Genomic DNA, 111537 nt, shown 5'->3' with positions numbered 1-111537 from the left:
TCGAAATGCAGGTAGGGCGCGTCGCTGCTGCGCACGTTGGCGATCGACTCGCCGCGCTGCACGCTCTGACCCTTCTTGACCTTGAGGTTGTCGACATTGGCATAGACCGTCAGAAGCCCGTCGGCATGGCGCAGCACCAGGATCGGCACCTGGTCGGTGTCCTCGGTGATCGCGGCCACCGTGCCCGAGGCCGCGGCCTTCACTGGCGCGCCGGCACTTGCGGAAATGTCGATGCCGTCATTCTTGCCCTTCTGGAAGTCGCGGACCACGGAGCCGCTGACCGGATAGGACATGCGGGCGTTGCTGGCCGAGGCCGCGGTCGCCTGTTGGCCCAGATCGGGCGATTCCGGCCGGCCGGGCGCGTCGTCCGCGCTGGCTGTCGCGACTGGGACGGTCTCCTCGTCGGGCAGCGGCGTCACCGAGCTCGGCGGCAGCGGCGTCGGGCTGCCCGCGCCGGGCTCGGTCGTGCTGGTTGCGCTCTCCTGCGTCGGCGCGGGTTGGAGCACAACCGGGATCAGCAGATATTGCCCCGTCCGCACGGTCAGATCCGGGCCGAGCCCGTTCCACTCGCCGATCGACTTCGCCGACACGCCATAGAGCCGAGCGATGGAATAGGCGGTCTCGCCGGCCTCGACCTTGTGGCGCACGGGCTCCTCGCCGGTCTGGACGCCAGCCGCGGTCACCGTCGCGCCGCCCGGCGCGGCGCGGTTGATCGCATTGCCGGCGAGCGTCTGGATGTCGACGCCGCCCGCAGACTGGAACCCGCCGGGCCCAGTCATCGCGACACGCCCCGGCAGCGCCAGGATCTCGCCGGCGTTGAGCTGGGCGTCGACCGGCACGCCGTTGTAGCGGGCAAGCTGGGTGGCATCGAGGCCGAGCCGCGCGGCAATGCTCGCCGGCGTTTCGCCGCGGCCCGCCACGACGACCTGGTAGTTCGGGTAGGAGATCACGCCGCGACCGTCCGGCTGCGGCCGCGGCGCCACCGTCGCCTGCACCGCCGCCGATGTGTCGAAGCCGCGGCCGAGGTCTCGCATGTCAATGTCCATGCCGGCGGTGTTGCACCCGACCAGAAGGGACAGCGCGGCGCATGTGGTCAGGATGGGACGCATCTGCTCTTGCTCCTCGTAACGCGGCCCTCTTCGCGGGGCCCCCCGGAAAATACCACGGGTGGCGCGACTGGCCACCCGCCCTTGATCACTCGCGCCCGAGACCTTCGAGAAGCGGCACGAAACGAACCTTCAGAAGTTCGTCATAGTCGTACCCCGTCTCGGTGCGCCTGACCTTGATCAGGCTCTGCACGGCGTCGGACTGGCCCACGGGCAATACCATGATACCGCCGATCCGCAACTGTTCCAAGAGCGGGCGCGGCGGGTCCTCGCCGGCGGCGGTGACGATGATGCGGTCGAAGGGGGCCTGCTCGGGCAAGCCGTGGCTGCCATCGGCGCAGAAGGTGATGATATTTGTCAGCCCCAGCTCGTCGAACAGCGCCTGCGCCTGGGAGACGAGCCGCTTGAACCGGTCGACCGTGTAGACCCGGCGGGCGAGGTGGGCGAGGATCGCCGCCTGGTACCCCGAGCCGGTACCGAGTTCGAGCACCTTGTCCCGCGGTCCCACCTCGAGCGCCTGGGTCATGATGCCGACCACGGAGGGTTGCGAGATGGTCTGGCCGCAGATGATCGGAAGTGGCGTGTCGTCATAGGCGCGGTCGGCAAAGAGCCCCTGGACGAAGCGGCCACGGTCAACGCTTTCCATCGCCGTCAGCACAGCCTTGTCCGTCACCCCCTTGGAGCGGAGCGCGAAGAGAAGCCGCATCTTCTGCTCGGCGTCCCAGCTCATGCGAGCGCGGCCCGAAGCGCCTCCAGGCGGTCATGTGCGGTGAGATCGGCGCGCATCGGCGTGATCGAGATGTACCCGTCGATATTGGCCTGGACGTCGGTGCCGGGGCCGGTCGCGACGTCCTGTGCGCCACCCTGAACCCAGAGGAAGCGCCGGCCGTTGGGCGCCCGCGTTGGCAGGACGGAGAAGCGGGTGCCGTCCCGGAAGCCCTGCGGGCAGATCGCGCGGCCCCGGACATCTGCCGCCGGCAGCGGCGGGAAGTTGACCGAGTAGAAAATCCGGTAGCCGCCATTCGCGGACCAGTCGCCCTTGTCGAGAAGGTCGCGCACCACGCCGGCGCCGTGGACGGTCGCGGCCTCGTATTCGTCCTCGCGCCCGGCATTGCCGGGGCCGTAGAACTGGGAGAGCGCGATCGCGCGGATACCCTGAAGCGCTGCCTCCATCGCGCCGCCGATCGTGCCGGAATAGAGCGCGTTTTCGCCGGAATTGTTGCCGCGGTTGACGCCCGAGAGAATGAGGTCGGGCGGATTGTCCTTCAGAACGTCATGGATTCCGGCGAGGACGCAGTCGGCCGGGCTGCCCTCGGCGGCAAAGCGGCGCTCGCCCATCTTCGCGATCATCGTCGGGTGGGTGTAACTGATGCAATGTCCGACGCCGGATTGCTCGAAGGCCGGTGCCACGGTCCACACCTCGCCATCGGGGCCGGCGACCTCGCGGGCTATGCCGTACAGTACCTCGAGCCCCGCGGCATTGATGCCGTCGTCATTGGTGAGGAGAATTCGCATGCGGGCCCCTTTCGTTCTGACCCTGCTTTAGAGCGGGGGCGGCGGAGGAGCAAGCGGCGGGCGGCGTGAATCGCACCTGCCGGGTCGGGCGATGCCGGGCGGGCAGGGATCGCCCCGGCGAGTCCCTGCAACGTCCGGCCCGGGGCAGGACTGTCCGTTGTGCCCTAGCCGTCGCGGCCGCGCTTTTCGAATCGTGGCAGCATGGCGGAAAAATCCATGCCGCTGCCATCCTCCTCCTCGACGAAACGCGCGTAGAGTTCCGTTGCCGCGTGTCCCAGCGGGGTGTCGGCGTCGACCGCCTCGGCCGCCTGCTGGCTCAGCCTCAGGTCCTTCAGCATGAGATCGGCGGCAAAGCCCGGCCGGTAACCGGAATCGGCCGGCGAGGTCGGGCCGACGCCCGGTGCGGGGCAATAGGCGTTGACGCTCCAGGAGGAGCCCGAGGAGGTCGAGACCACGTCGAAGAGGCTCTGGCGGTCGAGCCCGAGCTTGTCGGCCAGCGCGAACGCCTCGCAGGTGCCGATCATGGTGATGCCGAGGATCATGTTGTTGCAGATCTTGGCGGCCTGTCCGTCACCGGAGGCGCCGCAATGGACCGCCTTCTGACCCATCACCTCGAAGAGCGGCGCCACGCGGGCGAAACCTGCCTCGCTGCCGCCAGCCATGAAGGTGAGCGTGCCGGCCGTCGCGCCGCCCACGCCGCCGGAGACCGGCGCGTCCACCGCGTCGAGCCCGGCGGCGCGGGCCGCCTCCGCCACGTCTCGGGCGCTCTCCACGTCGACGGTCGAGCAGTCGAGATGCACCGCCCCCGGGACCATCGCCGGGTGGATCTCCGCGGCCACCGCCCGCAGGATCGCGCCGTTGGGCAGCATGGTGATGACCACCTCCGCGCCGCGGGCCGCTTCCGCCGCGCTCTCCGCCGCCGCGACACCCGCGGGGCAGGGAGCGGCGAGGTCGAACCCCGCCACCTCGTGCCCCGCCGCAGCGAGATTGACGGCCATCGGCCCGCCCATGTTTCCAAGCCCGATGAATCCGATCTTCATGCCGTGTCCTCCCGGTCGAATGTCAGCGCGTCCTTGCCCAGCGGTCGCAGCATGGCGTCGACCATCGCGGGCGTGACCTCCGCAAGCCCATGTCGCCAGCGCGGGGCGCGGTCCTTGTCGATGATGGCGGCGCGGATGCCTTCGAGGAAGTCCCCGTGCTCCATCGCCCGCCAGGTGAATCGGTATTCGAGGTCGAGCGCTGCGCGGATACCGTCGGTCTTGCCCATCCGCCGCGCGATCTCCAGCGTGCAGGCCATGGCGAGAGGGGCGTTTCGCAAGAGCGCGGCCAGCGTCGTGGCGCTGAACGCAGTGTCCTCCGCGCGCAGCGCATTCAGGATGTCACTCAGCGTCTCGCCGGCGAACAGCCGATCGATCTCGGGCTGCAGCGCGGCCATGCCGCCGGCGGGCGGCGTGGTCGCGGCGGCGCCGATGCGGGTGGCCTCACCGGTCCGTTCCAGGTCCGCGATCAGATCCGGCCAGGCCTCGGCCGGGACGAAATGATCCGCGAACCCGGCATGGAGCGCGTCGGCCGGCCCCATGCGGGTGCCGGTGGTGCCGAGATAGGCGCCGAGCCGCCCGGGCGCGCGCGCGAGCAGCAGCGAGCCGCCGACATCGGGGATGAGGCCGATGCCGCATTCCGGCATGGCGATGCGGCTCGACTCGCAGACCACGCGATGCGAGCCATGGCAGCCGATGCCGACGCCGCCGCCCATGGTAAAGCCCTGGAGAAAGCTCGCCACCGGCTTGGGGAACTCGAAGAGCCGCGCGTTCATCCGGTATTCGTCGCGCCAGAAACGCCGGCCATAGGCGAAATCGCCGGACGTCCCGGTGGCATACATCTCGGCAATGTCGCCGCCGGCGCAGAAGGCTTTCTCGCCCTCGGCGTCGATCACCAGCATGGCAACCGTATCGTCGGCCGCCCATTCCGCGAGCGCCGCGTCGATCGCCAGGCACATCTCGTAGGTCAGCGCGTTGAGCGCCTTGGGCCGGGTCAGCGTGATCCGCCCGGTCCGCCCGGCCTTGCGGATGGAGATGTCGCTCATCGGGTGCCTACCAGACGGCGTGCCACGATCAGGCGCATGATCTCGTTGGTTCCCTCGAGGATCTGGTGCACGCGCAGGTCGCGCACGATCTTCTCGATGCCGTAATCCGCGAGATAGCCGTATCCGCCATGAAGTTGCAGGCATTGATCGGCCACCCGGCTGCCCGCCTCGGTGACGAATTTCTTTGCCATCGCGCAGGCTTGTGTCGTATCGGGCGCGCCCTGGTCGAGCTTCCAGGCAGCCTGGCGCAGGAAGACCCGGGCGGCCTGAAGCTCAATCTCCATGTCTGCGAGGCGGAACTGCAGGGCCTGGAACTGGTCGATGCTGCGGCCAAAGGCGCGGCGCTCGGACATGTATCCCAGCGTCGCGTCGAGCGCCGCCTGCGCCGCGCCGAGGGAACAGGCGGAGATGTTGAGCCGGCCGCCGTCGAGCCCGGCCATCGCATAGCTGAAGCCGCTTTCCTCCTCGCCGAGAAGGTTCTCGCGGGGCACCTGCGCGTCGTCGAGTTGCACCGCGCGGGTGGGCTGGCTTTTCCAGCCCATCTTGCGCTCCAGCCCACCGAAGGAGAGACCCGGCGTCCCGGCCTCGACCACCAGCGCCGAGATGCCCTTCGGGCCGTCCCCGCCAGTCCGCGCCATGACGATATAGGCATCCGAGTAGCCGCCCCCTGAGATGAAGGCCTTGGTGCCGTTCAGCGTGTAGCCGTCTTCGATGCGGTCCGCGCGGGTGCTAAGCGCGGCGGCGTCGGAGCCCGCGCCCGGTTCGGTCAGGCAATAGGAGAAGACCGTTTCCATCGAGATCGCGGCGGGAAGGAATCGGGCCTTGAGCGCCTCGGAGCCATAGGCGTCGATCATTCTTGCGCACATGTTGTGGATCGAGAGAAACGCGGCGACCGAGGCGCAGGAGCGGCTCAGCGCCTCGAAAACAAGCGTTGCCTCCAGCCGGCTCAGTCCGGCGCCGCCGGACGCCTCCGAGACATAGAGCCCCCCGAAGCCCAGCTCGGCGAGTTTCGACCAGAGATCGCGCGGGATCGTGCCCGCCTCCTCCCATGCCGCGGCATGGGGCGCGATATGCTCCTGTCCGAAGGCGCGCGCCATGTCGAAAATCGCCTGCTGCTCCTCGCTGAGCGCGAAATCCATGAGCCTCCTCCCAAAAGCCGCCGGAAATTGATAGTGCGTTCAATTTCCACGGGAGCAGGGGCGGAGGCAAGAGAATTTCCTGCCGGCGCGTCGGTCAGGACTTCCGGAAGGATCAGAGGGTGCCGGTCTCGACGATCCTGAGCAGCGCGCCGAGCACCGCGTTGGCCGCGACCGAGGCGAGGATCATCCCCATGACGCGGCTGACGATGGCCGCGCCGGACGTGCCGATCAGGCGGATCAGCGGGTCTGCGAGACGCATGCAGAGCCAGGCCACGGCGAGCACCGAGAGCATGATGGCGGCGGTCACGGCCTGGCTCGGGATGGAGAAGCGGGTGTTGTCGGTCAGAAGGACGATGGCCAGCATCGCCCCGGGCGAGGCGAGTGACGGCACGGCGAGCGGGAAGACACCGACCGACGCACTTCCGGGCGCCCCGCCGCCGTCGGATTCGGCGAAATGGATGTCCGCCTCGGATTTCGGTTCGCCGAAGATCATCGTCAACGCAAAGAGGAACAGGACGATTCCGCCGGCAACCTGGAAGGAATTGAGGCCGATGCCGAGCGCGTTGATCAGGATCTGGCCGAAGACAAGGAAGAACAACAGCACCCCGGCAGAGACCAGCGTGGCCTGGAGTGCGGTGCGCCGGCGCGCCTGCGCCGACATCGTGGCGGTGACGGCGACGAAGACCGGGATCGTCCCGATCGGGTCGATCACCACCCAGAGGGTCACGAATTGTTCGATAATGTGCTGCATATCGCGCCTGTTCCCTCTGCGGTGGTCGCAGAGGCAAGGCCGTAATCGCAATATGCGGCACGGAAAGTGGTTATTGCCGCGCCGCCCGGCGCAGCGCCTCCGGCGTCGTGCCGGTCCAGTCGTGGAAGGCGCGGATGAAGGAGTTCGGGTCCGAATAGCCGAGGAGATAGGAGATCTCGGCGCTCGAATGGGCGGTGTTGCGCAGATAGTCGGCAGCGAGCCGGCTGCGAAGGTCGGCAAGCTCGGCGGCGAAGCTGGTGCCGGTTTGCCCGAGCTTGCGTTGCAGGCTGCGGGGGCTGAGCCCGAGCCGCGGCGCGACATCGGCGATCCGCGTGCGCCCTGAGGGCAGCGCTTCCATCAGCGCTGCGTGTAGCCGGTCGGTCAGGGACCTTGCGGCACCCGCTTCTTCGAGCCGGAGCCGCAACTCGGGCTCGAAGACCGCGTAGAGCGCGGCATTCACGCTGAGGAACGGGCGCCTAGCGTCACTCTGCGAGAAGCGGAGCCGGTTCGCCGGCCCATGGCGCGGAGCCGTTCCGAAGAAGTCGCGATAGCCCGGCGTGGCGGGCGGGGCGATCATCTCGACCTGGAGCGGGCGGATCTCTGACCGCGTCGCCATCCGGGCCAGCGACACGAGAAAGACAAGCTCGCTGGCGAGGAACTCTGCCGGAAGGGGAAGCGCTCCCTCGGGAGAATAGGTCACGTCGAGCCCGGCCGGACCTTCCGCCACCTCGAGCCGCAACGGGCCGAGAAGCGGCTTGAAGAGCGCCAGCCGCTCCAGCGCCACGATAAGGTTCGGGCTCGAGAAGGCGGCGAAGAGCGGCGGGCTGAACGCGTCGGTCTCGATCGCGCGGCCGACTGCGAGGCCGGGCGCCGGGTCATCGAGAAGACGTTCAAGCGCGTGCCAGAGGCGGAGGAAGGCCGGCGCCTCGAGCCGCGGGCGTTCGCGGGTGAAGAGGTCGGCAGGAAGCTCGGCGGCGCGCAGCAGATCCGCCGCCGTAAGGTCGAGCCGGTCGAGAACCGCCGCCCAGCCGAGGTCGACCGCGAAGGGCCGGGTCACGTGAAGCGGCTCATGATCATGCGATCGAACATCCGGTCACTGATCAGCCAGCGCAGGAAGAGCACCGGGCGCGCCATCTTTCCGCCGGCATAGCGGGTGCGCGGGCGGTCGGCGCGGATCGCGCGGATCACGAGGTCAGAGATGACGCTCGGCGGCGAGCTGGCCCCATCGGAGTCGACCGCCTCGACCAGTTTCCCGATCAGCCCGGCATAGGCGCTTTCCGCGCTGGCGGCGAAATGCGTTTGCACCCCGGCGGTGAATCCGGTGTTGATCAGCCCCGGCTCTGCGATGACGACGTCGATGCCGAACTCGGCGAGTTCGAGGCGCAGGCAGTCCGACCAGCCTTCCAGCGCATGCTTGGTCACATGATACCAGGCGCCGAGCGGCGTGTAGATCTTGCCGCCCATCGAACTGATGTTGATGACGAGCCCCTTCCGGTTCTGCCGCATCGGCGGCAGGAGCAACTGGGTCAGCCGGGCGAGGCCGAAAAGGTTCACCTCGAACTGGTAGCGGGCGCTGTCGATCGGCGTCTCCTCGACCGGGCCATACTGGCCGAAGCCGGCATTGTTCACGAGGATGTCGACTCCGCCATGCCCGGCGTGGATTTGCTCGGCCGCGGCGGTGATCTCGGCGTCCTTGGTGATGTCCATCGCGATCGGGATCGCCCCGGCCTCGGCGAGGTCTGCCATCCGGTCGACGCTGCGCGCGGCGACGTAGACGGTGAGTCCTTCCTTCAGGAGCCTGAGCGCGATGTCCTTCCCCATGCCGGAGGAGGCGCCGGTGACCAGGGCGGTGGAGTATCTGCGGGCCATGTGCGGTGTCTCCAGTGGATTTCCTTCAGGGCCGACATAGCCTGCCAGCCCTGCCATGACACTCGCAGAACGCGCCAGTCTGCTCGCAGAAGCCGCCAGCGCCGCCGGATCAGAGCACCCGCACCTGTGTGCCGATCTCCACCATCGGGTACAGCTCGGCGACCTGCTCGTTGTAGAGCCCGAAACAGCCCGAGGACGAGGGCCGGCCGATCTTGCGCGTGTCATGGGTGCCGTGGATCAGATAGGCCGGCCAGCCGAGATACATCGCATGGGTGCCGAGCGGATTGTCCGGGCCGGGCGGCACCGATTGCGGCAGGCTCGGATCGATCTCGCGCATCGACGCGGTCGGCGTCCAGGTCGGCCCGACCTTCTTGCGCACGACTTCCGTATAGCCCCGCCGCGTCAGCTCCTCGGAGAGCGGTACCGAGGTCGGGTAGACGCGGAAGGTCCCGTCGGGCTTCCAGAAGCTGAGCGCGCGGCTCGAGACGTCGCAGACGATGGCGCCGACTCCAAGCGCGTCGAAATGATCGCGCCAGTCGCGTGTGGTGAAGCTGGAAATGTTGCGCTGCGCACCGGTGTCGGGCCGGTTCAGGGCGCCGAGCCCCTGGGCACGGATCAGTCCCGGTGCGGCCAGAAAGGGAAGGGATGCAAGGCCGGCAAGAGCCCGCCGGCGGGTGGTGGTCGTGGTCATGAAATCTGCTCGTCGTTTTTTGCCTGTCCCCGATTTGCCAGAGCCGGCCCCCTCCGTCCAGCCCGCAGCCGCGACCGCACGCGGATGTGAGGCGCCCGGGCTCTATTCGGGTGGCGCCGCCAGCACCGCCGCACCCTTCGGCGTCAGCGCGTAAACCCCGCGTTCGACCCGCTCGAACCAGCCGTAGTGGTCATCCGCCATCATCCGCGTCGCCTGCGTCACGCCGGTCGCCCGCGCGACGTCCGCGCCGCGCGACGGCCCCTCCGCAGCCAGATGCGCCGCGATCCGCAACGCGTCCTGCCGATACGCGGTGACCAGCCCGCGCCGCGTCGATCCGCCGATGTTCGGATCGCCCTCGCGGCGGGCGAACTCGCGCAGGAGCCGCCCCTTGCGCGGCGCCGATTGCCGCGGGCGGTAGGGGGCCGGGTCGAGATGCACCTCGACATGCCCGTCCGCGAGCCGCACCGTGATCAGGCCGAGCCCGAGCCGCCGGCAGAGCGCGCGGTTGTCCTTGAGCGATCTGAGGAACCGCCGCCCGTTGCCGCGCGGCACGGCGAGATAGACCGCGTCGCTCAGCGCCTGCCGCGCCACGCCCTGGTGAAACAAGGTCAGCGAAAACCTGGTCTTGAGCTCGACGATGACCGGATCGTCCTCTTTGTCCCGGCAGGCCACGACATCGGCTGCACCGACCTCGGCCTTCACCTCGTAGCCCTGGTCCTCGAGAAACCCTTTCACCGGGCCGTAGAGCTCGCTCTCCCGCATTGCGCCCGCCTCGTCTTCTTTTGCTCTCACATATCCCCGCCGGAGGAACGGTCCGCCGCGGTGGATCGTCCCGGCTCAGAGCCCGTCGTGAAACGCCTCGATTAGGTGGCGCACCACCGCCCGCGTCGCCTCCGCCTCGGAGTCCCCGTCCGCACGCGCCGCCGCGTGAACCGCGCGCTGTCGATCCGCCGAATTCCCCTCGGCGACCAGGTCCGTCACCGCCTCGATCTCGGACCGGCAGCCGAGCGCGTCACCATCCTCGCCGAGAATGTCCACCATCTCCTCGGCGAGTACGGAGAAGTCGACAATCTCGCGCTGGCCGAAATCGATCATCCCCTCGCTCATGCCATAGCGCTGTGCCCGCCAGCGGTTCTCGCCGATCAGCACGTTGGAATAAAACCGCCAGCGCTGGTTCCGTGCCGCCAGCCGCCAGAGCATCCGCGCGAAGCATTGCGTCAGCGCCGCGATGGTCAGCGTGTGCTCGATCTTCGTCGGCACGTCGCAGATCCTCGTCTCGATCGTCGGAAACCGCGAGGAGGGCCGCAGGTCCCACCAGATCTTCGAGGCGTCCTCGATGATGCCGAGATCCACCAGCACGCCGGTCGTGCGCTCGAATTCGGCCCAGGAATTGAGCTGCGGCGGCAGGCCGGTGCGCGGCAAGTTGTCGAAGACGGTGAGCCGGTAGCTCGCGAGCCCGGTATCCTGGCCCATCCAGAAGGGCGAGGAGGCCGACATCGCCAGCAGATGCGGCAGGAAATAGCTGAGCTGGTTCATCAGGTCGATGCGCTGCGCCGGGCTCTCGATGCCGACATGGACGTGCATGCCGCAGATCAGCAGCCGTCGCGCCACGCCCGCCAGTGCTTGTTCGAGCTCGTTGTAGCGGCTCTTGTCGGTATGGATCTGCCGTTTCCAGTCGGCAAACGGGTGGCAGGAGGCGGCGATCGGTGCAAGCCCGTGGCGCTTGGCGCAGCGCGCCACGGTCGAGCGCAGCCGCTTGAGATCCGCGCGCGCCGTCCCGATGTCGGCGCAGACCTTGGTGCCGACCTCGATCTGGCATTGCAGGAATTCCGGGCTGACCTGGCCCTGCATCGCTCCGGCGCATTCCTCGATCAGCGCCTCGGGCGCATTCGCGAGCTCGAGCGTCTCGGCATCGACCAGGAGGTACTCCTCCTCGATCCCGAGCGTGAAAGCGGGGTCAATGCGCGCCATCCGTCCCTCCCTCTGTCGGCGCAGCGTGGCAGAGCCCCGGGGCGGGCGCAAGCTGCTGCTGGCTTGGAAAGCGCCGTCGAACGGGCTATTGCGGGCGCGGAAACCGCAGGCGGGAGAGTGGCATGCGCATTGCCGTGGGGGCGATCACCCGGCGCCGGCCGAAGATGTTCGCCGCGCTTCTGGAGAGCTTCGCCGCGATGGCGCGGCCGGAGGAGGCGGAGATCGTCTTCCTTTTCGCCGAGAATGACGAGGCGGACGGGGCTGCGGCGGTGGTCGATGCCTTCCGGGCGCGGGTGCCCGAGGCGGTGCGGCTCGAGGCGGAGCCGCGGCAGGGCATCCCGATGGCGCGCAACAAGGTGCTCGACATGGCGCTTGCCGAAGGTGTCGACTTCCTCACCTTCGTCGACGATGACGAGGTGGTGGACCGCGACTGGCTGGTGACGCTGATCACGGGCGTGCGGGCGCGGGGTCTGGAACTCGCCGGCGGGCCGGTGCGGCTCGTTGCACCCGCGGGGGAGCTGACCCCGTGGAACCAAGCGGTGCTGAAGCATTTGCAGAAGCGCGCCGACGGGCGCATCCGCTCGAAAACCCGCCTCGCGGAGGCCGGACAGGATGCGGAGATCGACGTCTATACCAACAACTGGTGCCTGTCGCTCGAAGCGCAGCGCCGGACGGAAGTGCGCTTCGACGAAACGCTGCGCTTCACCGGCGGCTCCGACACACGGTTCAGCCGCGATTTCCGCGCCGCGGGCGGGCGCGTGGGCTTCGTGCCCGCGGCCTTCGTCGACGATCCGATGCCGCAGGCGCGCCTGACGCTTGGCTATCACTTCGCCCGGGCGCGCGACCAGTCGAACAACGCGGTGGTGCTCGGACAGAAGCGCGCCGCCCAATGTTTCGGTCAGGCCGCGCTGCGCCTGCTCGACGCGGCGATGAACCTCCTGACCGTCCCGATCACCGGCCGCTACGGCGTGGTCAAGGCGACCCACAAGCTCGGCATCGCCGCCGGACGCCTCAAGGGTGCCTTTGGCGCCCGGTCGCGCCATTACGGTGCTGGCTCGGAGAAGGTCCACACCGAACGCAGCGCGGACGACTGACAGCGCGTCGGATCAACTGGTCGGGGCCGGCCCCCAGACCGTCACCTTGTCGTTGGCCTGGATCTGCTCCGCATACGGATTGTTCAGCTTTTCCTGGTTGTTGCCCGAAACGGCGACGCTCTTGCCGTTGACGATAACGGTGAAGGCGTGGCCGTCGCCCTTCTTGCCGTAGCCGGCACGGTTGATGCAGAAGTACCGACCGGCCTTGTGGCCCTTCATGCCGATCTTCACGGTTCCCCAGTCGGTGTGGTCGAACACCTTGCGGAGGCCGAGCTTGTCGAGCACCCGCTCGATCGTCTCGTCATTCTCCAGGTCCTTGCCCTTGGAGATCCACTTCTTTTCGACGAAGTAGTTGATCATCGTGTAGGCGTTCTTCTTGAAACATTTCGAGAAAGTCAGGGCCACGCAGTTCTTCTTCGATTCCAGGACCGCCCCGACCGGTTTCTGGTTGGCATCGTTCTTGGCGGCAAATTTGTTGAGATCCGAGACGGCGAAATCAGACATCCTGCGTCCTTTCCTGAAATCGGGAGCCGGCCAAAATGGGCCTGATGCCACTCTAGGGAGAGGCTAACCTTACGACAACGCTCTCAAGAAGGAGTATGCAAGCGGCCGGCCGGAAGCGAGGCTGCGCCGTCGTCGGGCCGCGGCGCGGCGTTCCGCCGGTGGGTCGGGGCAGGTAATGGTGAGGAATCCGAAAAAAGATCGAAGCGATGCGGTGACATTTCAGTATCGCCGGGCCGTGGGTACGGCGCGGCGACGGCGCGGCGGCCTATCGGCCTTGTTCCGCGCCATGGTTCAACGTTCGAACGCCCTGTCCGGACCGATCGACCGAACTGTCTCAGTCCATCGCCTTGAAGCTAAACTCGCCGCCTTCCTTGATGCCGGAGAACCAGCGGGCGGTGACCGTCTTGGTCCGCGTGTAGAAGCGGAAGGCGTCGGGGCCATACTGGTTCAGGTCGCCGAAGGCCGATTTCTTCCAGCCGCCGAAGGTGTGGTAGGAGAGCGGCACCGGGATCGGGAAGTTGATCCCGACCATGCCGACGTTCACCCGGTGGGCGAAATCGCGCGCGGTGTCGCCATCGGCGGTGAAGATCGCCGTGCCGTTGCCATAGGGGTTGTCCATGGTAAGCTTCAGCGCTTCTTCGTAGCTGTCGGTGCGCACCTGGCTCAGCACCGGGCCGAAGATCTCCTCCTTGTAGATGTCCATCTCCGGCGTGACCTTGTCGAAGAAGGACGGGCCGACGAAGAAGCCGTCCTCGTAGCCCTGGAGCGAGAAGCCGCGACCGTCGACCACAAGATCGGCACCCTGGGCAACGCCGGAATCGATCAGCCCCTCGATCCGCTGCTTGGCGGCGGCGGTGATGACCGGCCCGTAGTCCACGTCATCGCCGGCGGTGTAGGGGCCGACTTTCAGCTTCTCGATCCGCGGGACCAGCCGCTCGACCAGCGCATCGGCGGTTTCCGCGCCCACCGGGACGGCGACCGAGATCGCCATGCAGCGCTCGCCCGCCGCGCCGAAGCCCGCGCCCACAAGCGCGTCGGCGGCCTTGTCCATGTCGGCGTCGGGCATGATGATCATGTGGTTCTTGGCGCCGCCGAAGCACTGGGCGCGCTTGCCGTTCGAAGCGGCGCGGCCATAGATGTACTGCGCGATCGGCGTGGAGCCGACGAAGCCGACGCCCTGGATCACCTCGTTGTCGAGGATCGCGTCCACCGTCTCCTTGTCGCCGTTCACAACCTGCAGGACGCCCTCCGGGAGCCCGGCCTCGGTGATCAGTTCGGCAAGGCGCAGGGAGGTCGACGGGCAGCGTTCCGAGGGCTTCAGGATCATCGCGTTGCCGCAGGAGAGCGCCGGCGCCATCTTCCACAGCGGGATCATCGCCGGGAAGTTGAAGGGCGTGATGCCCGCGACCACGCCGAGCGGCTGGCGCATCGAGTAGAGGTCGATACCGGGGCCGCCATCGTCGGTGAACTCGCCCTTCAGGAGCGCCGGCGCGCCCATGCAGACCTCGACCACCTCGAGCCCGCGCTGCACGTCGCCGCGCCCGTCGGGCAGCGTCTTGCCATGCTCGCGGCTGACCAGCTCGGCGAGTTCGTCCATGTGCTCGTTGATCAGAGCGCCGAATTTCATCATCACCCGCGCGCGGCGCTGCGGGTTGGTTGCGGCCCAGCCGCGCTGTGCCTCCGCGGCCTTGGCGACCGCGTCGTTCAGTTCCTCGACAGTGGCCAGCGCGACCCGCGCCTGGATCTCGCCCGTGGCGGGGTTGAAGACATCCGTGAAGCGGCCCGATTTGCCCGCGACCCGCTTGCCGTTGATGAAATGACCGATCTCTTCCATGGAGTCCTCCCTGATGTGACGTTGCGGAGGAGATTAGCCTTGCGGGAATGCCCTGAGAAGCGGCAGGTTCCCAAAAGGGTTTTGCGATTTTGCAGGGGTAGGCGGCGATGGCTGGGGGATGGGACGACCTGAGAGTGTTTCTCGCCGTGGCGCGGCAGGGCAGCCTGTCGGGCGCCGGGCAGGCGCTGGCGCTGGATCCGGCGACGGTCGGACGGCGGGTGGCGCGGCTCGAGGCGGCGCTCGGTGCACCGCTCTTCCGCAAGTCCTCGGGCGGTTACGCCCTGACGGCAGCCGGCGAGCGGCTCACACCCCATGCCGAGGCGGTCGAGCAGGCCTGTGCCCGCGGCGAGGACGCGGTGCGCGGGCAGGGGGACCGGCTTTCCGGCGTCGTGCGTGTCGGCGCGCCCGATGGCTGCGCGAATTTCCTTCTTCCGCAGGTGGTTTCCGGGATCGTCGCGGCGCATCCCGGGCTCGAGGTGCAGATCGTGGCGCTGCCGCGGGTCTTCAACCTCAACCGGCGCGAGGCCGACATGGCCGTTGCCGTCTCCGCGCCCGAGGCAGGGCGGCTGACAGCACAGAAGATCGCCGAGTATCAGCTCGTGCTGGCCGCCTCCCGCGCCTATCTCGCCGGCGCGCCACCGATCCGCACCCTTGCGGATCTCGGTGCCCACCGGATGATCGGCTATATCCCGGAGATGATCTTCGACAAGGAACTCGACTACCTGCGCGATCTCGGGATGGACCGTCCCGGCCTCGCGAGCAACTCCGTCGCGGTCCAGCACCAGATGGCGCGGGCCGGCGCCGGGCTGGTGGTCACGCATGATTTCGCGCTGGCAGGCGACGACCTGCTCTCGCGCGTGCTGGCCGAGGAGTTCGCCCTGACGAGGCGCTTCTACCTCATCCGCCATGCCGACGACGCGCGGGTGCCGCGGATGGCGGGTTTCGCCGAGCTGCTGGTCTCGGGAATGCGGCGGCAGATGGCGCGTACGCGCGGGGCATTGACAGAAGGGCCGGGCTCGGAGGACGCTATGTCGCAGCAGAGTGACTGATCATCAGGAAAGGACAGGCGCGCATGATCGTTCGGGAGATACTCAAGAGCAAGGAGGCCGAGGGCGTCTTTACGGTGGCGCCGGGCACGCGTGTCGAGACGGCCGCGGCGCTCCTGTCGGAGAAGCGGATCGGCTCGGTTGTCATTTCGGCCGACGGAAAGAGCTTCGCGGGCATTATCTCGGAGCGTGACATCGTGCGCGAACTGGGAAAGCGGGGGCCGTCCTGCCTTGCCGAGACGGTGGACGAGATGATGACGAAGGAACTCGAGACCTGCGAGCTCTCCGACACCGCGGAATCCGTGCTCGAGCGGATGACGCTGGGCCGGTTCCGGCACATGCCCGTGGTCGAGGCGGGCGCGATGATCGGAATCATCACCATCGGTGACGTGGTCAAGGCCCGGCTCACCGAGCTTTCGATGGAAAAGGATGCGCTCGAAGGCATGATCATGGGCTTCTGACGCCCACCCATGCGCGATTCGAGGTGATTTCCCCAAGAATGGTGGAGCGCTGCGTTGCGGCATGCTAGGCAGCGCCAAAGAATCGCGTGCATGCCGGAGTTTGGCCAGGGAGGCGGCCGTCGGCGGGCGGAAACCAGGGAGCACATGCCATGCGCATCGGCCTTTACCCGGGAACCTTCGATCCGGTCACCCTCGGACATCTCGACATCATCCATCGCGCGACGGTGCTCGTCGACCGGCTGGTGATTGGCGTGGCGATCAACCGCGACAAGGGGCCGCTCTTCAGCCTCGAGGAACGCGTGACGATGATCGAGACGGAATGCGCTCGTATCTCGGAGGAGACCGCCTGCGAGATCGTGGTCCATCCCTTCGAGAACCTGCTGATCGACTGCGCGCGCGACGTCGGCGCGGGTATGATCATCCGCGGTCTGCGGGCGGTGGCGGATTTCGAATACGAGTTCCAGATGGTCGGCATGAACCGCCGCCTCGACGCGTCCATCGAGACGGTCTTCCTGATGGCCGAGGCGCAGCATCAGGCGATCGCCTCGAAGCTGGTGAAGGAAATCGCGCGGCTGGGCGGTAACGTGGCCAAGTTCGTCACGCCGGAAGTGCGCAAGGCGCTTCAGGCGCGATTCGGCGCCGACTGCTGAGCCGGGCCCGGCGCCAGAACGCCATCCACACGATCATCACCGCGGGCAGTCAGCCGAAGAACTGCCGGTCCAGCAGGAAATCTGCCGCCATTGCGACGGTCAGGACGCGTGCGTAAGGAAACCACCCGCCATTGCTCATGGGGTGCGGGACAGTGGGTTTCCGGCCTGCCATGGCGGCGCGCTCCGGAGGATGCAATCGAGCGACAGGCGGTTCTTCCTGCGGGCGTTTCCGGCTAGTCTTCCCATGAGGCCGGATTTCGGGAAGGAAATGAGATGAGCGGATTGCTGGCGCTGCTGGACGATGTGGCGGCCCTTGCCAAGGTGGCGGCGGCCTCGGTGGACGACGTGGCGGGGCAGGCGGCCAAGACCACGGCCAAGGTGGCCGGCGGTGTGATCGACGATGCGGTGAAGGCCGGGACTAAGGCCGCGGGCGCGGTGATCGACGATGCCGCGGTGACGCCGAAATACACGATGGGCTTCTCGGCCGAGCGCGAGCTGCCGATCGTCGGGCGCATCGCCTGGGGCTCGATCCGCAACAAGCTCCTGGTCCTGCTGCCGGCGGCGCTGCTGCTGAGCGTCTTTGCCGAATGGGCTATCGCACCGCTGCTGATGCTGGGTGGCGGCTATCTCTGTTACGAAGGGGCGGAGAAGATCCTGCACTGGCTCCTGCCGCACAGCGGCAATCACGGGCATGTCGTGGTGACCGAAGACGCTTTCGGGCTCGAGGAGCGCCGCGTGGCCGGCGCCATCAAGACAGATTTCATCCTCTCGGCCGAGATCATGACCATCGCGCTCTCGGCGATCCCCGATTCCGGGATCGTGACCGAAGCGCTCACGCTCGCGCTGGTGGCGGTGGGGATCACCGCGCTGGTCTATGGTTCGGTGGCGCTGATCGTGAAGGCCGACGATATCGGCCTCGCCATGGCCGAGCGCGGCCGCCTTGCACCGACTCGCGCTCTGGGCCGCGCCATCGTCCGCGGCATGCCGGGCTTCATGAAGCTCCTGACCATTGTCGGCACGGCCGCGATGCTCTGGGTTGGCGGCTCGATCATCGTGCACGGGCTGGAGGTCACCGGCTTCCCTGCGCTCGGGCATGCAATCCACGACATCGCCGATGCGGCCGCCCACGCGCTGCCGGAAGGCTGGTCCGGCTTCGTCGCCTGGTGCGTGACCGCTCTGCTCGACGGCATCCTCGGCGTGGTGCTCGGGATCGTGCTGGTGCCACTCGCGAGCCGAGTGATCGCGCCGATCTTCGGGCTCTTCTCGCGAAAGCGCGTGCAGGAATAACCCCAGTGGCTCAGCCGCCCTGCCGCGCGGCGAGCGCCCGCGCGAGCGCCGCGAAGCCCTCGATGGACACCCGCTCCGCGCGCTCTGTCGGCGCGATGCCGGCCGCCGCGAGCAACCCCTCGACATCGCCACCGAGCCCCTTCAGCGCCGCCCGCAGCATCTTGCGCCGCTGGTTGAAAGCCATGGCCACCACTTTCGAGAGCATTTCCGGATCGGCGGGATAGCGCGGCGCGGGCAGCGGCCGCAGGTGGACCACCGCCGAATGCACCTTCGGCGGCGGGGTGAAGGCGTCCGGCGGCAGGCGCAGCGCGATCCGCGCCTCCGCGCGCCACTGCGCCAGCACCGCCAGCCGGCCATAGGCCTTCGAGCCCGGTTCCGCGACGATCCGCTCCGCGACTTCCTGCTGGAACATCAGCGTCAGCGACGACCAGTAGGGCGGCCAGACCTCCGGCGTCAGCCAGCGCACCAGCAGCTCTGTGCCGACATTGTAGGGCAGGTTGGCCACGACATGGATCGGCGGCGAGAGATGCGCGAGCGGGTCGACATCCAGCGCATCGCCGCCGATCACCTCGAGCCGCCCGGGATAGGCCGCGGCGACCTCCGCCAGCGCCGGCAGGCAGCGCGCGTCCTTCTCGATTGCCAGCACCCGGCCCGCGCCTTCGGCCAGCAACCCGCGGGTCAGCCCGCCCGGCCCGGGGCCGATCTCCAGCACCGAGGCGCCGGTGAGATCCCCCGGCACTCGGGCGATCCGGGCTGTCAGGTTGAGGTCGAGCAGGAAGTTCTGGCCAAGCGATTTCTTCGCCGCCAGCCCGTGCGTCGCGATCACCTCCCGGAGCGGCGGCAGATTGTCGATGGTGCCCATCGGCATCCTTCTTCTGTTCCAAAATGTCCTCGGCGGCAGCGCTCCCTCACGAGGGCGCTTGGGGTGCGGAGGGCCCCCCGGACACCCTCCGAACTTGTCACGCCGCCGCCCGCCGCGCCGCCATCCGTTCCGCCATCCGCAGCGCCTCCACTGTCGAGCGGATGTCGGCCACGCCCCGGCCCGCGATGTCGAAGGCGGTGCCGTGGTCGGGCGAGGTGCGGATGAAGGGCAGGCCGAGCGTCACGTTCACGCCGCGGGCGAAATCCAGCGTCTTGATCGGGATCAGCGCCTGGTCGTGATAGGCGCAGATCGCCGCGTCATAGCGCGCCCGCGCCTCGGCGTGAAACATCGTGTCGGCGGGCAGGGGGCCGGCGAGCGCGATCCCCTCGGCGCGCAGTTCTTCCAGCAGCGGCGCGATCCAGTCGAGTTCCTCGCGCCCCATCGCGCCACCCTCGCCGGCATGCGGGTTGAGCCCGGCCACCGCCAGCCGCGGCGCGGCCACGCCGAAGTCACGGACAAGCGACGCCGCGGTGATCCGGATGCTGTCTCGTAGCAACTCCGGCGTGAGCGCCGCCGGCACCTCTGAGAGCGCGATATGGATCGTCGCCGGCACCACCTTGAGCGCCTCGCAGGCCAGCATCATGACGACACGGTCGACGCCGCCAAGCGCGGCGAGATACTCGGTATGGCCGGGATAGGCAAAGCCCGCGCCGTCCTGCAGGACCTTCTTGTTGATCGGCGCCGTCACCACCGCGGACGCTTGCCCCGCCTGCACCAGCCCGACCGCCCGCGCGATCACCTCGACGACCCCGGCGGCATTGGCGAGGTCGGGCTGTCCGGGAACGGCCGGCGCGGCAAAGGGATGAGCGAGCACCGGCAGCGCCGTCGCGGCGACCGTCGCAGCGTCGGCCGGGGAGTCGACGAGTTCCAGCGGCGTTCCCTGAGGCAGGTGGGCCGGATCGCCGATCCAGGCGAAGGGCAGGCTGTCACGCAACCTGTCCCAGGCGCGCGCGGCGATTTCCGGACCGACGCCGGCCGGCTCGCCGCAGCTCATCACCGGGGGCAGGGCGGCGGCGCCGGTGGCGGCGGACATCACGGATACCGGATGATGGCGTCGGCCTTGAGCTCGGCGAGATAGGCGTCGCCATAGGCGGCGAGCCGCTGCGCAAAGAGCCGCCGGCGGATCGCCTCGCGGCTCGGCACATCCGCCGGGTCGAGCGTCGCCACCCGCTCGCAGACCATCAGCAGGACGAGATTGCTGCCGCGGGTCAGCGCAGTCGAGACTTCGCCGGCGTCGAGCGCCGCGAGTTCGCGCGCCACATCGGCGGGAACCTCGTTGAGCGGTCGGGTGTAGCGGACCAGCCTCTCGGGCGGCTGTCCGAGATTGATCCCGTAGAGATCGTCGCAGCTGTCGACCCGGCCGGCCACCTTCGCGGCCTCGTTCAGCGCCGCCTCGCTGCGCCCGCCCGGGATCAGGTATTCGGCGTACTCGATGGCCACCGGCTCGGCCTCTGTCAGCGCTGTCTCGCGCAGCGCGAGGAGTTGGAAGATCGACAGCGTATTGCCGATCTGCACCGGTTCGGTGATCTGGCCGGGCGAGAGCGTGATGACCTGGGTCCTTACCGCCTCGGGCAGGGACCCGAGCGGTTTCGCTGCCTCGTCGCGGCCGCCGTTCTCTGCGTTCGGTGCGATCGAGTAGCGCCGCGCCGCCTTGGCGAAGCCCGCAGGCGTCTGGATCGTCTGCTGCAATTCGTTGGCAAGCACTTCGGACTTCGCCAGATCGGCCTGGTTGCCCGCCGGCAGCCGGATCTCGGCCAGCTCGACCTCGGCGTCGGACTGCCGCACGGTCACGGCAACGACCCGGTCGACTTCGGCCTCGCTCACCTGTGCGCGCGCGCCATAGAGACCCTGCACGACCTCGCGCCAAGCCAGACCGGCCCGAACGAAATCACGCATCGTCTCTTCGGAAACGCCCCGTTCAGCGAGCGCGCCGAGGAAAGTCTCGACATCGAGGTTGGCGCGGCCGGCGAACTCCTCCAGGCCCGCAGCGACCTGCTCCTGTGTGGGCACGACCTCGAACTGCGCCGCCACGGCGAGCCGCAGCCGGTCATCGATCAACTGCTCCAGCGCCAGCTCGCGGAGATCGCCCGGCGTGCCGAAGAGCTGCAGGACGGTCATGCGCTGTTGCAACTCGTAATTCGTGATGGCCCTGTCGTTGACATAGGCGACCGGCGAGAAGGTTCTGCCCGATTGCGCTGCGGCCGCGCCGGCCGTGAGCGCGAGGCACAGCGCCAGCATCGCCGCCAACGCTCCGGCCACCGGCCGCGCCATGAACGCCACAATTCCCCGGATCATTGCCCCATGCCCTCGCTCCTGCCTGCCGCGGCCTCCGCCCCGGTCTTTCGCGTTCTATGCCAGCCCGCCCGGCCGGGCAAGACTGGCGCGGCCGAGCCGGTCGTGCGGGTCTAACCCCGGCATCCGAGCCGCCGCGGCCGGCTTCGGCCGGTGCCGGCGCCGGAGACCCCCGCGAGATCGATCTGGAAGGTGATATCCGTCGACGGATCCTGCTGATCGATCTCGGTGTAGCGGCGCAGGATTCCCAGACCGTAATCCACACATTCGGTACGGTATTCCAGACCGAGCCGGGTCCGCGCCGCGCGCTGGAATTCAAGGTCATAGCGCAGGTCGATCGAGGTCTGGATGCGCTCGCTCACATCCCAGTCGGCCGCGATGTTCCATTCGCGGATCTTGTAACCGCGATTCTCGATGCTGCTCGGCTCCAGCCAGATGAAGCTGGAGGCGATTTCATATGTGTCCTGCTCGAGCCCGAAACGGATCTCGGCGCGGTCGAGGCCGAGATCTCCGTCGAAGGTCGCGCGATTGTTGAAGCTGAACACGTCCAGGAATTCGAAGCGCAGTTCGGCAAGCCAATCCGAGGTCTGTCCCTCGAAGACCCTGAAACCGTCAAACTGGCCCAGGTCTTCGGCACGCAGGATACGCCCGGCCGTCGCCGTCATGGTCCAGCCGGACATGTCCTGTAACGAGTAGCTCAGCCCGAGATTGGCCCGAAGCCCGCTCTCGAACTCGTCATAGGCCGGGAAGCGGGACAGCGAAAAGAGATTCCCACCGTCGAACTCGAGCTGCGTGCTCTCGTCATTCGGGGTCAGGTTCTCGATCTCGGGGCTCCAGACGATCTGCGCCACCGGCTCGATGACATGGCTTGCCCGCGCACCCTGCCGGATCCAGGGCCACCTGAGATCGATCACGCCATAGGGCTGGACCTGGGTGACGGGCGACTCGAAATTGCTGTCGTCTAGGATCACCGTGTGATCGAGGAACGCTGCGGTCTGCACCCCGAGCTTCAGGCCCCAGGGTCCGATCCAGTCGCGCCACCAGTCCACTTCGGCCGTCAGCCGCCCGACGTCGCGGCCGATCACGTTCTCCGCGGACCGGCGCTGGTGGCCATGCAGGTCCATTCCGAAGGTGAGCACGCCGCCGACAACCGGAGCATCCATCCGCCGGCGCCAGGTCACGTCGGTAACGCGATAGGGCTGGGTCAGATTGCTCTCGTTGGAGCGCAGCGATTCGTAGCGGATCACTTCGGCCCAGAACATCTTGTCGCGGCGGACCCGTGTGAGGCTTATCGCGCTCTCGAGCCGGTCCTTGTTGAGATAGTCATAGACGTCGAGATAATCGGCGTCGCTCGCCGCCTCGATGTCGAAAGCAAGGCGGAAGCCGCGCGGCAGGCTGAACCAGCCATACCCGAAGACATAGCCGCGCGGGTTCTCGTCGGTGAGGTTGTCGTAGCTGATCGCGCCGTTGAACTCGGTATAGCCGCGGCGGAAGGCCTGCCGGTAACGCAGCTCGAGCGTCGCGGTGTAGTCGACCGCGAGATAAGGCGTGAGGGTGAGGTCCCGGTGGTCGTCGATGGCCCAGAACCAGGGTGTCTTGATACCGAAGCCGAGCTCAGAACTGTTCCGGATATAGGGCGTGAGAAATCCCGTGGCGCGCTCGAGCGTCGGGTCCGGCAGGCGAAGCTGCGGCAGGTAGATGATCGGGATGCCCATCACCTCGAAGAAGGCGTGGTCGAAATAGATCTGCTTCTCGAGCTCGTCATGCACCACCCGCCGCGCACGGATCTGCCAGATCGGGATTGGCCTTGCAGCGCAGACCGAGCAGGACGAGGCGACGGTGTTGTAGAGCTGGGTATAACGCCCGCCGACGCGATTGGCCTCGACCGCCGTGATCTGCAACTGCTGGTCGAGCACGATGCGCGCCGAATCCAGCAAGCCTTCCTTCAGATCCGTCGAAAGCTGCCCGCTGTCGGCCAGCATCACCGAGTTTTCACCCTGTTGCAGGATAATCGGTCCGACGATGTCGATCGTCTCGGTCTCGGGATCGTAGGTGATCTTCGAAGCCTTGAGCCGATAGTCGCCCTGCATCGCCTCGACCGCGCCCGAGGCAACCAGCTTGCCGTCGCCGAGGATCTCGACCCGGTCGGCAATCAGCATGGCGGGAACCGCATCCTCGCCCGTCTCCTGCGCCGAGACGGTGGTTGCGAGTCCGACGAGGGCCAGCGCGGCGACGAAACGGAGGAACCGGCGGACCATCAGCCGTCCTCCGTGTGCAAGAGCAGCCCCAGCGACATCATCGCCGCGATCGCCGGCGGCGCCCAGGCCGCGAGCATCACCGGGATATCGCCGTTTTGGCCGAGGATCTGCGCGAAATTTCGGATGAAGAAGGCGGAAAACCCCATCAGCAAGGCCAGCAGCACCATCAGCCCGGTGCGGGCGAAGCGGGTGTGTCGCATCGTGAAACCGGCGCCGATCATCACCATCGAGGCGATGAAGAAGGGCAGGGCGAGCTCCATCTGGAACCAGACGCGATGGCTGCGGGCCGAGAAGCCGGCATTGTCGAGATTGGCGATATAGGCCGGCAGTTCCCAGATCGGCACAGCGGAAGGCGTACCGAAACTGTCGCGGATCTGCTCGCGGGTCAGCGGCGACGGGATCTGGAACGTCGCATGTATCTCGGCCTCGGCCTCGGGGTTCGGTACGTCGAGCGGCCAGACCTTCACATCCTCGAGATCCCAGGCGCCCTGGCCGAGCCGAGCGACCTTGGCCTCGGCGCGGCGTCTCGGGCCGCCATCGGTGTCGAAGGTGAGGAAGGTCACGTCATAGAGCTCGGTGCCGTCGAGATTGGCGCGTTCGGCGCGGATCACGCTCTGGCTCTGCGGCCTTCCCTGCCGGAGCCAGAGCCCGTCGCGGCTGACCGAGAGCGTCGATCCGCCATTGCCGGAATATTCCGCCGCGAGGCTCTCGTAGGCGTGTTTGGTGGCGGCGACAAAGGGGTTGATTACCGCCACGCCCAGCACGCCGACGAAAAAGGCTGCGAGCGCCGGGGCGATCATCGCCCGGATCGCCGAGCGCCCGGCGGCCCGGGTAACGACGAGTTCGGAGGTGCGCGCGAGCGACAGGAACAGCGCCAGCGTCGCGAGCATCACGATCAGCGGCAGGATGAGGTAAAGGGTCTCGGGAACCGACAGCGCCGAGAGATGCAGCGCGGCGGTGAAGGTTAGGCCGATATCGTCGAAGCGCCGCATCTGCTCGACCATGTCGAGCAGGATCATGAAGATGGCGAAAGTCACGAAGAGGCCGGCGGTGAACCAGAGGAACTTTCGCGCAAAGTAGAATTGCAGCTTCATGGCGCCGCCTCCGCCCGCCGGATACGGCGGAACGCGGCCGGCCGGCCAGCGATCCAGAGCATGGCCGTCGTCGTCAGCAGGCCGAGCACGCTCGGCAGGTAGACCAGCGGCCAGAGCGCGGTGTCGCGCCGGGCCATCTCGGCGGCGCCGTTCTCGATCGCCTGAAGCAGGATGATAAGCACGACGGCAAGCGCAATCTGCGGCCAGATTCCGAACCGGGAGAACCCACCGAGCATCAGAGCGGCGAATCCCATCAGCGAAACGATGAGCGGGTTGAAGGGCTGGGCGATGCGCAGATGGCCCTCGTAGAGGAAGCGGGCACGGTCGCTGCGGGTTTCGGCGAGCGCCGATTCGTCGGGGTTGAAGAGCGTGGCGGTGTCGTATTCCCGCACGTCGCGCCGGCCGCGGCCGGCGGCCTCCATCAGCGCGCCGACATCATAGGTCAGGCTTCCGAAGGACGTGATGGCGAGCCGGCCGTCCTCTCGCCCGTAGGTCTGGGCCGTGCCGTCGACCATGACCAGCTTGGGTCCGGTCGCCTCCTGGACGAGATAGGCGCGCGCGGCGAGATAGTCGGTGCGCGAGCGCTCCGAACGGGCATCCGAGAGGTAGACATCCCGCAACTCGCCATCCCGGTCGATCGACCGGATATAGAAGGTGATGCCGGTAACCGGGTGGAGGAATCGGCCTTCGGTGAGCAAGCGCGCGGCGATATCGGCCTCGATCTCGGCGGTGCGATCGGCGAGTTCGGTGCGCGAGACCGGCACGAGGACATGCACCAGCAGCGCCATGAGCAGCGAGGCGATGAGGCCGAAAGCCACGACAGGCCGGGCGAGGCGCCAGAAGGAGATGCCGACTGCCTGTGCAATGACAAGCTCGCTCTCGGTCGTGATCCGGTTGGTCACATAGACCGTCGCGGCGAAGGCCGAGATCGGCAGCACCATGCGCACGACATTGGGAAGGGTGAAGAGGGTGAGGGTGAAGAAGGCGCCAGCGGACTGGCCGTCCGAGAGGATCTCGTCGAAGAGAATCACCGCGCGGTTCACCCAGTAGACCGAAACCAGGACCAGCGAGAAGAATCCGAAAAGGACGATCAGCTGGTAGAGGTAATATCGGTCGAATCTCGTCACGTGCGGGACTCCGGGGGAAAGCTTTGCACCGGAGTAGCGAATTGCGGCAGAGCAAACAATGCCGCCATTCCGCGCTCCCTTTGTATCGCGCCACGGTCGCAGGCAGATTTCCGCCCGGCCGCGCGGTTGACCGGCCGCCGCGTTACCCGAGCGACCGTCCGCGATCGCGCAGCGCCGAGCGGGCCGCGTCCCTCCGGCTCGTCACCTGCGCGATCACCAGAAAGGCCGTGAGATATGTGACGCCGAAACCGATCACCAGCTCGCCCGGCAGCGGGCCGATATCGGCGCGTCGGATTACCTGCTCGAGCGAGGTCGCCGAGACCGGGTGGATCACCAGCTTGCCGACATAGGCCGCCATCTGCACGCTCAGGATCCAGAGATAGTTGCGCCGGATCCGTCGCCCCATCGCCGTCAGCAGGGAGACGTGGTAGTTCGGCCGCCAGTAGTCCTCCGCCAGTACCTTCTGCCAGTTCTTCTCCGTCATGAGGTCGCCATCATCCAACATCGGCGCATAGAAATGGACCTCGAGATACCGCGCTCGCGCCCGCCAGACGTTGAAATAGCGATAGCGCCGCGCTTCCAGCAGCATCAGCGTCATGATCAGCAACCCGACCAGCAGCAAGGGAAGCGCCGAGGCCTCCGGACTGGAGAAGGTGAGCGAGAAGGCCGCGCCAAGCGAGACTACCGACCAGTTTGTGGTCGTGTCGAGCCGCGTGCGCCAGATCGTCGAGCGGTAGACCTCGCCACGATAAAGATGCGACAGCGCTCCGATTTCGGCGGGGGTGAATTCCCGGCGGTCCTGGCGGTCGTCCTGGGTCTCTCCGTCCACAGCCCCTCCCCAAAGCCTGTCCCGTGTTCCGAGCCTAGCGCGGCGCGCGGCGCGACGGAACCGGCAGAATGGCGAAATAGCCCGTGCCGGTGCTGGCGCCGGGCGCCGCAGCGGCCTAGGTAGGGGAAAAGCAATCTCCGGAGTACCGCCATGACCCAATTGCCCGCCCTCGCCATCGACGCCCTCGCCATCGACGCCATTGCCGGGTTCGACGGGAGCATTGCCGTCTTCCTTCCCGCAGACGGCAAGCTCGATCAGGGGGCGCGGCGGGTGAACCGGCTGACCCGGGGCGCGCTGGCCCGCTTCGCCGAGAGCGATGCCTTCGGCAAGCTGAAGCCGGGCGAGTCGACCGAGCTCGCCTGGCCGGCGGGGCTTGTGGCGTCCTCGATCCTGGTGGTCCGGCTTGAGGCGAAGCCCGACACCGAGGCGCTGCGCAAGGCCGGTGCCGCGCTAGGCAAGGCGCGCGGCAAGAAGGACGTGCTCGCGCTCGCCGGGGCGCGCAAGGGGCTAGGCGACCTCCTCCTCGGTGCGCTGCTGCGCAGCTACGCCTTCAAGGAATGCCGCAGCGGCGAGGCGGCGGAGCCGGAGGCAGGCGCGATCCGCGTGATGGTCACCAACCCGGAGGCGCTCGAGGCGCAGATGAATGCGGTCCGGGCGGTGGCCGAGGGGGTCTATTTCACCCGCGACCTCGTCAACCTGCCGGCCAACCGACTGACCACCGAGGATTTCGCGAACCGGCTGGCGGCGCTCGGCGATCTCGGGCTCGAGGTCGAGGTGCTGGAGGAGGATCGTCTGGCCGAGCTCGGAATGGGGATGCTGCTCGGCGTCGGACATGGCTCCGAGAGCCCTTCGAAGGTCGTCGTCATGCGCTGGAACGGTGGCGGCAAGGAGGCGCCGCTGGCACTGGTCGGCAAGGGGGTGGTCTTCGACACCGGCGGCATTTCGATCAAGCCCGCCGCCGGCATGGAAGACATGACAATGGACATGGGCGGCGCAGGTGTGGTCGCGGGCGTGATGAAGACGCTGGCGCTCAGGAAGGCCGCGGCCAATGTCGTCGGCCTCGTCGGGCTGGTGGAGAACATGCCGGACGGGCGGGCGCAGCGTCCTGGCGACATCGTGACCTCGATGAAGGGCGACACGGTGGAGGTGATCAACACCGACGCCGAGGGCCGGCTCGTTCTGGGCGACGTGATGTGGTACGCGCAGGAGCGGTTCAAGCCTTCCGGCATGGTCGACCTCGCGACGCTCACCGGCGCGATCATCGTCGCGCTCGGGCATGACAATGCCGGCGTCTTCTCAAATGACGATGCCTTTGCGAACGGCTTCCTCGCGGCGGCGAAGGCCGAGGGCGAGGGCGCCTGGCGGATGCCGATCGGGCCGAATTACGCCGAGCTGCTGAAATCCGAAAAAGCGGACGTGAAGAATGTCGGCACCCGCTGGGGTGGAGCGGTGACGGCGGCGGAGTTCCTGCACCGCTTCGTCAAGGACGACACGCCCTGGATCCATCTCGACATCGCCGGTGTCGCACAGCCCGCCAAGCCGCCGGCATGGGCGCCCAAGGGCGCTTCGGGCTGGGGCGTGATGGCGCTCGACCGGATGATCCGGGACCGGTTCGAGGGCTGATGCCTTGGGCCAGGCGCTGTTCTACCACCTCACGCGTGCGCCGCTCGAAGTCACGCTGGCGATGCTCTTGGAGAAATCGCTGCAGCGCGGCTGGCGGGTGGCGGTGCGGGGGCGGGAGGCGGCGCGGCTCGACTGGCTCGACCAGAAGCTCTGGCTCGGGCCGGAGGAGGCGTTCCTGCCGCATGGCCTTGCCGGCAGCGAGAATGATGCCGACCAGCCGGTCCTGCTGACCAGCAGCGCGGAGTTGCCCAACGGAGCCGCCTGCCTGATCTCGGTCGACGGGGCGGAGGTAACAGCCGCGGAGGTCGCGGCGCTCGAGCGGGTCTGCATCCTCTTCGACGGTCGCGACGGCGACGCGGTGCAAACCGCACGGGTCCAGTGGAAGGCGCTGACCGGCGCGGGAGCGGCGGCGCAATACTGGTCGGAGGAATCCGGGCGGTGGGAGATGAAGGCGGAGAGCTGAGGCGGGACCACCCGCCGACCAGCCGCTCCGGAACTTCCGTGGACGAGAGTCTCTTCGCCGGGAGCTCTTGTGAATTTCGGGAAATCGCGGCTCAGGAGTATGCGCCCGCCTGCGCGGGATCGGCTGCAATGCGAAACCGACGGACCTGCTGACCGCCATCCAATCTGCGTTAACAAATTAAGTGACGTATGGTAAACTTTCGGAGAGGGTGTGGGAATTCCATAGAAAATTCAGGGAGAGATCCATGAAGACCATTCTCACGTCCGCGGTCCTGACCGCTTTTCTCTGTGCTCCGGCGATGGCTCAAGAGGCGCCGGAAATGTACAAGGAAACCTATCCCGATTACGCTCTCGGGGCCGCAATGGGCCTTCTTGGCGCTCTCGAAGGCGACCAGGCTGCCATCGACATGAAAACCATGCAGCTCATCCAGCTTGGCGTCGCGGCACAGATCCCCTGCACGTACTGCATCTATTTCCACACCCGCGCGGCCAAGGCCGCAGGCGCGAGCGATCTGGAGATCAAGGCCGCTGTTGCCGCCGCTGCCGACACGCGGATGTGGAGCACCGTTCTGAACGGCAACGCCTACGACATGGAAGCCTTCAAGGCCGAAGTCGACACTCTGGTTCCGCTCAACTGAACCAGACCCCGCGCGCTCCGGGGGACCCGGGGCGGCGGGGCGCTGAATGGATCAGCCGACGATCATCTGCTTCAGCTTCAGCGACTCGTATTCCAGTTCCCGCAGGCGGAACTTCACCACGTCACCGATCGAGATCAGGCCGACGATATGGTCGCCGTCAAGCACCGGCATGTGCCGGAAGCGGTGATCCGACATCTGCTTGAGCATGTCGAGGATGCGCGTCTGCGGCGTCGCGGTGACGACGTCCTTGGTCATCAGGTCCGAGGCAGGGGTGTTGTCCGGCGTGTCCTCCTGGTGGACGGCGAAGCCGTTGACGAGGTCTCGCTCGGTCAGGATACCGACGAGGTGCCCGTTCTGGTCCTTGACCACCACCGAGCCGATGCCGTGCTGGTTCATGACCTCGACCACATGCCGGATCGAATCGGCCGGGCGGACCGAGACGACCTCATGCCCCTTCTCGGCCAGCAGGGTCTCCGCGGTCGCCTCCGACATGTGCCCGACATTCGATTCGATCGATTGGCTGTGCGTGTTCGGGCTTTCATGCCCGAAATGGGATCTGGTCTTCATCGATACCTTCCGTCTCTTCCGTTCCCGTCCGGTCGCCCGGTGATCTGTCGCCGTTCAAGTTCGGATTCAGTCTAGCCCGGCTTCCCGGTGTTGCCAGAACGATTTTTCGGCATTGCGGAGATGCGTCTGAGGGAAGGGAAAACGAACCGGCCGGCCGCAATCCATGCGGCCGGCCTGCAGGGCGTGTCGTCAGACGTTTGGCGTCAGAGCAGCGCCTTCGCCTTTTCCACCGTTGCGGCGGCGGTGATGCCGAAATGCTCGTAGAGCACCTCCGCCGGGGCCGAGGCGCCGAAGCTCGACATTCCGACGAAATCCGCTTTCGCCGCATCGCCGCCTTCGCCGAGGAGCCAGCGATCCCAGCCCATGCGCACGCCGGCCTCGATGGCGACGCGGACCGGACCGGCGGGGAGCACCTTGGCGCGATACTCCGGGTCGGCGGCCTCGAAGAGCTCCATGCAGGGCATCGAGACGACGCGGGTGCCGATGCCCTCGGCCTGCAGCGCCTCGCGGGCCTCCATCGCCAGCGTGATTTCCGAACCGGTGGCCATCAGGATCACCTGGCACTTGCCCTCGGCTTCGGCCAGTACATAGGCACCCTTGGCGGAGAGGTTCTCGATCTTGTGCTTGGTGCGCACCGCCGGCAGGTTCTGCCGCGAAAGCGCCAGCACCGAGGGTGTCGTCTTCTGCGCCAGCGCCAGTTCCCAGGCTTCGGCAGTTTCCACCGCGTCGGCAGGCCGGAAGACCAGCGTGTTCGGCGTGGCGCGCGAGATCGCCAGATGTTCCACCGGCTGGTGGGTCGGGCCGTCCTCGCCGAGGCCGATGGAATCATGCGTCATCACATAGACCACCGGCACGCCCATCAGCGCCGAGAGCCGCATCGAGGGCCTTGCGTAATCGGTGAAGCACATGAAGGTGCCGCCATAGGGCCGCAGGCCGCCATGCAGCGCCATGCCGTTCATGGCCGCCGCCATGCCATGCTCGCGCACGCCGAAATGGACATAACGGCCGCGGCGGTTGGAGGCGTCGAACACCGTCATTTCCGAGGATTTGGTGTTGTTCGAGCCGGTGAGGTCGGCGGAGCCGCCGATGGTCTCGGGCAACACCTTGTTGATGACGTTCAACGCCATCTCGGAGGCTTTCCGGGAGGCGACGTTGGGTTTGTCCTCGCAGAGCTGCTTGCGGTAGGACTTCAGCGCGCGGCCGAGCTTGTCGGGCATGTCGCCGGCGATGGCGCGTTCGAAGCGTGCGCGGCGGGCGTCCGAGAGTCCGGCCAGCCGGCCTTCCCAGGCTTCGCGTTCGGGCTTGCCGCGGGCGCCGATGGCCTCCCAGGCCGATTTCACGTCCGCAGGCACTTCGAACGGCCCGGAGGTCCAGCCATAGACGGCCTTGGCGTCCTCGATCAGCTTCGCGTCGGTCAGCGCGCCGTGGCCCTTGGAGGTGTCCTGAGCCGAGGAGCCGAGCGCGATATGCGTCTTGCAGGCGATCATCGAGGGCTTGCGCGAGGCCTTGGCCTTGACGATGGCGGCGTCGATCGCCTCCGGGTCATGCCCGTCGCATTCCAGGACCTGCCAGCCGGCGGCCATGAAGCGCTTCTTCTGATCGGTCACGTCGGCGATCTCGACCTTGCCGTCGATGGTAATGCCGTTGTTGTCCCAGAAGACGATCAGCCGGCCGAGCCGCTGCTTGCCGGCAAGCGTGATCGCTTCCTGGCTCACGCCTTCCATCAGGCAGCCGTCACCGGCGATGACATAGGTGTAGTGGTCGTAGATCGCCTTGCCCCAGACAGCGCGCAGGTGCTCCTCGGCCATGGCGAAGCCGACCGAGTTGGAGATGCCCTGGCCGAGCGGGCCGGTGGTGGTCTCGATGCCCTTGGCGTGGCCGTATTCGGGGTGGCCGGCGGTGATCGAGTCGAGCTGGCGGAAGTTCTTCACCTGCTCGAGCGTCATGTCGGGCGAGCCGGTGAGGTAGAGCAGCGAGTAGAGCAGCATCGAGCCGTGGCCGGCCGACAGGATGAAGCGGTCGCGGTTTGGCCAGTCGGGATTGGCGGCGTCGAACTTGAGGTGCTTCTCGAAGAGCACGGTGGCGACGTCGGCCATGCCCATCGGCATGCCGGAATGGCCGGAATTGGCGGCGGCCACCGCGTCGAGCGTCAGCGCGCGGATCGCGCAGGCTTTCTGCCAATGCTCGGGATGGGCGTCTCTGAGGGCTGCAATGTCCAAGGCTTTGTCCTTTCGATGGTGCGGCGTCTCGATGGTGCGGCGTCTGACGACCGGCCGGAACCGGACGGTCCGCGGTCGCCATTCCATGACAATCTGGCGGTGTAACGACCCAATCGCGCGGGTCAAGCGCAGCAAGGTCACAGGGGCGGCGCGATGCGCACTCCGGTGCGGTTGCTGCCAAGCCATTCCACCCACATGAAGAAAGCCCTGTAAGTGCCTGAGCGTTATAGGGGGCGCATTTTGGAGAACTCTTGCGTAAACTCGCGCTCAACTGCCGGAACGGGCGATTCGCGCGCCCGGGCGGTCGGGACAGACCGTGCGGCAGCAACGAGGTGAGCAGACCAGGAGGGCAGGATGAGCGAGATTTCCGAGCTTGAGGGCCGGATCGCCGCCGCCATGGATCGGATCGGTCGGGCGGTCGAGGCGATGACGCCCGGGGAGGGCGTTTCGCCCGAGGACCTGAACCGGGCGCGGGCAAAGGCGGAGGCAGCCGAGGCAGCGGCGCGAGAGGCGACGGAGCGGGCCGAGACCGTGGCCGCCGAGGCGGCGCGGCTCACCGAGGCTCTGGAGGCCGAGACCACCGCCAGCGGGCAGTTGCGCGAGCGGATCCAGTCCCTGAAATCAATGAAGGAGCGCCAGCAGGAGCGGATTGCCCAGCTCGAGGCCGAGCTCGAGGCCCTGAGCGAGCAGCGGGGCGCCGACCGCGCCGAGCTCGACGGGCTGATCGCAGCGCTCGAGCCGCTGGTGCAGGAGCAGACCAATGCCTGAAGTGACGATCGAGATCGGCGGCAAGGAGTTCAGGGTCGCCTGCCAGGAGGGCGAGGAGCAGTATCTGCGCGACGCGGCGGCGATGCTGGACCGCGAGGCGCGCGGCCTGGTCAGCCAGATCGGGCGCATGCCGGAGGCGCGGATGCTGCTGATGGCGGGGCTGATGCTGGCCGACCGGACCGCGGCCTACGAGCAGAAGGCGGCGGCTGCGGAGGAGAAGCTGGCGCGGCGGGAGCGGCTCATCGAAGAGATGCAGGCGATGCCGGCGCCGGAGCCGGAGCGAGTCGAGGTCGCGGTGATTCCGACCCAGGTGAAGGAATCGCTGGCAGAACTCGCGGCCCAGGCCGAGGCGCTCGCGGCGCAGATCGAGGAAAAGGCCGCGGGCTGAGCCGAGGCACCGGTCCTTCGGACCTTGCGTCAGGCGGCAATAATTCCAAGCAGAAGACGCCGGCGCCCGCCTGCGGACATGTCCGCCGCGATGCGATCCGTGGCGCCGGGGGCGGGTGGCCGCGCTCTTGCGGCCTATCCCGCGTTCGCGACGGTTCAGCCGTTGGCTTCGCGGATCTTGTCGGCGGCGGCCTTGTCGAAGCTCACGCCCTTCTCCGCGAAGAGCTGGTCGAGTTCGCCCGAAAGCGTCATCTCGGTGACGATATCGCAGCCGCCGACGAATTCGCCCTTCACGTAGAGCTGCGGGATCGTCGGCCAGTCGGAATAGTCCTTGATGCCCTGGCGGATCTCGTCGTCCTCGAGCACGTCGACATCCGCGAAATCGACCTGCATGTAGTTGAGCACGCCGGCCACACGCTGCGAGAAGCCGCAGCGCGGCGCCATTTTGGTGCCCTTCATGAAGAGAACGACGTCGTTCTCGGTGACGGTCTGTGTGATGGTGTCCTTGGCCGACATGGCGTTTCCTTTGTCTTTGTCTGGGGGCGGGGCCATTGCCGGCCCCGGGCGCTTGGGCCGATCCCGGCACGCAGCGGTGCCGGGGTCAACCGCCGGATCGCGCCGACCGGCTTAGCCCGGCGCCTTGGTGGTCAGCGCCAGCGCGTGCAGATCGGCGTCCTTGCCGTCCATCTTTCCCTTCAGCGCGGCATAAACGAGGCGCTGTTGCTCGACGCGGTTCTTGCCGCGGAAGCTCTCGTCGATCACTTCGGCGGCGAAATGCGCGCCGTCGCCAGCGAGGTCGTTGACCACGATCGTGGCATTCGGGAAGGACTGGCGGAGAAGGGTCTCGATTTCATGGGCCTCGATGGCCATGGGCAGGTTCCTGTTGTTCGGGTCTCGTGGAGAAATTAGGGGCAGCGAGGCGGGGCTGCAAGGCGCGAATGCCCGGCGGGCCGTGGGGGCTCACCGGGACGAGGTCGTCATTTCTTGGGAGGGGTGCAGCGGGGCGCGGCACGGACAGGAGCCAACTGCATGGTTCCGCACCCGCTGCAGGACGATCCTGACACAAGAGGACGCGGTGTTGCGCCTTCCGCCCTGGCAGCGTGCGCTGCGTTGCGCTTGCGGGCGCGTGCCGCCTCTGCAAGGTTCGGCACATGACCGATGACGAAATCCGCCAGCGCCTGAACGCCGCTCTTTCTTCGCTCGCGGAGGAGGAGGCGGCCAGCGCCGACGCGCGCGCCACGGTGGCGCTCGACCAGAGCGCGACCGGGCGGCTGTCGCGCATGGATGCCTTGCAGCACCAGGCGATGGCGCAGGCGCAGAGCCGCCGCCGGGCCGGCGAGCGCCGCCGCCTGGAGGCAGCGCTGGCGCGGCTCGAGGCGGGCGAATATGGCTATTGCACGGATTGCGGCGAGGAGATCGGCGCGGACCGGCTTGCCGCCGACGCCGCGCTCGCCCGCTGCGCGGACTGCACGCGGGGCGCCTGACGACGCCGACGAATCTGCGACCGACCCCTTGCCAGCGCCATCTGGGCCGCTAGCTCTCCGGCCATTGGAGGTGCCGATGACGTTTCTGGTCCTGTTCCTGGCCACTGGCCTGATCTTTCTCGCGCTCGACGCGGTGATGCTGAGTTTCGTGCTGCGCCCGCTCTTCGAGAGCCAGCTCGGCGACCGCCTTCTGGAGGAGCCGCGGCTGCTGCCGGCGGCGCTGTTCTACTTTCTCTACATGCTGGGCGTGATGCATTTCGTCTCGCTGCCCGCCTTGCGGGCGGGCACGCCGATGACCGCGCTGACCCAAGGCGCGCTGCTTGGCCTTGTTGCCTATGGCACGTTCGAGCTTACCAGCCACGCGGTGATGCGCGACTGGAGCGCTGCGATGGTCGCCACCGACATGACCTGGGGCGCCGTCGTTACCGGGATCTCGGCCTGGGGCGGGGTGACGATCGCGCGGGCGCTGACCTGAGCTTGCGCGCCGCGGCGCCCTATGCCATGGCTTGGGCCCGCGAGACATGACGGAGCCGCCCCCATGATCCTCTACGGTCTTTCCAGTTGTGACACTTGCCGGAAGGCGCGCAAGGCGCTCGAGGCCGCAGGCCGGGACGTCACCTTTCGCGATGTGCGCGAGTCGCCGCTGAGCCCGGAAGAACGCGTCGACCTGCTTGCCGAATTCGGCGAGGCGCTCATCAACCGCCGGTCCACAACCTGGCGGCAGTTGCCGGAGGACGCGCGCAACGCTTCGCCCGACGATCTTCTGGCCGCGCATCCGACGCTCATGAAACGTCCGGTGCTCGTGGAAGGATTGCGGCGCACGCTCGGCTGGGACGCGGCGGTGCAGGGCGAGTGGATCGGGTAAGGGCGCGGGCAGTCGCAGCCGCCGGAACACCACCCCGGCACCGGCAGGATCGCCCCTTTGGCTTGGGGCAGCAGGTCGGTCTCTTTGGTGCGGCGCCGGAAATCTGGGCGGGCTATCGCGCAAATGCCCGGGATCCATGCGTCGTGGAAACGTCCGCTCGACCGTAGAAATCCAGCCGCCTGGGGGCAGGCGGCTGGTTCGATGCGTGGGATTCGGTCGTTAGATGGCCTTGAGATCGATGGCCGAGCTTCGTCCGTCGCGGCCTTCGCGCAGCTCGTATTCGATCTTCATGTTGTCGGCCAGGCCAGTCATTCCGGCGCGCTCGACGGCGGATATATGGACGAAAACGTCCTTTCCGCCTTCATCGGGCGCAATGAACCCGAAACCCTTGGTGGTATTGAACCATTTCACGGTGCCGGTCGGCATTTCCCGCGTCTCCTTCGTCTGGTCATTCTCCGCCCACAGAATTGCGGCGGTGTGGTCACGCCGCCGGACTTTCTTTTGAAGGCTGGGCCAGTGAGTCGTGGGTGGCATCGTCACAGAGGCAATGGTGACGGAGTTTTGTAACAAAACAACCCCCGAGAATGGGCCCTATCCCGGGACCGGCCGGTCTATGCCAAGCAGCCTGTCGAGCGAGAGCGGGCCCGCACCGCGCAGCACCAGGGTGATGAGAAGGAACATCCAGAGCGCGCGCTGGTCCAGGATCAGGCTGTCGGAGGCGCGGTCGAACCAGGCGCCGATGGTGGCGGCGTCGGCGTTGTGGCCGTGGATGTCGGTGAGCGACTGCACGGTGACGAAGCCGATCATGCCGAGCGCGGCGAGGCGGGTGAAGAGTCCGAGGACGATGAGCGCGGGCAGCAGGAATTCCGCCCAGGTGCCGGCAAGGATCACCAGCTTCTCAAAGAGCGAGAACTGCGATGTGTCGTAGAGCACCGCCTCGGCCTTCTGCGGGAAGATCTGCGCGTAGGCGCCGACTGAAGGCGACAGGATACCGAAGATGCCGTCGCCGACCTTGGTCGCGGCCGAGGCCCAGAAGTAGAAGAGCAGCACGGCGGCGAAAGTGAAGCGGGCCAGCGTGGGAATGGCCCAGGCGGAGAGCGCACGGTCGATTTGGGAAAAGACCGCGTTGTGGAGCGAGATGGCGCCGGCGAAGAGGCGGCGGGCTGTGGTCGGGTGATCCGGGGCGTGGGTCATGTCGGTCATGGGGTCAGTCCTCCTCGATGGCGGTGATCGCGCCGCCGGAGACGAGGGCGGCAAGGGTTGCGGCGAGGTCGAAATCGGCAGCGCGGGCGGTGGCGGCGTCGATCGCCGCGCCGATCCTCTCTCCGGCCGCGAGATTTGACACGAACGCGCCGCCGGCGGGCGAGAGTGCGGTCACGACAGGGTCGAAATCGGGCCGCGTGACGAGCGCGGTTTCAGCCTGCATCGCCGGTTTAGGTCCGCCTGTGGCGTTGAAATGCCAGATCGCTGCGATCGGCCAGTCCGACGCGACCCATCGCAGCGTCGGGGCGAGGGTGAGGCGGGCGACCAGCAGACGGTCGGGCGGCAGGGCCGCAAGCGCGGCAGGATCGACCGCCGGGACGTCGGCGGCGTGGTAGCTTTCCCTGAGCGCGTGTTCGAGCCGCGCCACATCGGGCAGGTAGCCGAGATGGCGGACCGGTTCGAAGCCCTCGAGAAAGGCAGGCAGCGCCCCGCCATAGAGCGCGATCCGCGGCGAGTCCGGTGGATGCGCGCGGACGAACTGGTGCGCGAGAATGGAGAAATTGTTTTCGCCCAGGAGCTTGCGGATGACCGGGAAGGCCTCGGCCAGCGCGTTCGTGAGGCTCACCACGACATTGTTGCGGTAGACGTCGAAGCGCTTGCCGGCCGGACGCCCCTCCGGGTCGACGAGGCCCGCGGGCGCGGGGCGCGCGGGATCGAGAATCGCCGCGCGAAAGTCTGTCTGGACGACGCTCATTGCGACACAGGCGCAAGGATGCGGTCGGCGCGCGCCGCCTCGGCGGCCAGCACCGGCCAGTCCGGAACATCGTTGTCCCACTCGATCAGCGAGGGCCGCGGGCCCATCCGGGCGATGGTCTCGGCGTATAGGGTCCAGACCGGGTCAACGACCTCCGTTCCGTGGCTGTCGATCAGCAGCGGCGCCCCATGCTCGTCCATCTGTTCGTCATGGCCGCCGAGATGCATCTCACCCACCAGATCGAGCGGGAAGTCGGCAATATAGGCGCGCGGATCGGTCTGCTGGTTGGTGGCCGAGACGAAGACATTGTTGATGTCGAGCAACAGCCCGCAGCCGGTGCGCCGCGCGATCTCGCGCAGGAAATCGGTCTCGCTCATCTCACTCTCGGCGAAGGCGAGATAGGTCGAGGGGTTCTCGAGCAGCATCCGGCGGCCGAGCGCCTCCTGAACCTGGTCGATATGCGCGGCGACACGGTCTAGGGTCGCCGCGGTATAGGGCAAGGGGAGTAGGTCATTGAGGAAGGCCGTGTCATGGGTCGACCAGGCCAGGTGCTCGGAAAAGCTTGCGGGGTTCAGCCAATCCACCAGATGACGCAGGCGCGAAAGGTGCTCGGTGTCCAGCGGCGCTTCGCCGCCGATGGAGAGGCCGACGCCATGGACCGAGATCGGGAAGCGCTCGGCGAGATGGCGGAGCTGCGCAATCGGGCGGCCGCCGTCGCCCATGTAGTTCTCGGCATGGATCTCAAGCCAGCGAACCGGGCCGGGATCTTCCATGATGGCCGCGAAATGCTGCGGCTTGTAGCCGACGCCGGCGGCGTTCGGCAGGCTCCCGGACCTGGTTGCATCGAGCATCGTGTTCTCCTGTGGGAAGGCACGCCCGGCGGTCCTCTCGCCGGGCGCGGGGATGGGGATCAGCCGGCGGGCAGGTCGCGGTCGAGCGGCTCGAGCGAGCCCATGCGGCCGTCCGGCAGTTCCATGCTCTCGCAGGTGCCGGCGTCGACCAGTTCCCAGGCATTGCCCTGGTAGTCGACCTTGGCGGTTCCGGCGCAGGTGGTGCCGGGTCCGGCGGCGCAGTCGTTCTGCCCGGCCAACGCGACGCCGTAGCACTTTTCCTTGCCCATCATCTGCTCCGACGTGACTTGGGTCTGAGCCGAGGCCGACATTGCAAAGGCCGAAAAGGCAGCGGCCGCGGCGCTGACGAGAATGGTTGTGTTGGTTGCTTTCATGAATACTCTCCGAATGATCGGCGCCATCATGGCGTCCGTGCCAATCTGTTCGTTGCCCGGGCAGAGAATGTTACGCGCCTCACGAACAGGTGACCAAAATGGCCAATTTTGGCATCAGACTGTAACGTTTCGTCGTCTCGCGCGAATGGAGGAACAATGACGGATCGCAACGACCGATGGGGGGATCTCCTGCGGAGGGCGAACCGTGGTGAGGCGAGTGCCTATGCGCAGTTCCTGACCGAAGCGGCGCCGGTGATCCGGACGGTTGTCAGGGGCCGCTCCGGGAGAGAGGAAGGGACCGAGGACGTCGTTCAGGAGGTTCTGCTGGCGATCCACGCTAAGCGCCACACCTGGCGCGATACCGATCCGGTGACGCCCTGGGTCTACGCGATCGCGCGGTACAAGACGGCCGATGCGTTTCGCCGAGACAGGCGCAGCGCGCAGCAGGTGCCGATCGAGGATCTGGCGGAGCGCCTGCCGGACGAGGGGCAGGTTGATCCGACGGTGGCGCGCGATCTGGCCCGCCTGCTCGGACAGATCGACGAGCGCTCCGCGCGGATTGTGCGGGCGGTGGCGCTGGACGGAGAGAGCGCCGGCGATGTCGGCGGGCGCCTCGGAATGAGCGAAGGGGCGGTGCGCGTCGCTTATCACCGCGCGCTGACCCGGCTGCGCCAGCTGGCAGCGGCGGACCAAGAGAAGGAACACGTGACGAAATGAAGACCGAAGACCTGATCACCAGCCTTGCCGCGGATGCCGCGCCGGTCTCCGGCACGTCCCTCGAGCGGCATGCCGCCCTAGCCGTGGCGGCCGGTTTCGCGGTGACTCTGGCGCTTTTCGCCGCGTTCTACGGTCCGCGGCCGGAACTATCCGCCGCTATGTCGAAGCCGGTTACGCTGGCGAAGACGCTGCTGCCGCTTCTTCTCGGCGGTCTCGCCTGGAGCATCGTCCTGCGCACCGCACGGCCGGCTGCGCCCGTCGGCGCCGCCGCCCGCCTGGTCTGGATCGTTCCGGCGGCGATGGCGGGGCTGCTCCTCTGGGCGCTTCTCACGACCGCGGCAGGGCAGCGCCTGCAGCTCTTCATCGGCCATTCGATTAACGTCTGCCTGCCCTCGATCATGTTGCTGTCGCTACCGATTCTCGGCGGGCTGCTGGCCGTTCTGCGGCAAGGCGCGCCCGTCCATCCCGCGCGCTGCGGTGCCCTGGCCGGGCTGGCGTCCGCTGGGCTGGCGACGGCGGTCTATTCGTTGTTCTGCACCGAGGATTCGCCTCTCTTCTACGGAGTCTGGTACAATCTCGGTATCTTGCTGGTCGCGGGGCTCGGCGCGCTCTTGGGGCGGCGTTTTCTGCGCTGGTGAAGTCCCGCCGAAATGATCGCCGCTAAGGATAACGGGCGCCTTCGGGCGCCCGTTATCATTCTCCCGGAGATGGTCCGGTCTATCGCAGATCCGGCGGCAGCGCCTCCTCGGCCAGCTGCGCGACGATCTCTTCCAGCGGCACGGTCACGGTCTGCTTTTCGCCGAGCCGGCGGACGGTGACGGTCCTGTTTTCTACCTCGCGCTGCCCGATGGCGAGGATCACCGGAACCTTGCCGACCGAATGCTCACGGACCTTGTAGTTGATCTTCTCGTTGCGGATGTCGGCCTCGGCGCGGAGCCCGGCATCCTTCAGGGTCTTCACCGCCTCGAGGACGAATTCATCCGCGTCCGAGACGATCGAGGCGACGACCACCTGCCGCGGGGCGAGCCACATCGGCATGCGCCCGGCATAGTTCTCGATCAGGATCCCGATGAACCGCTCGAAGCTCCCGAGCACCGCGCGGTGCAGCATGACCGGGCGGTGTTTCTCACCATCCGCGCCTATATAGGTCGCGTCAAGACGCTCGGGCAGGTTGAAATCGGCCTGGAAGGTGCCGCATTGCCATTCCCGTCCGATCGCGTCGGTGAGCTTGAAGTCGAGCTTCGGCCCGTAGAAGGCGCCTTCGCCGGGGTCAAGCTCGAAATCGTTGCGGATGCTGAGGATCGCCTTTTCGAGCGCCGCCTCGGCCCTGTCCCAGACCTCGTCGGAGCCGACACGCACTTCCGGGCGGGTCGAGAGCTTGATGTCGAACCTGGAAAAGCCGCTGTCGCGGTAGATGTCGCTCAGAAGGTCGATGAAGCTCGCGCATTCCTGCTCGATCTGGTCCTCGGTGCAGAAGATGTGCGCGTCGTCCTGCGTGAAGCCGCGCACGCGCATGAGGCCGTGCAGCGCGCCATGCGCCTCGTAGCGGTGGCAGGAACCGAACTCGGCAAGCCTGAGCGGCAGATCGCGATAGCTCTTGATGCCCTGGTTGAACACCTGCACGTGGCAGGGGCAGTTCATCGGCTTGAGCGCGTTCATCCGCTTCTCGTTGGCATGTTCCTCGTCGATCTCGGTGATGAACATGTTCTCGCGATACTTGTCCCAGTGGCCCGAGGCCTCCCAGAGCTTGCGGTCGACAACCTGCGGCGTCTTGATCTCCTTGTAGCCCGCTTTCGAGAGCTTGCGGCGCATGTAGTCTTCCATCTCGCGATAGATGGTCCAGCCATTTGGGTGCCAGAAGACCATGCCCGGCGCTTCCTCCTGGAAGTGGAAGAGCTCCATCTCCTTGCCGAGACGGCGGTGGTCCCGCTTCTCGGCCTCCTCGAGGAAGGTCAGGTAGTCCTTGAGCTGCTGCCGGTTCAGGAAGGCGGCGCCATAGATGCGCTGGAGCTGCGGGCGGTTCGAATCGCCGCGCCAATAGGCGCCGGCCACCTTCATCAGCTTGAAGGCGTCGGCCGGGACCTGTCCGGTGTGCTGGAAATGCGGGCCGCGGCAGAGATCCTGCCAGTGGCCGTGCCAATACATCCGGATCGGCTCGTTTCCGGGGATGCTCTCGATCAGCTCGACCTTGTAGGGCTCGTTGTTGGCTGCGTAATACTTGATCGCCCTGTCGCGCTCCCAGACCTCGGTGGTCACCGGATCGCGGCGGTTGATGATCTCCTTCATCCGCGCCTCGATCTGGCCGAGATCCTCGGGCGTGAAGGGCTCTTCGCGGTCGAAATCGTAATACCAGCCATCCTTGATGACCGGGCCGATGGTGACTTTCACGTCCGGCCAGATCTCCTGAACCGCCCGCGCCATGATATGCGCAAGGTCGTGCCGGATGAGCTCCAGCGAGGGATCCAGATCCTTCATGGTGTTGATGGCGATGGCGGCGTCGGATTCGATCGGCCACTGGAGGTCCCAGTGTTGGCCGTCGACCATGGCCGAGATGGCCTTCTTGCCGAGAGAGGTGGAGATCGCGGCGGCAACCTCGGCGGGCGTTGTGCCTTTCGGGAAGCTGCGACTCGCGCCATCGGGGAATGTGAGGGAAATATCGGCCATATCGGCTCTCCTCGTCGGTTTGGCGCCCACGGAACGCCCGGTTGCAGGATTTTTGTGCAGGGGGGGAATGCGCCCTGGGGCTGGCGGTGTCAAGCGCGGTCCCGCCGGCGGACGCGACGTCGCCCTCGACCGTTGACCTTTTGCCGCCTCTGGGGCAGAGGCGGGCCATGCTCAGGCTCACGGACATCTCCTATTCGGTCGAAGGCCGGCCGCTTATCGAACATGCTTCGGCGGTGATCCCCACCGGCCACAAGGTCGGGCTCGTGGGACGCAACGGAACCGGCAAGACGACGCTATTCCGGCTGATCCGCGGCGAGCTGACGCTGGAGACCGGGTCCATCGAGTTGCCACGGGGCGCGCGGATCGGCGGGGTCGCTCAGGAGGCGCCGGGGACGGAGGAGTCGCTCCTCGACACGGTTCTGGCCGCCGATACCGAACGCGCGGCGCTGCTGGCAGAGGCGGAGACCGCCACCGACCCGGCGCGCATCGCCGAGGTGCAGACGCGGCTTGCCGATATCGACGCATGGTCCGCGGAGGCTCGGGCGAGCGCAATCCTGCGTGGCCTCGGCTTCGAGACCGAGGAGCAGGCGATGCCCTGTTCGGCCTTCTCGGGTGGCTGGCGGATGCGGGTGGCGCTGGCCGGCGTGCTCTTCGCCCGGCCGGACCTGTTGCTGCTCGACGAGCCGACGAACTATCTCGACCTCGAAGGCGCTCTCTGGCTCGAGACCTATCTCGCGCGTTATCCGCACACGGTGGTGATCGTCAGCCATGACCGGGCGCTGCTCAACCGCTCGGTGCAGGCGATCCTGCACCTGGAGGATCGCAAGCTCACGCTCTACCAGGGCCCGTACGATACCTTTGCCGAGACCCGCGCCGCGAGGATCGCGGCGGCCGAGAGCGAGCGCAAGCGGCAGGAGGCGCGGCGGGCGCATCTGCAATCCTATGTCGACCGGTTCCGCTACAAGGCGGACAAGGCGCGGCAGGCGCAGTCGCGCCTAAAGGCCATCGCCCGGATGAAGCCGATCTCGACGCCGCAGGAGGCTGCCCTGCGCCGCTTCACCTTCCCGGAGCCGGAGGAACTCAGCCCGCCGATCATCGCCACCGAGGGCGCGGCAATCGGCTATGGCGAGACCACCGTGCTGTCTCGCCTCGGCCTCCGGATCGATCAGGACGACCGGATCGCCCTTCTCGGCAGGAACGGGGAGGGCAAGTCGACGCTGTCGAAATTCCTCGCCGGCAAGCTCGAGGCCCAGAAAGGACGGATTACCCGGTCGGGCAAGCTGCGCGTGGGCTATTTCGCACAGCACCAGGTCGACGAGCTCTATGTCGACGAGACGCCGCTCGAGCATTTGCGCCGGCTCAGGCCGGACGAGACGCCGGCGAAGCTCCGGGCGCGCCTTGGCGGCTTCGGTATCGGCGTGGAGCAGGCGGATACGGTTGTCGAGAAGCTCTCTGGCGGGCAGAAGGCGCGCCTCTCGCTGATGCTGGCGACGCTCGATGCGCCGCATCTTCTGATCCTTGACGAGCCGACGAACCATCTCGACATCGAGAGCCGCGAGGCGCTGGTCGAGGCGCTGACGGAGTATACCGGCGCGGTGATCCTGGTGAGCCACGACCTGCATTTGCTGACCCATGTTGCCGACCGGCTCTGGCTGGTCTCCGGCGGCCGGGTGACGCCCTACGACGACGATCTCGAGGCCTATCGGCGGATGCTTCTGGAACGGGAGAAGCCGGAGAAACCGAAGGACGTAGCGCCGAAGCGAGTGAGCCAGGCGGTGGTTCTGGACTTAAGGTCGGATGTAAGGAAATGCGAGCAACGCATGGAAAAGCTGGAGGAAATGCGCTCCACGCTGTCCGAGCGCCTGGCCGATCCCGCGATCTACGAGGAGTCCAATCGCGACAAGCTCGACCTCTGGCAGGCGAAATACGCCGAAGTCGAAGAGGCGCTGGAGCGCGCCGAGGCTTTGTGGTTGGAGGCCGTGGAGCGGCTGGAGGCGGCGGAATGACGGTGGGGACCGGCGCCAGTTTTGCACGGACAGTGCCCCCGCTGTGCGTCATAGGGCGATCATGGATCTGACGTTCTACATCTCCGCCTTCGTGGCGCTCTTCGTCATCATCGACCCGATCGGGTTGACCCCGGTCTTCCTGGCGTTGACCCAGGGCTGCGACACCGCGCAGCGGCGGGCCATCGGCCGGCGGGCGCTCATGCTTGCCTTCGGGTTGCTGTTGCTCTTCGGGCTGCTCGGCGAGGCGGTGCTCGGCTTTGTCGGCATTTCGATGCCGGCCTTCCGAATTGCCGGGGGCGTCCTGCTCTTCCTGACGGCGCTCGACATGCTCTTCGAACGCCGCACCCAGAGGCGCGACCACACCGCCGAGGAGGTAGAGCGCCCGGACCCGTCGGTCTTTCCGCTGGCGATCCCGCTCCTGGCGGGGCCGGGGGCGATCACCACGATGATCCTGCTGGTCGGGGAGGCCGAGACATCGCTGCAAGTGACCGGGGTCTTCGGGGCGATGGCGCTGGTGCTCGCGGTGATGGGGGCGCTGTTCCGCGCCGCGGGGCTGCTGGAGCGGGTGCTCGGGCGGACCGGGACGGTGGTTGCAACGAGGCTTCTGGGCATGTTGCTGGCCGCGCTCTCGGTGCAGTTCGTTCTCGATGGGTTGCGCGGCGCGGGGATGCTGGCGGCCTAGGCCAGGATCTTGGCGTCGTCTGTACGGCGACTGGCACAACCGGCCCCGGCTTCCTAGATTACCCTTGCTGGGCGGGCATGGGGCCCGCGCGAAAGGAGAGCGCATGTCGGGAGACCAGACCGCCTCGTTTATCTATCTCGTTCTGCTGGGAACGGTGATCGGAAGCTACGTCCTCGTGGCGAACCGGAACAATATCGGCCGCAGCCTGCGGCACGGGATGCTCTGGGTTCTGATTTTTTTCGGCGTGGTGGTCGCCTATGGCCTGTGGGACGACATTCGCGGAACGGTAATCCCGCGCCAGTCGGTCTTCGAGGAGGGCGCGCGGATCGAGGTTCCGCTCGGCCGCGACGGTCATTACCACATGGTCCTGCGGGTCAATGACGTGCCGATCGAGTTTGTCGTCGATACCGGAGCGACGGAGATCGCTCTCACGCAGCAGGACGCGGCACGGGCGGGAATCGATCCGGGTGAACTCGCATTTGTCGGCTCGGCGAGCACGGCGAACGGCACGGTCTCGACGGCGCGGGTGCGGCTGGACACGCTCGAACTGGGCGGCGTGGTCGAGCGCAATGTGCCGGCGGTGGTCTCGGGAGGCGAGATGGACGGCTCGCTGCTCGGCATGTCCTACCTGAACCGCTTCGCCGAGGTGTCCTTCGGCGGCGGGCGGATGATACTGACGCGCTGAACGACGCGCCGGGATCCGCCGGTCCGCGGCCGCGCGTTGTTGCGCGCGCCTGTGCGCGCGTGTATCAGGCCACAACGGAAAATACGGGACCGAGGTGAAGAAAATGCGTCGAGTGGTAGTCACCGGTTTGGGAATGGTCACGCCGCTGGCATGCGGGGTCGAGGAATCGTGGTCGCGGCTGCTGGACGGGAAATCGGGCGCGGGCGAGATCACCCGGTTCGACAACTCGCGCGTGACCACAAAATACGCCTGCGAGATCCCGTTTGGCGACGGTACGGACGGGACTTTCAACCCCGATGACTGGATGGAGCCGAAGGAGCGCCGCAAGGTCGACGATTTCATCCTCTACGGGATGGCCGCGGCCGAGATGGCGGTGAAGGATGCCGGCTGGACGCCTGAGAGCGAGGAGGACCGGCTGCGCACGGGCGTGATGATCGGCTCCGGCATCGGCGGGCTTTCGGCGATAGCCGACACAGCGGTGATGATGGCGGAACGCGGGCCGCGGCGGGTCTCGCCCTTCTTCATTCCATCTGCGCTCATCAACCTCGTCTCCGGACAGGTATCGATCCGCTTCGGTTTCAAGGGGCCGAACCATGCGGTGGTGACCGCCTGTTCGACCGGCGCGCATGCGATCGGCGATGCGGCGCGGCTCATCCAGTGGGACGACGCGGACGTGATGGTTGCCGGCGGTGCGGAAAACCCGATCAGCGAGATCGGCATTGCCGGGTTCAACGCCTGCAAGGCGCTTTCGACCAAGCGGGCCGACGACCCGACCGCGGCGAGCCGGCCCTGGGACGCGGATCGCGACGGATTCGTGATGGGCGAGGGCGCGGGCGTCGTCGTGCTCGAGGAATACGAGCACGCGAAGGCACGCGGCGCGAAGATCTATGCCGAGGTGCTGGGCTACGGGCTCTCGGGGGATGCCTATCACATCACGGCGCCGTCGGAGGATGGCGACGGCGGGTTCCGCTCGATGAGCGCGGCGCTCAAGCGGGCAGGCATCGAAGCGTCGGATATCGATTACATCAACGCGCACGGCACCTCGACCATGGCCGACACGATCGAGCTCGGCGCAGTGGAGCGGTTGCTCGGCAACGCAGCGGGCAAGGCGACGATGTCTTCGACCAAGTCGTCGATCGGCCACCTGCTGGGAGCGGCCGGCGCGGTCGAGGCGATCTTCAGCATCCTGGCGATGCGCGACCAGGTGGCGCCGCCGACGCTCAATCTCGAGACGCCGCCCGAGGGCGCGGTGCTCGACCTCGCGCCGAAGGTAAAGCGGGAGCGTGAGATCAACATCGTACTCTCCAACTCGTTCGGCTTCGGCGGCACCAATGCGAGCCTGATCATGGGCAAGGTCGACGCCTGATGGCGCGGGCCATTGCCTCCAACGCGCTGACCGTCGGGATCCTGGTGCTGCTGGCGCTGGCCAGTGCGCTGGTCTGGGGGCGGAGGGAATATGCCGGTGTCGGGCCGCTGACGGAACCGATCTGCTTTCTCGTCCCGTCGGGAGCGTCGATGAACTCGGTCTCGCGCAGGCTCGACGAACAGGGGGCGATTTCCAACCCGTCGGTCTTTCGCATGGGGGCCGAGTATTCCGAGCGCGCCGACAAGTTGAAGGCCGGCAGTTACCTGATCCCCGAAGGCGCGTCGATGGATTCGATCCTCGGCGTTCTGACGACGAGCGGGCGGTCGACCTGCGGCACCGAGATCAACTACCGGATCGGCGTGGCCGAAGCGGACATGATCGTGCGGGAGCTGGACCCGGCGACGGAAAACTACGTCGAGCTGGCGAATTTCGTGCCGGGCGTCGATCCCGAACCCGAGGGGCTGGAGGCGCAACTTTCCGCGCCGTCGACCCGGTTCCGGGTGACGCTCGCGGAAGGCGTGACGAGCTGGCAGGTGGTCGAATCGCTAAAGGCGGCGCCTTTCCTGGCGGGCGAGATCGCCGCGGTTCCGCCCGAAGGGCATCTCGCACCGGACAGCTACGAGACGCGCCGCGGCGGTGACAGGGCGGCGATTCTGGAGCAGATGCAGCAGAGGCAGGAGGCGATTCTCGCCGAGCTCTGGGCAGCACGGCAGCCGGACCTGCCGCTCGAGACACCGGAGGAGGCGCTGACACTGGCCTCGATCGTGGAGAAGGAGACGGGCGTCGCCGAGGAGCGGGACCTGGTGGCCAGCGTCTTCGTCAACCGCCTGAATCAGGGCATGCGCCTGCAGACCGACCCCACGGTCATCTACGGCGTCACCGAAGGGCGCAGCGTCCTCGGACGGGGTCTTCGGCAGAGCGAGCTGAGACAGGCGACGCCCTACAATACCTATGTCATTCAGGGGCTTCCGCCGGGGCCCATCGCCAATCCGGGGCGCAACGCGATCTTCGCGGCGCTGAACCCCGCGACGACGGACTATCTCTTCTTCGTCGCCGACGGTACGGGTGGACACGCCTTCGCCTCCACCCTCGGCGAGCACAACATCAACGTCGCGAAGTGGCGCGAGATCGAGGCGCAGCGCGCCAACCAGTGAGAAATGGTTAACAAACAGTAACTTGGCGTGCGCTGCTCATTTCAGAGGGGGCACGCCGAGCTTGACTCTGCGAACGGTCCAAAGTAGAAACAAGCCACGCTGGAAGAAGTGGGCAAGCACCGGAGCCGAAAGGCTCTCGGTGCTTTTTCATTTCGCTCGTTCGGAGGGAATGAGCATGAGCAGGTTATCACAATGGATAAAAACACGACGCCCGAAACCTCGGGCGACACCGTCGGTCAGTATTTTGATCAGGCCGCGGAAATCTATCGCAGTTCGAGCCGCGAACTGACGCAGATCGTTCGGGAGATCGGCATCGGCAAGACCGATCGGGCGAAGAAGCTGAGTCCGGTTCTCACCGAGATCCGCAAGGCTTCCATGGCCATGATGGAGGAAGCGAGACATGTCGAGGACCTTCGCCGAAAGCTCGTCGGGGATGTTCGTGAGCAGGGCTTCGACCTTGCCGGTGCCCGCGATGAGATCGGGCGCCGAATGGCTCGCATCCGCGCCGCAAGAGGAGCAGGAAGCGTTTCTTGAGGGGCTGACCGAGCACGCGCTGTGTGCGCTTCCGTGGCTCTTCGAGTTCTGGGCGCTGCCGCATCAGCTTCCCCCGGTCGGGGACTGGAAGACCTGGGTGATCCTGGGCGGCAGGGGCGCGGGCAAGACCCGCGCCGGCTCGGAATGGGTCCGGGCGCAAGTGGAAGGGGGGCGGCCGGGGGAACCCGGCCGGTCCCGCCGCGTGGCGCTGGTCGGTGAGACCTTCGACCAGGTTCGCGACGTGATGGTGTTCGGGGACAGCGGCATCGTCGCCTGTTCTCCGCCGGACAGGGTGCCCGAGTGGCATGCCGGCAAGCGGCAGCTGGAATGGCCGAACGGAGCCATCGCGCAGGCCTTTTCGGCACATGAGCCGGAGGCGCTTCGGGGGCCGCAATTCGACGCGGCCTGGGTGGACGAACTGGCAAAGTGGAAGAAAGCCGAGGAGACCTGGTCGATGCTGCAATTCGGTCTGCGGCTCGGCGAGAACCCGCGGCAATGCGTGACCACGACGCCTCGCGACGTGCCGATCCTGAAGGCGCTCCTGAAGCGCGACTCGACCGTGGTGACACAGGCGCCGACCGAGGCCAACCGGGCGAACCTCGCCGAGAGCTTTCTCGAGGAGGTCCGGGCGCGCTATGACGGCACGCGGCTTGGTCGGCAGGAACTCGACGGCGTGCTGGTCGAGGACACCGAAGGGGCTCTCTGGACCTCGGCGAGGATCGAGGCGGCACGGGTGGACGCGACGCCGGATTTCGACCGGGTGGTCGTGGCGATCGACCCGCCGGTAACCGGCAACGCCGGCTCGGACGACTGTGGGATCGTGGTGGTGGGAGCCGTGACCCGCGGCGATCCGAAGGATTGGGAAGCCTGGGTGTTGGAGGACGCGTCGGTTTCGGCGGCCTCGCCGCTGCAATAGGCGCATGCCGCAGTCGCGGCGATGGACCGGCATGGTGCGGACCGACTGGTGGCGGAGGTCAACCAGGGCGGCGACCTCGTAAAGACGGTGCTGAACCAGATCGATCCGATGCTGCCCTACAAGGCGGTTCGGGCGCGGCATGGCAAGTCAGCGCGGGCGGAGCCTGTGGCGGCGCTCTACGAACAGGGACGGGTGCATCACGTCCGGGGCCTAAGTGACCTTGAGGACCAGATGTGCCGGATGACGACACGCGGCTATGGCGGCAAGGGCTCGCCGGACCGGGTGGATGCGCTGGTCTGGGCGATGACCGAGCTGCTGCTCGATCCGGCGGCGCAGTTCCGGCGTCCGGCGATCCGGACGCTCTGAATTCAACGACAGGACGGGAGAGATGTGCGGCGGGCCGGGGAAGGCGCGCCCCTCTCTCCGGTTGCCCGCCCCCCCGGCAGAGTGGCCGGGGGGGCGGGCCAGTGACGCCGGGGCGGCGGCCCCCTCGAAAGAGAAGGAGCAAGAGCGCATGGTATTGGATTTCCTGCGACGGTCCGGCCAGGAGGCCGGGCTGAGCGTCCCCCCCGAGCAGAAGGCTTCGGCGACTGGGCCGGTGATCGCCTGGCAGGGCGGTGGGCGCGTCGTCTGGTCGCCGCGGGACACCGCCACGCTCACCAAGGTGGGGTTTGTGAACAACCCGGTCGGCTATCGCTGCGTGAAGCTGATCGCGGAAGCGGCGGCGGCCATCCCGCTCACCTGCCAAGACGCCGAGCGGCGTTACGAACTGCATCCGGTGCTTGACCTGGTGAACCGGCCGAACCCGGCGCAGGGGCGGGCGGATTTCCTTGAGGCGCTGATCGGACATCTGCTGCTCTCGGGCAATGGCTATGTCGAGGCGGTGGGCGATGGCGGCCTGCCGTTCGAGCTGCATGTGCTCAGGTCCGACCGGATGAACATCGTTCCGGGGCCGGATGGCTGGCCCGTGGCCTATGAATACGCCGTCGGTGGCAAGAAGGTGCGGTTCGACATGGCCGCCGAGGTGCCGCCGATCTGCCATGTCAGGAGTTTCCACCCGACGGATGACCATTACGGGCTGTCTCCGATGCAGGCGGCGGCGGCGGCGGTGGACGTGCACAACAGCGCTTCGGGTTGGTCGAAGGGCCTGCTCGACAACGCAGCGCGGCCCTCGGGAGCGATCGTCTACAAGAGCGCGGACGGGGGGCCCGGAACGCTGTCGGCGGACCAGTATGACCGGCTTCTGTCGGAAATGGAGATGCACCACATGGGCGCGCGCAATGCCGGGCGGCCGATGTTGCTCGAGGGCGGGCTCGACTGGAAACAGATGGGCTTTTCGCCGTCCGACATGGAGTTCCAGCAGACAAAGCAGGACGCGGCGCGCGAGATCGCGACCGCCTTTGGCGTGCCTCCGATGATGCTGGGAATCCCGGGAGACGCGACCTATGCCAATTACCAAGAAGCCAATCGGGCGTTCCACCGGCTGACGGTGCTGCCGATGATCACGCGGGTGACGGCAACGATCTCGGACTGGCTGTCGCGTTTCGCGGGGCAGGTGGTGATGCTGGCGCCGGATCTCGACCGCGTCCCGGCGCTGTCGGTCGAGCGGGAGGCGCAATGGACACGGATCGGCGCGGCGAGCTTCCTGACGGATGCGGAAAAACGGACGCTGCTCGGGCTGCCGCCCAAGCCGGACGAGAGCTGAGGTCGAAGGAAGGACATCACGGGATGACGGACATATACGGCACAGGGCTGGAGCGGAAATTCTGCCAGCTGGAGGCCAATCTGACGGTTCGGGACGGCTCGGTGATCGAGGGATACGCGTCGCTGTTCGGTCTCAAGGACCAAGGCAATGACATCGTGCAGCCGGGCGCCTACCGTGCCTCGCTTCAGGCACTCCAGGACAGCGACCGGCGGGTGAAGATGCTCTGGCAGCACGATCCCGCGCAGCCGATCGGCGTTTGGGACGAGGTCCGCGAGGATGAGCGCGGACTCCGGGTCAAGGGGCGGATCCTGACCGATGTGGCGAAGGGCCGCGAGGCCGCGGCGTTGATCGAGGCCGGCGCCATTGATGGTCTTTCGATCGGATACCGGACGAAACGGGCCGAGAAGGACGCGGCCGGCCGCCGGCTGCTGCACGACCTGGAGCTCTGGGAAGTGTCGCTGGTGACCTTCCCGATGCTCGCCGAGGCGCGGGTGGGCGCGAAGGGGGATGTGCCTGAGCCGGACCCGATGCGTGAGCTGGCGGAGGCGCTGGAGGCGGCCCGCCGCGAAATGGCGGAGCGCTGAGCCGCCGAGCCCAGATCAGGAAGGACAAGCTGATGAGCACAACCGAGGCAAAGGCTCGGGACGGGCAAGCTGTGCCCGACGTCAAGACGGCCATGTTGGGGTTCCTTGGGGAATTCAGGGAGTTCCAGGCCGACATCAAATCAAAGCTTCACAATCAGGAAGAGCGACTGACCATGCTGGATCGGAAGACCATGTTTGCCGGGCGTCCCGCCCTCTCCACCGCCGCCGCCGACGAGGCCGGTGCGCCGCACCAGAAGGCCTTCGAGTCCTATCTGCGGTCGGGCGACGACGATCTCCTGCGCGGGTTGGAGCTGGAGGGCAAGGCGCTCTCGACCGCCGTCGCCGCTGATGGCGGGTATCTGGTGGACCCGGAGACCTCTGCGGCGGTCGCCACGGTGCTTTCGTCCGCAGCCTCGATCCGGTCGATCGCCAATGTGGTGCATGTCGAGTCGACCTCGTTTGACGTGCTCATCGATCAGGGCGAGCTCGGGTCGGGTTGGGCCACCGAGTCGGACCCAACCATCGAGACCGATACGCCGCAGATCGAACGCATCTCGATCCCTCTGCACGAGCTGTCGGCGATGCCGAAGGCCAGCCAGCGGCTGCTTGACGACAGCGCCTTCGACATCGACGGCTGGCTGGCCGACCGCATCGCGAAGAAGTTCGCCCGTGCCGAAGCCGCCGCCTTCATCAACGGCAACGGCATGGACAAGCCGACGGGCTTCCTGTCGCACACGGTTGCCGACAATGAAATCTGGACCTGGGGCGAGATCGGCTACATCGCGACTGGAGTCGACGGTGCGTTCGGTTCGGCCGACGCGCTCATCGACCTGGTCTACGCGCTTGGTGCCGAATACCGTGCCAACGGCACCTTCGTGATGAATTCGAAGACTGCCGGAACCGTGCGCAAGCTCAAGGATGCCGATGGCCGCTTCCTCTGGTCGGATGGCCTGGCTGCCGGCGAACCGGCCCGCCTGCTCGGCTACCCGGTGTTGATTGCCGAGGACATGCCCGACATCGCGTCCGGCGCGAACGCCATTGCCTTCGGCGATTTTTCGGCCGGCTACACGATTGCCGAGCGTCCGGACCTGCGTGTCCTGCGCGACCCGTTCTCGGCCAAGCCGCATGTCCTGTTCTACGCAACCAAGCGGGTCGGTGGCGATGTCAGCGACTTCGCCGCGATCAAGGTCCTGAAATTCTCGGCTAGCTGACCCTGACCGGAATGGCCGCCCCGGCACCCACACCCGGGGCGGTCGGCAGGCGTGCGTCGAGAGGTTCTCGGCCCGCGTTGTCCAGTTGCTCCCCCTCCGTCGAGCAATGCGGGGCGCGCACGTCTGTCAAAGACCGATGAGGGGCAGAACAATTCGGAGAGCTGGATGATGTTAGTCGAGCAGACCACAACGCCTGCCGCTTCACTGCCGGTTGCGGGATTTCGGGATCACTTGCGTCTGGGCACAGGGTTTGCCGACGAGGGAGCCGAGGACAGCCTTCTGGAGACCTTCCTGCGCGCGGCAATCGCGGCGGTGGAGGCCTGGACAGGCAAGGTGCTCCTGGAGCGTGACTTCAGCTGGAGCCTGATGGCCTGGCGGGACGGGCGGGCGCAGACCCTGCCGGTGGCGCCGGTGAGCGCGATCCGCGAGGTGCGGATCGTTGATTGCCTCGATTGGGAGGTGATCGTAGATCCGTCGAAATACAAGCTTCAGCAGGACATGCACCGGCCGGTGCTGATGGCGCGAGGGGCGCGGCTGCCGACCATCCCGTCGCAGGGCTCGGCGCGGGTCGAATTCACCGCCGGCTTCGGCGAGAGCTGGACCGACATTCCGGCGGACCTCGCGCAGGCAGTCATGCTCCTGGCGGCCTATTACTATGAATACCGCCACGAAATGCGCGTCGGCGGTGCCGTGATGCCCTATGGCGTTTCCTCGCTTGTCGACCGCTGGCGCAACGTCCGGCTCGTGGGCGGAGGGGTGCGATGAGCATGCAAGAACCCGAACTGCGGCGGCGGTTGGTGCTCGAGACGTTGGAAAGAACGTCCGACGGGTCGGGTGGCTACGTGGAGACCTGGGTCCCGCTCGGAACGCTCTGGGCCGAGGTAAAGGCGGGGACGGGGCGCGAAACGGAATCCGATTTCGTGACGCTTTCCTATGTGCCCTACCGGATTACCGTGCGCGCGGCGCCGCCGGACGACACGCGGCGGCCACGGGCCGACCAGCGGTTCCGGGAAGGTCCGCGCGTGTTCCGGATCCTTGCCGTGGCGGATTCAGGCACGCGGGGACGATATCTGACCTGCTACGCGCGTGAAGAGGAGGCGTCGGCATGAGCTACGGCGCATCGGCGGCGCTTCAAACCGCGGTCTACCAGCATCTTCTGGCAGATCCGTCGGTATCCGCGCTGGTCGGCACGAACATTTTTGATGCGGCGCCGTCCGGAACGGTGCCGCCGGTTTACATCAGCCTCGGACCCGAAGACGCAGTCGCACGAAACGACAAGACGGGGCGCGGCGCGGTGCACCGCTTCACGGTCAGCATCGTCAACGATGGCGCGGGCTTCCAGGCAGCCAAGAGCCTCGCCGGTGCCGTTTCGGACAGTCTTCAGGACGCCCTTCCGGCGTCGGGCCCGGGACGCCTTGTGCGGATGCAATTTGTCCGGGCCAGTGCCCGGCGGGTGGGCGACGCAACACGTCGACGGGTCGATCTGCTCTTCGAGGCGCAAATCGACGACGTGTGATCGAACAACAATTCAACTGGACGGAGAACGGCCATGGGCGCTCAAGCCGGCAAGGATCTTCTGATCAAACTCGACATGGATGGAGGCGGCAGCTTCTCGACGATCGCGGGACTGCGTGCCACGCGAGTGACCTTCAACGCGGAGACGGTCGACGTGACCACGCTCGAGAGCACGGGCGGCTGGCGGGAGCTGCTTGGTGGCGCGGGTGTTCGCAGTGCCTCGCTCAGCGGGTCGGGGATCTTCAAGGACGCGACCACCGACGAGCGTGCGCGGCAGGTCTTCTTCGACGGGTTGACCCCCGGTTTTCAAGTCATCGTGCCGGATTTCGGAACGATTGAAGGGCCGTTCCAGATCACGTCTCTGGAATACTCCGGAAGTCACGATGGCGAGGCGAATTTCGAGATTTCGCTGGCCTCGGCCGGCGCAATCACCTTCACGGCGGCCTGATCCATGGCGAACCCGTGGACGGGCGAAGTGCAGGTCGTGCTCGATGGCGCGCCGCATGTCTGCAAGTTGACGCTCGGGGCGCTCGCGGAACTGGAGGAGTGCCTCGAGGAGGTTTCGTTGGTCGATCTCGTCGAGCGGTTCGAATCCGGGCGGTTCCGGGCACGCGACGTGCTGGCGTTGCTCGTTGCCGGGCTTCGCGGCGGCGGCTGGCGGGGAACGGCCGAGGATCTCCGCTGCGTGGAAATCGGTGGCGGACCGGCCGAGGCGGCGCGGGCGGCGGCTCAGATGCTCGCGCGTGCCTTCGCGCTACCTGAGAAGGGAGCGTGATGCATGGACTGGGCCGGGCTCATGCGGTTGGGGCTCCGGGACCTCGGGTTGGCGCCCGAAGTGTTCTGGAGGCTCTCGCCGATCGAATTGCTCGTCATGTTGGGCGCTGAGGCCGGGCGACCCGCGTTCACGCGTGCGCGCCTTGACGAACTCGCGCGCGCCTATCCCGACACAGGTGAGGAAAGCAGCAATGGCCTTTGAATTCGACGGCGATCAGGGCTTCTCGGGGCAGGTAGACGCCCTTCAGCGAAGCTTGGCGGACGCGGGCAACGTTATGGCGGCTTTCGACGGCGAACTGCGGCGGATGCGGACGGATCTCTCGCAGACCAGTTCCAGCGCCGGAAAGCTTTCCACGAGCATCGGCGGCGGTCTGAGGCGCGCGTTCGAGGGGCTCGTGTTCGACGGGATGAATGCCTCGGACGCAATGAAGATGGTCGCGCAATCGATTGTCGACGCGACCTATTCCGCGGCGATCCAGCCTGTCATCAAGCAGATCGGCGGGTCCATTGCGAGTGGTTTCGCCGGGATCGGGGCTGCGGCCTTCGCGGGAGGCGGAAGCTTCGCACAGGGGCGTGTGATGCCCTTCGCGCGTGGTGGTGTCGTTACGGCGCAGACCGTTTTTCCGATGCGTGGCAGGGTCGGTCTGATGGGCGAGGCCGGGCCTGAGGCGATCATGCCGCTCTCCCGCGGCGCAGATGGTCGACTTGGCGTTCGTGCGGAGGCGGGCGGGCAGAACGCGGCGCCGAGTGTCGTCGTGAATATCTCGACGCCCGATATCGAAGGGTTCCGGCGCAGCCAGAGCCAGGTCGCCGCGCAGCTCGGCCGTGCGCTCGGGCGTGGTCAGCGGAACCGGTAGACGCAAGGAGGGGCTGACATGGGATTTCACGAATTCCGTTTCCCGACGGCGGTGAGCTTCGGATCGCTGGGCGGTCCGGAGCGGCGAACCGAGATCATTTCGCTGGCAAATGGATATGAGGAGCGCAACACGCCCTGGGCGCATTCGCGGCGCCGCTACGACGCGGGGTTGGGCGTTCGGACGCTGGACGAGTTGGAAGAGCTTCTCGCTTTCTTCGAGGCGCGGAGGGGGCAGCTCTACGCGTTTCGCTGGAAGGACTGGACGGACTACAAGTCGTCTCTGCCTTCGGCGGCGATCGATTGCAGGGACCAGTCGCTCGGATTCGGAGACGGTGCGACTGCGGGCTTTCAGCTTGTGAAAGTCTACACATCTGGCGGCGAGAGCTATGTCCGGCCGATCCGGAAGCCCGTGGCCGGGAGTGTCCGGGTGGCGTTGGACGGTGTCGAACGTACCGAGGGAACAGACTGGACAGTGGACGAGAGCACCGGGATCGTCACCTGTTCAACGGCGCCCCAGAGTGGCGCGATCGTGACAGCCGGGTTCGAGTTCGACGTGCCAGTTCGCTTCGACACTGACGGCATCCGCGTTTCTGCGGTGGGGTTCGAAGCCGGCGAGGTGCCGGATGTTCCCGTGGTGGAGGTACGGATGTGATGGCCGGATCGACACCGAACGCACAGGCGCTTTACGCGCATCTCGCCACCAAATGCACGACCACCTGTCGCTGCTGGCTTTTGCAGCGCAAGGATGGCTGGACCCGCGGCTTCACCGATCACGATGCTGACATCAGCTTTGATGGCATGGTCTTCGGCGCAAGCAGTGGAGTTACTGCCAGCGCGCTCGAGACGACGACGGGGCTCGCGGTGAACAACAGCGAAACTGTCGGCGCGCTGAGCGATGCCGGGATCTCGGAGGCCGATATCGAGGCGGGACGTTTCGATGAGGCGCAGGTGACCTGTTGGCTGGTCAACTGGGTTGACCCGAACGAGCGGGTGGTGCGGTTCACGGGAACGCTGGGCGAGGTCACCCGGAACGACGGTGCGTTTGGTGCCGAGTTGCGCGGGCTGACCGACGCACTCAACCGGCCGCGCGGGCGGCTGTTTCAGCGTAGCTGTTCGGCTGTTCTCGGGGATAGCAAATGCCGGTTCAATCTGAATTCTGCGGGGTATTTCGCCGAGTTCGATGTGGCCGATGTGGAAGACGCTCGGGTTATCCGCTTTTCTGACCACGGCGGATTTTCGGCTGGATGGTTCGAACGGGGCCGCCTGCGGATCCTTGATGGCGCGGGATCCGGGCTTATCGGCTGGATCAAGAACGATCTGTCGAGCGGCGGGATGCGCGAAGTGACGCTCTGGCAGGGGCTTCGGGCGGATGTCCGGGCAGGTGATCGGATCCGGCTGGAAGCAGGATGCAACAAGACGGCCTCCCAATGTGCGATGAAATTCAACAATTTCATGAACTTTCGTGGCTGTCCTCACATCCCGGGTGAGGATTGGCTCACCTCCTATCCACGCAGTGGAGAGGAATATGACGGGGGCAGCATGAACGCGCCCATTGTGTCGTGAAGGACTGAAAGGTGGAGCGCATGCGAGAACGCGTGATGGAGATCGCACGGGATTGGATCGGGACGCCCTACTGTCATCAGGCATCGGTCAAGGGGGTGGGAACGGACTGCCTCGGGTTGGTTCGCGGTGTCTGGCGGGAGCTGTTCGGCGCGGAGCCGGAGACGGTGCCGGGGTACTCGGCGGATTGGTCCGAAGCGTCGGGCGAAGAGCGTCTTTGGCAGGCGGCAATGCGGCATCTGCTTCAACGAGACCCGAGTGAATCGCCTGAGCCGGGTGACGTCCTGCTGTTTCGGATGCGGCAGGGCAGCGTCGCGAAGCACCTGGGGATTTTCTCGGTTCGGGAGCTGCTGCCCAGCGTGATCCATGCCTACCAGGGGCACGCCGTGATCGAGAGCCCGCTTTCCCAACCGCTGCGGCAGCGGATCGTTGCCCGGTTCGAGTTTCCAGAAGGATATGACTGATGGCAACCATCCTGTTCTCCGCCGCGGGGGCTGCGCTCGGCAGTTCTTTCGGGGGCACGTTCTTGGGGCTTTCGACGGCGGTTGTCGGGCGGGCGATCGGGGCGACGCTGGGGCGTGTGATCGACCAGCGTCTGCTGGGAAGCGGCAGCGAGGTGATCGAGACCGGGAAGATCGAGCGCTTCCGTCTCACCGGGGCCAGCGAGGGGACGGCGATTGGGACCCACTACGGACGTGTGCGTTCGGGCGGACAGGTGATCTGGTCGAGCCGGTTCCGCGAACGGGTCAAGAAGGAGGAGGTCGGAGGAAAGGGCGGCGGTGGTGGCGGCACCACGACGAAGAAATACAGCTATTCGATCAGTCTCGCCGTCGCGCTCTGCGAAGGCCAGATCCTTGGAGTTGGCCGGATCTGGGCCGACGGAATGGAGGTCTCCCGCGAAGACCTGAACATGCGCGTCTACAGTGGCTCCGAAGACCAGGTTCCTGACCCAAAGATCTCGGCCGTCGAGGGGGCGGAAAATGCACCGGCATACCGAGGGTTGGCCTATGTCGTCTTCGAGGACCTGCAGCTCTCGCAATTCGGCAATCGTGTGCCGCAATTCTCTTTCGAAATCCTGCGCGCGACGGATCCGGCACTTGTTCCCGACGACGAGGAAAGCCTGTCTCGGACCATTCGTGCCGTTGCTCTGATTCCCGGGACCGGTGAGTATTCGCTCGCCACGACGCGAGTGAACTACACGAACATCTTCGGTTGGGCGCAGACGAGCAATGTGAACTCCAACAGTGGTCTCACCGATTTCCAGACGTCGTTGCAGCAGATGCAGACCGAATTGCCGGCCTGCAAATCGGTTTCGCTTGTTGTCTCGTGGTTTGGCAATGATTTGCGCTGCGGGTACTGCGAAATCAGGCCGAAGGTCGAGCAGACGCAGCACGAGGGCGACAGGATCGCGTGGTCGGTCAGCGGGCTGGAACGTGCGGATGCACAGGAGGTGCCGCGGATCGACGGGCGGCCGGTCTACGGAGGCACACCGACAGACCGGTCCGTGGTTGAAGCAATCCAGGCCCTGAAGGCGGGTGGCAAATCGGTCGTCTTCTACCCGTTCATTCTGATGGAGCAACTCGCCGGAAACGGGCTTCCGGACCCGTGGTCTGACGCCGTGGAGCAGCCCAAGCTTCCATGGAGGGGAAGGATCACGACTGAAGTCGCACCGGGTCGCCCGGGATCCTCGGATGAAACTGCAGCAGCGGAGAACGAAGTTGCGGATTTCTTCGGCGCGGCTGGGCCGGAGGATTTCGTCGGTGGTGGCGGAACTGTTTCCTACTCTGGGTCACAGGAATGGTCGTTCCGGCGCTTTATTCTGCACTACGCGCATCTTTGTGCCGAGGCAGGTGGTGTTGACGCCTTCTGCATTGGCAGCGAGATGCGGGGCCTCACGCAGATCCGGGGCGCCGGGAACCGCTTTCCTGCTGTTCAAGAACTCGTGGCCCTGGCAAGCGATGTGCGCTCCATTCTCGGATCGCAAACGAAGATCGGCTATGCGGCCGACTGGAGCGAATATTTCGGCTACCACCCGCAGGACGGTTCGGGAGACGTCCTCTTCCATCTCGATCCGCTCTGGGGCAGCGACGATATCGATTTCGTCGGTATCGACAATTACATGCCGATTTCGGATTGGCGCGACAGCCACGATCATGCCGATGCCGGATGGAAGTCGATCTACAACCTCGACTATCTGAAAGCGAATATCTCGGGCGGAGAGGGCTTTGACTGGTATTATTCCGATGAGGCCGGACGGGATGCGCAGGCGCGACTTGCCATAACCGACGGCGCTTACGGCGAACCCTGGATCTTCCGTTACAAGGATATCTGGAACTGGTGGAGCAAGCCGCACCACGAGCGGATCGGCGGTCAGAGGCAAAGCAACGCGACGGCGTGGCAGCCGCAGAGCAAGCCAATCTGGTTCACGGAGATTGGGTGTGCTGCGGTCGACAAGGGTACGAACCAGCCCAACAAGTTCGTGGATCCGAAATCGTCGGAATCGCGTTTGCCCTGGTTTTCGAACGGGTTGCGGGACGATTTTGTGCAGATGCAATATCTGCGCGCGACCTATCAGTTCTGGAATGATCCAGCCAACAATCCGGTTTCGGCTGTCTATGGGGCGCCAATGGTTGACCTGGTGCATGCCCATGTCTGGGCATGGGACGCGCGGCCCTATCCGGATTTCCCGGCCCGTTCTGACATCTGGAGCGATGGCGAGAACTACACACTCGGGCACTGGCTGAACGGACGGGCGACGTCGCAGTCCCTCGCGGCCGTCGTGGCGGATATCTGTGGACAGGCCGGCGTGCAGGCGCTCGACGTCAGCGAACTCTACGGCCTTGTTCGCGGGTATAGTATCGACGAGACGGCGGGGGCGCGGACATCCCTGCAGCCGCTGGAGCTTGCTTACGGGTTCGATGCGGCGGAGCGGGAAGGCAAGCTCTGGTTTCGGACGCGCACCGGTCAGTCCGATGTCGATATCGATGAGGGGACCCTCGTCGAACACAAGGAAGGAACGCTGAGCCTTCTGCGGGCATCTTCGAGCGAGTCCCCGGGCAAAGTGCGCTTGAACTATGTTCAGGCGGATGCGGCTTTCGAGACCCGGACCTCCGAGGCGGGGCTTCCCGATGAGGAGGAACAGACGGTATCTGCCACGGATCTTCCGCTGTGCCTCACCAATAGCGAGGGGCGACGTATCGTCGAAAGTTGGCTGAGCGAGTCACGTATCGCACGCGATACGGCAAGTTTCATCCTGCCGCCTTCGGCCGCGCATGTGCAGGCCGGCGACGTGATCGCACTCGAATACGGCGACTGCCGGGCGAATTACAGGGTCGATCGCGCGGAGTTCGGCGAGGCGCAAAAGATCGAGGCGGTGCGCGTTGAGCCGGATCTGTTCCGACCCTCTGCGGATGTACTGGAACCGGTTGCGCTGCCGGCACCCAAGTTTGCCGCGCCCGTCGCCGCCAGACTGCTCGATCTGCCACTCTTGACGGGCAACGAAAATCCTACAGCGCCTTATCTTGCATCCGCGGCGGACCCCTGGCCGGGATCGGTGGCTCTTTATTCCTCATCGGAGGATGACGGCTACAGGCTAAATATCGTGGTCGATGAACCGTCGATCATCGGCCTGACAGAGACGCCCCTGGCGGCGGCCACGCCGGGCCTGCCCGACCTCGGAGCGGCGCTCCGGATCCGGGTCAGCGGTGGGACACTGTCTTCGGCGTCGTGCACAGCGCTTCTGAATGGCGCGAACGCCATGGCGATCGGCAATGGAGCAGGCGACGACTGGGAAATGCTGCAATTCGCTGAAGCCGAACTGGTTGCCGAGAACACCTACGTTTTGCGCAAGCTTCTGCGTGGGCAACTTGGCACCGACGCCACCATGCCCGACGTGTGGCCGGCGTCCAGCAAGGTGGTGGTGCTCGATGGCGGTCCGCTCCAGATCGATCTTCCGAGTTCCGCGCGCGGACTGGAACGCCACTATCGCGTCGGCCCGTCGGATCGCGGCTACGGCGACAGTTCGTTTGTCCATCTGGTCCACACGGCGACGAGCGTCGGGCTGAGACCCTACAGTCCCGCCCACCTGAAAGCCCTGCCGGAAACCGATGGAGGACTCCGGGCGAGCTGGATCCGCCGAAGCCGGATCGATGGCGACAGTTGGGAGGGGCTGGATATTCCGCTCGGAGAGGAGAGCGAGCAATACCTCGTCCAGGTGTTGCAGTCCGAGGCGATTGTTCGAGAAGCGACGGTGGTCAAGCCGACATGGCTCTACACGGCAGCGATGCGCGCAGAAGATGCATTAGTTGGCTCTTTTGCGTTGCGGGTTGCCCAATTGTCCGAGCGCTACGGTGCCGGCCCATTCCAGAGGATTGAGATCGATGAGTGAAACCAAGGCCCTCGGACTTCCGCTGCTTCAGCCGAGCCAGGCGCAGAAGCATGTGACCGTGAATGAAGCGCTGGTACGGCTCGACGGGTTGGCGCAGATCTCGCTGCAATCCCGGTCCATCGCCAATCCTCCGGTGAGCTTCGTGGATGGTGATTGCTTTGGTGTTCCGGCCGGCGCGACCGGCGGCTGGGCCGGGCAGGACGGAAAGCTTGCCATCGCCAGCAATGGCGGTTGGGTCTTCGCCACGCCTCAGGCCGGGTGGTCCGCATGGATCACGGACGAGCATGTTCGCGCGACCTACGTTCAGGGCGATTGGCGGTCCGGAATGATTGCCGGCGCACCGAGTGGGGCGGCGTCACTTTTCGAAACCATCGAGGCGGATCACAGTCTGACAGAAGGTGGCAGCCAGCTTGTCGGACTGGACATCCCGGCGACGTCAATGATCTTCGCCTGTTCGGCGCGTGTGGTCGAGGAGATCACCGGAACCGCGACCAGCTGGACGCTCGATCTCGATGATGGCACGGTCACATTCGGCACCGGGATGGGGCTGGCGGCGGGGTCCTATTGCACGGGGCTTCTGTCGCAGCCAACGGCGATCTATGCGGGAAAGTCCGTTCGGATTTCACCCGATGGCGGTGAATTTTCCGGGGGACGGTTGCGGTTGGCGGCGCATGTTTATCGTATTGACCTTCCCGTCTGAGGGGCACGCTGAGGTAGCATACGCGTGATTTCCGGTTTTCGTCTTTCAGATTGGAGAGGCTGCGCCTAGATTGGAAGCAGCCTTTGCGAACAGGAGGGCATGCGATGCTTGAGCCACGCGACAAATTACAGACCGTAGACCCGGTCTGGAGCCGCATTCGGGATGAAGGCAACAAGGCCGTTCGGGACGAGCCGCTTCTTGGCGGACTCATTCACTCCAGCCTGTTGCATCATCCCTCCCTAGAACGCGCGCTTTCATACCGGATGGCCTTGAAGCTGGCCTCGGGTGAGATGTCGGAGCAGATCCTGCGGGAGATTGGCGACGAGGCCTACTCAACGGAACCGGAGCTTGGCGCGGCGGCACGGGCGGACCTCGTGGCGACGCTCGAGCGCGACCCGGCATGCCATCGATTGCTGCAGCCGATCCTCTTCTTCAAAGGGTTTCAGGCCATGCAGGCCTATCGGGTCGGTCACTGGCTCTGGGAGAACGGCCGGCGCGACATGGCGTATTTCCTGCAGATGCGGACATCCGAGGTCTTCGGCGTCGACATCCATCCGGCTGCGCGCATCGGGCGTGGGATCATGATCGATCACGCTCATTCCATTGTCATCGGCGAGACGGCCGTGGTGGGCGACAATGTTTCCATGCTGCACGCGGTGACGCTTGGCGGGACCGGAAAGGAAGATGGCGACCGGCATCCGAAGGTCGGCGATTGCGTGTTGATCGGGGCAGGGGCGAAGATTCTCGGCAACATCGCGATCGGCGAATGCAGTCGGATTGCCGCGGGTTCCGTGGTGCTGGAGAGCATACCGGCCCATGTCACGGTGGCCGGCGTCCCGGCGAAGATCGTCGGTGAGGCGGGATGCTCTCAGCCTTCTGTCTCGATGGATCAAATGCTGTGCGACTGCGGCTTGAAGGAATAGCGCACGAATAAGCAGGATTCAGAGAGCGGCTTTTCCAGAAGGATTGCCCGAAGTTGATTGCCGAGTGATCCAGTCGGGGCGTTGCGGATGTCATCCTTCTCAGGCGCCTTGGCGCTGCTCGCTACGGGCGACCAGTGAAGATCAGCCGATTGCATGTTATGGGTAATTCCACTGCCGTTCCTTGACCGTCCAGTGGGACGTCGTCACGCCTTCAGCCAGGATGCAAGCTTCGCGACGTCTGGAAGGCCACCGGCGTGAACAAGCTTGCCGTCGATCGTAATGCCGGGCGTCGACATGACTCCGGCAAGGGCGATGGCGTGGGGATCCGTCACTTTTTCAACATCGACTTCGATAGCGAGCGATTGCGCCGTTTCTCGGACCAGTTCGGCAGTGGCTTCACAGCGTTTGCAGCCGGGGCCGTACACTTTGATGGTTTTCATTCTTCCTCTCTCAGAACAGCAGGTTGAACAGGTATCCGACCATCAGGATGCCGCAGCCGACGACGCCGATGAAAACAGCGATCAGGCGGAGCGTGAGAACCTGGCGAAGGATGATCATCTCGGGCAGAGACAGCGCAATCACGCTCATCATGAAGGCGAGCACGGTCCCGAGAGCGGCCCCCTTGCCGATCAAGGCCTCGACGATCGGTATCACGCCCGCGGCGTTGGTGTACATCGGGATCCCGATCACGACAGCCGCCGGCACCGACCACCAGGCATCCGCGCCCGTGATCCGGACCATGAGCTCTTCCGGCACGAAACCGTGGATCAGCGCGCCCATTGCGATGCCGAGGATGATCCAGATCCAGACCTTGGCGAAGATTTCCCGGACCGCCTCGATCCCCATCCTATATCGGTCGGCCAGTCCGAGCGCTTCCTCGTCGGGTCCAGGCGGAATAGCGCTGCCGACATGTATGTTCCGCACCCATTCTTGTAACCAGCCTTCGAGGCGCAACCTGCTGATCACATATCCGGCGGCCATGGCGATCCCGAGTCCGAAGACAAGGTAAGTCACGGCAACCTGCCAGCCGACCAGGCCGACCAGGAGAACCAACGCCACTTCATTGACCATGGGGGCGGCGATGAGGAAGGAGAAGGTCACGCCGAGTGGGACGCCCGCCGAGACGAAACCGATGAAGAGCGGCACCGCAGAGCAGGAACAGAACGGTGTCAGCACGCCGAGGCCCGCTGCCATGGCGTTGCCAATACCCTCTCGTCTGCCGGACAGAACGGCTCGGGTCTTCTCCGCGCTGAAATAGCTGCGAAGAACGCCCATCGCGAAGACAATGAGCGTGAGCAGAAGCAGAACCTTGGGAACGTCGTAGAAGAAAAATGCCAGCGCCTCACCGGCGTGACTTTGCCGGTTCACGGGCAGCAAGGACACGATCCATTCCGAGACTGAGGGAAGCTGCGAATAGACAGCGTACCAAACGAAGATGGATGCCACGACGGCCCCATGCCGAGCGCGCGGCGACCATTGCGGGGAGATCGGAGCCGCGTGTGTCTCGGCCATCAGGCGATCTCCCGGTCGGATGCCCGCTCGGCGTCAAGCACGGCATCGACGATAGCGATGCGTTCGGGCGGCAGATTCGGGTTGCGTCGGTAGCGCACCCATTGCGCGTCGCGTCGGTCGACGACAATGCCTGCAAGCTTTAGCGTTTTCATATGGCGCGACATCCGGCTCTGTGTCGCGTCGAGCTTGGCCATGAGTTCGCAGACGCAATGCTCGCTGCCGTCCCAGACAATCGCCAACGCAGCGCGTCTTACGGGATCCGCAAGTGCCGTCAGAAAATCCTGCATCGAACAGCCTCGTTCGCAAATGCGTCCTGCCGCATATGCGTTCTAACGCATGTTCCTTCAAGCTCCATGATGTCGCAACGAGCGAAACCCCGCGAGGTGGATGACCGTCGCGGGGTTCGATGTCGTCTGTCGGGAAGCAAGGGCGGGCCGCGATCCTGATCGCGGCCCGCGAGATCAGGCGAGCATGCCGATCGGGTTTTCGAGATTGCCGATGATGGCCTGCAGCAGTTCCGCGCCGAGCGCACCGTCGATGACCCGATGATCAACCGAGAGCGTGACCGACATCACCGTGGCGACCGTAAGCTCGCCGTCCTCACCCACGACCGGTTTCTTGGATCCGGCTCCGACGGCCAGGATGGCGCCGTGCGGCGGGTTGATGACGGCATCGAAATTGTCGATGCCAAACATGCCGAGGTTGGAGATCGCGAAGGTCCCGCCGACATATTCATGCGGCGCAAGCTTGCGGTCTCGGGCGCGGGAGGCGAGGTCTTTCATCTCTGCCGACAGCGCCGAGATGCTCTTCATCTCGGCGTCCTTCAGCACAGGCGTGAACAGGCCGCCATCCACAGCGACGGCAACGGCGACATCGGACGGCTTGAGCTGCAACATCCGGTCGCCGGCCCAGACCCGGTTGGCCGCCGGAACCTGCTGGAGCGCGAGCGCGCAGGCCTTGATGATGAAGTCGTTCACCGAGAGCTTCACACCGCGTGTTTCCAGCTGCTTGTTCAGCGTCGAGCGGAACTTCAGCAATGCGTCGAGCCGGACGTCGCGGCGCAGGTAGAAATGCGGGATCGTCTGCTTGGCCTCGGTGAGGCGTGCCGCGACGGTCTTGCGCATTCCGTCGAGTTTGACCTCCTCGTGGGGACGATCGGCATACATCTTCGCGACGGCATCGGCGGACGCACCGGCGGGCGCGGCGGCAACCGGGGCGGCTGCTTTCTCCGCTGGTTTGTCGGCCTTTGGCGCCGGCGCAGCTTCGGCGGCCTCGACATCGGCCTTCACGATCCGTCCGCCGGGGCCGGACCCCTTGACCTGCGCCAGATCGAGCCCCTTCTGGGCGGCGATACGGCGGGCGAGGGGGCTCGCGAAGATGCGAGTGCCGTCGGAGCCTGTGGGGGCGGCTGGCGCCGGTGTTGCTGGCGCTTCCGAGCCATTGGCCGGGGCCGTGTCTGCGTCCGCATCCTCATCCGAAGCCGCCTTGGGGGCGGGCGCCTCTGACATCGTCTCGATATCGTCGGTGCTCTCGCCTTCCTCCAGCAGCACGGCAATGGGCGTGTTGACCTTCACCCCCTCCGAGCCCGCTTCGACGAGGATCTTGCCGATCACGCCTTCGTCGACGGCCTCGAACTCCATCGTTGCCTTGTCGGTCTCGATCTCGGCCAGGAGGTCGCCGGAGGAGACGGTGTCGCCTTCCTTCACCAGCCATTTCGCCAGCGTGCCTTCCTCCATGGTCGGAGACAGGGCCGGCATCAGAACTTCCGTGGGCATGTCAGGCTCCTCAGCGGTAGGTCACGGCCTTGACGGCGGCGATCACCTCGTCCGTCGTCACCAGCGCGAGCTTTTCGAGATTGGCGGCATAGGGCATGGGAACGTCCTTTCCGGTGCAGTTGATCACCGGCGCATCGAGATAATCGAAGGCGTTCTCCATGATGTAGGCCGAGAGGTGGTTGCCGATCGAGGCCACCGGGAAACCCTCCTCGACAGTCACGCAGCGGTTGGTCTTTTTGACCGATGCAATCAGCGTGTCGTAGTCGAGCGGGCGCAGTGTGCGCAGGTCAATCACCTCTGCCGAGATGCCGTCCTCGGCCAGCTTTTCGGCCGCCTCCAGAGCATATTGCATGCCGATGCCGAAGCTTACGATCGTCACGTCCTCGCCTTCGCGCCAGATCCGGGCCTTGCCGAAGGGAACGGTGTAGTCGTCGAGCGCGGGAACCTCGAAGCTGCGGCCATAGAGGATCTCGTTCTCAAGGAAGATCACCGGGTTGGGGTCGCGGATAGCCGATTTCAGCAGACCCTTGGCGTCGGAGGCACTGTAGGGCTGGACGACCTTCAGGCCCGGGATCTGGGCGTACCAGGCGGCGTAGTCCTGGCTGTGCTGGGCGGCGACCCGGGCGGCGGCGCCGTTCGGTCCGCGGAAGACGATCGGGCAGCCCATCTGTCCGCCGGACATGTAGAGCGTCTTGGCCGCGGAGTTGATGATCTGGTCGATGGCCTGCATCGCGAAGTTGAAGGTCATGAACTCGACGATCGGCCGGAGGCCGCCAAAGGCGGCGCCAACAGCGATACCGGCGAAGCCGTGCTCGGTGATCGGCGTGTCGATCACCCGCTTGGCGCCGAACTTGTCGAGAAGGCCTTGGCTGATCTTGTAGGCACCCTGGTACTCGGCGACTTCCTCGCCCATCAGGAAGACGCTTCCGTCGCGCTCCATCTCTTCGGCCATCGCGTCGCGCAGTGCTTCGCGGACCGTCTGGCTCTTCATCTCGGTGCCTTCCGGGTAATCCGGCTCGAGCGTGTGGCTCTCGACCGGGGCCTTGGGCGCGGCGGGAGCGCTTGGCGCCGCCTCGGCCTCGGCCGGGGCAGGGGGCTCGCTGCTCTCCGATGCCGCGCTGACGGCGGCGTCAACATCCTCTCCTTCTTCGACCATGATCGCGATCGGCGTGTTCACGGCCACGCCCTCGCTGCCGGCCGCGACGAGGATCTTGCCGACGATCCCCTCGTCGACTGCTTCGAATTCCATCGTCGCCTTGTCCGTCTCGATCTCGGCCAGAATGTCGCCGGAGGCGACCGTGTCGCCCTCCTTCACGAGCCATTTCGCCAGCGTGCCTTCCTCCATGGTCGGCGACAGGGCGGGCATCAATACTTCGGTTGCCATCTCTCTCGTCTCCCCTCAGGCGTTCTGCGGCGCCACGTCGGCGTAAATGTCGGTCCAGAGCTCGTCAACACCGGGCTCGGGGCTCTCCTTGGAGAATTCGGCGGCGGCGTTGACCACGTCCTTGGTCTCCTTGTCGACCGCCTTGAGTTCGTCCTCGGTGGCATGTTCGCCGGTCAGCAGCAACTGCCGGATCGCCTCGATCGGATCACGCTCTTCGCGCATCTTCTGCACTTCCTCGCGGGTGCGATACTTGGCCGGGTCCGACATCGAGTGGCCGCGGTAGCGGTAGGTTTTGACCTCGAGGATGTAGGGACCCTTGCCGCCCCGGCAATGCGCAACCGCCTTCTCGCCGGCCTCCTTGACCTTGAGAACGTCCATCCCATCGACCTCCTCGCCCGGAATGCCGAAGGCGGCACCGCGCTTGTAGATCTCCTGCGACGAGGTCGAACGCTGCTGCGCCGTTCCCATCGCATACTGGTTGTTCTCGATCACGAAGACCACCGGAAGCTGCCAGAGCGCCGCCATGTTGAAGGTTTCGTAGACTTGGCCCTGGTTGGCCGCGCCGTCGCCGAAATAGGTGAAGGTCACGCGGCCGTTCTCGTTATACCTGTCGGCGAAGGCGAGGCCGGCGCCGATCGGCACCTGCGCGCCAACAATGCCGTGGCCGCCGTAGAAATGCTTCTCCTTGGAGAACATGTGCATCGAGCCGCCCTTGCCCTTGGAGTAGCCGCCCTCGCGGCCGGTGAGCTCGGCCATGACGCCCTTGGGGTCCATGCCGCAGGCGAGCATGTGCCCATGGTCCCGATAGGAGGTCACGCGCTTGTCGCCTTCCTCGGCCGCCGCCTCAAGCCCGACCACCACGGCCTCCTGGCCGATATAGAGGTGGCAGAAGCCTCCGATCAGCCCCATGCCATAGAGCTGGCCGGCCTTCTCCTCGAATCGCCGGATCATCAGCATGTCCCGGTAATAGCCGAGCATCTCCTCCTTCGAGACATTCGGTTTCTTGGTGGTCCGTCGCGCTGCCATTCGCAGGGCCTCCCCTCGCCAGAGAATAGTTTAATGTTGAATTATCTTTATCAGAGCCCGCGCGGGGCTGCACGGAAAAACTCCGTGAGGGTTGGCAATTCAGCCATGCCGGCGCGAAAGGCCGCTATGCATGCCGCGGGATGCTGAGCCGCAAGGGGTGGTCTCGCCGGAGCTGGGGTCACTCCCCCTGGCCGCGGTCATCGCGCCGAAGTCATCGGATGACAATCTCGTCGACCCGGATCAGCCCGAGCACCGTGCGCGCCTGTTCGTCGAGCAGATCGAGGTCGAGATAATCCTCGGAGAGGCGGCGCGTCTTGTTGGAGAGCCTTGCCACCTCGGCCTCGAGCTTCGCCTTTTCTGCCTCGAGCGCGCGCGTCTCGGCCTCGATCTCGATGCGGCGGAACAACCCGAAATCCCCCTGCATCGCGGCGAAGGTGAAATACATCGCCAGCAACAGGAAGATTGTCACGAAAGCTGCGGTCTTGACCGCCGGGCGCGATGCGGAACTGCTCATATGCCTGCCTCAGCGCCGCCTCTTGTCGGGCGACATCGGCGCGATCCTGTCACAGACGCGAGGCTTTGTGAATCCTCCAAATGGATAGGTTCAGTCGTTGCGGCGCTCGGGTGAGTCGTCGCGGCAACACCGGCCTCAGCGCACCGCCGAGATCACCGCTTCCATGACCTCGGCCGAGGGCATCGGCGCGACAAATGTGATGGTTTCGGGCAGCGCCGCCACGCCAATATCGGCCGGATCGTTCTCCACCCCGATCAGTCCGGTGCGGAACCCGTGCTCGGCCGAGGCGATCCGCTGCAACGCGGGATCGACCAGCGCCTCGGCCAGCCGCTTGCAGTGGTCGGTGAGCGAGATCAGCGGATGCGAGGCGAAGATCGTCGGCTCGGGATAGATCACACGGATCTTGGTTTTGATCAGTTCTTCATAGTCCGCATTCGCTGTGAGGAACTCGACCAGCTGGTTCTCGTAGCCGACGATGATCGGCCGTGCCCCGAGCCCCTGTTTGAGGAAGTTCTCGAAGATGTCGCCCGAGCTGGCCTCCATATGGCCCATCTGCGCGAAATAGTCGGTGATCTTCGGCAGCAGACCCGGCAGGTCCCCCGGCACCGGCGTCTCGCCGCCGTTCAGCGTCGTCGCCAGTAAGGCGGACCAGATATTGCCCGAGTTGGATTTCGCCGGATGGGTCGAGGAGATCTTGAAACGGCCATAGACATTGACGCCGAGGTCCTCCTTCCATCTCGCGCCGCTTTCGATCAGCGCGCCGATCCGGGCGACATCGGCAACGAGAAAGCCGTCCTTCTCGGACACGACACCTTTCGCGGCGAGCGCATCGGCCACCTCGGACCAGGCGTAGAACACCACCGGAGAGTTGAAGATCGTCTCTTCGCCAAGCACGGTCTTGCCGCTACGCTTCGCCAGCTCCACCGCGACGGCGTTCGAGGGCCAGATGCAATCCTTGCCCGTGACCGGCAGCGTCGTTGCCATCTCCACCGACCCGGCTTTCTGCGCGTCCAGCGTGATCCGGTAGTCGTGCTCGAGGATCCGGCGCACCGCCTCGTTGCCCAGAAGCGCCGATTTCTCACCGCCGTAGTAGATCGAGACATCCACCGGTTCCCGCCGTTCGCGCTGGCGCGTCACCCCGCCCATGTCGAGCGTGTTCACCGCCACGGCGATGGCCGCCACGATTCCGAGGATCACCAGCCCGATCAGCGTCTTCTGCATCTCATTTCCCTTGCCTCAACTGCCGCGCATCCGCACCCGGTCGAGCTGGCCCGAGAGCACATCCACCTCGACCTCCAGCGCCCGCAGGTCGTTCTCGATACAGGCCGCGTCGATCCGCTCGACAACTTCGCCGAAGCGCCGGATCTGGCCGGAGAGGTCGTGCAGCCGCGCCGCCTTCTCGCCCCGCGCCTGGCCTGCGAGCTTGACGTAGCTCTCCACCGTCTTGACGATGTTCGGAAGATAGAAGGTGATGAACCGCCGCGCGGGCCGGTAGTCCTCCGGGTCCTCCAGCACCGAGCGGCGGATCGAGCCGACATGGCTTGCCATGTCGAGGATCGCCGGCGTATCCGCTTCCGGCGCCTTGCCCGCGGCGCGTTCGAGCCGCTGCTGTGCGTCCTGGAGCGTCGCCGCTGCGCTCTGGATGTCCGCCGCAGAGACGGATGTGCCGAGGTTGATCTCCTCAAGCGTCCGTCTTCGCCCGATCAGCAGGAGCGCCGCCGCGTAGACCGCCACTGCCAGCACCAGCGCCAGCCAGACAACGAGGCTCAGGCCGAAATAGAGGCCGAGAAAGGCCGCCGCCGCGAGGAGGCCGGCCACCACCTGGCGCGGTCCGTCCGGCAGGCGCATCAGTTGTAACCCTTGGCGCTGCGCAGCGCCTTCGCGAGGTCCGATCCGGCGTTGAACAGCCGTCCGACCGTCTCCTGGTTCAGCTCCTTGAGCTGCGCCTCGTCGGCCGCACCGAAAGAAATGGCGTGGATCGGCACGTCGCGACCGAAGCCGAGATCGTTCATGTAGGAGAGGAGCGGTTCGCGGTTGATCACGTCCGAGGCGCCGTCGGTCATCGCCACGATCGCCGGAAGGTAGTCGAAGAGCGTCCCTGCCTCGTTATAGGGCTTCAGCGTTTCGAAGGCTTGGAAGATCGCGTAGTAGAGATCGGTGCCGCCACCGGCTTCCAGCGTGTTGACTCTCTGCAGCGCCGCCGCGAGATCCGTGCTCTCGCCTCCCTCGACCACGGTCGGCTTCTGTGTCTCGTGGTTGAAGGGAATGATGATGGTGACGTCCCGCGAGGAGGGTTGCAGCAGGTTCACCGCCGCCGCCGCCGGGTCGAGCAGGAGGCCCATCGCCTGCTTGAGCTGGGCGAGCGGTTCACCCTCCATCGAGCCCGAGACGTCGAGCACCCAGACCGTCAGGGAAGGCTTGCGAAGCTCGGTCTGGTAGAGCCGCAGCGCCTCGGCGATGACCTCGGTCGAGGGCGTCGGAACCGGCGCGATGGCGCGGTCGGGATCGGCACCCCAGGCCGGGTTCCAGATCTCGTCATTGGCGCTTGCCGAGAGCCCGATCAATCCCGCCCGCCGACCCGCTGCGACCAGCGACTCCTGTGTCTCGGGCGAGAGAAGGTGCTTCTGCAACGCCAGGAAGGCCTCCTCCTTGTCCGGGTCGCCCTTGTCGATCATCCCCAGCGGGCTGTCGGCAACCGACAGCCCGTTGGCCGGGTAGACGATGTAGAGGGGCTCCTGGCCAGCCGTCTCCAGCGCCAGGTTGGCCTCCAGAACCATCGCCTCGTAATTGATCATCGCGTCATAGGCCGCCGGATTTTCGACGAGCGACTCCTTGAGCCAGCCCGAGGAGCCCGAAGACCGGTCCACCTGCGCCAGCAGGGACTTCACGCCCGCCTGCACCTCCGGGTCTTCCAGATCCTCCATTGTCAGAAGGTCGGGATCGCCGGACAGCGCGTAGAGGAAGCCGTTATAGGCCGACGCGCCCGAGTTGGACTGCGTCGCGGAGGTCATGGCGAGGCGGAACGCGCCCGCCGTCGCCGCCTCCTGGATCATCTGGATGGTGATGTCGTCGCGCCCGACCCAGCCGAGCTTTTCCGCGATAGGCCGTTTCAGCCCAAGGACCACCGGCGAGCGCAGGATCGACTCGCGATGCTTGACCACCTTCTGCGTGTCCCCGAGCTCGATCCAGAGCGAGTTCGCCGGCCAGACGGCGTCGAAGTCAGTCTCCGCTCCCTTGGAGATCTCCCGGCTGATATCGACCGAGCCGAGATAGGTGACCGTCGCGTCGACCCGGTTCTTCTCCGCCCATTCGGCAATGATCGGCTCCAGCCCCTCGTTCTCCGACCCGGAGACGATAGAGAGCTGTGTCCTCGGTCCGCCGGGGATCTGGCCAAGTATGACGAAAGCGACCAGCGCGACGATGGCGATGAGAAGTGCCGCTTTCTTCCTGGCCGTTGCCTTTCCGCTCAATGCCTGGATCGGGCGAGAGGGTCGGCTTGGGCCGCCTCCTCCAATGGAGGTACGGTCTCAATGTAACGGATTTATGACATCGCTCAGATCACGTACGCACATCCGGTCCGGACCGGCCGGTGCGCTCGTGAATACCGGCGATGGCATCGGCAGCGGCGATGATGTCGGCCAGCGCGTCCTGAGCGTCCCGGTGCATGGCCGCCGGATCCTCGCAGATATCCTCGAGATAGACCCGAAGCGTCGCTCCGACGGTGCCGGTGCCCGAGAGCCGGAAGACCGCACGCCCGCCGCCTTCGAACCCGATGCGAATGCCCTGTCCGGCGGAATGCGAGCCGTCGACCGGATCGTCATAGGCGAACTCGTCCGCGCTCGAGACCCGCTTGCCGTGGAACTCCTGGCCGGGCAGATCGCCGAACCGGTCGCGCAGGGCCTGCATGAGCCCCTCGGCGGCCTCGAGATCGACGCCCTCGTAATCGTGCCGCGAATAGTAGTTGCGCCCGAACTCCGCCCAGTGGTCGTCAAGCATCTGGCTCACCGATTTCCCGTTGGCCGCGAGGATGTTGAGCCAGAGCAGCACCGCCCAGAGCCCGTCCTTCTCGCGCACATGGTCGGAGCCGGTGCCGAAGCTCTCCTCGCCGCAGAGCGTGGCGCGGCCGGCATCGAGCAGGTTGCCGAAGAACTTCCAGCCCGTGGGCGTCTCGTAGCAGTCGAGCCCGCGCTTCGCGGCGACCCGGTCGACGGCGCCGGAGGTCGGCATCGAGCGCGCCACGCCCTTGAGCCCCGCGGCATAGCCTGGCGCGAGATGGGCGTTGGCGGCGAGAACGGCGAGCGAATCCGACGGCGAGACATAGGTGTTGCGGCCGACGATCATGTTGCGGTCGCCGTCGCCGTCCGAGGCGGCGCCGAATTCGGGGCCGTCCTCGGAGAACATCTCGTCCATCAGGTCCTTCGCCCATGTCGGGTTCGGGTCGGGGTGGCCACCGCCGAAATCGGGCAGCGGCACGGCGTTGATCACGGTGCCCGCCGGCGCGCCCAGCCGGTCCTCGAGGATCGCCCTGGCATAGGGGCCGGTGATCGCGTGCATCGCGTCGAAACGGATAGTGAAGCCGCCGGCGATGAGCTTCGCGATGGCGTCGAAGTCGAAGAGGCTCTCCATCAGCTCGGTGTAATCCGCCACCGGGTCCACCACTTCGACCACCATCTCGCCGAGCTGGCTCTCACCGATTTGCGAGAGGTCCACATCTTCGCCAACGAGGATGTCGTAGGACGTGACCTTCTTCGTCGCCGCGAAGATCCGGTTCGTGACCTCCTCGGGTGCCGGCCCGCCATTGGGTGTGTTGAACTTGACGCCGAAATCCTCCTTCGGCCCGCCCGGGTTGTGGGAGGCCGACATGATGATGCCGCCATCGGTCTTCCGCTTGCGGATCATGTTGGAGGCCGCGGGCGTCGACATCAGCGCGTTCTGCCCGACAATCACCTTCGCGCAGCCCTGTGCGGCTGCCATGCGCAGGATCACCTGCGCGGCGCGGTCGTTGAAATAGCGCCCGTCGCCACCGAGCACCAGAACCTTGCCGGCGACGCCGCCGATGCCGGTAAAGATCGACTGGACGAAATTTTCGAGGAAACGTGGCTCCATGAAAACGTTGGTCTTCTTTCGCAATCCGGAGGTACCGGGCTTCTGTCCCTCGATCGGCTGCGTCTGAACGGTGATGCGTTCCATAGCTCACTCCTGTCGGCCGGTGTCCTTCATGATGTCTGCCGCGCGCGCCACAGCCGGGTGGCCCGCGAGCCCGGCGGCGCCGACGGGCAGGCGTCGACGCCAGTTGGGGTAGCTGTCGACGGTGCCGGGCAGGTTCGCCTGTTCTTCCACGCCCAGAATATCCTCGATCTGCAATGCAACAAGCCGGCTTGCGACTCGGCCCAGGAAGCGGTGCATCCCGTCCGGGTCGGGCCCGTCGGTGCCTGCCAGCGCGTCGAACGCCGCGACTTCGTCCGCGCGCCACGACATCGCGTCGGCATAGGCGGGGGCGTCCAGTTCTCCCAGTTCATGGCGCAGCGTGACGTCCGAGCCTGCGCGCCAGCCGGCCCAGGTCGGCACGTCATGGGAGCCGAAGGAGGCCAGCGCCGTCTCGCTGTAGTCTTCGGGCTGCCGGAACTCGGCATGATGCGGTTGTTCGAACATCACCAGCCGGCAGCCGAGCAGGCCGGAACGCGCCATCGCTTCCTGAAGGCCATCCGGGACGTTGCCCAGATCCTCTCCGATCACCGTCGCCCCCGCCCGTGCCGCCTCGATCCGGACCACGGCGAGCATCGCCTCGCGTGGCATGACGACATAGGTCCCGGGCGCGTCGCTGTCGGTTGGCACCCAGAAGGCGCGTTCGAAACCGAGGACATGGTCGATCCGGAGCAGCTTGGCGAACCGCATCTGCCGGCGCAGTGTCTCCGCCAGCGGGCGGAAATGCATCGCCGCGAGCGCATACGGGTTGAACGGCGCCAGCGCCCAGCACTGCCCCTCGGCGGAGAACGCATCGGGCGGCGCGCCGAGCGAGACACCCTTGGCAAAGACCGACCCGTCCGACCATGTTTCCGCGCCATGCGGATGGGTGCCCACGGCCAAGTCGAGATAGAGGCCAAATCGCATTCCGGCCTCATTGGCCGCTTCGGAGACCTCCGCAAGCTGCTGCTCCGCGGTCCATTGCAGCCAGCAATGGAACCGGATTGCGGCTGGATTCGCCTCGCGGAAGGCGATCGCGTCGGCCTTGTGGGCGTTCTGGAGGCCCGTCTCCCAGGTCAACCAGTAGGGGCCGTGAAGGTCCGCCAGCGCCTGGTGCGTGGCGAAACGTTCCAGCGAGCCGCCCTCGGTGGCCACCCAGGCATCGAACGCGGCGCCGCCGCCGGCAGCTTCGAACGCTTCGAAGGCGCGCTCGAGCGCGGCGCGGTGGGCCGGAAGGATCCCGGCATAATCGATCAACCTCCCGCGATTCACCGGCCGGTCGGGGCCGACGGCGATATGCATCGTCGAGAGGCGCCGCCGGTGCGAGGGCGAATAAGGGCTGAAGGCCGCGCTGTCGGTCGGGAAGCCGGCATGGACCGGGTTCATCCCGACGAAGCTCGCGCCAGCGCCGCCGAGCGCGGTGACGGCAAGCTTCAGATCGGCATAGTCGCCGAGCCCGCCTTCGGCCTCCGTCCGAAGCCCGTAGAGCGGCAGCGTCACGCCCCAGCCGGGGTCGGGCAGCGGCAGGCGTGCGGGGGCAACAAGAAGGGTGGTCTCGACGCCGTCTACCGACAGCACGTGAATGCCAACGGGCAGTGGCGGGATCTCGATCGTGGAACCGGGCGGGAGTGCCGGGTCCGGTCCGGTCGGAAGGCGGATGCTGCTTCCGTCCTCCCGGTCGAGCCGGATCATCTCGGCGTCCGCGGCAAGCTCCGCGCGGGCCGTCTCGTCGGGTTCGAGGATCAGCCAGCGGGGCAGGGCGCGCGATTCCCGCTCCGCCTTGAAGCGGGCCAGGGACGCCTCTGTCTGGGCGTCATCGTCAACCGCGAAGCCCATCGCGCGCAGCAGCGCCCGGTCGGTTTCCGCCCCGGTGGCCCGGCGCGTCCCCTTCTGGTCCCAGTAATCGTCGAATATGCCGGCCAGATGCGCCAGTTCCCGAAGCGCCCCGGTCATGCGGAATGCTCCAGCACGAAGACCGCAACCGATTGCGATTCCACTGTCACCTCGGGCTTGCGCACGCCGGTCTCGGCGCGACCCGGCTCGGCGCTGTCGATCGCCCAGAGCCAGCGCGCCCGCTTGGGCGGCGTCGGCAGGCGGACCTTTGCGTCCTCGCCGGCGTTGAAGACGGCAAAGATGGCGTTCTCGGTGGCGGCATAGATCGGCGTGTTCGACGCGGTGCGCATCTCGACACAGACCAGCTTCAGGCCCGGATCGACCCAGTCCGGCGTGGACATCGGCTTGCCGTCCGCACGCCACCAGAACAGATCCTCGCGCCCGTCGATCCTGCGCTCCCTCGAATGCAGGAAGACCTTCTGGCGCAGGATCGGGTGTTCGCGGCGGAACTTGATCAGATCGGCAGTGAAATCGGTCAGCGCCTCGTCGACATTGTCCCAGTCGATCCAGGAAATCTCGTTGTCCTGGCAATAGGCGTTGTTGTTGCCCTTCTGCGAATGTCCCATCTCGTCGCCGGCAAGCAGCATCGGGGTGCCCTGACTCAGCATCAGCGTCGCCAGCATCGCCCGCTTTCGGCGGTCGCGCGCGGCCTTGATCTTGGCATCGTCGGTCGGGCCTTCCCAGCCGAAATTGTCTGAGTAGTTCTCCGAATGGCCGTCGCGGTTGTCCTCGCCATTCGCGAGGTTGTGCTTGCCGTTGTAGCTGACGACATCCTCGAGCGTGAAGCCGTCATGGGCGGTGATGAGGTTCACGCTGGCGGTGGCCGGCCGGCCGGAGTGGTCGAATTCGGCGGCCGAGCCGGTCAGCCGGCCGGCGAGATCGGGCGCGCGGCCCGGATCGCCGCGCCAGAAGCGGCGCACGCCGTCGCGGAAGCGGTCGTTCCACTCGTGGAAGGGCGGCGGGAAGCCACCGAGCCGGTAGCCGCCGGGGCCGATATCCCAGGGCTCGGCGATAAGCTTGACGTGGGTCAGCACCGGGTCCTGGCGGATCGCATCGAAGAAGCTCGCGCCGGGATCGAACCCGAAATCGGTTCGGCCGAGCGTCGAGCAGAGGTCGAAACGGAAGCCGTCGACATGCATCACCTGCACCCAGTAGCGCAGGCTGTCCATCACCATCCGGAGCACCATCGGGTGGTCGAGGTTGAGCGTGTTGCCGGTGCCGGTGTCGTTGATGTAGTAGCGCTTGTCCTGGATCAGACGGTAGTAGGAACGGTTGTCGAGGCCACGGAAGCTCAGCGTCGGCCCGAGTTCGCTGCCCTCACAGGTGTGGTTGTAGACCACGTCGAGAATGATCTCGATGCCGGCATGGTGGAGCCGGGCCACCATCTGCTGGAACTCGCTGATCTTGGCTTCGGAGAGGTAGCGCGGGTCGGGGGCGAAGAAGCCGAGCGTCTGGTAGCCCCAGTAGTTCGAGAGACCCTTGTCCTCGAGAAACCGGTCGGTGAGGAAGGACTGCACCGGCAGCAACTCGATCGCGGTGATGCCGAGGCGGCTGAAATATTCCAGCATCGGGTCGGTGGAGAGCCCGAGGAAGGTGCCTTCCGGCGCGACCTTCGGGTGCAGCTGGGTGAACCCCTTCACATGGGTCTCGTAGATTATCGTGTCTTCGATCGGCGTGCGCGGATGGTGGTCGTAGCCCCAGGAAAAGGCCGTGTCCTCGACCACGCAGCGCGGCATGTAGGGTGCGCTGTCGCGGGTGTCGAAGCTCAAGTCCCGCGCGTTCGAGCCGACCCGGTAGCCCATCAGCGCGTCGTGCCAGACCGGCTTGCCGGTGAGCCGCTTGGCATAGGGGTCCAGCAGCAGCTTGTTGGGGTTGAACCGGTGTCCCTCGTCTGGGCGGTACGGGCCATGTGCGCGCAGGCCGTAATACTGCCCCGGCCGGAGGCCCGAGACATAGCCATACCAGACATCGCCCTCGCGCTCCGCCAGCCGCAGCCGCTGTGTCTCCTTGCGTCCGTCCTCGGAGAACAGGCACACCTCCATCGCCGTCGCATGTTGCGAGAAGACGGCGAAATTCACGCCATCGCCATCGAACGTCGCGCCGAGCGGGGCCGGGCGGCCGGCAGATAGGACGAATTCGGGATGCCTCACGGGGTTTTCGCGGCCTCTTTGAAGAGCGCGGCATATTCCGCGGCGGAGACATCCCAGCCGACCGGGTGCTTCATCGCGTTGCGCTGCATCTGCTGGTAGAGCCCGGGATTGGCCCAGACGTCGCAAAGCGTGCCGAGTGCCTCGCTGAGTGCGGCGGCGTTGCCCGGTGCGTGCAGGAGCCCGGTCGCGACCCCGGCGATGCGGGTGGCGACCGTCAGAGGGATCACCGTGTCGGCGAGCCCGCCGGTCATGGCGACAACCGGCACCGTGCCGTAGCGCAGTCCGTAGAGCTGGGTGAGCCCGCAGGGCTCGAAGCGCGACGGCACGAGGATCGCGTCGCCGCCGGCAATGAGCCGGTGGGAAAGCGCTTCGTCATAGCCGATGCGCACCGCGACATGCCCGGGATGCCGCGCTGCCGCCTCGCGGAACTGCCCCTCGAGCCAGGGATCTCCCGAGCCGAGCAGCGCGAGCTGCCCGCCGCGCGCCAGCAGCCCGGGCAGGGCGGCGAGCAGCAGGTCGAGCCCCTTCTGTTCGGTCAGCCGCGAGACCACGACGCAGAGCGGGCCGGACGCCTCCGCGAGCCCCATCTCGGCAACCAGCGCGGCCCGCGCCTTCAGCTTGCCGCGCAGCACCTTGTAGGTCTCGATATGGGGATCGGTCGCCGGGTTCCAGACGTCGACGTCGATACCGTTGAGGATGCCGGAAAAATCACCGCCCTTGTGCGCGAGCGTGCCGTCGAAGCCCATGCCGAATTCCGGCGTGGTGAGCTCCCTGGCATAGGTCGGCGAGACTGTGTTGACCTTGTCGGCATAGGCGATCCCGGCCTTCAGGGCTGAGATCCGGCCGTAGAATTCGAAGCCGCCGGCGTTGTAGCCCTCCCAGGGCAGGCGCAGGTCACGCATCGCGTCGGCGCCGACCGAGCCGGTATAGGCGATGTTGTGGATCGTCATCACCGAGCCGGTGTCATGCGACGCGCCAAGCCGCTGCATGTAGACCGGCGCGAAGCCGCCCTGCCAGTCATGCGCCTGCACCACATCGGGCTTCCAGCCCTTTTGGTCGCTCTCATGGGCCAGTCGCGCCGCGATCCAGGAAAGCGCTGCGAAGCGCTCGGCATTGTCCCACCACTCGTATCCGTCGGGCGCCGCGTAGGGCCCACCGTCACGCCAGAAGAGATGCGAGGCGTCGAGCACATAGAGCTTGTGGCCCACGGCCTCGCCCAGGAGCACCTGCACCGGCCCGCCGAAGAGGTTGCCCTCGGTCATCACCTGAACGCCGCCCTTGAGCGCCTTGAGGATGACCGGATAGCCCGGCACGAGGGTCCGCATGTCGACCCCCTGGGCCCGGATCGCGGCGGGCAGGGCGCCCACCACGTCGGCGAGCCCTCCCGTCTTCACCAGCGGGGCAATCTCGGACGCAACGGAGAGGACCTTCATGACAGCGCGGCATCCCTTCTGTCGAGCATGTCCTGGGTGATCAGCGTGATACCGTTCTCGGAGACCCGGAACCACTTGGCGTCCTCTTCCGGATCCTCGCCGACGACCAGCCCCTCGGGGATCGTCACGCCGCGGTCGATGACCACGTTGGAGAGCCGGGCGTGCCGGCTCACCGTCACGTAGGGCATGATCACCGCATGGTCGAGCACCGCAAAGGAGTTGGTCTTTACCATGGTGAACATCAGCGAGTTGCGCACCTCGGTCCCCGAGATGATGCAGCCGCCCGAAATCATCGAGGAGACCGCCGAGCCGCGCCGGCCCTTCTCGTCATGGATGAACTTCGCTGGCGGCACTGCTTCGGAATAGGTCCAGATCGGCCAGTTGGTGTCCCAGAGGTCGAGCTCGGGCGTGAAGTCCGTCAGGTCGATATTGGCCTTCCAGAAGGCGTCGATAGTGCCGACATCGCGCCAGTATGCGGGCGCGGCGGGGTCCGACTTCACGCAGGAATCCGAGAAGCGATGCGCCACGGCCTTGCCGTTCTTGACGATGGCCGGGATCAGGTCATGGCCGAAATCATGGCTGGAATTGGTGTCGCGGGCGTCTTCCAGCAGGATCTCGCGCAGGAATTTCCAGTTGAAGACATAGATCCCCATCGAGGCCAGCGCCTTCGTCGGATCGTCCGGCGTCGCCGGCGGGTCGGCGGGCTTCTCCACGAAATCGATGATCCGACCGGTCGCGTCGACCGCCATGACGCCGAAGGCCGTGGCATCCTCGCGATCCACCGTCAGGCAGCCGATGGTTACGTCCGCGCCGGCATCGACATGCTGCTGCAGCATCATCTCGTAATCCATCTTGTAGATGTGATCGCCGGCGAGCACGACGATGTAATCCACGTGATAGCTGTCGATGATGTCGATGTTCTGATGCACCGCGTCGGCGGTGCCCATATACCAGTTCTCGCCGCCCATCCGCTGCGAGGCGGGCAGGATGTCGAGATATTCGTTGCGCTCTGCGCGGAAGAAGTTCCAGCCGCGCTGGCAGTGGCGGATGAGCGAATGCGCCTTGTATTGCGTGGCGATCGCCATCTTGCGGATGCCGGAATTGAGCGCGTTGGACAGCGCGAAATCGACGATCCGCACCTTGCCGCCGAAATAGACCGCGGGTTTCGCCCGTGTGTCGGTAAGTTCCTTGAGGCGGCTGCCACGGCCACCGGCAAGTACGAAGGCCATCGCCCTCGAAGATAGTCTCGTATGAGAGTTCGGCATCGGGATTCTCCTCCTGCTGTCTTCTGGGGCTGATGTCAGTTCGTGTCTCGCACCAGTATAACGGTCGTGAGCGGCGGCAATGTTACTGGCGCGGAATGATCCTGGCCATGCCAGGGCGTTGGCTCGGCGGTGACGCCGTTCATGTCACCGCGTCCGCCGCCGCCATATTCCTTCGCATCCGTGTTGAGCGCCATCCTCCACTTGCCCGCGGCCGGCAGGCCGATCCGGTAGCCCATCCGCTCGATCGGCGTGAAGTTGCACGCCACGACAACCTCGGGATCCTTCGGCCCGCCGCGGCGGATCCAGGCAAAGATCGAGTTGTCCATGTCGTTGGCCTCGAGCCATTCGAACCCGCCCGGCTCGCAATCCTTGACATAGAGAGACGGCGTCTCGCGGTAGAGGAAGTTCAGGTCGCGCACCAGTGTCTGCACGCCGGCATGCGTGTGGTATTCGGCGGCGTTCCAGTCGATCTGGTCCTTGTAGTTCCACTCAGCCCACTGGGCGATCTCGCAGCCCATGAACAGGAGCTTCTTGCCGGGATGGCCCCACATGAAGCCGTAATAGGCGCGGAGGTTGGCGAAGCGTTCGCCCTCGAGCCCCGGCATCTTGGTCAGCATCGACCCCTTGCCGTGCACCACCTCGTCATGGCTGATCGGCAGGATGAAGTTCTCGCTGAAAGCGTAGTGGATGCCGAAGGTCATCTGGTGGTGATGGTGCCGGCGGTGGATCGGGTCGCGGCTGACATAGTCGAGCGTGTCGTTCATCCAGCCCATGTTCCACTTGAAGCCGAAGCCCAGCCCGCCGGTGTCCACCGGCTTGGAGACGCCGGGGAAGGAGGTGCTCTCCTCGGCCGCTGTCATGATGCCCGGAACCTCGCCGTAGCAAATCGTGTTGGTCCGTTGGAGCAGGCTGATCGCCTCGAGATTCTCCCGCCCGCCATGGATGTTGGGAATCCACTCGCCTTCCTTGCGCGAATAGTCCCGGTAGAGCATCGAGGCCACGGCGTCCACGCGGAGCCCGTCGACGTGATACTCCTCGAGCCAGTAGAGCGCGTTCGAAATCAGGAAGTTGGCGACCTCCGCGCGGCCGAAATTGTAGATCATGGTGTTCCAGTCGTGGTGGAACCCCTCCCGCGGATCGGCATGCTCGTAGAGCGCCGTTCCGTCGAACTGCGTCAGCCCGTGCACGTCGGACGGGAAGTGGCCCGGCACCCAGTCGAGGATCACGCCAAGCCCCGCGAGGTGGGCGGCCTCGACAAGGTCGCGGAACTCGTGCGGCGGTCCGTGGCGGATCGTCGGCGCGAAGAGGCCGATCGGCTGGTAGCCCCAGGAGCCGTCGAAGGGGAATTCGCTGATCGGCAGGAATTCCAGATGGGTGAAGCCCATCTCCTTGGCGTAATCGACGAGTTCCACCGCTGCCTCGCGGTAGGAGAGCGGGCGGTTGCCCTCGTCCCGCTTGCGCTTCCAGGAGCCGAGATGGACCTCGTAGATCGAGATCGGCTTGTCATGCGCGTTGTGCTCGGAGCGGTGGCGCATCCAGCCGTCGTCGTCCCAGCCATAGCCCCTGATGTCGCGCACCATGCTCGCCGTCGCCGGCGGGTGTTCGGCGCCGAAGCCCACAGGGTCGGCCTTGGCGGCCATCAGTTGGCCCTGGGCGCCGATGATCTCGTATTTGTACGGCGTGCCCTCGCCGATGCCGGGCAGAAAGATCTCCCAGACCCCGGTCGCCCCGCGCAGCCGCATCGGGTTGCGCCGGCCGTCCCAGGCGTTGAAATCGCAGATCACCGAAACCCGCTTCGCATTGGGCGCCCAGACCGCGAAATGGGTTCCCGGAACGCCCTCGTGCTCCATCACATGCGCACCCAGCACCTGCCAGATGCGCTGATGCGTGCCCTCGCCGAGCAGGTATTCGTCCATCTCGCCGATCACCGGGCCGAAGCGATAGGGATCCTCGTTTTCCCATGTCTCGCCGGCATCGTTGGTGCCGCGGACCCGGTAGGGCACGCGGCTCGAAATCTTGCCGCAGAAGACGCCCGGTACGCCGTCGACACGTGCGAGCGGAAATTCCTTCCGTTCCGTGATTACCGACATCTGCGAGGCGCCGGGGTCGAAGACGGTCACCCAGACGTTGCCGTCAGCGGCCTCGTGCGGGCCGAGAATGGCGAAGGGATCCCGCAGCGCACCGGCTGCGATCTGCTGGGCCGTTTCCGGCGACAGCGGCATTTGCGGGTATTTGGCGGGCGCATCGGTCATGCACCCACGCTACTCGGTTTCGGCTTGTCCGCAAGCCAAGACCTCATTCTGCGGCGACATCGACCAAGGATGCCGCCTCGGTATCCCAGACGTCCTTCATGTAGCCGCGGATGGTGCGATCGGAGCTGAACCAGCCTGTGCGCGCGGTGTTGAGCGCGGCCATGCGCCACCAGCTCGCCGGCTGGACATAGGCCGCGTCCACTTCCCGCTGCGCCCGCCAGTAGTCGGAGAAATCCGAGCAGACCATGAAGTAGTCGTCATGCGCGAGATTCTCGGTAATCATGTGGTAGCGGCCGGGTTCGTCGGGGCTGAAGCGGCCCTGGCGGATCGTGTCGATGGCACGCGCGAGGCGCGGGTCCTCTGCGATGGCGCGGGCCGAATGGCCCGGCTCGTGGCGGCGTTCCATCACCTCCGGCGCAGTCATGCCGAAGAGGAAGAAGTTCTCCGCCCCCACGAGGTCGCGAATCTCCACATTGGCGCCGTCGAGCGTGCCGATGGTCAGCGCGCCGTTGAGCGAGAACTTCATGTTGCCAGTGCCGGAGGCTTCCTTGCCGGCGGTCGAGATCTGTTCGGAGAGATCGGCCGCCGGGATCAGGCGCTCGGCGAGGCTGACATTGTAGTTCTCCGGGAACACGACCTTTAGATAGCGCGAGGTCAGCGGGTCCGAGTTCAGGACATGCGCGATGTCATTGCAGAGCCGCACCATCTCCTTGGCATAGGTATAGTTCGGGAATGCCTTGCCGCCGAAGATCTTCACCCGTGGCAGCCAGTCGGCATTCGGGTTGTCACGGATCTCCAGCCAGTGGGCGATCGTCTCCAGCATGTTGAGGTGCTGGCGCTTGTATTCGTGGATCCGCTTGACCTGGATATCGAAGACCGAGTCCGGATCGACGCTGATCTCCATGTTCTCCGCGATCCAGCGGGTCAGGTCGACCTTGTTGGCGCGCTTCGCGGCGGCGAACTTCTCCAGCCAGCCGGCATCCTCCACGAAAGGTTCGAGAGATTTCAGCTGCTCGGCGTGATCGACCCATTCCTCGCCGATGGACTCGGTGATGAGCCCTGCCAGACGCGGATTGCAGGACAGCAGCCAGCGCCGCGGCGTTACCCCGTTGGTCTCGTTGACGATGCGGTCGGGATGCGCCTCGTGCAGGTCCTTGAAGACAGTGGATTTCATCAGCTCGGTATGGAGCGCGGCCACGCCGTTAACCTTGTGGGCCATGATGAAGCCGAGCGTGCCCATGTGGACGCGGCCGTCCTGGTGGGCGTTGAGATGGCCGGTGCCGGTCTCGCGCCGGTGCAGATCGTCGATCCGGTCGATGAGCTGCATGTGGCGCGGCAGCAGCCGGCCCATCCGCGCCTCGCTCCAGGTCTCGAGCGCCTCGGGCAGGAGTGTGTGGTTGGTGTAGGAGATCGTCGCTCGGGCGATGCCGACCGCCTCCTCGAAATCCATCCCACGCTCGTCGTGCAGCAGGCGGACGAGTTCAGGCCCGGCGATCGCCGGGTGCGTGTCGTTGATCTGGATCGCGGCCTTCTTCGGCAACAGCTTCAGATCGTCATACTCGCTCTCGAAGCGGCGCAGGATGTCACGCAGGCTCGCCGCGGTGTGGAAGAACTCCTGCTTCAGGCGCAGTTCCTTGCCCTGCTCGGTGTGATCGTCCGGATAGAGCACCCGCGAGAGGGTGCGCGCCTGCGCTTCGGGCTCGGCGGCGGCGACGTAGTCGCCACGGTTGAACCGGGCGAGGTCGAAGCCGTGCATCGGTCGGGCCTCCCAGAGGCGCAGCGTGTTGCCCCAGCGGCCCTTCCAGCCGATCACAGGCGTGTCATGCGCCATCGCGATCAGCATGTCGGAGGGGTGCCAGTGGGCGCGGCCGCCGATCTCCTGCACATGGCCGCCGAAGCCGATATCGATCGAGACTTCCGGACGGACGAATTCCCAGGCGTGTTTCTGGCCGAGCCAGTCCTCCGGTTCCTCGACCTGGCGGCCATGCTCGAATCGCTGGCGGAACAGCCCGTTCTCGTAGCGGATGCCGTATCCCATGGCCGGGAGCCCGAGCGTCGCCTGGCTTTCCATGAAACAGGCGGCGAGCCGGCCGAGACCGCCATTGCCGAGCGCCGCGTCGGGTTCGTCTTCGATGATCTCGAGCCAGTCGAGCCCGAGACGCTGCAACGCGCCCTCGACGTCCTCTTCCAGCCGCATGTTGACCACCGCGTCCTTCAGCAGCCGGCCGATGAGAAATTCGAGCGACAGGTAATAGACCCGCTTGCGCTTCTCGGCATAGGTGCGGCGGGTGGCCTCGAACCAGCGGTCGACGATCCGGTCGCGCACCGCGTAGGAGACGGCCATGCGCCAGTCATAGATATGCGCCGTCGTCACGTCCTTGCCCTGGGTATAGACCAGATGATGCAGGATCGAATCCTTCATGTCGGCGTGATGGAGGCCGGCGGATGCTCGCGGGGAGGTCATGATGTTTTCCTCGTCTCGTGGCCGCATGGGGGAGGGGGCGCGGCGCGGAAGTCTTCCCGGCGGTTATTGACGAGGAGGTGGATCGGCGCAAGCCCCGAGTCCGAGAGCGCCATGTCCGGAAAGGCAAGGATACTCCGGGCGAAGACGCTGACAGGACAAGGCGTTAGGTGGGCTGGTCGGGTTGCCCAAGGGTGCCCGCGCGACTGTGCTGGTGACACGAACAACCGCGATGGAAGGGAAGATCCGGCCTGTCTGCCGGAAATTTGGGCTTTCGGCGAGGATCATCGCGTCGCGACGCCGCCGGTGCCGCCGGTCAGAGCGTTCCGCCGAGCCGGCCGTAGGCGCCGAGCGCGAAGAGAAGCGGCGTGCCGGGACGGTGCGTGACCCGCTCGATCTGGCCGATCACGATCGTATGGTCGCCCGCGCCATGGGAAGCGAAATGGCGGCAGTCGAGCCGCGTCAGGCAACCCGAAAGATGCGGCACGCCCTCGGCGCTCTCCTCCCAGTCGATCCCTGTGAAATCTTCCGCCCGCTCGGCGAAACGCTGCGACAGGGCGAGCTGGTGCTCGCTCAGGACATGGATCGCGAAATGCGACGCGGCGACGAACGCATCGTGGCGTTCGGAGCGGATCGAGGGGCACCAGAGCACCAACGCCGGGTCGAGCGAAACGGAGGTGAAGCTGTTGGCGGTGAACCCGAGCGGGCCGTCGGAACTCCCGCACGTCACCACCGTCACGCCGGTGGCGAAGGCGCCGAGCGCCGTCCGGAGCGCCCGCTCGCGGCTGGGGCCGGGGGTGAAGCTCGCGGCGGTCGGGAGCGCGTGATCGCTTGGGACAGTCATCAGGGCACCTCGTGGCCAAGCGCGGCGGTGTAGAGCCTGTACCAGGTCTCGCGGTCCATGCCGAAGTCGAGCGCGGTGGGAATCTGCCGGATGCGCTCGATCTTGCCGGTGCCGACGACCGGAAGGATCGTCGCCGGGTGGGCGAGCAACCACGCGAGCGCCACCTGCATCGGTTCGACACCTTCCCGCACGGCGATTTCCCTTAGCGTAGCGTTGAGCTGGCTGTGGCCGGAGGAGAGCAGAGCACCGCCACCAAGGGGCGACCAGGCCATTGGCACGACGCCCCGGCATTGCAGAAAGGCCAGTGCGCCGTCGGTCAGAGGCGCGTGGGTCAGCAGCGAGATCTCGATCTGGTTGGTCGCGAGCCGTGTCTCCATCGCTGCCTGCAACAGTTCGAAATCATGCGGCATGAAGTTCGACACACCCACCGCCCGCACCTTGCCGGATGCCACCGCCTCGTCGAGCGCGCGGCCGGTCTCCACCGGGTCCATCAGCGGGTCGGGCCGGTGCAGCAGGAGGAGGTCAATCCGTTCGACGTGAAGATTCTGCAGCGAGCGGTCGATCGAGGTGGCGATATGGGCCGGCGAGCTGTCGTAGTATTTCACCGGCCGGTCTGCATATCTACCGACCGGCGCGATGATGTTGCATTTGGTGACGATCTCCATCCCGGCGCGCAGATGCGGCGCAGCCTTGAGCGCCGTGCCAAAAAGTGCCTCGGTGGTGTAGCCGCCATAGATATCGGCAAGGTCGAAACTGGTGATACCCTGTTCGAGGCAGGCCTCGAGCCTGGCCTGGACGCCGGCGGGCGTGCTCGTGTCGCCGCCACCGAGCCGCCACGTGCCATAGACGACGCGGCTGAGCTCCAGCCCGACATTGAGTTCGACGCGTTCCATTGGCTGCCCCTCTTTCCGGCCCATCTGCCGGATATAGGGCGCGGCGGCGCACGACAACCGGGAAGGCGGACAAGGCGACGATCCGGCTCCCTCCAAAGAGGCCGCACCGGATCCCGGGCCCCTGCAATTTATCGCAGTGCACCTCGCCGCGCGCTATGCTTGATTGCGCGCGGAAACGGCGGTCGGCTGCGGAGGCGAGCGATGAACGGCGCGGAAACCCTTGTGAAAACCTTCCTGGCGGGAGGGGTGGATGTCTGTTTCGCCAATCCCGGAACCTCGGAGATGCATTTCGTCGCCGCGCTCGACAGGCACCCCGACATGCGCTGCGTCCTCTGCCTCTTCGAAGGCGGCGCGACCGGCGCGGCGGATGGGTATTATCGCATGACCGGCCGGCCGGCGGCGACGCTCCTGCATCTCGCGCCTGGCTTCGGCAACGGCTATGCCAATGTCCACAACGCTCGCAAGGGCCACTCGGCGATGATTAACGTGGTCGGCGAACATGCCGACTACCACCTGCGCTACGATGCTCCGCTCAAGGGTGACATCAAGGGCGTCACCGGCCCGGTTTCCGATTGGGTCATGGCGACGATGGACTCGCTGGAAGTTGCACAGGACGGCGCCGAGGCGATACGCGCCGCGACCGCCCGAAACGGCCAGATCGCCACGCTCATCTTGCCGGCCAATACAGCCTGGGAAGAAGCGGAAGGGCCCGCGGACCCGCTGCCGCCGGTGAAGCTCCATCGTCCCCGCCCCGACCAGATTGCTGCCGCGGCGCAGGCGTTGCGCGAAGAAGGGGCGGCGCTCATGTTGGGCGGGCGCGCACTCTATGGCGAGCTTGCGCGACTGGCCGGGCGTATCGCTGCGGCCACTGGCTGCCGGCTCATGGCCGATCTTTTCGTGCCCCGGATCGAGCGCGGGGCAGGCGCTGTCGCCATCGACTGCCTCGTCTATCCGGTGCTGGAGAATGTCGAGATTCTGAAGGACATTCGCCACATGGTGCTTCTTGGTCATGGACAGCCGACCTCATTCTTCGCCTATCCCGATAGGCCCTCGACGCCCGAACGCGCAGATTGCAGAATCCTGAATCTTTGTACTCCACAGATGGATTTGGCATTCACGCTCCAGGAACTGGCCGAAGCTACGGGCGCGGCGGACGTGGAGCCTGCGCTGCTGCCACTCGCGCTGCCCGACCTGCCGGCGGACCCGGAGGCCGCAATCACCGCCGAGGATGTGGGCCGGGTGGTGGCGCATCACATCCCCGAGGGTGCGATCATCGCCAACGAGGGCGTCACCTCCGGCCCGCCGATGCTGGCTCAGATGCGCCAGGGGCCGCGGCATGACCTGCTCTACAATCCCGGCGGCGCGATCGGTGCGGCGCTGCCGCTGTCCGTCGGTGCCGCGATCGCCTGTCCCGGGCGCAAGGTCATCGCTCCCACCGGCGACGGCTCGGCGATGTACACGGTGCAATCACTCTGGACCATGGCGCGCGAGAATCTCGACGTGACGGTGCTGATCTTCGCCAATCGCGGCTACCAGATCCTGCGCGGCGAACTGGCCAATGTCGGCGTGACCGAGATCGGCCGGAACGCCGAGCGCATGTTCAACGTCGAGTCGCCAGAGCTCGATTGGGTGGCGCTGGCGCAGGGCCATGGCGTGGACGGTGTCCGCGTCGAGACCGTCGGCGCCTTCACCGAGGCCTTTTCGGACGCCATGAACCGCCGCGGCCCATGCCTCATCGAGATCGCCTGCTGACAGGCACGCGGCGACCCGGACCGCGTCCGGGGCCGAGTGCCCGCGTGTGGCCCGGGATCTCAGCCCGTCAGGCTTCGGCGGGCATCTCGAAGGGGGGCAGGTCGCCGAACGCCTTGCGCAGGGCCACGCCCCAGCCGGTCGATATCGTCTCGAGATAGGGATCGTCCTGTTTCAGGCGAAAGGTCGGGCCAGGCCGGAGGCTGCCGGCGCGGTAGACATGGACGTCGAGCGGCGGGCTGACGGAGAGATTGGCCTTGATCGTGGAATCGAAAGAGACGACGAGGAGCTTGATCGCCTCCTCGAAGCTCATCGCCGGATCGAAGGCGCGCAACAGGATCGGCCGGCCGTATTTCACCTCTCCGATCTGGAAGAACGGCGTGTCGCAGCTGGCCTCGATGAAATTGCCCTCCGGGTAGATCAGGAACAGCCGCGGCGCGCCAGCCCCGATCTGGCCGCCGAGGATCATCGTCGCCTGGAAGGTCGAATCGGCGCCCTGTCCGTTGTCGGAATGGGTGGCGATCACCTCCTTGAGCGTCGCGCCGATCATCGTCGCCGCCTCGAACATGGTCTTGACTTCGAGGATGTTGGGCTGCCGCGCGCCCGGCTCCTTCTCGCGCTCGTCCAGCAGGCTCACCACCGCCTGGGTGGTCGCCAGGTTGCCGGCCGTCATCAGCGTAAGACACAGCTCGCCGGGCCGGGACCACGTGAACATCTTCTTGTAGCTCGAGATATTGTCGACGCTGGCATTGGTCCGCGTGTCCGACATGAACACGAGACCCCGCTCAAGCAGCAATCCGACGCAATAGGTCATTCGCCTGGTCCTTTCCCAGCCTGCGTCTGCCTATTGCTGTATTTGCACCTGCACGTCGAGAGATTCGGTGCCTTCGCCCTGGCGAAGGCCGGTGATCGGTGCCGCCTCGCGATAATCGCGCCCCGTGGCGACGCGGACATAGCGCTCGTCGGGGCAGATCTCGTTCGAGATGTCGAAGCCGACCCAGCCGAGCCCTTCGGTCCAGACCTCGCACCAGGCATGCGTCGCTTCCTGGTGGAAGACGTCGTCCATCAGAAGGTAGCCGCTGACGTAGCGCGCCGGCTGGCCGAGGAGCCGCACCGCGGCGATCATGATATGCGCGTGGTCCTGGCAAACGCCATGGCCGGCGGCAAGAGCGGTCTCTGCCGGAGTGGCGCTGTCGGTGCGGCCCTTCTCGTAGGCGACACGCGCGCCGATCATCTGGGTGAGCAGGTGCAGGTGGTCTAGCCCGTCCGGCGTCACGTCGCACTCGGCACGCAGGTCGCGGACCAGTTCGCGCAGCGACGGACCCGGGGCGGTGAGCGGCGTCGCCCGCTCGAAGAGCCAGAGCGGGGCATAGCCGCGATCCGGTCCGGCGACTCCGGCACGGTCCTCGACCTCGACGTTGCCCTCGCTGACGATCACGATCTCGGTTGCTCCTTCATCGGCCTTCACCAACTCGGTGCGGTTGAGGTAGGCGTCGTCATAGACCACCTGCCGCGTCGCGCCCTCCAGCCGCACGGACCAGTCGAGCACGGTCTGGCCCTGGAAGTCGCGCGGCTCCAGCCGCAGGCGCTGCAGCGCGTATTTCGCTGCCGTGTCATAGCGGTAGGTGCTGCGGTGGCTGATTGAGAGGCGCTTGGTCTCAGGCATGGAAGCGGTAGTCCGTCTGGATCTGGTTGGCCAGCGCCTGGAGGCCGCCGAGATAGGCGCCGAGGAATTCGTGCAGCCCCTCCTCGAAGATCGAGACGACGCTGCTGGTCCCGATCTTTTCGCCGAGCTCGCGCGAGAGGTCGTGGCAGGGCCGGCGTTCCCCGTATTCGCTGGCGAGCTCTCCCAGATTGCGGTCCATCTGACTCTGGCAGAAGGCAAGCGAGCGCGGCATCCGCGCATCGAGGATCAGGAACTCGGCGATCGCCTGCGGCGTGGGATCGCCCTCGTTCAGCCAGCGGAAGGCCCGGGCGGCGGACACCGCGCGCAGGATCACCTCCCATTGCACATTGTCGATCGAGGAGCCGACGAAGGTCGCCGACGGCAACAGGACGTAATATTTGACGTCGAGGATGCGCGCGGTGTTGTCGGCCCGCTCGAGGAAGGTGCCGAGCCGAGCGAAGGAGAAGATGTCGTTGCGAAGCATCGTGCCGTGCAGCATGCCGCGCACCACCGCGGTGCGGTTGCGGATCAGCGCCAGCGTGTCATGCAGGTTGCGCTCGCTCACCGGTCGGGCGAGGGCGGATTTGAGCGCGATATAGGCCTCGTTCGTCGCCTCCCAGACCTCGCGGGAAAGCGCCGTACGCACCAGCCTCGCATTCTGCCGGGCCAGGCCAACCGAGACCAGTACGGAGGAGGGGTTGTCCTGCGCGCGCAGCATGAAGTTGATCACCGCTGCGGCGTCGTAGCTGTCATGCCGTTCGCGATACGCGGAATCGGCGCCGGCGGTGATCAGGATCGACTGCCATTCGTTCGAGCCCTCGCCGGAGCGGGTGAGCGCAATTCGCCAGCCGGCCTCCAGCAACCGCGCAACATTCTCCGCCCGTTCGAGGTAGCGGAACATCCAGAACAGGCCGCCGGCCGTCTTGCCCAGCATCAGTTCTCGTCCCCCAGCACCCAGGTATCCTTGGTTCCGCCGCCCTGTGACGAGTTGACCACCAGCGATCCCTTCTTCAGCGCCACGCGGGTGAGCCCGCCGGGGGTGATCTCGATCCCCTGCGGCGAGACCAGCACGAAGGGGCGCAGGTCGACATGGCGCGGCGCGAGCCCGGCGCGTGTCAGGATCGGCACTGTCGAGAGCGCCAGCGTCGGCTGGGCGATGTAGTTGGACGGCCGGGCGCGCAGCTTGCGCTCGAATTCGGCAAGTTCCCTCTTGTTCGCTGCGGGACCGACGAGCATGCCGTAGCCGCCCGAGCCGTGCACCTCCTTGACCACAAGCTCGGCGAGATGGTCCAGCACATAGGCCAGCGCGTCCTTCTCCGAACAACGCCAGGTCGGCACGTTTTGCAGGATCGGGCGTTCGCCGGTGTAGAACTCCACTATCTCGGGCATGTAGGAATAGAGCGCCTTGTCATCGGCGATGCCGGTGCCCGGCGCGTTGGCGATGGTTATGTTGCCGGCGCGGTAGACATCCATGATGCCGGGCACGCCGAGCATGCTTTCGGGCTTGAAGGTCAGCGGGTCGAGGAAATCGTCGTCGACGCGGCGATAGAGCACGTCGATGGGGGTGTGGCCGCGCGTCGTCCGCATCGCCACCCGTCCGTCCTCGATCGTGAGATCGCTCGCCTCCACGAGTTCGGCGCCCATCTGGTCGGCGAGGAAGGCGTGTTCGAAATAGGCCGAGTTGTAGATCCCCGGCGTCAGCACGGCGACCACCGGCCGCGCGTTCGGCGAGCTTTCCGGCGCCGCCTGCGCGAGTGAGCGGCGCAGAAGCTGCGGATAGGCCGAAACCGGGCGCACCTTGAGTTTGGTGAAGAGCTCGGGGAACATCTGTAGCATCGTCTCCCGGTTCTCCAGCATGTAGGAGACGCCTGACGGGGTGCGCGCATTGTCCTCCAGAACGAAGAAATCGTCCTCGCCGGTGCGCACGAGGTCCACACCGATGATATGCGTATAGACACCGCCCGGAGGCGAGAGGCCGATCATCTCGGGCAGGAAGGCGTCGTTGGCGGCAACGATCTCCTTGGGGATGCGGCCGGCGCGCAGGATCTCCTGGCGGTGGTAGATGTCGTGCAGGAAGGCGTTGATGGCGCGCACGCGCTGATGGATGCCGCGCTCGAGCCGGGCCCATTCACGCGCCGAGATGATCCGCGGCACGATGTCGAACGGTATCAGCCGTTCGTCGGCCTCGCTCTGTCCGTAGACGTTGAAGGTGATGCCGGTGCGGCGGAACACCGTCTCCGCCTCGGCCGACTTCTGCCTCAGGCGCCGTGGTTCCTCACCGGCGAACCAGTCGTAATAATCTCGGTAGGGATCGCGGGCTATTTCGGCCGCGGCAAGCATCTCGTCGAAAGGGCTCTGATCGGTCTCCATGACATCAGAATGCGCATGGTTCCGGCCCCGGCAAGGCGGCATCGACCTATTGCCTGCTGCATTTTTGACTTTTTCAATGATCGCCCATGATTTGGGCTGCCTGCTGCATTTTTCATCGCCCGACCCTGGTGCCGGGAGGCGGCGCGCAGGGCGCCCGCCGGGCGCCCTGTGCGGATTTTCCGTGCAAATCGAAGCCGCTCAGAGCCTCTGAAGCATGCTCGGGGCGGTGAAATCGGCGTCGTAGGGGCGCATGATATCCAGCGTGGCACGATAGCTCTCGAGGCAGCGGGCAAAGTCCGGATTGGCCGCTGCCTGTTCTTCGAGCACTTCGTCGACCGCGCCTTTCAGCGCCAGAATCACGTCCTCGGGGAACGCCTTGAACTCGACACCCGATTCCTTCAGCGCCTTGTAGGCCTGGGCGTTGAAGTAGTCGAACTGGGCGACCGTTTCGGTATGGGCGGCGTCGGCGGCGGACCGGATGATTTCCTGCAGGTCCGGCGTGAGGCTCTCCCAGGCGTCCTTGTTGACCACCACGTTGAGCCCGGCGCCCGGCTCGTGGAAAGCCGGCGCGTAGCAGATATTGGCCACCTTGTTCATGCCGAAGGCCTGGTCGAGCATCGGGCCGACCCATTCGGCGGCGTCGATGGCGCCGGACTGGAAGGCCGGGAAGATCTCGGTTGGCGGCAGCAGCACGGCGTTGACGCCGAGCTTGCGCATGGCTTCTCCGCCGAGACCGGCGATGCGCATGTTGAGGCCGGAGAAATCCTCGACCGAGTTGATCTCCTTCTTGAACCAGCCGGCGGCCTGGACCGTGGAGTTGCCGGAATTGAACGGCACCAGGTTGCGCTGCGCGTAGATCTCGTCATAGAGCTCCTGTCCGCCGCCATAGCGCAGCCAGGCCGTCATCTCGGAGGCGGTCAGGCCGAAGGGGATAGTGGTGAAGAAATGCACCGCGGAGTTCTTGCCGGCATTGTAGTAGGGCGTGCCGTGGCCGATCTCGGCGGTTCCCTGCTGCACCGCGTCCTCGACGGCAAAGGGCGGAACCAGTTCGCCGCCGGAATAGAGTGTCAGCTTCAGCTTGCCGTCGGCCATCGCGTTGACGCGGTTGACGAAGGTTTCGGCATTGGTGCCGATGCCCGGCGCCTTGACCGGGAAGGAGCTGGGACATTTCCACTCCAGCACGCCCTGCGCGATGGCGGGCGCGGCAAGTGCCACGGCGGGCGCGCCGAGCACCCCTGTCCTGAGAAATGTACGTCGTTTCATTGGTTCTCTCCCTGTTGCGGGGCCGAGTGTGCCCCAATTTTCGGTCTTACCCTGATTGTTAGCCGAAGAGCAGTCCCGGAAGCCATGTCGCCAGTGGTGGCCAGAGGAACACGACGCCGAGCGCGATGATCTGGATGAGGATGAAGGGGATGACGGAGCGGTAGATCATTGCGGTGGTGATCTCCTCCGGAGCGGCGGAGCGGAAGTAGAAGAGCGCGAAGCCGAAGGGCGGCGTGAGGAAGGAGGTCTGCAGGTTAAGGGCGACGAGGACGGCGAACCAGACCGGGTCGACGTCCTGCAGAAGGATCGGGCCGACCAGCGGCACGACGATGAAGACGATCTCGATGAATTCGAGGATGAAGCCCATGAGGAAGATCACCAGAAGGGTGAAGATCAGCATGGTGATGTGGTCGCCCGGCAGACCGAGCAGCAGGTCATGCACCCAGACGTCTCCGCCGAAGCCGCGGAAGACGAGGCTGAGCATCGAGGCCGCGAGCACGATGCCGAAGATCATTCCGGAGACCTTGGCCGCCTGGCCGAGCGCGTCGCCGAAGATGCCGGCGCGGGTGAGCACCAGCACCGACAGCGCGAGCCCGACGACGAGCAAGGCGGTCAGCGCCAAGGCGAGCAGGGCGCCTGGGGTGAGTGACAGATCGGCGGTGGCGATATTGACCCGGCCGGTGCCGGCGAGACGGAGGGCGACGAGGCCGAAGCCGACGAGGCCGGTGGCGGTCATTACATGGCGCAGCCAACTCGGGGTACGGCGCCGGCCCGGCACGCGGGCCTGCGACCCTCCGGGAAGGGCGTCCGTGTCGGATGCGGCCGAGACGCGCGCGGCGGTGATGAGCAGCGTGCCGGCGACGCCGATGGCGGCCGCCTCAGTCGGCGTCGCGACCCCGGCAAGAATCGAACCGAGCACGGCGAGGATCAGCAGGATCGGCGGCAGCACCTCGCGGGCGAGATCCCAGAGGCCTATCTCGGGCGCCGCCGCGACGGGCCGCGCCGGAATCCGGGCGAGGCGAAGAGAGACATAGATGCCGTAGAGCAGGACGAGCAGGAGGCCGGGCAGCAGCGCGCCGGCGAAGAGGTCACCCACGGTGACCGCGTCTGGGGCGAAGTTCCCCGCCCGCTGCTGCGCGTCGAGATAGGCGTTCGAGACCTGGTCGCCGAGCAGGATCAGCACGATCGAGGGCGGGATGATCTGGCCGAGCGTGCCGGAGGCGCAGATCAGACCGCTCGCGGTGCCGTCGGGGACGCCGACGCGACGCATCGCCGGCAGCGAGATCATGCCGAGCATGACGATGGTGGCGCCGATGACGCCGGTCGAGGCTGCGATCAGCGTCGCGATCAGCAGCACCGAAAGCGCCAGCGCCCGCGGTGATCCGCCGAGCAGGCGCGAGACCTGCATCAGCGTGCGCTCGGCGACGCGGGAGCGTTCGAGCAGCACGCCCATCAGAACGAAGAGGGGCACGGCGACCAGCAGCGAATTCTGCATCACCCCGAAAGCGCGTTGCGGATAGGCTTGAAGGAAGCTGAGATCGAAGGCGCCGAAGGCAGAGGCGACATAGGCCACGGCGATCGGCACGCCCGCGAGCACCAGCATGACCGGAATGCCCGACAGGATGCCGGCGAGCAGCGCGATTCCGAAGACGATCAGCCAGGCATTCTCAATCATTCCGCCGCTCTCCCGACAGGTCGCTTTGGGGGGGACGGCTCATGGCACGGCCGAGCGCCTCTGGGCCGGCGGCAAACCCGGCGAGCCCCTGCAGGATCATCAGCCCGCAGGCCAGCGGCAGCATCGACTTGACGAGGAAGAGGCCGGGCAGCCCGCCGGTCTCGACGGATGTCTCTCCTATCGACCAGCTATAGGCGATATCGGGCCAGACCCACCAGATTGTCAGCCCGAAGACCGGGATCAGAAAGGCGACGATGCCGACGCGGTCGAACCAGATCCGTGTCCGGGGCGTCTGGGCAGCGCGGAAGATGTCGACCCGAACATGCGCATCCATCGCCTGCGTCACCGGCAGGCTGAGCACGACGAGAGCGGCGAAGCTGTAGGCAACCGCATCCTGGAGCTCGATGAAGCCGACGCCGAAGACGTAGCGCAGGATCACCACCACCAGCTGACCGACAAAGATCAGCGCCAGCAGCCACTGGCAGGCACGCCGGGTCAGTTGATGCACGATCGCCGCTGTCCGGTTCAGGCCCGACATTCACATCTCCTTGGTCCGGCGCATCCCAAATACCGGCTAGCGCAATGCCCAATGCCCGCCCGTTCCGCAAGGCTCAGATCGGCCATTTCTACGTATCGTTCGGAAGCGATTGCGCCTTTGGGTCCCTTTGCCGCAGATTTCGCGCGATCATGTTGCCGCGGTCTTGCGACGGACCGCGTTGATCTGAAACAAGGAAGCGTCCCCATCCAGGCGCTAGGTTGGCGGTAAGAAACTCGAGACGACAAGGGAGAGAAAGTCATGCGTGTCGGAGAGCTGTTCGCGGATGAACCGGATCACTGGGAGCTTCGTGGCGACCATGCATTGTGGCGGCAACTGGCGAGCGATCTCGCCGATGTCGAGGCGCCGTCCGAGCGACTGGAATTCGAGCGGCTCCTCGAAAATGCGTTCTGGGAGGCGACCGGCCACAGCCTCGCGCTGTCGACCCAGGTGCTGGTCAAGAGGTTCGCAGAGGATGGCGGGTCGCGCGGCGGTATCTCGGCACCGTACTGGCGGTATCAGCTCTTTCCGAGAATCATCGAGCGCTACAAGGCCGCGATGCGCTGACGCTGTCGCTTTGGGAAACGGTAGAGGAAAAGCGGCGCCGTTTCAGTCGAGCGGGATGACGTCGACGGATTGCCCGGTCGACTGCATTCCGGCGCTGCGCATCACGCCCTGAATCGGGGCGACATCGGAATAGTCCCGCCCGGTTGCGATTACGACATGGTCCCGCGCCACCTCGACGGCGTTGGTCGGGTCATACTCGACCCAGCCCATCTGGTGGCCGCACCAGGCGCGGACCCAGGCATGCATCGCATCGGCGCCCTCGAGCCGCGGCTGACCCTCGGGCGGAATCGTTCGCAGGAATCCGCTGACATAGCCTGCCGGGATGCCGAGGCCGCGCAGGCAACCAATCATGACATGGCTGAAATCCTGGCAGACGCCGTGGCGGGCCTCGAACGCCTCCAGAACCGGCGTGTCCACCTCGGTCGCGCTTGGGTCGAAGGCGAACTCGTCGTGGATCTTCTCGGCCAGCGACCGGATGATCTCGTAGACCGTCGCCGAGCCCGACGCCGCCTCCCGTCCGAAGGCGGTCATTTCCGGCGTCGGCTGGACCCGGGTGGAGGGGCCGAGGAAGTGATGCGGCGCGCTGGCGTCGAGCGTGGCATGGGCGGCGATGTCCCGGGCGAGATCCTCGGGCCTCGGCGAGACGTCCAGCAAGTCGCTGATCCGCCGGCGCTCGACCCGTGCGGCGATGCTGAAGCGGCTCTCCCAATGCGGTTCGCCAAGCGCCACCTCGACGGTTTCGTTGCCGAAGAAGTCCCGCCCCGCAAGCTGCTCGACCGGCTCGGGCGAGACCGTGAGCGACCCCGCGATCACCCGCTGCACCCCCGGCAGGACCGCCGGCATCAGTCGCAGCAGGTAGCGCCCCGCGGTGGCGTGGCTGGGATACTGGTAGCGGATGGTCATTCGGATGTCGTAGAGCATCGGCCCCTCAGGTCAGGTAGGCCAGCGTGAGCTGGTCGGACATCTCGCGGATCTCGTCCTCGAGCCGCCGCAGCGCCGCCGAATCGAGCGTCTCCGGCGTCTGCAGCGCGAGGTCGGTGCGGGCGCGCAGGACCGCGCGGGTCAGCGGCGACATCGGCCGATGTCGCCCGGTGCCGGGCAGCTTTGCCAGGTGGGCCTCGATATGGTCGAACTGGCAGAGCACGGCGCGCGGGTTGAGCGCGTCGAGTGCGAGCAGGTCCACCACGGTCGCGCGACTGGTCGCTACCGCGTAGCGCCGGTGGTGAGTAACGAGGCTGTCGCCGACCTCGACCGCGAGGTCGAGCGCCCCTTCGGGCGCCGCCGCGTCGGCAAAGACCGCCAGGCAGGCGCACATCGTGCTGGCGCGTTCCATCGCCCGGCCGAGGCTGATGAACCGCCAGCCCGAGAAGCGATACATGTTGTCATGCACCAGCCCGCCGAACCCCGAGAGCTTGCGCAGTAGCACGCTCATCGCGCGGGCGGCGTCGTCTCCGGCCTCGACGCGGAGCGCGAATTCCTCGGCGGTGCGGGTCAGGTCGCCGAGCGCCAGCGCGCCGTCGACCGAGAAGCGGTCACCGACATGGCCGGCACTTCCGAAGGCCGCGGAGATCGCCTCGACCAGCGCCTCCGGCACCGGCTGGTCCATGTCACAGCCGAAACTGTCGAGATATTTCGCCGTCCGCCGCAGCAACGGCGCGTCGGGGGCTTCGGTCTCGGCGAGCCGGGCGTGGAGGGCGCGCAGCACCCGCACTAGGTGCTCGGCTCGTTCGACATAGCGGCCGAGCCAGAACAGGTTGTCGGCGGCCCGGCTCGGCAGGGGGGCCAGCGGCGCGCGGGAGATCGCGCCGGAATAGGCGGGCTGCATCGTCTCGGCCGGTTCCGTCGTGCGCCCGATGATCCAGACATCGGCGACGCGGCCGCCTTCCTGCATCGCCAGGTCGTTCGCTTCCGCCGTCATGCCGATCCGCGCATAGCCGCCGGGCATTGCCCGCCAGCCGCTGGCGGTGCGCGCGAGGTAGACCCGAAGGCTCATCGGCCGCGGTACCAGGGTGCCGTCGACGAAGGCGGGCGCGGTGGACAGGTGGATCCGCTCCTGACCGACCAGTGAGGGACCCTCGCGCTCGATCCAGGCGGCGATGTCCTCCGCCTCGGCCGATGCCATCGCTGCGGTCTCGTGCGCGAGCCCGGTGGCCTGCGCCGGCGAGATCATCATCATCTCGGCGTTGCTGCGGACATGGGCGCGTTCGGACGGCTGGCCGCACCACCATGTCGCGATATTGGGAATCCGGAGCGGTTGGCCGTCGAGAAGCTGGCTCAGCCGCGGCAAGAAGGCCATCAGCGCCCGGGTTTCCAGGATGCCGGCGCCGAGCGCGTTGACCATCGTCAGGCGGCCGTCGCGGATCGCGCGGAGCAGTCCCGGCGTGCCCAGTTGTGAGCCCTCGTTGAGCTCCAGCGGATCCGCCCAAGCCGCGTCGAGTCGCCGCCACAGCACCGAGATCGGCCGCAGCCCCTCGATGGTGCGCACCATGGCACGGCCATCGTGCATCGTCAGGTCTTCGCCCTGCAGCAGCGCGAAACCGAGATAACGCGCGATATAGGCATGTTCGAAATAGGTCTCGTTCAGCGGCCCGGGCGTGAGGATGCCGACACGGTCTTCGCCTTCCTCCAGCATGCCCGTCATCGTGTCGCGGAAGGCGCGGAAGAAGCCCGCGAGCCGCGTGACATTGGCGGCAGCGAAGACGTCGGAATAGACCCGCTGCGTGGCAATCCGGTTCTCCAGCGCGAAGCCGGCGCCGGAGGGCGCCTGGGTGCGGTCGGAGAGCACCCACCATTTGCCGTCGGGGCCGCGCCCGATGTCGAACGCGACGAAATGCAGGAAATGGCCCGAGCGCGGCGTCACCCCGACCAGCGGGCGCAGCCATTCCGGGCTCTGCGCGATCAGCGAGGCGGGCAGGTGGCCCTGCTCGACCAGCCGGTTCGCCCCGTAGAGGTCGGCGCAGATCCGCTCCAGCAAATCGGCGCGTTCCGTCAGCCCTGCGGCGATCTCGCTCCAGTCCTCCTCGGCGACGAGCAGCGGGCAGTGGCTCAGCGGCCAGTCGCGCTGACCGGTGTCCTGCGGCCCGTAGCGCCGGTAATAGACGCCCGCGTCGCGCAGATACTGGTCGCCATGCGCCATGCGCGACGCCAGCCGTTCCGGCGTCATGGATGCCAGCCGCTTGATGAAGCCCGCCCAGACCGGGCGCACGGAACCGTCCGCGCCGATCAGCTCGTCGGGCACCCCCGCCGGCGGGCGGTAGTCCTTCAGGAATCGGGCGACCGGGTCGCGCCGGTCTGCCTCGGGGGCTTCGCTCATGACGGCGGATCTCCGGAATCAGAGGCCGGGGGGACGCCGCAGGTCGAGTGTCATCGGGAATTCCCGGTGCGGCAGCTCGGCCGGCGGCAGGTAGCTGCCGGGAGTATGGCCGTGCGGCTCGAAGCGGGCAAGGCGCCGGGCCTGCGCTTCATTGCCGTTGACTGGGAACGTGTCGTAATTGCGCCCACCCGGATGCGCGACGTGATAGGTGCAGCCGCCGAGCGCGTGGCCGGTCCACGTGTCGAAGATGTCGAAGACGAGCGGCGCGTCGATCGGCAGCACCGGGTGCAGCGCCTCGGGCGGCTGCCAGGCCTTGTAGCGCACCGCAGCGACCGAGACCCCGCCGGTGCCCGTCTGCTGCAGGGGCAGGCGGCGGCCGTTGCAGGTCACGGCATAGCGCTCCGGATCGGAGGTGGTGAGCTGCGCCTGCAGCCGTTCCACCGAACTGTCGGTGTAGCGCACCGTGCCGCCGATGGCGCCGGTCTCGCCCAGCACATGCCAGGGCTCGAGCGCTTGCCGGATCTCCAGATGCACGCCCTCGTATTCGATCTCGCCGCAGAACGGGAAACGGAACTCCGCCTGCGCCTTGAACCAGGCCGGGTCCATGGCAAAGCCGTGGTCCGAGAGGTCGCGCAGCACGTCGAGGAAGTCTTCCCAGACGAAATGCGGCAGCATGAACCGGTCGTGGAGCCGCGTGCCCCAGCGGATCGGTGCGCCATGCGCCGGGTTCTGCCAATGCCGCGCGATGATCGCCCGGATCAGCAATTGCTGGGCGAGGGACATCCGCGGGTCGGGCGGCATCTCGAAACCGCGGAACTCGACAAGGCCGAGCCGGCCGGTCGGTCCGTCGGGCGAATAGAGCTTGTCGATGCAGATCTCGGCGCGGTGAGTATTGCCGGTCACGTCGATGAGGATGTTGCGCAGCAGCCGGTCGGTAAGCCAGGGCGGCGGCACGTCGCCGTGGCCCGGCGCCTGGATCTGGTCGAGCGCGATCTCGAGCTCGTAGAGGCTGTCATGGCGCGCCTCGTCGATCCGCGGCGCCTGGGAGGTCGGGCCGATGAAGAGGCCGGCGAAGAGATAGGAGAGCGAGGGGTGGCGCTGCCAGTAGAGGATCAGCGATTTCAGGAGGTCCGGACGGCGCAGGAAGGGCGAATCGAGCGGTGTCGAGCCGCCGACCACGACATGGTTGCCACCTCCCGTGCCGCAATGCCGCCCATCGATCATGAACTTGTCGGCGCCGAGCCGGCAGAGGCGGGCCTCCTCGTAGACCGCGTTGGTGATATCCTTGCAATCCTCCCAGCTATGGGCGGGGTGGACGTTTACCTCGATCACGCCGGGGTCGGGGGCGACGCGGATGACGTTGATCCGCGGGTCGTTCGGCGGCGCGTAGCCCTCGATATGGACCGGCAACTCGAGATCCTCGGCCGCCTGTTCGGCCGCGGCGACCAGCTCGAGGTAATCTTCGATCCGCTCCGTGGGCGGCATGAAGATGCAGAGCCGCCCATCCCGCGGCTCCACCGACATCGCAGTGCGGACGATGCCGCCGGTCGGCGTCTCCATTTCGTTGCGCTCCTGAACCCGCGCACCAGGCGTAAAGCTGACCGCCTGGCGATGTCCCGGGGTCACGTCCGGTTCCTCGGAATGGCGTCGGCGCGGACGGGTCTGGAAGACCGGCAGCGGGCCCTCCTGGTTCGCCGGGTCGGGCGGGAAATGGAACGGGTAGGCGCCCGCGGGGATATAGGGCAGCGCCTCCAGCGGCAGCCGGAAACCGACCGGGCTGTCGCCTGGAATAAGGTATAGTTTTCCGCGCCTTGTGCGCCAAAGCTCAGACACCCATCCGCCGGCGGCGCGGGTCTGCCAGCGCTGCACGGGCAGCACCATGCCGGTCGGCTCGGTCAGTCCGCGCTCGAACACCCGGGCGATGCGGTGACGCGCCTCGGGATCCTTCAGCTTGGAGTTCTCCGGCGTGACGTTGTCCGGCAGGTTGCCTTCCCGGATGATCCATTCGGCCGGGTCCTCGTAGGCCGGCTGAACGTGGTCCGGGTCGACGTCGATGCTCTCGGCGATGTGGCGCAGCACCGCCTCGGCCTCGGCCGGCCCGACCTCGTTCTTCGCCTTCTCGCGGGCGATCAGGTCGGGGTTGCGCCAGATCGGCACCTCGTCGCGGCGCCAGTAGAGCGAGAAGGTCCAGCGCGGCAGGCTCTCTCCCGGATACCACTTGCCCTGGCCGTAATGCAGGAAGCCGCCCGGCGCGAAACGGTCGCGCAGCCGGCGGATCAGGTCGTCGGCGAGGCCCCGCTTGGTCGGGCCGACGGCGGCGGTGTTCCACTCGTCGCTCTCGAAATCGTCGATCGAGACGAAGGTCGGCTCGCCGCCCATGGTGAGCCGCACGTCGCCCTCGGTCAGCACGGTATCGACCGTCTTGCCGAGCGCGTCGAGCTTCTCCCAGCTGTCCTGCGGGAAGGGCTTGGTGATGCGCGGATGCTCGACGGTGCGGATGACCTGCATGTCGAAGTCAAACTCGACCTTGGCCTCGCTCGCCATGCCGGAGATCGGCGCGGCGTTACGATAGTGGGGCGTGGCGGCGAGCGGGATATGGCTCTCGCCGGTCAGCAGGCCGGAGGTCGGGTCGAGCCCGATCCAGCCGGCGCCGGGGATATAGGCCTCGCACCAGGCGTGCAGGTCGGTGAAGTCGTGATCGGTGCCCGAGGGGCCATCGAGCGCCTTGAGGTCGGGCTCGAGCTGGATCAGGTAGCCCGAGACGAAACGCGCGGCGATACCGAGGTGACGCAGGATCTGCACCAGCAACCAAGAGGTGTCGCGGCAGGATCCCTTGCCGACCGTTAGCGTCTCCTCCGGCGTCTGCACGCCGGGCTCCATGCGGATGACGTATTCGATCATCTTCTCCAGCCGCATGTTGAGCGCGACGAGGAAGTCGACCGTCGTCTGTTCGGGGTCGAAGGTGATCGTCTCGAGGAACGCCTTCAGCTTCTTGCCGGCAGGCTCCGGCCACATGTAGATCGACAGATCCTCGGTCAGCTCGTCGGGATAGTCGAAGGGCAGGTGGTTGGCCCGCTCCTCGACGAAGAAATCGAAGGGGTTGTAAACCGACATATCGGCCACCAGGTCGACCTCGATCTTCAGCTCGCGCACCGGCTCGGGGAAGACGAAGCGGGCCAGCCAGTTGCCATAGGGATCCTGCTGGTGGTTCACGAAGTGATCGGAGGGCGAGACCTTGAGCGAATGCGAGATCACGCGCGTCCGGCTGTGCGGCGCCGGTCTGAGGCGGATGATCTGCGGCCCGAGCGTAACGGGGCGGTCGTATTTGTAATGCGTCAGGTGATAGATCGCCGCGGTGATCGACATGAAGTTCTCCGGTTATGGCTCCGCTCAGGCAAACACGGAATTCCGCACCGGTTCGAGCGGTAAATGCACGAACGGCTCGATTTTGCGGCAATGCGGCTGTGAGGCGGGCAGATGCACAAATGGCAGGCAGATTCTCCCGGACAAAGCGGCGGCGGCCGTTTTGCCCGCGGACCGGCCTGCCGGACGAGCTTCCCGCGCCGCATGCGTGCCGGTCCGGGATCAGGGTCGGGTCTTGGATCGGGCCGCGGGAACGTTCTGTATCGAATCGACGCGCGCGCCGTGTTGTCCGGTGGCGCAGGTGGCGTTGCTTCAAGGCGACAGGTCGGTTTTTTCCTGCGGCCGGTTCGGGTCCGTTTGCGACGATCCTGTCTCATTTGCGACCCCATTTCGAGGGTGCCCACGAATTGTTCACCGATCGGCGGAATTTTCCTTGATCGGGGCAAACCGAGCCCCTAGGTCGGATTCGACACCCGGGGCGACCGGGGTTTGCTCGTCTGATGGAGGCCGTGATGCTGACACGCGATTACATGATCCGGGAATACCGTGCGCGTGCTGGCACCCTGCCGGCGCTCCTGATGATCTATGGCGTCCTTGTCGCCACACTGGCCGTGTCGGCCTCGGCGATCATCTGAGGACGGGCGTAGAGAAAACTCCCTTTCAGCCGGTTTAATTCGTTGCCGTGACCGCGCACCAACTGTATCGCGGCGCGATCGGTTCTGCGCGCGCAGAACATCTTCGCCGTTTGTCGGGCCAAGGCAAGACCGCCGGCCAGCGGGATGGCGCGGCGGGGGTGCCCCCCACCGCGCGTGATCTGACGGATCAGGTATCCGCTGCTTCGCCGATATTGTCGACACCCCGCTCCTCGAGCACCGTGGTGAGCCATTCCGGATCCATCTCCGGCACCGAGGAGAGCAACAGGTCGGTATAGGGATGGTGCGGCGGAGTGAACATCTCGTCCTTCGGCCCCTGTTCGACCACCTTGCCATGTTGCATCACCACCACTTCGTCGGCGATCGAGCGAACCGTCGCGAGATCGTGGGTGATGAACATGTAGGCCAGCCCCAGCTCCTGCTGCAACCGGTCGAGCAGTTTCAGGATGCCTTCGGCGACGAGCTGGTCGAGAGCGCTCGTCACCTCGTCGCAGATGATGAACTCGGGTTCGGCGGCGAGCGCCCGGGCGATGCCGATCCTCTGTTTCTGTCCCCCGGAGAGCTCGGGCGGGTAGCGGGAATAGAACTTCGCCGGATCAAGTTCGATCAGGTCGAGAAGCTCGTCCACCCGCTGCTTGAGCGCGGGTCCGTGCAAGCCGCCGTAGAACTGCGCCGGACGGCCGATGATCTCGCTGATCTTGACCTTCGGGTTCAGCGCCGTGTCGGCCATCTGATAGATCATCTGCGCCTGGCGCAGTTGGTCGCGGGTGCGGTCCTTGTAGCGCGGCGGCAGAGGCTCGCCCTTGCAGAGGATCTGGCCCGACATCGGCGGCAGAAGGCCGGTGATGCAGCGCGCCGTGGTCGACTTGCCGGAGCCGGATTCACCCACCACCGCGACTGTCATGCCCGGGTAGATGTCGAAGGAGACATCGTCGAGCACCTTCACGCCGCCGGTATAGGCCGCGTCCACGTTCTGCACCGAGATGAGCGGCTCGGTGCCGTCGGTCGGCCGGTGGCGCTGCTCGGAGTGGAAGCTGCGCACCGCCCAGAGGCTCTTGGTGTAATCCTCCTGCGGGTTGTCGAGCATCTGCCTGGTTGGAGCCTGTTCGACCTCCTCGCCCCGCAGCAGCACCTTGATCGTGTCGGCCATCTGCGCCACGACCGCGAGGTCGTGGGTGATGTAGATCGCGGCGGTGTTGAACTCGTCGACGATATCGCGGATGGCGGCCAGAACCTCGATCTGCGTGGTCACGTCAAGCGCCGTTGTCGGCTCGTCGAAGATGATGAGATCGGGGCGACAGGACATCGCCATGGCCGTCATCGCTCGCTGCAGCTGGCCGCCCGAGACCTGGTGCGGATAGCGGAAGCCGATCTCCTTGGGGTTGGGCAGGCGCAGCTGTTCGTAGAGCTGCATCGCGTCCTCCTGCGCCTCGAACCGCTTGCGGATCCGGTAGTGGACTGGTGCCTCGGTATGCTGGTCGATGATCTTGTGGCTCGGGTTGAACGAGGCCGCGGCCGATTGCGCGACATAGGCGATGCGCGAGCCGCGCAGCGCCCGCCGCTCGGCCTCCGAGGCGGTGGTCAGCTCCATCCCGTCGAACTCGATCGAGCCGTCCGAGATCCGGGTGCCGTCGCGGGCATATCCCATCGCGGCGGCGCCGATGGTGGATTTGCCGGCGCCGCTTTCGCCGATCAGGCCCATGACCTCGCCGCGATGGAGCGTGAGGTCCACGCCCTTGATGATCGGCACCCAGGTCTCGTCGGAGTAGCCCTCGATCTTGAGGTCCTTGATCTGCAGGAGGACCTCCGCGTTCTTGAACTTGTCGTGCATCTTACTGCTCCTTCAGGCCGGAGGTGCGGAAGAGCATCCAGTCGACCACGAAATTGACCGCGACCGTCAGCAGCGCGATGGCGCCGGCGGGGATCAGCGGGGTGATGTCTCCGAAGGAGATCAGCGTCGCGTTCTCGCGCACCATCGAGCCCCAGTCCGCGGTAGGCGGCTGAATGCCCAGGCCGAGGAAGCTGAGCCCCGCGATCAGCAGGAAGACGAAGCAGAACTCCAGGCCGAACTCGGCGATCAGCGGGGCGGTCGCGTTGGGCAGGATCTCGCGGCGGATCAGATACCAGTCCTTCTCGCCGCGTAGCTTCGCCGCCTCGATAAAGTCCATAACCACGATGTTGCCGGCCACCGCTCGGGTGAGGCGGAACACCCGCGGCGAGTAGATCACGGCGACGACGACGACGATCACATGCAGACCGGTGCCGAAGATCGACAGCATCAGCAGCGCGAAGATCAGCGACGGGACCGACATGATGACATCCGCCACGCGGCCCATCACCTGGTCGAACCAGCCGCCTTTGACGGCGGCGAAGAGACCCGCCATCGTGCCCATCAGGAAGGCGAGCAGGGTGGCGATCAGCGCCAGGCCCACCGAGTTGCGCGCGCCGTAGATGATCCGGCTGAACATGTCGCGGCCCAACTGGTCGGCGCCGAGCAGCATGTTGGCGTCGGGCGGCTGGAAGGCCTGGCCAATGACCTCGGCTTCGCCATGCGGCGCGATCCAGGGTGCGAAGATGCCGGCGATCGCATAGGTGAAGATCACGAACATGCCGAAGGCGGCGGTGAGTGGCGCGGTGCGCAGCTCCTTGGCGAGGTTCGGTTTCGAGATCTGGATCAGGAATTCGCGGAAGGCATAGGCGGTGCCGGCGGCGAGCGCGAGCAGGCCCGCGGAGAGGGCAACGAAGCGCAGGGCGCCGACGCCGCCGATGATCCCGAGAACGAAGGAGACGAGGGTGAGCGAGAAGATCAGCATGAAGACGCTGCGCTTCTCGTAATAGGCCGCGAGGCAGGATGCGCCGATCAGCGCGGTGTAGTAGAGGACGACGAATGTGCTCATGTTTCTGTCCTCACTTCGGGTGCCGCAGGCGCGGGTTGGTCAGGATCGCCCCGACATCCGCCGAAAGGTTCAGGAGGATAAAGGTCGCCGCGAAGATCAGGCAGCAGGCCTGCACCACCGGGAAGTCCCGCTTGGCCACCGCGTCGACGAGGAGTTGGCCGATGCCGGGATAGACGAAGACCACCTCGACGAGCACCACGCCGGTGACCAGATAGGCGAGGTTGAGCGCCACCACGTTGATGATCGGCGCCCAGGCATTGGGCAGAGCGTGCTTGACGATCACCTTCCAGGGTGGGGTGCCCTTGAGGCGGGCCATCTCGATATAGGGCGAGGCGAGCAGGTTGATGATCGCGGCCCGTGTCATCCGCATCATGTGCGCCGTGACGACGAGGACGAGCGTCAGCATCGGCAGAAACGTCCGGTAGAGAAGATCGACCAAAGACATGTCGCCTGAGATGCTCGAGATCGCCGGGAAGGCGGCGGCGCGAATGGCCAGGAAGAGGATGAGGATGTAGCCGAGAAAGAATTCTGGCGAGGAGATCGTTGAGAGCGTCGCCACGTTGGCGACCCGGTCGAAGATCGTGTTGCGGTAGAGCGCGGTGAAGACTCCGAGCAGGATTGAGATCGGCACCGCGATCACCGCCGCGTAGGAGGCGAGGAAAAGCGTGTTGACGAAGCGGCCCGAGATTGCCGCGCTGACGCGCTCACCTGACACCAGCGAGACGCCGAAATCGCCCTGGATGGCGCCGAAGAGCCATTCGAAATACCGCACCGGCGCCGGACGGTCGAGCCCGAGCTGTTCGCGCATCGCGGCGACGGTTTCTTCGGTCGCGCCCTGTCCGAGCACGGCCTGGGCGATGTCGCCCGGCAGCAGTTCCACGGCGAAGAAGATCAGCACCGAGACGACGAGGATCGTGAGCAGTCCGAAACCGAGCCGCTTTAAGACCAACCGTGATAGGTCGCCCATATGTCCCTCCGGAAATCCGCCCGACGACCGGCAGTCGGGATCGGTTGTTTCATTGAACAAGGCGGGCCAGCGCAGACAGGAGGCCGCCTCCGGGGCATGGCTGTCAAGCGCGGCCGCTCTATGCCCCCGGAAAGGCTTGCCCCGGCGCGGTCACCGCGCCGGGGCATCGCCATCTTGTATCAGCCGACGGACCACCAGCGGCTGGCGGCGCGGGCTCCGTCACATTCCCAGCTCGCCGCGAGTGCATCGGGCGTGCCGATATTGGAGCGGCTGGCATAGACGAAGTTGTTGAAGAACGGGATGATGGTGCCGCCCTCGTCGCGGAGGATGATCGCCATCTCGCGATAGATCTCGGCGCGCTTGGCGTCGTCGAGCTCGGCCTTGCCCATCAGCAGCAGTTCGTTGAACCGTTCGTTGTTGAAATGGCTCTCGTTCCAGGCCGCATCGGCCTTGTAGGCCAAAGTGTACATGACGTCCGGCGTCGGGCGTGCGCCCCAGGACACGAGGGTGAAGGGCTTCACCAGCCAGACATCCGAGTAGTAGCCGTCATTGGGCTCGCGCACGACGTTGACGTTGATGCCCGAGGCCTTGGCCTGCTCCGAATAGAGGACCGCCATGTCCACCGCGCCGGCATAGACGCTGTCGGCGGTCGAGATGCTGACCGTCAGCCCCTCGGCTCCCGCCTTCTTCAGGAGCGATCTCGCCTGGTCGGGATCATACTCGCGCTGCGGGATGTCGTCGGGCCAGTAGGGCTGGGCCGGCGAATGGTGGAAGTCGTTGCCCTTGGTGGCCGCGCCGAAGGCGATCTTCTCGATGATCTCGTCGCGGTTGATGGAGAGCTTCAGCGCATTGCGCACGTCGACATTGTCGAAGGGCGGTGTGTCGCAGAACATCGGCATGGTGATGGCACCGGCCGAAGGGATGTTGTGGATGTTGATGTTCGGATCGCGCTGCAGAAGCGCCATGGTCTTGAGCTCGATCAGCGAGACAGCGTCCACGTCGCCGGTGACAAGCGCGGTCTGACGGGCGTTCGGATCGTTGAGGACGAGGATCTCGACCTTGTCGAAATAGGCGCCCTCGCGATGCCAGCCGTCGTGGCGCGAGAGCTGCCATTGCACGCCGAAATCGCCGCCGTCAATCTTGTAGGGGCCGGTTCCGTCGCCGGACTGCCAGTCGATCGTGCCGTCCTCGTTGGCCGGGCAGATGGCGAAGTGATAGTCGGTCATCAGCCAGGGCAGGTCGGCATTGCCGCCGTTGAGCTTGATCTTGACGGTGTGGTCGCCGTCCTTGGTGATCTCGACGACATCGGTCAGCAGTGCCTTGGCCGCCGAGGTCGTGCTTTCGCCGCGGTGATGGTTCAGCGAGGCGATGACATCATCGGCCGTGCATTTCTTGCCGCTGTGGAAGGTGGCGTCCGGGTTGATCTCGAAGGTCCATTCCGACGCGTCGGCGGAGGCCGACCAGCTGTCGGCGAGGTCCGGCCCGAGCGATCCGTCGCCCATGATCATCGTCAGGTAGGAACGATGGGTATGGGCAAGATAGATCATCTGCCGGGTGACATAGGTGCCCGGATCATGATTGTCCGAGGTGTTGCCGTCATGCAGACCCCAGCGGAACGTGCCGCCCTGTTTCGGCTGTGCTGCCGCCTTTGTGGTCCACAGGCCCGTGGCCGTAGTGGCCGTCAGGCCCGCAGCAATCGACGTATTGATGAAGTCGCGGCGCGAGATGCTGCCCGTGCGCGCGGCATCGGAAATCCTGTCAATCAGGAAGCGGTTCGTCTTGGTCATTTCTAACCCCCTAGTTTGTTTGTTTGCCGTCCGGCGTCGTAATCGCGCCGCTGAACAAAGAGCGTTCCTCGCGAGTGGCGTGCGGGAGTGCTCAAAAACGACATGAACTATAACAAACACGAACACACCGGATTATCCAGCCCGTATTGTAACGATCTCCTTGAGGTACGCTTCCTATTATTTCCTATTATCGCCTCGGTATGCAGCCTTTTCCTGGATCGGCCGGCCGTTTCTGCGCGCGGAGACCCTCCGCCTGACCGGCGTTCCGTTTTCAAGGATGGCTGCCGGAGAAGCCTTCCGCAAGGGCATCGGAAACCTTCGCCGGGCCGCCTGTCAAGCCGCCCGTCAAAACGCTTTCCTTTGAGGACGGACTCCCTTACTTCTCGTACCTGTTCAAAAAGCGACGTCAGGCTGCCTAAAGGCGACAGCCTTTTCCCGCGCCGGTCGCAGGTAAAATAACAGGGAACCAAGATGACCGAACGAACCACT

At 66.2% G+C, this 111537-nt stretch carries 105 protein-coding genes and 1 pseudogene (2 of these 106 running past the window's edge); 42 read left to right on the top strand and 64 right to left on the bottom strand.

Annotated elements, in window-relative coordinates:
* The 12 genes from EU800_RS05085 to EU800_RS05030 all read right to left on the bottom strand — a co-directional run.
* Nucleotides 1–1109, bottom strand: the 5' portion of a protein-coding gene (locus EU800_RS05085) for a peptidoglycan DD-metalloendopeptidase family protein (RefSeq protein ID WP_129629214.1). Its footprint begins 49 nt before the window's first position; the window shows 1109 of its 1158 coding nt (coding positions 1–1109); its start codon is at nucleotides 1107–1109; its stop codon lies beyond the left edge, outside the window.
* Nucleotides 1110–1194: 85 nt separating this feature from the next.
* The gene (locus EU800_RS05080; protein ID WP_129629212.1) at nucleotides 1195–1836 is read right to left on the bottom strand and encodes a protein-L-isoaspartate(D-aspartate) O-methyltransferase; all 642 of its coding nucleotides are present in this window, start codon (nucleotides 1834–1836) and stop codon (nucleotides 1195–1197) included.
* Entirely contained in the window at nucleotides 1833–2621 is a 789-nt protein-coding gene (gene surE, locus EU800_RS05075; protein ID WP_129629210.1) for a 5'/3'-nucleotidase SurE, read from the bottom strand. Before surE ends, EU800_RS05080 begins: the two co-directional genes overlap by 4 nt.
* Before the next feature lie 164 nt (nucleotides 2622–2785).
* Nucleotides 2786–3661 (bottom strand): 3-hydroxyisobutyrate dehydrogenase, encoded by an 876-nt coding sequence (mmsB, locus tag EU800_RS05070; RefSeq protein ID WP_129629208.1) that lies wholly within the window; start codon nucleotides 3659–3661, stop codon nucleotides 2786–2788.
* On the bottom strand, nucleotides 3658–4704 hold the full coding sequence (locus EU800_RS05065; RefSeq protein WP_129629206.1) for an enoyl-CoA hydratase/isomerase family protein: 1047 nt from the start codon (nucleotides 4702–4704) through the stop codon (nucleotides 3658–3660). Before EU800_RS05065 ends, mmsB begins: the two co-directional genes overlap by 4 nt.
* Nucleotides 4701–5843, bottom strand: a complete 1143-nt coding sequence (locus EU800_RS05060; protein WP_129629204.1) for an acyl-CoA dehydrogenase family protein — start codon at nucleotides 5841–5843, stop codon at nucleotides 4701–4703. The genes EU800_RS05065 and EU800_RS05060 overlap by 4 nt, the downstream gene beginning before the upstream one ends.
* Before the next feature lie 112 nt (nucleotides 5844–5955).
* Nucleotides 5956–6594: a MarC family protein gene (locus EU800_RS05055; protein ID WP_129629202.1), complete on the bottom strand. Its 639-nt coding sequence runs from the start codon at nucleotides 6592–6594 to the stop codon at nucleotides 5956–5958.
* 70 nt (nucleotides 6595–6664) lie between these two features.
* The gene (locus tag EU800_RS05050; protein WP_129629200.1) at nucleotides 6665–7651 is read right to left on the bottom strand and encodes an AraC family transcriptional regulator; all 987 of its coding nucleotides are present in this window, start codon (nucleotides 7649–7651) and stop codon (nucleotides 6665–6667) included.
* Complete coding sequence (locus EU800_RS05045) at nucleotides 7648–8463, bottom strand: oxidoreductase (RefSeq protein ID WP_129629198.1); 816 nt, start codon at nucleotides 8461–8463, stop codon at nucleotides 7648–7650. Before EU800_RS05045 ends, EU800_RS05050 begins: the two co-directional genes overlap by 4 nt.
* Before the next feature lie 109 nt (nucleotides 8464–8572).
* Complete coding sequence (locus tag EU800_RS05040; RefSeq protein WP_129629196.1) at nucleotides 8573–9154, bottom strand: L,D-transpeptidase; 582 nt, start codon at nucleotides 9152–9154, stop codon at nucleotides 8573–8575.
* A gap of 102 nt (nucleotides 9155–9256) precedes the next feature.
* Nucleotides 9257–9916, bottom strand: coding sequence for a DUF2161 domain-containing phosphodiesterase (locus EU800_RS05035; protein WP_129629194.1), 660 nt, complete (start codon nucleotides 9914–9916; stop codon nucleotides 9257–9259).
* A 75-nt stretch (nucleotides 9917–9991) separates the two neighbouring features.
* Nucleotides 9992–11125, bottom strand: a complete 1134-nt coding sequence (locus tag EU800_RS05030) for a carboxylate-amine ligase (RefSeq protein WP_129629192.1) — start codon at nucleotides 11123–11125, stop codon at nucleotides 9992–9994.
* Between the two features lie 122 nt (nucleotides 11126–11247).
* On the opposite strand from EU800_RS05030, the gene EU800_RS05025 reads away from it, so the two are divergent.
* Entirely contained in the window at nucleotides 11248–12219 is a 972-nt protein-coding gene (locus EU800_RS05025) for a glycosyltransferase (RefSeq protein ID WP_129629190.1), read from the top strand.
* A 12-nt stretch (nucleotides 12220–12231) separates the two neighbouring features.
* Here the strand turns inward: EU800_RS05025 and EU800_RS05020 are convergent, their stop codons facing one another.
* Together EU800_RS05020 and EU800_RS05015 are read right to left on the bottom strand one after the other, a co-directional pair.
* Nucleotides 12232–12723 (bottom strand): hypothetical protein, encoded by a 492-nt coding sequence (locus EU800_RS05020; protein ID WP_129629188.1) that lies wholly within the window; start codon nucleotides 12721–12723, stop codon nucleotides 12232–12234.
* A gap of 334 nt (nucleotides 12724–13057) precedes the next feature.
* Nucleotides 13058–14557, bottom strand: coding sequence for a CoA-acylating methylmalonate-semialdehyde dehydrogenase (locus EU800_RS05015; RefSeq protein WP_129629186.1), 1500 nt, complete (start codon nucleotides 14555–14557; stop codon nucleotides 13058–13060).
* 107 nt (nucleotides 14558–14664) lie between these two features.
* On the opposite strand from EU800_RS05015, the gene EU800_RS05010 reads away from it, so the two are divergent.
* The 4 genes from EU800_RS05010 to EU800_RS04995 all read left to right on the top strand — a co-directional run bounded on the left by EU800_RS05010 (nucleotide 14665) and on the right by EU800_RS04995 (nucleotide 18001).
* Nucleotides 14665–15606, top strand: a complete 942-nt coding sequence (locus EU800_RS05010; protein ID WP_129629184.1) for a LysR family transcriptional regulator — start codon at nucleotides 14665–14667, stop codon at nucleotides 15604–15606.
* A 23-nt stretch (nucleotides 15607–15629) separates the two neighbouring features.
* Entirely contained in the window at nucleotides 15630–16064 is a 435-nt protein-coding gene (locus EU800_RS05005; protein WP_129629181.1) for a CBS domain-containing protein, read from the top strand.
* Nucleotides 16065–16213: 149 nt separating this feature from the next.
* Complete coding sequence (coaD, locus tag EU800_RS05000) at nucleotides 16214–16714, top strand: pantetheine-phosphate adenylyltransferase (RefSeq protein ID WP_129629179.1); 501 nt, start codon at nucleotides 16214–16216, stop codon at nucleotides 16712–16714.
* Nucleotides 16715–16987: 273 nt separating this feature from the next.
* Nucleotides 16988–18001 carry a DUF808 domain-containing protein gene (locus EU800_RS04995; protein ID WP_129629177.1) on the top strand — a complete coding sequence of 338 codons (1014 nt, stop codon included), beginning with the start codon at nucleotides 16988–16990 and terminating at the stop codon, nucleotides 17999–18001.
* Nucleotides 18002–18011: 10 nt separating this feature from the next.
* On the opposite strand, the gene rsmA is transcribed toward EU800_RS04995, so the two are convergent.
* The 7 genes from rsmA to EU800_RS04960 all read right to left on the bottom strand — a co-directional run bounded on the left by rsmA (nucleotide 18012) and on the right by EU800_RS04960 (nucleotide 26523).
* Nucleotides 18012–18863 (bottom strand): 16S rRNA (adenine(1518)-N(6)/adenine(1519)-N(6))-dimethyltransferase RsmA, encoded by an 852-nt coding sequence (rsmA, locus tag EU800_RS04990; RefSeq protein WP_129629175.1) that lies wholly within the window; start codon nucleotides 18861–18863, stop codon nucleotides 18012–18014.
* Between the two features lie 97 nt (nucleotides 18864–18960).
* The gene (gene pdxA, locus EU800_RS04985; RefSeq protein WP_129629173.1) at nucleotides 18961–19956 is read right to left on the bottom strand and encodes a 4-hydroxythreonine-4-phosphate dehydrogenase PdxA; all 996 of its coding nucleotides are present in this window, start codon (nucleotides 19954–19956) and stop codon (nucleotides 18961–18963) included.
* Nucleotides 19956–21218, bottom strand: coding sequence for a peptidylprolyl isomerase (locus tag EU800_RS04980; RefSeq protein ID WP_129629171.1), 1263 nt, complete (start codon nucleotides 21216–21218; stop codon nucleotides 19956–19958). Before EU800_RS04980 ends, pdxA begins: the two co-directional genes overlap by 1 nt.
* A gap of 110 nt (nucleotides 21219–21328) precedes the next feature.
* On the bottom strand, nucleotides 21329–23473 hold the full coding sequence (locus EU800_RS04975; protein ID WP_129629169.1) for an LPS-assembly protein LptD: 2145 nt from the start codon (nucleotides 23471–23473) through the stop codon (nucleotides 21329–21331).
* Nucleotides 23473–24567 carry an LPS export ABC transporter permease LptG gene (gene lptG, locus EU800_RS04970; RefSeq protein WP_129629167.1) on the bottom strand — a complete coding sequence of 365 codons (1095 nt, stop codon included), beginning with the start codon at nucleotides 24565–24567 and terminating at the stop codon, nucleotides 23473–23475. The genes EU800_RS04975 and lptG overlap by 1 nt, the downstream gene beginning before the upstream one ends.
* Nucleotides 24564–25694 carry an LPS export ABC transporter permease LptF gene (lptF, locus tag EU800_RS04965; protein ID WP_129629165.1) on the bottom strand — a complete coding sequence of 377 codons (1131 nt, stop codon included), beginning with the start codon at nucleotides 25692–25694 and terminating at the stop codon, nucleotides 24564–24566. Before lptF ends, lptG begins: the two co-directional genes overlap by 4 nt.
* A gap of 142 nt (nucleotides 25695–25836) precedes the next feature.
* Nucleotides 25837–26523, bottom strand: coding sequence for a DUF2270 domain-containing protein (locus EU800_RS04960; protein WP_242500404.1), 687 nt, complete (start codon nucleotides 26521–26523; stop codon nucleotides 25837–25839).
* A 150-nt stretch (nucleotides 26524–26673) separates the two neighbouring features.
* Between EU800_RS04960 and EU800_RS04955 the strand changes: the two genes are divergently transcribed.
* The 3 genes from EU800_RS04955 to EU800_RS04945 all read left to right on the top strand — a co-directional run bounded on the left by EU800_RS04955 (nucleotide 26674) and on the right by EU800_RS04945 (nucleotide 29246).
* Complete coding sequence (locus EU800_RS04955; protein ID WP_129629163.1) at nucleotides 26674–28146, top strand: leucyl aminopeptidase; 1473 nt, start codon at nucleotides 26674–26676, stop codon at nucleotides 28144–28146.
* Nucleotides 28147–28150: 4 nt separating this feature from the next.
* A complete protein-coding gene (locus EU800_RS04950) occupies nucleotides 28151–28609 on the top strand; it encodes a DNA polymerase III subunit chi (RefSeq protein WP_129629161.1) in 459 nt (152 codons plus the stop codon).
* A 244-nt stretch (nucleotides 28610–28853) separates the two neighbouring features.
* The gene (locus EU800_RS04945; RefSeq protein WP_129629159.1) at nucleotides 28854–29246 is read left to right on the top strand and encodes a carboxymuconolactone decarboxylase family protein; all 393 of its coding nucleotides are present in this window, start codon (nucleotides 28854–28856) and stop codon (nucleotides 29244–29246) included.
* Between the two features lie 51 nt (nucleotides 29247–29297).
* Here the strand turns inward: EU800_RS04945 and EU800_RS04940 are convergent, their stop codons facing one another.
* Entirely contained in the window at nucleotides 29298–29813 is a 516-nt protein-coding gene (locus tag EU800_RS04940; protein WP_129629157.1) for a CBS domain-containing protein, read from the bottom strand.
* 203 nt (nucleotides 29814–30016) lie between these two features.
* Nucleotides 30017–32032: a transketolase gene (gene tkt / locus EU800_RS04935; RefSeq protein WP_129629155.1), complete on the bottom strand. Its 2016-nt coding sequence runs from the start codon at nucleotides 32030–32032 to the stop codon at nucleotides 30017–30019.
* Between the two features lie 354 nt (nucleotides 32033–32386).
* Here tkt and EU800_RS04930 point away from each other — a divergent pair, with 354 nt between their 5' ends.
* Nucleotides 32387–32800, top strand: coding sequence for a hypothetical protein (locus tag EU800_RS04930; protein ID WP_129629153.1), 414 nt, complete (start codon nucleotides 32387–32389; stop codon nucleotides 32798–32800).
* Nucleotides 32793–33188: a cell division protein ZapA gene (locus EU800_RS04925; RefSeq protein ID WP_129629151.1), complete on the top strand. Its 396-nt coding sequence runs from the start codon at nucleotides 32793–32795 to the stop codon at nucleotides 33186–33188. The genes EU800_RS04930 and EU800_RS04925 overlap by 8 nt, the downstream gene beginning before the upstream one ends.
* A 155-nt stretch (nucleotides 33189–33343) precedes the next feature.
* On the opposite strand, the gene grxD is transcribed toward EU800_RS04925, so the two are convergent.
* On the bottom strand, nucleotides 33344–33703 hold the full coding sequence (gene grxD / locus EU800_RS04920; protein ID WP_129629149.1) for a Grx4 family monothiol glutaredoxin: 360 nt from the start codon (nucleotides 33701–33703) through the stop codon (nucleotides 33344–33346).
* A gap of 111 nt (nucleotides 33704–33814) precedes the next feature.
* Entirely contained in the window at nucleotides 33815–34057 is a 243-nt protein-coding gene (locus tag EU800_RS04915; protein ID WP_129629147.1) for a BolA/IbaG family iron-sulfur metabolism protein, read from the bottom strand.
* A gap of 281 nt (nucleotides 34058–34338) precedes the next feature.
* On the opposite strand from EU800_RS04915, the gene EU800_RS04910 reads away from it, so the two are divergent.
* The 3 genes from EU800_RS04910 to EU800_RS04900 all read left to right on the top strand — a co-directional run bounded on the left by EU800_RS04910 (nucleotide 34339) and on the right by EU800_RS04900 (nucleotide 35536).
* A complete protein-coding gene (locus EU800_RS04910) occupies nucleotides 34339–34671 on the top strand; it encodes a TraR/DksA C4-type zinc finger protein (protein ID WP_129629145.1) in 333 nt (110 codons plus the stop codon).
* 76 nt (nucleotides 34672–34747) lie between these two features.
* The gene (locus EU800_RS04905) at nucleotides 34748–35146 is read left to right on the top strand and encodes a DUF2177 family protein (RefSeq protein WP_129629143.1); all 399 of its coding nucleotides are present in this window, start codon (nucleotides 34748–34750) and stop codon (nucleotides 35144–35146) included.
* A 63-nt stretch (nucleotides 35147–35209) separates the two neighbouring features.
* Complete coding sequence (locus EU800_RS04900; RefSeq protein ID WP_129629141.1) at nucleotides 35210–35536, top strand: arsenate reductase family protein; 327 nt, start codon at nucleotides 35210–35212, stop codon at nucleotides 35534–35536.
* A gap of 219 nt (nucleotides 35537–35755) precedes the next feature.
* Here EU800_RS04900 and EU800_RS04895 read toward each other — a convergent pair whose 3' ends face one another.
* The 5 genes from EU800_RS04895 to EU800_RS04875 all read right to left on the bottom strand — a co-directional run bounded on the left by EU800_RS04895 (nucleotide 35756) and on the right by EU800_RS04875 (nucleotide 38718).
* A complete protein-coding gene (locus EU800_RS04895) occupies nucleotides 35756–35962 on the bottom strand; it encodes a cold-shock protein (RefSeq protein WP_129629139.1) in 207 nt (68 codons plus the stop codon).
* A gap of 165 nt (nucleotides 35963–36127) precedes the next feature.
* Nucleotides 36128–36730 carry a DoxX family protein gene (locus EU800_RS04890; RefSeq protein WP_129629573.1) on the bottom strand — a complete coding sequence of 201 codons (603 nt, stop codon included), beginning with the start codon at nucleotides 36728–36730 and terminating at the stop codon, nucleotides 36128–36130.
* A 13-nt stretch (nucleotides 36731–36743) separates the two neighbouring features.
* Nucleotides 36744–37493: a DNA-binding domain-containing protein gene (locus EU800_RS04885; RefSeq protein WP_129629137.1), complete on the bottom strand. Its 750-nt coding sequence runs from the start codon at nucleotides 37491–37493 to the stop codon at nucleotides 36744–36746.
* A complete protein-coding gene (locus EU800_RS04880; RefSeq protein ID WP_129629135.1) occupies nucleotides 37490–38344 on the bottom strand; it encodes a DUF692 domain-containing protein in 855 nt (284 codons plus the stop codon). Before EU800_RS04880 ends, EU800_RS04885 begins: the two co-directional genes overlap by 4 nt.
* Before the next feature lie 59 nt (nucleotides 38345–38403).
* The gene (locus EU800_RS04875; protein ID WP_129629133.1) at nucleotides 38404–38718 is read right to left on the bottom strand and encodes a DUF2282 domain-containing protein; all 315 of its coding nucleotides are present in this window, start codon (nucleotides 38716–38718) and stop codon (nucleotides 38404–38406) included.
* Between the two features lie 156 nt (nucleotides 38719–38874).
* Between EU800_RS04875 and EU800_RS04870 the strand changes: the two genes are divergently transcribed.
* Nucleotides 38875–39435, top strand: a complete 561-nt coding sequence (locus tag EU800_RS04870) for a sigma-70 family RNA polymerase sigma factor (protein WP_129629131.1) — start codon at nucleotides 38875–38877, stop codon at nucleotides 39433–39435.
* Nucleotides 39432–40073 (top strand): NrsF family protein, encoded by a 642-nt coding sequence (locus EU800_RS04865; protein WP_129629129.1) that lies wholly within the window; start codon nucleotides 39432–39434, stop codon nucleotides 40071–40073. The genes EU800_RS04870 and EU800_RS04865 overlap by 4 nt, the downstream gene beginning before the upstream one ends.
* A gap of 79 nt (nucleotides 40074–40152) precedes the next feature.
* Here the strand turns inward: EU800_RS04865 and thrS are convergent, their stop codons facing one another.
* Entirely contained in the window at nucleotides 40153–42099 is a 1947-nt protein-coding gene (gene thrS, locus EU800_RS04860; protein WP_129629127.1) for a threonine--tRNA ligase, read from the bottom strand.
* A gap of 167 nt (nucleotides 42100–42266) precedes the next feature.
* On the opposite strand from thrS, the gene EU800_RS04855 reads away from it, so the two are divergent.
* The 23 genes and pseudogenes from EU800_RS04855 (at nucleotide 42267) to cysE (ending at nucleotide 63657) form a co-directional block, all read left to right on the top strand.
* On the top strand, nucleotides 42267–44105 hold the full coding sequence (locus EU800_RS04855) for an ABC-F family ATP-binding cassette domain-containing protein (RefSeq protein ID WP_129629125.1): 1839 nt from the start codon (nucleotides 42267–42269) through the stop codon (nucleotides 44103–44105).
* 61 nt (nucleotides 44106–44166) lie between these two features.
* Nucleotides 44167–44787, top strand: coding sequence for a MarC family protein (locus tag EU800_RS04850; RefSeq protein WP_129629123.1), 621 nt, complete (start codon nucleotides 44167–44169; stop codon nucleotides 44785–44787).
* A gap of 103 nt (nucleotides 44788–44890) precedes the next feature.
* Nucleotides 44891–45472, top strand: coding sequence for a TIGR02281 family clan AA aspartic protease (locus EU800_RS04845; protein ID WP_129629121.1), 582 nt, complete (start codon nucleotides 44891–44893; stop codon nucleotides 45470–45472).
* Nucleotides 45473–45575: 103 nt separating this feature from the next.
* A complete protein-coding gene (gene fabF, locus EU800_RS04840) occupies nucleotides 45576–46838 on the top strand; it encodes a beta-ketoacyl-ACP synthase II (protein ID WP_129629118.1) in 1263 nt (420 codons plus the stop codon).
* A complete protein-coding gene (mltG, locus tag EU800_RS04835; RefSeq protein WP_129629116.1) occupies nucleotides 46838–47992 on the top strand; it encodes an endolytic transglycosylase MltG in 1155 nt (384 codons plus the stop codon). Before fabF ends, mltG begins: the two co-directional genes overlap by 1 nt.
* A 108-nt stretch (nucleotides 47993–48100) precedes the next feature.
* Nucleotides 48101–48526 carry a hypothetical protein gene (locus EU800_RS04830; RefSeq protein WP_129629114.1) on the top strand — a complete coding sequence of 142 codons (426 nt, stop codon included), beginning with the start codon at nucleotides 48101–48103 and terminating at the stop codon, nucleotides 48524–48526.
* Nucleotides 48465–49808, top strand: a pseudogene (locus EU800_RS04825) (DNA-packaging protein). Before EU800_RS04830 ends, EU800_RS04825 begins: the two are co-directional and overlap by 62 nt.
* A 148-nt stretch (nucleotides 49809–49956) precedes the next feature.
* Nucleotides 49957–51147 carry a phage portal protein gene (locus EU800_RS04820; RefSeq protein ID WP_129629112.1) on the top strand — a complete coding sequence of 397 codons (1191 nt, stop codon included), beginning with the start codon at nucleotides 49957–49959 and terminating at the stop codon, nucleotides 51145–51147.
* Nucleotides 51148–51170: 23 nt separating this feature from the next.
* The gene (locus tag EU800_RS04815) at nucleotides 51171–51731 is read left to right on the top strand and encodes an HK97 family phage prohead protease (RefSeq protein WP_129629110.1); all 561 of its coding nucleotides are present in this window, start codon (nucleotides 51171–51173) and stop codon (nucleotides 51729–51731) included.
* A gap of 32 nt (nucleotides 51732–51763) precedes the next feature.
* Complete coding sequence (locus EU800_RS04810; RefSeq protein ID WP_129629108.1) at nucleotides 51764–52942, top strand: phage major capsid protein; 1179 nt, start codon at nucleotides 51764–51766, stop codon at nucleotides 52940–52942.
* Nucleotides 52943–53107: 165 nt separating this feature from the next.
* Complete coding sequence (locus tag EU800_RS04805) at nucleotides 53108–53707, top strand: head-tail connector protein (RefSeq protein WP_129629106.1); 600 nt, start codon at nucleotides 53108–53110, stop codon at nucleotides 53705–53707.
* Nucleotides 53704–54051 (top strand): phage head closure protein, encoded by a 348-nt coding sequence (locus EU800_RS04800; RefSeq protein WP_371685569.1) that lies wholly within the window; start codon nucleotides 53704–53706, stop codon nucleotides 54049–54051. The genes EU800_RS04805 and EU800_RS04800 overlap by 4 nt, the downstream gene beginning before the upstream one ends.
* A complete protein-coding gene (locus EU800_RS04795) occupies nucleotides 54048–54458 on the top strand; it encodes a DUF3168 domain-containing protein (protein WP_129629104.1) in 411 nt (136 codons plus the stop codon). The genes EU800_RS04800 and EU800_RS04795 overlap by 4 nt, the downstream gene beginning before the upstream one ends.
* A 33-nt stretch (nucleotides 54459–54491) precedes the next feature.
* Nucleotides 54492–54905 (top strand): phage major tail protein, TP901-1 family, encoded by a 414-nt coding sequence (locus EU800_RS04790; RefSeq protein ID WP_129629102.1) that lies wholly within the window; start codon nucleotides 54492–54494, stop codon nucleotides 54903–54905.
* Between the two features lie 3 nt (nucleotides 54906–54908).
* Nucleotides 54909–55232 (top strand): gene transfer agent family protein, encoded by a 324-nt coding sequence (locus tag EU800_RS04785; RefSeq protein ID WP_129629100.1) that lies wholly within the window; start codon nucleotides 54909–54911, stop codon nucleotides 55230–55232.
* A gap of 3 nt (nucleotides 55233–55235) precedes the next feature.
* Nucleotides 55236–55433 carry a rcc01693 family protein gene (locus tag EU800_RS04780; protein ID WP_129629098.1) on the top strand — a complete coding sequence of 66 codons (198 nt, stop codon included), beginning with the start codon at nucleotides 55236–55238 and terminating at the stop codon, nucleotides 55431–55433.
* A complete protein-coding gene (locus tag EU800_RS04775) occupies nucleotides 55423–56088 on the top strand; it encodes a phage tail tape measure protein (RefSeq protein WP_129629096.1) in 666 nt (221 codons plus the stop codon). Before EU800_RS04780 ends, EU800_RS04775 begins: the two co-directional genes overlap by 11 nt.
* An 18-nt stretch (nucleotides 56089–56106) precedes the next feature.
* Nucleotides 56107–56739 carry a DUF2460 domain-containing protein gene (locus EU800_RS04770; RefSeq protein WP_129629094.1) on the top strand — a complete coding sequence of 211 codons (633 nt, stop codon included), beginning with the start codon at nucleotides 56107–56109 and terminating at the stop codon, nucleotides 56737–56739.
* Nucleotides 56739–57650, top strand: a complete 912-nt coding sequence (locus EU800_RS04765) for a DUF2163 domain-containing protein (protein WP_129629092.1) — start codon at nucleotides 56739–56741, stop codon at nucleotides 57648–57650. Before EU800_RS04770 ends, EU800_RS04765 begins: the two co-directional genes overlap by 1 nt.
* A 20-nt stretch (nucleotides 57651–57670) precedes the next feature.
* Entirely contained in the window at nucleotides 57671–58111 is a 441-nt protein-coding gene (locus EU800_RS04760) for an NlpC/P60 family protein (protein WP_129629090.1), read from the top strand.
* Nucleotides 58111–62034: a glycoside hydrolase/phage tail family protein gene (locus tag EU800_RS04755; protein ID WP_129629088.1), complete on the top strand. Its 3924-nt coding sequence runs from the start codon at nucleotides 58111–58113 to the stop codon at nucleotides 62032–62034. Before EU800_RS04760 ends, EU800_RS04755 begins: the two co-directional genes overlap by 1 nt.
* A complete protein-coding gene (locus EU800_RS04750; RefSeq protein ID WP_129629086.1) occupies nucleotides 62027–62734 on the top strand; it encodes a DUF2793 domain-containing protein in 708 nt (235 codons plus the stop codon). The genes EU800_RS04755 and EU800_RS04750 overlap by 8 nt, the downstream gene beginning before the upstream one ends.
* Before the next feature lie 104 nt (nucleotides 62735–62838).
* The gene (cysE, locus tag EU800_RS04745) at nucleotides 62839–63657 is read left to right on the top strand and encodes a serine O-acetyltransferase (protein WP_129629084.1); all 819 of its coding nucleotides are present in this window, start codon (nucleotides 62839–62841) and stop codon (nucleotides 63655–63657) included.
* A 203-nt stretch (nucleotides 63658–63860) separates the two neighbouring features.
* Here the strand turns inward: cysE and EU800_RS04740 are convergent, their stop codons facing one another.
* From EU800_RS04740 to EU800_RS04650, 19 genes are all read right to left on the bottom strand, one after another.
* Complete coding sequence (locus tag EU800_RS04740) at nucleotides 63861–64097, bottom strand: thioredoxin family protein (protein ID WP_129629082.1); 237 nt, start codon at nucleotides 64095–64097, stop codon at nucleotides 63861–63863.
* A 10-nt stretch (nucleotides 64098–64107) separates the two neighbouring features.
* The gene (locus EU800_RS04735) at nucleotides 64108–65169 is read right to left on the bottom strand and encodes a permease (protein ID WP_129629080.1); all 1062 of its coding nucleotides are present in this window, start codon (nucleotides 65167–65169) and stop codon (nucleotides 64108–64110) included.
* Nucleotides 65169–65456: a helix-turn-helix transcriptional regulator gene (locus EU800_RS04730; protein WP_129629078.1), complete on the bottom strand. Its 288-nt coding sequence runs from the start codon at nucleotides 65454–65456 to the stop codon at nucleotides 65169–65171. The genes EU800_RS04735 and EU800_RS04730 overlap by 1 nt, the downstream gene beginning before the upstream one ends.
* Before the next feature lie 174 nt (nucleotides 65457–65630).
* A complete protein-coding gene (locus EU800_RS04725) occupies nucleotides 65631–66944 on the bottom strand; it encodes a pyruvate dehydrogenase complex dihydrolipoamide acetyltransferase (RefSeq protein WP_129629076.1) in 1314 nt (437 codons plus the stop codon).
* 10 nt (nucleotides 66945–66954) lie between these two features.
* Complete coding sequence (locus EU800_RS04720; protein WP_129629074.1) at nucleotides 66955–68328, bottom strand: pyruvate dehydrogenase complex E1 component subunit beta; 1374 nt, start codon at nucleotides 68326–68328, stop codon at nucleotides 66955–66957.
* A gap of 15 nt (nucleotides 68329–68343) precedes the next feature.
* Entirely contained in the window at nucleotides 68344–69354 is a 1011-nt protein-coding gene (pdhA, locus tag EU800_RS04715) for a pyruvate dehydrogenase (acetyl-transferring) E1 component subunit alpha (protein WP_129629072.1), read from the bottom strand.
* Between the two features lie 211 nt (nucleotides 69355–69565).
* On the bottom strand, nucleotides 69566–69868 hold the full coding sequence (locus tag EU800_RS04710; protein ID WP_129629070.1) for a septum formation initiator family protein: 303 nt from the start codon (nucleotides 69866–69868) through the stop codon (nucleotides 69566–69568).
* A gap of 135 nt (nucleotides 69869–70003) precedes the next feature.
* Complete coding sequence (locus EU800_RS04705; protein WP_129629068.1) at nucleotides 70004–71089, bottom strand: hypothetical protein; 1086 nt, start codon at nucleotides 71087–71089, stop codon at nucleotides 70004–70006.
* 15 nt (nucleotides 71090–71104) lie between these two features.
* Entirely contained in the window at nucleotides 71105–71716 is a 612-nt protein-coding gene (locus EU800_RS04700; RefSeq protein ID WP_129629066.1) for a 5-bromo-4-chloroindolyl phosphate hydrolysis family protein, read from the bottom strand.
* The gene (locus EU800_RS04695; protein WP_129629064.1) at nucleotides 71716–73338 is read right to left on the bottom strand and encodes a substrate-binding domain-containing protein; all 1623 of its coding nucleotides are present in this window, start codon (nucleotides 73336–73338) and stop codon (nucleotides 71716–71718) included. The genes EU800_RS04700 and EU800_RS04695 overlap by 1 nt, the downstream gene beginning before the upstream one ends.
* Nucleotides 73339–73426: 88 nt before the next feature.
* A complete protein-coding gene (locus EU800_RS04690; protein ID WP_129629062.1) occupies nucleotides 73427–75058 on the bottom strand; it encodes an alpha-D-glucose phosphate-specific phosphoglucomutase in 1632 nt (543 codons plus the stop codon).
* Nucleotides 75059–75061: 3 nt separating this feature from the next.
* Nucleotides 75062–77005: a 4-alpha-glucanotransferase gene (gene malQ, locus EU800_RS04685; RefSeq protein WP_129629060.1), complete on the bottom strand. Its 1944-nt coding sequence runs from the start codon at nucleotides 77003–77005 to the stop codon at nucleotides 75062–75064.
* A complete protein-coding gene (gene glgX, locus EU800_RS04680) occupies nucleotides 77002–79095 on the bottom strand; it encodes a glycogen debranching protein GlgX (RefSeq protein WP_129629058.1) in 2094 nt (697 codons plus the stop codon). Before glgX ends, malQ begins: the two co-directional genes overlap by 4 nt.
* Nucleotides 79092–80528 carry a glycogen synthase GlgA gene (glgA, locus tag EU800_RS04675; RefSeq protein WP_129629056.1) on the bottom strand — a complete coding sequence of 479 codons (1437 nt, stop codon included), beginning with the start codon at nucleotides 80526–80528 and terminating at the stop codon, nucleotides 79092–79094. Before glgA ends, glgX begins: the two co-directional genes overlap by 4 nt.
* Nucleotides 80525–81793 carry a glucose-1-phosphate adenylyltransferase gene (gene glgC, locus EU800_RS04670; RefSeq protein ID WP_129629054.1) on the bottom strand — a complete coding sequence of 423 codons (1269 nt, stop codon included), beginning with the start codon at nucleotides 81791–81793 and terminating at the stop codon, nucleotides 80525–80527. Before glgC ends, glgA begins: the two co-directional genes overlap by 4 nt.
* Nucleotides 81794–81828: 35 nt before the next feature.
* Nucleotides 81829–84045 (bottom strand): 1,4-alpha-glucan branching protein GlgB, encoded by a 2217-nt coding sequence (gene glgB, locus EU800_RS04665; protein WP_129629052.1) that lies wholly within the window; start codon nucleotides 84043–84045, stop codon nucleotides 81829–81831.
* Nucleotides 84046–84088: 43 nt separating this feature from the next.
* Nucleotides 84089–86509, bottom strand: coding sequence for a glycogen/starch/alpha-glucan phosphorylase (locus EU800_RS04660; protein WP_129629050.1), 2421 nt, complete (start codon nucleotides 86507–86509; stop codon nucleotides 84089–84091).
* Nucleotides 86510–86822: 313 nt separating this feature from the next.
* A complete protein-coding gene (locus EU800_RS04655; protein WP_129629048.1) occupies nucleotides 86823–87350 on the bottom strand; it encodes a flavin reductase family protein in 528 nt (175 codons plus the stop codon).
* A complete protein-coding gene (locus EU800_RS04650; RefSeq protein ID WP_129629046.1) occupies nucleotides 87350–88243 on the bottom strand; it encodes an aldo/keto reductase family oxidoreductase in 894 nt (297 codons plus the stop codon). Before EU800_RS04650 ends, EU800_RS04655 begins: the two co-directional genes overlap by 1 nt.
* Before the next feature lie 201 nt (nucleotides 88244–88444).
* Between EU800_RS04650 and EU800_RS04645 the strand changes: the two genes are divergently transcribed.
* Nucleotides 88445–89995, top strand: a complete 1551-nt coding sequence (locus EU800_RS04645) for an acetolactate synthase large subunit (RefSeq protein WP_129629044.1) — start codon at nucleotides 88445–88447, stop codon at nucleotides 89993–89995.
* 67 nt (nucleotides 89996–90062) lie between these two features.
* Here the strand turns inward: EU800_RS04645 and EU800_RS04640 are convergent, their stop codons facing one another.
* From EU800_RS04640 to EU800_RS04610, 7 genes are all read right to left on the bottom strand, one after another.
* The gene (locus EU800_RS04640) at nucleotides 90063–90806 is read right to left on the bottom strand and encodes a peptidase (protein ID WP_129629042.1); all 744 of its coding nucleotides are present in this window, start codon (nucleotides 90804–90806) and stop codon (nucleotides 90063–90065) included.
* 30 nt (nucleotides 90807–90836) lie between these two features.
* On the bottom strand, nucleotides 90837–91658 hold the full coding sequence (locus EU800_RS04635; RefSeq protein ID WP_129629040.1) for a transglutaminase family protein: 822 nt from the start codon (nucleotides 91656–91658) through the stop codon (nucleotides 90837–90839).
* Nucleotides 91651–92592 carry an alpha-E domain-containing protein gene (locus tag EU800_RS04630; RefSeq protein WP_129629038.1) on the bottom strand — a complete coding sequence of 314 codons (942 nt, stop codon included), beginning with the start codon at nucleotides 92590–92592 and terminating at the stop codon, nucleotides 91651–91653. The genes EU800_RS04635 and EU800_RS04630 overlap by 8 nt, the downstream gene beginning before the upstream one ends.
* On the bottom strand, nucleotides 92592–94028 hold the full coding sequence (locus EU800_RS04625) for a circularly permuted type 2 ATP-grasp protein (RefSeq protein WP_165354561.1): 1437 nt from the start codon (nucleotides 94026–94028) through the stop codon (nucleotides 92592–92594). Before EU800_RS04625 ends, EU800_RS04630 begins: the two co-directional genes overlap by 1 nt.
* A 198-nt stretch (nucleotides 94029–94226) precedes the next feature.
* The gene (locus tag EU800_RS04620) at nucleotides 94227–95291 is read right to left on the bottom strand and encodes a TRAP transporter substrate-binding protein (RefSeq protein ID WP_129629036.1); all 1065 of its coding nucleotides are present in this window, start codon (nucleotides 95289–95291) and stop codon (nucleotides 94227–94229) included.
* 58 nt (nucleotides 95292–95349) lie between these two features.
* Nucleotides 95350–96966: a TRAP transporter large permease subunit gene (locus EU800_RS04615; protein ID WP_129629034.1), complete on the bottom strand. Its 1617-nt coding sequence runs from the start codon at nucleotides 96964–96966 to the stop codon at nucleotides 95350–95352.
* Complete coding sequence (locus tag EU800_RS04610; RefSeq protein ID WP_129629032.1) at nucleotides 96959–97504, bottom strand: TRAP transporter small permease subunit; 546 nt, start codon at nucleotides 97502–97504, stop codon at nucleotides 96959–96961. The genes EU800_RS04615 and EU800_RS04610 overlap by 8 nt, the downstream gene beginning before the upstream one ends.
* A gap of 258 nt (nucleotides 97505–97762) precedes the next feature.
* On the opposite strand from EU800_RS04610, the gene EU800_RS04605 reads away from it, so the two are divergent.
* The gene (locus EU800_RS04605; protein ID WP_129629030.1) at nucleotides 97763–98068 is read left to right on the top strand and encodes a hypothetical protein; all 306 of its coding nucleotides are present in this window, start codon (nucleotides 97763–97765) and stop codon (nucleotides 98066–98068) included.
* 42 nt (nucleotides 98069–98110) lie between these two features.
* On the opposite strand, the gene EU800_RS04600 is transcribed toward EU800_RS04605, so the two are convergent.
* From EU800_RS04600 to EU800_RS04590, 3 genes are read right to left on the bottom strand one after another with little or no spacing between them, the layout of a single operon-like run.
* Nucleotides 98111–98989: a transglutaminase family protein gene (locus tag EU800_RS04600; RefSeq protein ID WP_129629028.1), complete on the bottom strand. Its 879-nt coding sequence runs from the start codon at nucleotides 98987–98989 to the stop codon at nucleotides 98111–98113.
* A 7-nt stretch (nucleotides 98990–98996) separates the two neighbouring features.
* On the bottom strand, nucleotides 98997–101381 hold the full coding sequence (locus EU800_RS04595; protein WP_129629026.1) for a circularly permuted type 2 ATP-grasp protein: 2385 nt from the start codon (nucleotides 101379–101381) through the stop codon (nucleotides 98997–98999).
* An 18-nt stretch (nucleotides 101382–101399) separates the two neighbouring features.
* Nucleotides 101400–104747: a DUF2126 domain-containing protein gene (locus EU800_RS04590; RefSeq protein ID WP_129629024.1), complete on the bottom strand. Its 3348-nt coding sequence runs from the start codon at nucleotides 104745–104747 to the stop codon at nucleotides 101400–101402.
* A gap of 509 nt (nucleotides 104748–105256) precedes the next feature.
* On the opposite strand from EU800_RS04590, the gene EU800_RS27885 reads away from it, so the two are divergent.
* Nucleotides 105257–105379, top strand: coding sequence for a hypothetical protein (locus EU800_RS27885; RefSeq protein WP_256369752.1), 123 nt, complete (start codon nucleotides 105257–105259; stop codon nucleotides 105377–105379).
* Between the two features lie 187 nt (nucleotides 105380–105566).
* On the opposite strand, the gene EU800_RS04585 is transcribed toward EU800_RS27885, so the two are convergent.
* The 4 genes from EU800_RS04585 to EU800_RS04570 form a co-directional block, all read right to left on the bottom strand.
* Complete coding sequence (locus tag EU800_RS04585) at nucleotides 105567–107228, bottom strand: ABC transporter ATP-binding protein (RefSeq protein WP_129629022.1); 1662 nt, start codon at nucleotides 107226–107228, stop codon at nucleotides 105567–105569.
* Nucleotide 107229: 1 nt separating this feature from the next.
* Nucleotides 107230–108294 (bottom strand): ABC transporter permease, encoded by a 1065-nt coding sequence (locus EU800_RS04580; RefSeq protein ID WP_129629020.1) that lies wholly within the window; start codon nucleotides 108292–108294, stop codon nucleotides 107230–107232.
* 10 nt (nucleotides 108295–108304) lie between these two features.
* Nucleotides 108305–109261, bottom strand: a complete 957-nt coding sequence (locus tag EU800_RS04575; RefSeq protein ID WP_129629018.1) for an ABC transporter permease — start codon at nucleotides 109259–109261, stop codon at nucleotides 108305–108307.
* A 179-nt stretch (nucleotides 109262–109440) separates the two neighbouring features.
* The gene (locus EU800_RS04570) at nucleotides 109441–111048 is read right to left on the bottom strand and encodes an ABC transporter substrate-binding protein (RefSeq protein ID WP_129629016.1); all 1608 of its coding nucleotides are present in this window, start codon (nucleotides 111046–111048) and stop codon (nucleotides 109441–109443) included.
* A gap of 471 nt (nucleotides 111049–111519) precedes the next feature.
* Between EU800_RS04570 and EU800_RS04565 the strand changes: the two genes are divergently transcribed.
* Nucleotides 111520–111537, top strand: the 5' end (the start) of a protein-coding gene (locus EU800_RS04565; RefSeq protein WP_129629014.1) for an ABC transporter substrate-binding protein. Its footprint extends 1566 nt past the window's final position; 18 of the gene's 1584 nt are visible here — the first part of the coding sequence; the start codon lies at nucleotides 111520–111522; the stop codon falls past the right edge of the window.

The organism is Tropicimonas sp. IMCC6043, assembly GCF_004146235.1.
In the GTDB taxonomy this organism is placed as follows: domain Bacteria; phylum Pseudomonadota; class Alphaproteobacteria; order Rhodobacterales; family Rhodobacteraceae; genus Tropicimonas.
Note: the sequence above shows the minus strand (reverse complement) of the source record. Positions and strands in the feature narration are given on the sequence as shown.

What these genes read in the sequence shown, in the direction of transcription:
- EU800_RS04795 (WP_129629104.1), top strand. Translation starts at nt 54,048, where the DNA reads ATGAGCTACGGCGCATCGGCGGCGCTTCAAACCGCGGTCTACCAGCAT.
- EU800_RS04820 (WP_129629112.1), top strand. Translation starts at nt 49,957, where the DNA reads ATGGTATTGGATTTCCTGCGACGGTCCGGCCAGGAGGCCGGGCTGAGC.
- EU800_RS04750 (WP_129629086.1), top strand. Translation starts at nt 62,027, where the DNA reads ATGAGTGAAACCAAGGCCCTCGGACTTCCGCTGCTTCAGCCGAGCCAG.
- lptG (WP_129629167.1), bottom strand. Translation starts at nt 24,567, where the DNA reads ATGAAGCTGCAATTCTACTTTGCGCGAAAGTTCCTCTGGTTCACCGCC.
- EU800_RS04595 (WP_129629026.1), bottom strand. Translation starts at nt 101,381, where the DNA reads ATGAGCGAAGCCCCCGAGGCAGACCGGCGCGACCCGGTCGCCCGATTC.
- EU800_RS04690 (WP_129629062.1), bottom strand. Translation starts at nt 75,058, where the DNA reads ATGGAACGCATCACCGTTCAGACGCAGCCGATCGAGGGACAGAAGCCC.
- EU800_RS04800 (WP_371685569.1), top strand. Translation starts at nt 53,704, where the DNA reads ATGAGCATGCAAGAACCCGAACTGCGGCGGCGGTTGGTGCTCGAGACG.
- EU800_RS04980 (WP_129629171.1), bottom strand. Translation starts at nt 21,218, where the DNA reads ATGATCCGGGGAATTGTGGCGTTCATGGCGCGGCCGGTGGCCGGAGCG.
- coaD (WP_129629179.1), top strand. Translation starts at nt 16,214, where the DNA reads ATGCGCATCGGCCTTTACCCGGGAACCTTCGATCCGGTCACCCTCGGA.
- EU800_RS04905 (WP_129629143.1), top strand. Translation starts at nt 34,748, where the DNA reads ATGACGTTTCTGGTCCTGTTCCTGGCCACTGGCCTGATCTTTCTCGCG.
- EU800_RS04570 (WP_129629016.1), bottom strand. Translation starts at nt 111,048, where the DNA reads ATGACCAAGACGAACCGCTTCCTGATTGACAGGATTTCCGATGCCGCG.
- EU800_RS05080 (WP_129629212.1), bottom strand. Translation starts at nt 1,836, where the DNA reads ATGAGCTGGGACGCCGAGCAGAAGATGCGGCTTCTCTTCGCGCTCCGC.
- pdxA (WP_129629173.1), bottom strand. Translation starts at nt 19,956, where the DNA reads ATGTCCGCCGCCACCGGCGCCGCCGCCCTGCCCCCGGTGATGAGCTGC.
- EU800_RS04900 (WP_129629141.1), top strand. Translation starts at nt 35,210, where the DNA reads ATGATCCTCTACGGTCTTTCCAGTTGTGACACTTGCCGGAAGGCGCGC.
- EU800_RS04815 (WP_129629110.1), top strand. Translation starts at nt 51,171, where the DNA reads ATGACGGACATATACGGCACAGGGCTGGAGCGGAAATTCTGCCAGCTG.
- EU800_RS04895 (WP_129629139.1), bottom strand. Translation starts at nt 35,962, where the DNA reads ATGCCGACCGGCACCGTGAAATGGTTCAATACCACCAAGGGTTTCGGG.
- EU800_RS05020 (WP_129629188.1), bottom strand. Translation starts at nt 12,723, where the DNA reads ATGTCTGATTTCGCCGTCTCGGATCTCAACAAATTTGCCGCCAAGAAC.
- EU800_RS05065 (WP_129629206.1), bottom strand. Translation starts at nt 4,704, where the DNA reads ATGAGCGACATCTCCATCCGCAAGGCCGGGCGGACCGGGCGGATCACG.
- EU800_RS04765 (WP_129629092.1), top strand. Translation starts at nt 56,739, where the DNA reads ATGGCCGGATCGACACCGAACGCACAGGCGCTTTACGCGCATCTCGCC.
- EU800_RS04610 (WP_129629032.1), bottom strand. Translation starts at nt 97,504, where the DNA reads ATGTCGGGCCTGAACCGGACAGCGGCGATCGTGCATCAACTGACCCGG.
- mltG (WP_129629116.1), top strand. Translation starts at nt 46,838, where the DNA reads ATGGCGCGGGCCATTGCCTCCAACGCGCTGACCGTCGGGATCCTGGTG.
- EU800_RS04720 (WP_129629074.1), bottom strand. Translation starts at nt 68,328, where the DNA reads ATGGCAACCGAAGTATTGATGCCCGCCCTGTCGCCGACCATGGAGGAA.
- EU800_RS04880 (WP_129629135.1), bottom strand. Translation starts at nt 38,344, where the DNA reads ATGCTCGATGCAACCAGGTCCGGGAGCCTGCCGAACGCCGCCGGCGTC.
- EU800_RS05060 (WP_129629204.1), bottom strand. Translation starts at nt 5,843, where the DNA reads ATGGATTTCGCGCTCAGCGAGGAGCAGCAGGCGATTTTCGACATGGCG.
- EU800_RS04645 (WP_129629044.1), top strand. Translation starts at nt 88,445, where the DNA reads ATGAACGGCGCGGAAACCCTTGTGAAAACCTTCCTGGCGGGAGGGGTG.
- EU800_RS04915 (WP_129629147.1), bottom strand. Translation starts at nt 34,057, where the DNA reads ATGGCCATCGAGGCCCATGAAATCGAGACCCTTCTCCGCCAGTCCTTC.
- thrS (WP_129629127.1), bottom strand. Translation starts at nt 42,099, where the DNA reads ATGGCCGATATTTCCCTCACATTCCCCGATGGCGCGAGTCGCAGCTTC.
- malQ (WP_129629060.1), bottom strand. Translation starts at nt 77,005, where the DNA reads ATGACCGGGGCGCTTCGGGAACTGGCGCATCTGGCCGGCATATTCGAC.
- EU800_RS04625 (WP_165354561.1), bottom strand. Translation starts at nt 94,028, where the DNA reads ATGGAGACCGATCAGAGCCCTTTCGACGAGATGCTTGCCGCGGCCGAA.
- EU800_RS04760 (WP_129629090.1), top strand. Translation starts at nt 57,671, where the DNA reads ATGCGAGAACGCGTGATGGAGATCGCACGGGATTGGATCGGGACGCCC.
- EU800_RS04730 (WP_129629078.1), bottom strand. Translation starts at nt 65,456, where the DNA reads ATGCAGGATTTTCTGACGGCACTTGCGGATCCCGTAAGACGCGCTGCG.
- EU800_RS04875 (WP_129629133.1), bottom strand. Translation starts at nt 38,718, where the DNA reads ATGAAAGCAACCAACACAACCATTCTCGTCAGCGCCGCGGCCGCTGCC.
- mmsB (WP_129629208.1), bottom strand. Translation starts at nt 3,661, where the DNA reads ATGAAGATCGGATTCATCGGGCTTGGAAACATGGGCGGGCCGATGGCC.
- EU800_RS04855 (WP_129629125.1), top strand. Translation starts at nt 42,267, where the DNA reads ATGCTCAGGCTCACGGACATCTCCTATTCGGTCGAAGGCCGGCCGCTT.
- EU800_RS04770 (WP_129629094.1), top strand. Translation starts at nt 56,107, where the DNA reads ATGGGATTTCACGAATTCCGTTTCCCGACGGCGGTGAGCTTCGGATCG.
- EU800_RS04780 (WP_129629098.1), top strand. Translation starts at nt 55,236, where the DNA reads ATGGACTGGGCCGGGCTCATGCGGTTGGGGCTCCGGGACCTCGGGTTG.
- EU800_RS04700 (WP_129629066.1), bottom strand. Translation starts at nt 71,716, where the DNA reads ATGCGCCTGCCGGACGGACCGCGCCAGGTGGTGGCCGGCCTCCTCGCG.
- EU800_RS05015 (WP_129629186.1), bottom strand. Translation starts at nt 14,557, where the DNA reads ATGGAAGAGATCGGTCATTTCATCAACGGCAAGCGGGTCGCGGGCAAA.
- cysE (WP_129629084.1), top strand. Translation starts at nt 62,839, where the DNA reads ATGCTTGAGCCACGCGACAAATTACAGACCGTAGACCCGGTCTGGAGC.
- EU800_RS04650 (WP_129629046.1), bottom strand. Translation starts at nt 88,243, where the DNA reads ATGGAACGCGTCGAACTCAATGTCGGGCTGGAGCTCAGCCGCGTCGTC.
- EU800_RS04890 (WP_129629573.1), bottom strand. Translation starts at nt 36,730, where the DNA reads ATGACCCACGCCCCGGATCACCCGACCACAGCCCGCCGCCTCTTCGCC.
- EU800_RS04845 (WP_129629121.1), top strand. Translation starts at nt 44,891, where the DNA reads ATGTCGGGAGACCAGACCGCCTCGTTTATCTATCTCGTTCTGCTGGGA.
- EU800_RS05010 (WP_129629184.1), top strand. Translation starts at nt 14,665, where the DNA reads ATGGCTGGGGGATGGGACGACCTGAGAGTGTTTCTCGCCGTGGCGCGG.
- EU800_RS04910 (WP_129629145.1), top strand. Translation starts at nt 34,339, where the DNA reads ATGACCGATGACGAAATCCGCCAGCGCCTGAACGCCGCTCTTTCTTCG.
- EU800_RS04600 (WP_129629028.1), bottom strand. Translation starts at nt 98,989, where the DNA reads ATGCTCTACGACATCCGAATGACCATCCGCTACCAGTATCCCAGCCAC.
- EU800_RS04955 (WP_129629163.1), top strand. Translation starts at nt 26,674, where the DNA reads ATGACCCAATTGCCCGCCCTCGCCATCGACGCCCTCGCCATCGACGCC.
- EU800_RS05035 (WP_129629194.1), bottom strand. Translation starts at nt 9,916, where the DNA reads ATGCGGGAGAGCGAGCTCTACGGCCCGGTGAAAGGGTTTCTCGAGGAC.
- EU800_RS04870 (WP_129629131.1), top strand. Translation starts at nt 38,875, where the DNA reads ATGACGGATCGCAACGACCGATGGGGGGATCTCCTGCGGAGGGCGAAC.
- EU800_RS04755 (WP_129629088.1), top strand. Translation starts at nt 58,111, where the DNA reads ATGGCAACCATCCTGTTCTCCGCCGCGGGGGCTGCGCTCGGCAGTTCT.
- EU800_RS04925 (WP_129629151.1), top strand. Translation starts at nt 32,793, where the DNA reads ATGCCTGAAGTGACGATCGAGATCGGCGGCAAGGAGTTCAGGGTCGCC.
- glgC (WP_129629054.1), bottom strand. Translation starts at nt 81,793, where the DNA reads ATGCCGAACTCTCATACGAGACTATCTTCGAGGGCGATGGCCTTCGTA.
- EU800_RS04850 (WP_129629123.1), top strand. Translation starts at nt 44,167, where the DNA reads ATGGATCTGACGTTCTACATCTCCGCCTTCGTGGCGCTCTTCGTCATC.
- EU800_RS05005 (WP_129629181.1), top strand. Translation starts at nt 15,630, where the DNA reads ATGATCGTTCGGGAGATACTCAAGAGCAAGGAGGCCGAGGGCGTCTTT.
- grxD (WP_129629149.1), bottom strand. Translation starts at nt 33,703, where the DNA reads ATGTCGGCCAAGGACACCATCACACAGACCGTCACCGAGAACGACGTC.
- EU800_RS04655 (WP_129629048.1), bottom strand. Translation starts at nt 87,350, where the DNA reads ATGACTGTCCCAAGCGATCACGCGCTCCCGACCGCCGCGAGCTTCACC.
- EU800_RS04865 (WP_129629129.1), top strand. Translation starts at nt 39,432, where the DNA reads ATGAAGACCGAAGACCTGATCACCAGCCTTGCCGCGGATGCCGCGCCG.
- EU800_RS04575 (WP_129629018.1), bottom strand. Translation starts at nt 109,261, where the DNA reads ATGGGCGACCTATCACGGTTGGTCTTAAAGCGGCTCGGTTTCGGACTG.
- EU800_RS04735 (WP_129629080.1), bottom strand. Translation starts at nt 65,169, where the DNA reads ATGGCCGAGACACACGCGGCTCCGATCTCCCCGCAATGGTCGCCGCGC.
- EU800_RS04885 (WP_129629137.1), bottom strand. Translation starts at nt 37,493, where the DNA reads ATGAGCGTCGTCCAGACAGACTTTCGCGCGGCGATTCTCGATCCCGCG.
- EU800_RS04615 (WP_129629034.1), bottom strand. Translation starts at nt 96,966, where the DNA reads ATGATTGAGAATGCCTGGCTGATCGTCTTCGGAATCGCGCTGCTCGCC.
- EU800_RS04740 (WP_129629082.1), bottom strand. Translation starts at nt 64,097, where the DNA reads ATGAAAACCATCAAAGTGTACGGCCCCGGCTGCAAACGCTGTGAAGCC.
- fabF (WP_129629118.1), top strand. Translation starts at nt 45,576, where the DNA reads ATGCGTCGAGTGGTAGTCACCGGTTTGGGAATGGTCACGCCGCTGGCA.
- EU800_RS05040 (WP_129629196.1), bottom strand. Translation starts at nt 9,154, where the DNA reads ATGACCACGACCACCACCCGCCGGCGGGCTCTTGCCGGCCTTGCATCC.
- pdhA (WP_129629072.1), bottom strand. Translation starts at nt 69,354, where the DNA reads ATGGCAGCGCGACGGACCACCAAGAAACCGAATGTCTCGAAGGAGGAG.
- EU800_RS05030 (WP_129629192.1), bottom strand. Translation starts at nt 11,125, where the DNA reads ATGGCGCGCATTGACCCCGCTTTCACGCTCGGGATCGAGGAGGAGTAC.
- EU800_RS04775 (WP_129629096.1), top strand. Translation starts at nt 55,423, where the DNA reads ATGGCCTTTGAATTCGACGGCGATCAGGGCTTCTCGGGGCAGGTAGAC.
- EU800_RS05025 (WP_129629190.1), top strand. Translation starts at nt 11,248, where the DNA reads ATGCGCATTGCCGTGGGGGCGATCACCCGGCGCCGGCCGAAGATGTTC.
- EU800_RS04945 (WP_129629159.1), top strand. Translation starts at nt 28,854, where the DNA reads ATGAAGACCATTCTCACGTCCGCGGTCCTGACCGCTTTTCTCTGTGCT.
- EU800_RS04580 (WP_129629020.1), bottom strand. Translation starts at nt 108,294, where the DNA reads ATGAGCACATTCGTCGTCCTCTACTACACCGCGCTGATCGGCGCATCC.
- EU800_RS04790 (WP_129629102.1), top strand. Translation starts at nt 54,492, where the DNA reads ATGGGCGCTCAAGCCGGCAAGGATCTTCTGATCAAACTCGACATGGAT.
- EU800_RS04585 (WP_129629022.1), bottom strand. Translation starts at nt 107,228, where the DNA reads ATGCACGACAAGTTCAAGAACGCGGAGGTCCTCCTGCAGATCAAGGAC.
- EU800_RS05045 (WP_129629198.1), bottom strand. Translation starts at nt 8,463, where the DNA reads ATGGCCCGCAGATACTCCACCGCCCTGGTCACCGGCGCCTCCTCCGGC.
- EU800_RS04930 (WP_129629153.1), top strand. Translation starts at nt 32,387, where the DNA reads ATGAGCGAGATTTCCGAGCTTGAGGGCCGGATCGCCGCCGCCATGGAT.
- EU800_RS04810 (WP_129629108.1), top strand. Translation starts at nt 51,764, where the DNA reads ATGAGCACAACCGAGGCAAAGGCTCGGGACGGGCAAGCTGTGCCCGAC.
- EU800_RS04975 (WP_129629169.1), bottom strand. Translation starts at nt 23,473, where the DNA reads ATGGTCCGCCGGTTCCTCCGTTTCGTCGCCGCGCTGGCCCTCGTCGGA.
- EU800_RS04940 (WP_129629157.1), bottom strand. Translation starts at nt 29,813, where the DNA reads ATGAAGACCAGATCCCATTTCGGGCATGAAAGCCCGAACACGCACAGC.
- EU800_RS04590 (WP_129629024.1), bottom strand. Translation starts at nt 104,747, where the DNA reads ATGTCGATCACCGCGGCGATCTATCACCTGACGCATTACAAATACGAC.
- EU800_RS04660 (WP_129629050.1), bottom strand. Translation starts at nt 86,509, where the DNA reads ATGACCTCCCCGCGAGCATCCGCCGGCCTCCATCACGCCGACATGAAG.
- rsmA (WP_129629175.1), bottom strand. Translation starts at nt 18,863, where the DNA reads ATGGGCACCATCGACAATCTGCCGCCGCTCCGGGAGGTGATCGCGACG.
- EU800_RS04725 (WP_129629076.1), bottom strand. Translation starts at nt 66,944, where the DNA reads ATGCCCACGGAAGTTCTGATGCCGGCCCTGTCTCCGACCATGGAGGAA.
- EU800_RS04635 (WP_129629040.1), bottom strand. Translation starts at nt 91,658, where the DNA reads ATGCCTGAGACCAAGCGCCTCTCAATCAGCCACCGCAGCACCTACCGC.
- EU800_RS04630 (WP_129629038.1), bottom strand. Translation starts at nt 92,592, where the DNA reads ATGCTGGGCAAGACGGCCGGCGGCCTGTTCTGGATGTTCCGCTACCTC.
- EU800_RS04640 (WP_129629042.1), bottom strand. Translation starts at nt 90,806, where the DNA reads ATGACCTATTGCGTCGGATTGCTGCTTGAGCGGGGTCTCGTGTTCATG.
- EU800_RS05055 (WP_129629202.1), bottom strand. Translation starts at nt 6,594, where the DNA reads ATGCAGCACATTATCGAACAATTCGTGACCCTCTGGGTGGTGATCGAC.
- surE (WP_129629210.1), bottom strand. Translation starts at nt 2,621, where the DNA reads ATGCGAATTCTCCTCACCAATGACGACGGCATCAATGCCGCGGGGCTC.
- EU800_RS04620 (WP_129629036.1), bottom strand. Translation starts at nt 95,291, where the DNA reads ATGAAACGACGTACATTTCTCAGGACAGGGGTGCTCGGCGCGCCCGCC.
- glgB (WP_129629052.1), bottom strand. Translation starts at nt 84,045, where the DNA reads ATGACCGATGCGCCCGCCAAATACCCGCAAATGCCGCTGTCGCCGGAA.
- EU800_RS04805 (WP_129629106.1), top strand. Translation starts at nt 53,108, where the DNA reads ATGATGTTAGTCGAGCAGACCACAACGCCTGCCGCTTCACTGCCGGTT.
- EU800_RS04605 (WP_129629030.1), top strand. Translation starts at nt 97,763, where the DNA reads ATGCGTGTCGGAGAGCTGTTCGCGGATGAACCGGATCACTGGGAGCTT.
- glgA (WP_129629056.1), bottom strand. Translation starts at nt 80,528, where the DNA reads ATGAAGGTCCTCTCCGTTGCGTCCGAGATTGCCCCGCTGGTGAAGACG.
- EU800_RS27885 (WP_256369752.1), top strand. Translation starts at nt 105,257, where the DNA reads ATGCTGACACGCGATTACATGATCCGGGAATACCGTGCGCGTGCTGGC.
- EU800_RS04710 (WP_129629070.1), bottom strand. Translation starts at nt 69,868, where the DNA reads ATGAGCAGTTCCGCATCGCGCCCGGCGGTCAAGACCGCAGCTTTCGTG.
- EU800_RS04785 (WP_129629100.1), top strand. Translation starts at nt 54,909, where the DNA reads ATGGCGAACCCGTGGACGGGCGAAGTGCAGGTCGTGCTCGATGGCGCG.
- EU800_RS04705 (WP_129629068.1), bottom strand. Translation starts at nt 71,089, where the DNA reads ATGCAGAAGACGCTGATCGGGCTGGTGATCCTCGGAATCGTGGCGGCC.
- EU800_RS04995 (WP_129629177.1), top strand. Translation starts at nt 16,988, where the DNA reads ATGAGCGGATTGCTGGCGCTGCTGGACGATGTGGCGGCCCTTGCCAAG.